At 48.6% G+C, this 96,424-nt stretch carries 89 protein-coding genes, 1 rRNA gene and 1 other annotated feature; of the genes, 56 read left to right on the top strand and 34 right to left on the bottom strand.

The window, feature by feature from the left end; genetic code table 11:
• Positions 1-84, top strand: a 5S ribosomal RNA gene (gene rrf, locus J3369_RS22040); the annotation flags it as partial.
• A gap of 193 nt (positions 85-277) precedes the next feature.
• On the opposite strand, the gene J3369_RS13705 is transcribed toward rrf, so the two are convergent.
• Positions 278-880, bottom strand: a complete 603-nt coding sequence (locus J3369_RS13705) for a hypothetical protein (protein ID WP_349587850.1) — start codon at positions 878-880, stop codon at positions 278-280.
• A 319-nt stretch (positions 881-1,199) separates the two neighbouring features.
• Here J3369_RS13705 and J3369_RS13700 point away from each other — a divergent pair, with 319 nt between their 5' ends.
• The 8 genes from J3369_RS13700 (at position 1,200) to J3369_RS13665 (ending at position 8,772) form a co-directional block, all read left to right on the top strand.
• Positions 1,200-2,744: a methyl-accepting chemotaxis protein gene (locus tag J3369_RS13700; protein WP_349587847.1), complete on the top strand. Its 1,545-nt coding sequence runs from the start codon at positions 1,200-1,202 to the stop codon at positions 2,742-2,744.
• A 109-nt stretch (positions 2,745-2,853) separates the two neighbouring features.
• Positions 2,854-3,300 carry an HvfA family oxazolone/thioamide-modified RiPP metallophore gene (locus J3369_RS13695; RefSeq protein WP_349587845.1) on the top strand — a complete coding sequence of 149 codons (447 nt, stop codon included), beginning with the start codon at positions 2,854-2,856 and terminating at the stop codon, positions 3,298-3,300.
• 69 nt (positions 3,301-3,369) lie between these two features.
• A complete protein-coding gene (locus tag J3369_RS13690) occupies positions 3,370-4,227 on the top strand; it encodes an HvfB family MNIO-type RiPP peptide maturase (protein ID WP_502877450.1) in 858 nt (285 codons plus the stop codon).
• Entirely contained in the window at positions 4,224-4,964 is a 741-nt protein-coding gene (locus J3369_RS13685; protein ID WP_349587842.1) for an HvfC family RiPP maturation protein, read from the top strand. The genes J3369_RS13690 and J3369_RS13685 overlap by 4 nt, the downstream gene beginning before the upstream one ends.
• A 116-nt stretch (positions 4,965-5,080) precedes the next feature.
• Positions 5,081-5,203 (top strand): hypothetical protein, encoded by a 123-nt coding sequence (locus J3369_RS13680; protein WP_269748644.1) that lies wholly within the window; start codon positions 5,081-5,083, stop codon positions 5,201-5,203.
• A 15-nt stretch (positions 5,204-5,218) separates the two neighbouring features.
• The gene (apt, locus tag J3369_RS13675) at positions 5,219-5,755 is read left to right on the top strand and encodes an adenine phosphoribosyltransferase (RefSeq protein ID WP_119501897.1); all 537 of its coding nucleotides are present in this window, start codon (positions 5,219-5,221) and stop codon (positions 5,753-5,755) included.
• 15 nt (positions 5,756-5,770) lie between these two features.
• Complete coding sequence (gene dnaX / locus J3369_RS13670; RefSeq protein ID WP_349587837.1) at positions 5,771-8,410, top strand: DNA polymerase III subunit gamma/tau; 2,640 nt, start codon at positions 5,771-5,773, stop codon at positions 8,408-8,410.
• A gap of 35 nt (positions 8,411-8,445) precedes the next feature.
• A complete protein-coding gene (locus J3369_RS13665) occupies positions 8,446-8,772 on the top strand; it encodes a YbaB/EbfC family nucleoid-associated protein (protein ID WP_119501895.1) in 327 nt (108 codons plus the stop codon).
• Between the two features lie 123 nt (positions 8,773-8,895).
• Here J3369_RS13665 and J3369_RS22035 read toward each other — a convergent pair whose 3' ends face one another.
• Positions 8,896-9,180 (bottom strand): tyrosine-type recombinase/integrase, encoded by a 285-nt coding sequence (locus tag J3369_RS22035; protein WP_502877449.1) that lies wholly within the window; start codon positions 9,178-9,180, stop codon positions 8,896-8,898.
• 676 nt (positions 9,181-9,856) lie between these two features.
• Positions 9,857-10,831, bottom strand: a complete 975-nt coding sequence (locus J3369_RS13660; RefSeq protein WP_349587834.1) for a hypothetical protein — start codon at positions 10,829-10,831, stop codon at positions 9,857-9,859.
• Positions 10,832-10,948: 117 nt separating this feature from the next.
• Between J3369_RS13660 and J3369_RS13655 the strand changes: the two genes are divergently transcribed.
• The 10 genes from J3369_RS13655 to J3369_RS13610 all read left to right on the top strand — a co-directional run bounded on the left by J3369_RS13655 (position 10,949) and on the right by J3369_RS13610 (position 27,024).
• The gene (locus J3369_RS13655) at positions 10,949-11,095 is read left to right on the top strand and encodes a hypothetical protein (protein WP_349587831.1); all 147 of its coding nucleotides are present in this window, start codon (positions 10,949-10,951) and stop codon (positions 11,093-11,095) included.
• A gap of 410 nt (positions 11,096-11,505) precedes the next feature.
• Entirely contained in the window at positions 11,506-17,427 is a 5,922-nt protein-coding gene (gene proA, locus J3369_RS13650; protein ID WP_349587828.1) for an anti-phage protein ProA, read from the top strand.
• Between the two features lie 569 nt (positions 17,428-17,996).
• Positions 17,997-19,841, top strand: coding sequence for a hypothetical protein (locus J3369_RS13645; protein ID WP_349587825.1), 1,845 nt, complete (start codon positions 17,997-17,999; stop codon positions 19,839-19,841).
• A 127-nt stretch (positions 19,842-19,968) separates the two neighbouring features.
• Positions 19,969-20,700, top strand: a complete 732-nt coding sequence (locus tag J3369_RS13640; RefSeq protein WP_349587823.1) for a HipA family kinase — start codon at positions 19,969-19,971, stop codon at positions 20,698-20,700.
• Positions 20,697-21,557, top strand: coding sequence for a DUF3037 domain-containing protein (locus tag J3369_RS13635; protein ID WP_349587821.1), 861 nt, complete (start codon positions 20,697-20,699; stop codon positions 21,555-21,557). Before J3369_RS13640 ends, J3369_RS13635 begins: the two co-directional genes overlap by 4 nt.
• Before the next feature lie 166 nt (positions 21,558-21,723).
• On the top strand, positions 21,724-22,323 hold the full coding sequence (gene recR / locus J3369_RS13630) for a recombination mediator RecR (protein ID WP_119501893.1): 600 nt from the start codon (positions 21,724-21,726) through the stop codon (positions 22,321-22,323).
• Between the two features lie 159 nt (positions 22,324-22,482).
• Positions 22,483-24,405: a molecular chaperone HtpG gene (htpG, locus tag J3369_RS13625; RefSeq protein WP_349587818.1), complete on the top strand. Its 1,923-nt coding sequence runs from the start codon at positions 22,483-22,485 to the stop codon at positions 24,403-24,405.
• Positions 24,406-24,715: 310 nt separating this feature from the next.
• The gene (adk, locus tag J3369_RS13620) at positions 24,716-25,360 is read left to right on the top strand and encodes an adenylate kinase (RefSeq protein ID WP_303575456.1); all 645 of its coding nucleotides are present in this window, start codon (positions 24,716-24,718) and stop codon (positions 25,358-25,360) included.
• A gap of 74 nt (positions 25,361-25,434) precedes the next feature.
• A complete protein-coding gene (locus J3369_RS13615) occupies positions 25,435-25,887 on the top strand; it encodes an MAPEG family protein (protein ID WP_349587816.1) in 453 nt (150 codons plus the stop codon).
• A 3-nt stretch (positions 25,888-25,890) separates the two neighbouring features.
• The gene (locus J3369_RS13610) at positions 25,891-27,024 is read left to right on the top strand and encodes an alanine racemase (protein WP_349587814.1); all 1,134 of its coding nucleotides are present in this window, start codon (positions 25,891-25,893) and stop codon (positions 27,022-27,024) included.
• Between the two features lie 4 nt (positions 27,025-27,028).
• Here J3369_RS13610 and J3369_RS13605 read toward each other — a convergent pair whose 3' ends face one another.
• On the bottom strand, positions 27,029-27,880 hold the full coding sequence (locus J3369_RS13605) for an SDR family oxidoreductase (RefSeq protein ID WP_349587811.1): 852 nt from the start codon (positions 27,878-27,880) through the stop codon (positions 27,029-27,031).
• Positions 27,881-27,993: 113 nt separating this feature from the next.
• Between J3369_RS13605 and J3369_RS13600 the strand changes: the two genes are divergently transcribed.
• Positions 27,994-28,890 (top strand): LysR family transcriptional regulator, encoded by an 897-nt coding sequence (locus J3369_RS13600; RefSeq protein WP_349587809.1) that lies wholly within the window; start codon positions 27,994-27,996, stop codon positions 28,888-28,890.
• 60 nt (positions 28,891-28,950) lie between these two features.
• Here J3369_RS13600 and J3369_RS13595 read toward each other — a convergent pair whose 3' ends face one another.
• The 3 genes from J3369_RS13595 to lepB form a co-directional block, all read right to left on the bottom strand.
• Complete coding sequence (locus J3369_RS13595) at positions 28,951-29,406, bottom strand: Hsp20 family protein (RefSeq protein WP_303575448.1); 456 nt, start codon at positions 29,404-29,406, stop codon at positions 28,951-28,953.
• 139 nt (positions 29,407-29,545) lie between these two features.
• A complete protein-coding gene (locus J3369_RS13590; protein WP_349587806.1) occupies positions 29,546-29,995 on the bottom strand; it encodes an Hsp20 family protein in 450 nt (149 codons plus the stop codon).
• 152 nt (positions 29,996-30,147) lie between these two features.
• A complete protein-coding gene (gene lepB / locus J3369_RS13585; protein ID WP_349587803.1) occupies positions 30,148-30,795 on the bottom strand; it encodes a signal peptidase I in 648 nt (215 codons plus the stop codon).
• A gap of 180 nt (positions 30,796-30,975) precedes the next feature.
• Between lepB and J3369_RS13580 the strand changes: the two genes are divergently transcribed.
• Positions 30,976-31,722: a substrate-binding periplasmic protein gene (locus J3369_RS13580; protein WP_349587801.1), complete on the top strand. Its 747-nt coding sequence runs from the start codon at positions 30,976-30,978 to the stop codon at positions 31,720-31,722.
• Here the strand turns inward: J3369_RS13580 and hisIE are convergent.
• From hisIE to hisG, 8 genes are read right to left on the bottom strand one after another with little or no spacing between them, the layout of a single operon-like run.
• Positions 31,688-32,308, bottom strand: coding sequence for a bifunctional phosphoribosyl-AMP cyclohydrolase/phosphoribosyl-ATP diphosphatase HisIE (gene hisIE, locus J3369_RS13575; RefSeq protein ID WP_303575440.1), 621 nt, complete (start codon positions 32,306-32,308; stop codon positions 31,688-31,690). The genes J3369_RS13580 and hisIE overlap by 35 nt on opposite strands.
• A gap of 11 nt (positions 32,309-32,319) precedes the next feature.
• Positions 32,320-33,105: an imidazole glycerol phosphate synthase subunit HisF gene (gene hisF, locus J3369_RS13570; RefSeq protein ID WP_349587797.1), complete on the bottom strand. Its 786-nt coding sequence runs from the start codon at positions 33,103-33,105 to the stop codon at positions 32,320-32,322.
• Positions 33,087-33,824: a 1-(5-phosphoribosyl)-5-[(5-phosphoribosylamino)methylideneamino]imidazole-4-carboxamide isomerase gene (gene hisA / locus J3369_RS13565; RefSeq protein WP_349587795.1), complete on the bottom strand. Its 738-nt coding sequence runs from the start codon at positions 33,822-33,824 to the stop codon at positions 33,087-33,089. The genes hisF and hisA overlap by 19 nt, the downstream gene beginning before the upstream one ends.
• Positions 33,824-34,426, bottom strand: a complete 603-nt coding sequence (gene hisH, locus J3369_RS13560) for an imidazole glycerol phosphate synthase subunit HisH (RefSeq protein ID WP_349587793.1) — start codon at positions 34,424-34,426, stop codon at positions 33,824-33,826. Before hisH ends, hisA begins: the two co-directional genes overlap by 1 nt.
• A complete protein-coding gene (hisB, locus tag J3369_RS13555) occupies positions 34,426-35,496 on the bottom strand; it encodes a bifunctional histidinol-phosphatase/imidazoleglycerol-phosphate dehydratase HisB (RefSeq protein WP_349587790.1) in 1,071 nt (356 codons plus the stop codon). The genes hisH and hisB overlap by 1 nt, the downstream gene beginning before the upstream one ends.
• Complete coding sequence (gene hisC / locus J3369_RS13550) at positions 35,493-36,575, bottom strand: histidinol-phosphate transaminase (RefSeq protein WP_349587787.1); 1,083 nt, start codon at positions 36,573-36,575, stop codon at positions 35,493-35,495. Before hisC ends, hisB begins: the two co-directional genes overlap by 4 nt.
• On the bottom strand, positions 36,572-37,879 hold the full coding sequence (gene hisD, locus J3369_RS13545; RefSeq protein WP_349587785.1) for a histidinol dehydrogenase: 1,308 nt from the start codon (positions 37,877-37,879) through the stop codon (positions 36,572-36,574). The genes hisC and hisD overlap by 4 nt, the downstream gene beginning before the upstream one ends.
• A 6-nt stretch (positions 37,880-37,885) precedes the next feature.
• Positions 37,886-38,788: an ATP phosphoribosyltransferase gene (hisG, locus tag J3369_RS13540; protein ID WP_119501875.1), complete on the bottom strand. Its 903-nt coding sequence runs from the start codon at positions 38,786-38,788 to the stop codon at positions 37,886-37,888.
• Between the two features lie 46 nt (positions 38,789-38,834).
• Positions 38,835-38,951, bottom strand: a sequence feature (His leader region).
• A 234-nt stretch (positions 38,952-39,185) separates the two neighbouring features.
• On the opposite strand from hisG, the gene J3369_RS13535 reads away from it, so the two are divergent.
• Positions 39,186-39,509 (top strand): hypothetical protein, encoded by a 324-nt coding sequence (locus J3369_RS13535; protein WP_349587781.1) that lies wholly within the window; start codon positions 39,186-39,188, stop codon positions 39,507-39,509.
• A gap of 109 nt (positions 39,510-39,618) precedes the next feature.
• Positions 39,619-42,336: a M16 family metallopeptidase gene (locus J3369_RS13530; protein WP_349587778.1), complete on the top strand. Its 2,718-nt coding sequence runs from the start codon at positions 39,619-39,621 to the stop codon at positions 42,334-42,336.
• Positions 42,337-42,502: 166 nt separating this feature from the next.
• Here the strand turns inward: J3369_RS13530 and arsB are convergent, their stop codons facing one another.
• The 8 genes from arsB to J3369_RS13490 all read right to left on the bottom strand — a co-directional run bounded on the left by arsB (position 42,503) and on the right by J3369_RS13490 (position 49,580).
• Entirely contained in the window at positions 42,503-43,519 is a 1,017-nt protein-coding gene (gene arsB / locus J3369_RS13525) for an ACR3 family arsenite efflux transporter (RefSeq protein ID WP_349587776.1), read from the bottom strand.
• Positions 43,519-44,265 carry an arsenical resistance protein ArsH gene (gene arsH / locus J3369_RS13520; RefSeq protein WP_349587773.1) on the bottom strand — a complete coding sequence of 249 codons (747 nt, stop codon included), beginning with the start codon at positions 44,263-44,265 and terminating at the stop codon, positions 43,519-43,521. The genes arsB and arsH overlap by 1 nt, the downstream gene beginning before the upstream one ends.
• Positions 44,265-44,738, bottom strand: coding sequence for an arsenate reductase ArsC (locus J3369_RS13515; RefSeq protein WP_349587770.1), 474 nt, complete (start codon positions 44,736-44,738; stop codon positions 44,265-44,267). The genes arsH and J3369_RS13515 overlap by 1 nt, the downstream gene beginning before the upstream one ends.
• A gap of 21 nt (positions 44,739-44,759) precedes the next feature.
• Positions 44,760-45,098, bottom strand: a complete 339-nt coding sequence (locus tag J3369_RS13510) for a metalloregulator ArsR/SmtB family transcription factor (RefSeq protein WP_303575419.1) — start codon at positions 45,096-45,098, stop codon at positions 44,760-44,762.
• Between the two features lie 125 nt (positions 45,099-45,223).
• Positions 45,224-45,760 carry a nucleotidyltransferase family protein gene (locus J3369_RS13505; RefSeq protein WP_349587767.1) on the bottom strand — a complete coding sequence of 179 codons (537 nt, stop codon included), beginning with the start codon at positions 45,758-45,760 and terminating at the stop codon, positions 45,224-45,226.
• Positions 45,761-45,786: 26 nt separating this feature from the next.
• Positions 45,787-46,353 (bottom strand): lipid-binding SYLF domain-containing protein, encoded by a 567-nt coding sequence (locus J3369_RS13500; RefSeq protein ID WP_303575479.1) that lies wholly within the window; start codon positions 46,351-46,353, stop codon positions 45,787-45,789.
• A 227-nt stretch (positions 46,354-46,580) separates the two neighbouring features.
• Complete coding sequence (locus J3369_RS13495) at positions 46,581-48,500, bottom strand: methyl-accepting chemotaxis protein (protein ID WP_349587765.1); 1,920 nt, start codon at positions 48,498-48,500, stop codon at positions 46,581-46,583.
• Positions 48,501-48,689: 189 nt separating this feature from the next.
• The gene (locus J3369_RS13490; protein ID WP_349587762.1) at positions 48,690-49,580 is read right to left on the bottom strand and encodes a TraB/GumN family protein; all 891 of its coding nucleotides are present in this window, start codon (positions 49,578-49,580) and stop codon (positions 48,690-48,692) included.
• A 139-nt stretch (positions 49,581-49,719) separates the two neighbouring features.
• Between J3369_RS13490 and J3369_RS13485 the strand changes: the two genes are divergently transcribed.
• From J3369_RS13485 to J3369_RS13425, 13 genes are all read left to right on the top strand, one after another.
• On the top strand, positions 49,720-50,619 hold the full coding sequence (locus J3369_RS13485; protein WP_303575413.1) for a sulfite exporter TauE/SafE family protein: 900 nt from the start codon (positions 49,720-49,722) through the stop codon (positions 50,617-50,619).
• A 69-nt stretch (positions 50,620-50,688) separates the two neighbouring features.
• Positions 50,689-51,996 carry an alpha-amylase family glycosyl hydrolase gene (locus J3369_RS13480; RefSeq protein WP_349587758.1) on the top strand — a complete coding sequence of 436 codons (1,308 nt, stop codon included), beginning with the start codon at positions 50,689-50,691 and terminating at the stop codon, positions 51,994-51,996.
• Between the two features lie 95 nt (positions 51,997-52,091).
• Positions 52,092-54,005, top strand: a complete 1,914-nt coding sequence (gene yoaA, locus J3369_RS13475; RefSeq protein ID WP_349587755.1) for a DNA repair helicase YoaA — start codon at positions 52,092-52,094, stop codon at positions 54,003-54,005.
• 11 nt (positions 54,006-54,016) lie between these two features.
• Positions 54,017-54,691, top strand: coding sequence for a tRNA (adenosine(37)-N6)-threonylcarbamoyltransferase complex dimerization subunit type 1 TsaB (tsaB, locus tag J3369_RS13470; protein WP_349587752.1), 675 nt, complete (start codon positions 54,017-54,019; stop codon positions 54,689-54,691).
• Between the two features lie 138 nt (positions 54,692-54,829).
• Positions 54,830-55,135, top strand: coding sequence for a hypothetical protein (locus J3369_RS13465; RefSeq protein WP_303575407.1), 306 nt, complete (start codon positions 54,830-54,832; stop codon positions 55,133-55,135).
• Between the two features lie 126 nt (positions 55,136-55,261).
• On the top strand, positions 55,262-55,990 hold the full coding sequence (locus J3369_RS13460; RefSeq protein WP_232373368.1) for a Slp family lipoprotein: 729 nt from the start codon (positions 55,262-55,264) through the stop codon (positions 55,988-55,990).
• A gap of 83 nt (positions 55,991-56,073) precedes the next feature.
• Positions 56,074-56,913: an alpha/beta fold hydrolase gene (locus J3369_RS13455; RefSeq protein WP_349587749.1), complete on the top strand. Its 840-nt coding sequence runs from the start codon at positions 56,074-56,076 to the stop codon at positions 56,911-56,913.
• A 123-nt stretch (positions 56,914-57,036) separates the two neighbouring features.
• Entirely contained in the window at positions 57,037-58,689 is a 1,653-nt protein-coding gene (fadD, locus tag J3369_RS13450; RefSeq protein ID WP_349587747.1) for a long-chain-fatty-acid--CoA ligase FadD, read from the top strand.
• 63 nt (positions 58,690-58,752) lie between these two features.
• Entirely contained in the window at positions 58,753-59,913 is a 1,161-nt protein-coding gene (gene rnd / locus J3369_RS13445) for a ribonuclease D (protein ID WP_502877453.1), read from the top strand.
• Between the two features lie 20 nt (positions 59,914-59,933).
• A complete protein-coding gene (locus tag J3369_RS13440; RefSeq protein WP_303575399.1) occupies positions 59,934-60,230 on the top strand; it encodes a YcgL domain-containing protein in 297 nt (98 codons plus the stop codon).
• Positions 60,230-61,228, top strand: a complete 999-nt coding sequence (locus J3369_RS13435; protein ID WP_502877452.1) for a lytic murein transglycosylase — start codon at positions 60,230-60,232, stop codon at positions 61,226-61,228. Before J3369_RS13440 ends, J3369_RS13435 begins: the two co-directional genes overlap by 1 nt.
• 1 nt (position 61,229) lies before the next feature.
• A complete protein-coding gene (locus tag J3369_RS13430; RefSeq protein WP_303575398.1) occupies positions 61,230-61,892 on the top strand; it encodes a fumarylacetoacetate hydrolase family protein in 663 nt (220 codons plus the stop codon).
• Complete coding sequence (locus J3369_RS13425) at positions 61,892-62,383, top strand: YcgN family cysteine cluster protein (protein ID WP_349587741.1); 492 nt, start codon at positions 61,892-61,894, stop codon at positions 62,381-62,383. Before J3369_RS13430 ends, J3369_RS13425 begins: the two co-directional genes overlap by 1 nt.
• A 7-nt stretch (positions 62,384-62,390) precedes the next feature.
• On the opposite strand, the gene J3369_RS13420 is transcribed toward J3369_RS13425, so the two are convergent.
• The 3 genes from J3369_RS13420 to nhaB are packed head-to-tail and all read right to left on the bottom strand — an operon-like array spanning position 62,391 to position 65,060.
• Positions 62,391-62,942, bottom strand: coding sequence for a GNAT family N-acetyltransferase (locus J3369_RS13420; RefSeq protein WP_349587739.1), 552 nt, complete (start codon positions 62,940-62,942; stop codon positions 62,391-62,393).
• Positions 62,939-63,460 (bottom strand): disulfide bond formation protein DsbB, encoded by a 522-nt coding sequence (gene dsbB, locus J3369_RS13415; protein ID WP_119501854.1) that lies wholly within the window; start codon positions 63,458-63,460, stop codon positions 62,939-62,941. The genes J3369_RS13420 and dsbB overlap by 4 nt, the downstream gene beginning before the upstream one ends.
• 16 nt (positions 63,461-63,476) lie before the next feature.
• Complete coding sequence (gene nhaB, locus J3369_RS13410; RefSeq protein WP_349587736.1) at positions 63,477-65,060, bottom strand: sodium/proton antiporter NhaB; 1,584 nt, start codon at positions 65,058-65,060, stop codon at positions 63,477-63,479.
• Between the two features lie 285 nt (positions 65,061-65,345).
• On the opposite strand from nhaB, the gene fadR reads away from it, so the two are divergent.
• The 4 genes from fadR (at position 65,346) to J3369_RS13390 (ending at position 67,761) form a co-directional block, all read left to right on the top strand.
• Positions 65,346-66,056: a fatty acid metabolism transcriptional regulator FadR gene (gene fadR / locus J3369_RS13405; protein WP_303575394.1), complete on the top strand. Its 711-nt coding sequence runs from the start codon at positions 65,346-65,348 to the stop codon at positions 66,054-66,056.
• A gap of 225 nt (positions 66,057-66,281) precedes the next feature.
• Complete coding sequence (locus J3369_RS13400; RefSeq protein WP_119501851.1) at positions 66,282-66,662, top strand: VOC family protein; 381 nt, start codon at positions 66,282-66,284, stop codon at positions 66,660-66,662.
• Between the two features lie 78 nt (positions 66,663-66,740).
• Positions 66,741-67,100 (top strand): phasin-related domain-containing protein, encoded by a 360-nt coding sequence (locus J3369_RS13395; protein WP_119501850.1) that lies wholly within the window; start codon positions 66,741-66,743, stop codon positions 67,098-67,100.
• A gap of 79 nt (positions 67,101-67,179) precedes the next feature.
• Positions 67,180-67,761 (top strand): hypothetical protein, encoded by a 582-nt coding sequence (locus tag J3369_RS13390; protein WP_349587731.1) that lies wholly within the window; start codon positions 67,180-67,182, stop codon positions 67,759-67,761.
• 498 nt (positions 67,762-68,259) lie between these two features.
• On the opposite strand, the gene J3369_RS13385 is transcribed toward J3369_RS13390, so the two are convergent.
• Together J3369_RS13385 and J3369_RS13380 are read right to left on the bottom strand one after the other, a co-directional pair.
• Positions 68,260-69,645 (bottom strand): hypothetical protein, encoded by a 1,386-nt coding sequence (locus tag J3369_RS13385; RefSeq protein ID WP_349587728.1) that lies wholly within the window; start codon positions 69,643-69,645, stop codon positions 68,260-68,262.
• A 49-nt stretch (positions 69,646-69,694) separates the two neighbouring features.
• Positions 69,695-71,146 (bottom strand): DUF3336 domain-containing protein, encoded by a 1,452-nt coding sequence (locus J3369_RS13380; RefSeq protein WP_502877451.1) that lies wholly within the window; start codon positions 71,144-71,146, stop codon positions 69,695-69,697.
• 195 nt (positions 71,147-71,341) lie between these two features.
• Here J3369_RS13380 and J3369_RS13375 point away from each other — a divergent pair, with 195 nt between their 5' ends.
• The 3 genes from J3369_RS13375 to J3369_RS13365 are packed head-to-tail and all read left to right on the top strand — an operon-like array spanning position 71,342 to position 74,654.
• Positions 71,342-72,550, top strand: a complete 1,209-nt coding sequence (locus J3369_RS13375) for a DUF445 domain-containing protein (RefSeq protein WP_349587723.1) — start codon at positions 71,342-71,344, stop codon at positions 72,548-72,550.
• Positions 72,551-72,552: 2 nt separating this feature from the next.
• Positions 72,553-73,218, top strand: a complete 666-nt coding sequence (locus J3369_RS13370; RefSeq protein WP_349587720.1) for a TetR/AcrR family transcriptional regulator — start codon at positions 72,553-72,555, stop codon at positions 73,216-73,218.
• The gene (locus J3369_RS13365) at positions 73,218-74,654 is read left to right on the top strand and encodes a wax ester/triacylglycerol synthase domain-containing protein (RefSeq protein WP_349587717.1); all 1,437 of its coding nucleotides are present in this window, start codon (positions 73,218-73,220) and stop codon (positions 74,652-74,654) included. The genes J3369_RS13370 and J3369_RS13365 overlap by 1 nt, the downstream gene beginning before the upstream one ends.
• A gap of 19 nt (positions 74,655-74,673) precedes the next feature.
• On the opposite strand, the gene J3369_RS13360 is transcribed toward J3369_RS13365, so the two are convergent.
• The gene (locus J3369_RS13360; protein WP_349587715.1) at positions 74,674-75,402 is read right to left on the bottom strand and encodes a DUF4403 family protein; all 729 of its coding nucleotides are present in this window, start codon (positions 75,400-75,402) and stop codon (positions 74,674-74,676) included.
• A 113-nt stretch (positions 75,403-75,515) separates the two neighbouring features.
• On the opposite strand from J3369_RS13360, the gene J3369_RS13355 reads away from it, so the two are divergent.
• Positions 75,516-77,132, top strand: coding sequence for a GMC family oxidoreductase (locus tag J3369_RS13355; protein ID WP_349587713.1), 1,617 nt, complete (start codon positions 75,516-75,518; stop codon positions 77,130-77,132).
• A gap of 40 nt (positions 77,133-77,172) precedes the next feature.
• On the opposite strand, the gene J3369_RS13350 is transcribed toward J3369_RS13355, so the two are convergent.
• Positions 77,173-77,781, bottom strand: a complete 609-nt coding sequence (locus J3369_RS13350; protein ID WP_349587710.1) for a TetR/AcrR family transcriptional regulator — start codon at positions 77,779-77,781, stop codon at positions 77,173-77,175.
• Positions 77,782-77,924: 143 nt separating this feature from the next.
• On the opposite strand from J3369_RS13350, the gene J3369_RS13345 reads away from it, so the two are divergent.
• Entirely contained in the window at positions 77,925-79,949 is a 2,025-nt protein-coding gene (locus tag J3369_RS13345) for an oxidoreductase (RefSeq protein ID WP_349587708.1), read from the top strand.
• Between the two features lie 39 nt (positions 79,950-79,988).
• Here J3369_RS13345 and J3369_RS13340 read toward each other — a convergent pair whose 3' ends face one another.
• Genes J3369_RS13340 through J3369_RS13330 form a run of 3 tightly spaced genes read right to left on the bottom strand, consistent with a single transcriptional unit; the run spans position 79,989 to position 82,244 of the window.
• Positions 79,989-81,095, bottom strand: a complete 1,107-nt coding sequence (locus J3369_RS13340; RefSeq protein WP_349587705.1) for a retropepsin-like aspartic protease family protein — start codon at positions 81,093-81,095, stop codon at positions 79,989-79,991.
• Positions 81,092-81,550, bottom strand: coding sequence for an acyl-CoA thioesterase (locus J3369_RS13335; protein WP_303575371.1), 459 nt, complete (start codon positions 81,548-81,550; stop codon positions 81,092-81,094). Before J3369_RS13335 ends, J3369_RS13340 begins: the two co-directional genes overlap by 4 nt.
• The gene (locus J3369_RS13330; RefSeq protein ID WP_349587703.1) at positions 81,534-82,244 is read right to left on the bottom strand and encodes a DUF8198 family protein; all 711 of its coding nucleotides are present in this window, start codon (positions 82,242-82,244) and stop codon (positions 81,534-81,536) included. The genes J3369_RS13335 and J3369_RS13330 overlap by 17 nt, the downstream gene beginning before the upstream one ends.
• A 153-nt stretch (positions 82,245-82,397) precedes the next feature.
• Between J3369_RS13330 and J3369_RS13325 the strand changes: the two genes are divergently transcribed.
• From J3369_RS13325 to J3369_RS13300, 6 genes are all read left to right on the top strand, one after another.
• Complete coding sequence (locus tag J3369_RS13325) at positions 82,398-82,952, top strand: elongation factor P hydroxylase (protein ID WP_349587701.1); 555 nt, start codon at positions 82,398-82,400, stop codon at positions 82,950-82,952.
• Positions 82,949-84,076 (top strand): ATP-NAD kinase family protein, encoded by a 1,128-nt coding sequence (locus J3369_RS13320; protein WP_349587698.1) that lies wholly within the window; start codon positions 82,949-82,951, stop codon positions 84,074-84,076. The genes J3369_RS13325 and J3369_RS13320 overlap by 4 nt, the downstream gene beginning before the upstream one ends.
• Before the next feature lie 9 nt (positions 84,077-84,085).
• Positions 84,086-84,385 carry a YfcL family protein gene (locus tag J3369_RS13315; RefSeq protein WP_349587696.1) on the top strand — a complete coding sequence of 100 codons (300 nt, stop codon included), beginning with the start codon at positions 84,086-84,088 and terminating at the stop codon, positions 84,383-84,385.
• Positions 84,386-84,575: 190 nt separating this feature from the next.
• A complete protein-coding gene (locus tag J3369_RS13310; RefSeq protein ID WP_349587694.1) occupies positions 84,576-85,199 on the top strand; it encodes a FlgO family outer membrane protein in 624 nt (207 codons plus the stop codon).
• A complete protein-coding gene (locus J3369_RS13305; protein ID WP_349587692.1) occupies positions 85,199-85,951 on the top strand; it encodes a FlgO family outer membrane protein in 753 nt (250 codons plus the stop codon). The genes J3369_RS13310 and J3369_RS13305 overlap by 1 nt, the downstream gene beginning before the upstream one ends.
• A 4-nt stretch (positions 85,952-85,955) precedes the next feature.
• Complete coding sequence (locus J3369_RS13300; protein WP_349587690.1) at positions 85,956-86,948, top strand: FlgO family outer membrane protein; 993 nt, start codon at positions 85,956-85,958, stop codon at positions 86,946-86,948.
• 162 nt (positions 86,949-87,110) lie between these two features.
• On the opposite strand, the gene mnmC is transcribed toward J3369_RS13300, so the two are convergent.
• The gene (mnmC, locus tag J3369_RS13295) at positions 87,111-89,099 is read right to left on the bottom strand and encodes a bifunctional tRNA (5-methylaminomethyl-2-thiouridine)(34)-methyltransferase MnmC2/FAD-dependent 5-carboxymethylaminomethyl-2-thiouridine(34) oxidoreductase MnmC1 (RefSeq protein WP_349587687.1); all 1,989 of its coding nucleotides are present in this window, start codon (positions 89,097-89,099) and stop codon (positions 87,111-87,113) included.
• A 270-nt stretch (positions 89,100-89,369) separates the two neighbouring features.
• On the opposite strand from mnmC, the gene fabB reads away from it, so the two are divergent.
• The 5 genes from fabB to J3369_RS13270 form a co-directional block, all read left to right on the top strand.
• Positions 89,370-90,584, top strand: coding sequence for a beta-ketoacyl-ACP synthase I (fabB, locus tag J3369_RS13290; RefSeq protein WP_349587685.1), 1,215 nt, complete (start codon positions 89,370-89,372; stop codon positions 90,582-90,584).
• Between the two features lie 137 nt (positions 90,585-90,721).
• Positions 90,722-91,873 carry a 4-phosphoerythronate dehydrogenase gene (locus J3369_RS13285; RefSeq protein WP_349587683.1) on the top strand — a complete coding sequence of 384 codons (1,152 nt, stop codon included), beginning with the start codon at positions 90,722-90,724 and terminating at the stop codon, positions 91,871-91,873.
• Between the two features lie 32 nt (positions 91,874-91,905).
• Complete coding sequence (locus J3369_RS13280) at positions 91,906-92,922, top strand: aspartate-semialdehyde dehydrogenase (RefSeq protein WP_303575361.1); 1,017 nt, start codon at positions 91,906-91,908, stop codon at positions 92,920-92,922.
• Between the two features lie 205 nt (positions 92,923-93,127).
• The gene (locus tag J3369_RS13275) at positions 93,128-93,286 is read left to right on the top strand and encodes a hypothetical protein (RefSeq protein ID WP_349587680.1); all 159 of its coding nucleotides are present in this window, start codon (positions 93,128-93,130) and stop codon (positions 93,284-93,286) included.
• A gap of 17 nt (positions 93,287-93,303) precedes the next feature.
• A partial coding sequence (locus J3369_RS13270) for a FimV/HubP family polar landmark protein (RefSeq protein WP_349587677.1) occupies positions 93,304-96,424 on the top strand: 3,121 nt, incomplete at its 3' end.

Here is a 96,424-nt window from a genome sequence, read left to right as displayed (position 1 = left end):
ATCCATTCCGAACTCAGAAGTGAAACGCGTTAGCGGCGATGGTAGTGTGGGGTCTCCCCATGTGAGAGTAGCACACCGTCAGGCTCCCAATTACGAAGAAGCCCGCTCATCTGAGCGGGCTTTTTTCATTTCTGTTCTCTGTTCAAAATCTTACTATGTTTCTTTTCATTATAGTGCTCGATTCAAACATAGAATATGCACTCATAGTTGCCTGTATTCACTGTAAAGCGTGCAGTAAAAAGCCCGCAGATGCGGGCTTGTCTCATTGAATGTTAGACTATTCAAAGATAAGTACACTTTCATCAGGCACGATATCGAAATCATATTTTCCGTAATCAGCAAAGCCCGGGCAATTATTTACGATACCTTCAAGTACAATCGTTCCTGACTGAAGGTTCTCATATACACCGGTTGCACCCACCAGATTCACATATTCTTTTATGATCATCGGCTCACCGCCCGAGCAGAATAAATCCCCCTGAAGCGGGATAAACACATCGTATGCAGAATGAAGTGAGAATGTTCTGTCATCGTCAATCATGACATGAGAAATTACAGGTCCGGCAGTAAAGAAGTTTGTCAGATCGATAGTGCCTTTCAGCACACCTTTAACTTTTTCCCGTTTCTTAATGGATTTGCGTTCTTCTTTTGAAAAGGATTTCCAGTCAGTGCTTTTCAGCACTATCTCAAATTGTCCAAGTTGTTCAAGTTTTACCAGGTCTGTAGAAACATCAAAAGTCTCAACAGTACCTTTGGTAATTGTGTAAGTTCCTTTTACTACACGGCTGTCAGAGCTGTCTTTATCATGTTTAGCCAATACAGGTGTCGAGAGGCATAATGCAGAAAACACAGAAGCAGCAACAAGAGATTTAATTTTCATAAATTTCCTTATAAGTATTCCATAGTTGTGGCGTCTATTTGCGCCGGAGATAAGAGGTTAATGACCTTCAGGTGTGACTACGTAAACACTATCTAATCGGGTCGGCCCGGTTCAGCATAAACTTTTATACACCAGTATAGTTTTCATTTAAATCTCTTATATTCAGCAAATGTAATTAAATCCCGCTGGCGGAATACAGATCTCTGATTAGTCCCATTTCTTGAATCCAAATCGACTATTGTCTTATCCATTTTGATGTTAACAAATTGTTTTAATGGGCTATAGTTTAACCATAACAACAATGAGGAAGTAAGCAGGCGTGAAAAATTCAATTATCTCCGGGTTACTGGCCCTGGTAACCGTTTCGGTGTGTGGTCTATTTGATATAGCCTTCTGGTGGGTCGCTGTTGCCGTGTTCTTTGTAGCACTTATACCTGCTCTGTTATTTCCTCAGCAGAGCACTGTTGTTGCCGGAACCGACGGGCAAGACGATGCTGACTCGAAATTAGGTGAGTCTATCAGCCAGTCTGCCAGCCGGATCGCTATAGGTGGAGCAACGGTTTCCCACTTTCTGGATAAGCTTGCCGCAGTATTTAAAGAGCAGGCCGATAGTGTTCAGGAAATCGCCGGCAGTATTAAGCACCTTGAAGAAGGTAATCTTCAACTTGTGGGATTCTCTACAGATGCTCAGCAAAAAATTCAGGCAGCAGACGATAAAACTCAGGATTGTAAGCAGGCTCTGAGCCAGTTGGTTGAACAACAAAGTCAGCTTCGTAGTGAAATTGAAGCCTCAGCAGATATGCTCGCCACATTAAAGAGCAAGGCCGATTCCATCAGCGGCATCACCACTACCATAAATCAACTGGCTGACCAGACTAATATGCTCGCTTTAAATGCTGCTATCGAAGCTGCAAGGGCCGGAGAGCAGGGGCGGGGATTTGCCGTTGTTGCCGATGAAGTGCGCGATCTCGCTCAAAAGACAACAAATGCTACCCAGGGCATTGACGATGTACTCAATGAAATCAATCGCTACAGTCAAACTTCTGTAGACGCCATTGAAAAAGTTTCAGCAGCCAACGGCGCCATGTCGGACGTTGTAAACCATATGTCGTCCCTGATTGAAGAAACCAGCATTATTTCTACAGAAGCTGCAAACTCAATGGGGCAGGTCGCCAGTACAGTAGAAGTGCACGGCAATACCAACAGAGGAATAAGTGTAAATGCTGAAAGGTTACATCAGAATACCAAGCATCTTGAAGGAGACCTGACAGATGTTTCAGAGAAAGTACTGGCACTTAGTTACCACACTGAGGGTATTTTCCGGCAATTACAGGCATTGCGGGTGAATGACCGTAACGGAAAAGTCCAACGGATCGCCACCAGGACCGCCCAAAAGATTGGTCAAATGTTCGAAGAGGCTATTACCAGTGGAAAAATCTCTGAATCAGATTTGTTCAACTTTCACTATGAACCGGTGAAAGGGACCAATCCGCAAAAATTCACTACACGGTTTGATTCATTTACTGATGTTTTGCTTCCTCCGGTACAGGAACCTGTCCTTGAGGAAAATAACTTTATTATTTATGCCGGGGCGGTGGATATTAACGGATACTTCCCGACCCACAATAAAAAATTCAGCAAACCTATGACCGGAGATTACGACACTGACTTGGCTAACAGCCGGACGAAACGCATTTTCGATGATCCTACCGGTTCCCGTTGCGGAAAGAATACAGAGAGTTTTCTTCTGCAAACCTACAAGCGTGATACCGGAGAAGTGATGCACGATCTGTCTGCACCGATTTACGTTAACGGCAAACACTGGGGCGGTTTTCGTATAGGGTACAAAGCAGAAGATGTATGAAGCATAATGAAAAATGCATTAAGAAGAAATTTTTCATCTCATCGTCAGGTCTTTATGCACTGAGGTCGTTTGAACGTAAATTAAAAAGTTATCGTGCTGGAGTGTATTTATGAAAGAAGCTAAACGTAATCTGGTTGCAGGTACCATCGGTGCTGCAGTGTTAAGTGCCGGCGCATTTACATCGTCTGCAATGGCAAATCCGTTCGGAATGGATGCACTGGAATCCGGATATAAGCAAATCGCGGCAGAAGGAAAATGCGGTGAAGGCAAATGTGGTGCCGATAAAATGAAAGATAAAGCCAAAGCGGCAGCAGAGGGTAAATGCGGTGAGGGCAAGTGTGGCGCCGACAAGATGAAAGACAAAGCGAAAGCAGCAGCAGAAGGCAAATGCGGTGAAGGTAAGTGTGGTGCCGATAAAATGAAGGACAAAGCTAAAGCTGCGACAGAAGGTAAGTGTGGTGAAGGAAAGTGCGGCGCTGACAAAACGAAGGACAAGGTTAAAGATAAAGCGGCTGAAGAAGGTAAATGTGGTGAGGGCAAATGCGGGAGTATGTAAACCGGCATGTGCTTAATTCGTTTTTGAAGTAACACCTTTGTTCGAAGTCACTAGTAATTTGGAGTTCTGATGTCTGTATCCGGTGCCGGGTTGGGTCTGCGGCGTGAAATGTTGCCTGACTTACTGCCACAGCTTCCTGATAGTGTCGATTTCTGGGAAGTTGCGCCTGAGAACTGGATCCCAATGGGCGGAAAGTTCAAAAAGCAATTGCAGGCCTGTATATCGCAGGCCCCCTTTTCGACTCACGGACTGTCATTGTCTGTAGGCAGTACGGATCCTCTTGATATCCCGTTTATCAAACAAATCAAATCGTTCCTGCAGGAACATCACATCAGCTTGTACAGTGAACATCTGAGTTTTTGTTCCGGTAACGGACACCTTTATGATTTACTGCCAATCCCTTTTTGCGAGCAGGCTGCAAAACATGTTGTGGAAAGAATCAAAATCGTACAGGACATTTTAGAGCGTCCGCTGGTGCTGGAAAATGTCTCTTATTACCTCGCACCAGAGCAGGATATGACTGAGCTGGAATTCCTGCTTTATATACTGGAAGAATCTGACTGTCAGATGCTGCTTGATGTAAACAACCTCTACGTAAACAGCATCAATCACCAGTATGATGCCGTTGATTTCCTCAATGCGCTGCCATCGCAACGGATTGTTTATGGTCATATCGCCGGTCATTACGACGAGCGTGACAACCTTAAAGTCGATACCCACGGCAGTAGTGTCATTGAACCTGTGTGGGCATTACTGGAAAAAGCCTACCGCAAGCACGGTGTTTTCCCTACGTTGCTTGAACGGGATTTCAATATTCCTCCGTTAGGTGAATTGCTGGAAGAGGTTGGCCGGATTAAATCCATTCAGCAACGGGTGTGCAATGAACGGGAAATTAAGGATAGCGAACTGACCGGATGTGCCGGATGACAGATTTCCGCGCAAGGCAGGCTGAACTTGCACAAGCCATGCGGGATCCTCAATCCGGCTTTGTTACCCATGAAGAGGATGGCGAAGAAAGGCTGTCTGTCTATCGCTCACTATTTTTTAATAATATAAAGAATTTTATCGCCGGCGGGTTTCCTGTGATCAAAGAAGTGCTGGGCGAAGAACAGTGGCTTACCCTCGTGCGGGAATTTATGCGTGACCATGTTTGTGAGACGCCTTACTTTGTTGAAATCAGCCGCGAGTTTGTCCGTTTTCTGGGTCACTTTGATTGTACAGCCCGTGGTTATCCGGCTTTTTTAAACGAGCTCGCGCATTATGAGTGGCTGGAAATTGATGTCAGCGTACGCGACGAATACCTGCCACTTAAAGCCCGCTCAGGCGATTTACCAGAGCGTTATACATTGTCCGGCCTGGCAACACTTGCCAGTTACCATTATCCGGTACATCAAATCAGCAGTGAATGTCAGCCAGAAAAAGTATCAGAGCAGCGACATAACTACGTGGTGTACCGAGACAAAAGTGATGACGTTCAGTTCATGGTTACTGAGCCTTTAACGGCTTTATTACTGACGATTATCAGCGAAGAGGCTTTGCCCGTTCCCGGTATCATCAGTCAGCTTAAATCTGTCATTCCCCCCACACAAGTTGCAGCGGTTGAACATTATCTGCCGCAAACACTCTCCGCGCTTACAGAAAAGGGGATAGTGGTCAAAGCCTGACCGCTTGCCTCACCTTATTAACAATATTCGCTATAATGGAGAATAGCACTGTCATTCAGACTGTGTTTCGATTAACATTTACGACCATTTTGACTTAGAACTTTCAGGTATTGATTATGGCTGATAACGGCGAGTTTAAAGAAGTGTTTAACTGGTGGTACTTTCTGGCAATCGTTGCCACGTTAGTAGCTTTTCCTCTGTTGCATATCATAGCTGGCTGGTTCACTTTCTGGCTGTAATCAAAAGGCAAAGAAGTGACTGCTGAATATATAAAATCCGTAATAAAAACCGTACCCGACTACCCTAAACCCGGCATCATGTTCCGTGATGTCACCAGCGTGCTGGAAGATCATAAAGCATTTACTGCGTGTATCACGTTGTTGCTTGAGAAATTTCAGGGCATGCAGTTTGATAAAGTAGCCGGCACTGAAGCCCGTGGTTTCTTGTTTGGTGCACCGCTGGCCCTAGAAATGGGCGTGGGTTTCGTACCGGTGAGAAAACCCAATAAATTACCCAGAGAAGTGGTAAGTGAATCCTACGAACTTGAGTATGGTATGGATACACTTGAGATCCACAAAGATGCCATCAAAGAAGGTGAGCGGGTGCTGTTAATTGACGATCTGCTGGCAACCGGCGGTACCATCGGCGCATCAGCAAAATTGATCCGTTCATTAGGTGGTATTGTTGAACATGCCGGTTTTGTTATCGGCCTGCCGGACCTTGGCGGCTATGAGAAATTAGCGGCGCTGAACATTGAATGCTATTCAATTTGTGATTTTGATGGTGAATAAGGAACAAGCGGTTTTATGAGTTATCAGGTTCTGGCAAGGAAGTGGCGACCACGAAAGTTTAGTGAACTCGTTGGTCAGGAACATGTTGTTACCGCCATCGCCAATGCATTAGATAACGACCGCTTACATCACGCTTATTTATTTACCGGTACCCGTGGGGTCGGTAAAACCACAATCGCACGTATCTTTTCAAAGAGTTTGAACTGCGAAGAAGGTCAGGGCGCTAACCCTTGTGGTGTTTGTGATACCTGTCGTGAAATCGAGCAGGGTAATTACATTGACCTGCTCGAAATCGATGCGGCGTCACGTACCAAAGTGGAAGATACCCGCGAACTGCTGGATAACGTACAGTACAAGCCCACCCGAGGCCGCTACAAAGTGTACCTCATCGATGAAGTGCACATGCTGTCTAAGCACAGTTTTAATGCGCTGTTAAAAACCCTTGAAGAGCCACCACCTCATGTGAAGTTTCTGCTGGCAACCACTGATCCGCAAAAGCTGCCCATTACAATTCTGTCGCGCTGCCTGCAATTTAATTTAAAAGCGCTGTCCCGTGAGCAAATTACAGGGCAACTGACCCACATATTGCAACAGGAATCCATTCCTTTTGAGGCACCGGCACTGGCTTTACTGGCCCGTGCAGCCCAGGGCAGTATGCGGGATGCGCTCAGTCTGACTGATCAGGCTATTGCACAGGGCGACAATCAGGTAGCGGCTGCCATCGTCACCGACATGCTCGGTTTGATGGACAGACATCAAATTCTGAAGCTGCTTTTCGCACTGGTGAAAAAGGATGCTCCGGGTCTGCTTGATATTGTGGCATCAATGGCTGAGCAAGCGCCGGATTTCGGTCAGGTACTGGCTGAACTGTCCAGTTTGTTACACCAGATAGCTTTAACCCAGTGGGTGCCTGAAACCTGTAAACTGGAAACGACATCTGCTAAAGCGATATATCATTTAGCAAAAGCGTTACCGGCAGAGCAGGTGCAGCTGTTTTATCAGATTGCCTTGCAGGGCAGAAAAGATTTGCCCCATGCGGCAGATGGTCGCTCAGCGCTGGAAATGACACTGTTACGAATGATGTCTTTTGCACCGGTTCCGTCCGGTGACGACAACCTTGAGTTAATCGTGGATGCGCAGGGCAGTACAGAAACGCCGGTGTCACAAGCGTCTGCACAACCTGTTTCTTCTGCTCCGTCTGGGGCCTCAGCGCCAGAGACGCAAGCTGCACCGGTTCTTCAGCCGGCGCAAGAAACAGAAACGCCGGAACCTGAAGCTGCCCATGCCCCTCAACAGGCGGAGCACGGAATTGTTAATGAAGGTGCCGGAACAACTACCGGGCTGGCAGATACAGATACTTCAGAAGATTTCCATGCGCTCAATGCTGAACAGGATGAAATTGAAAAAGCAGCGGCGGAATATCGCCAGCCTGCTATTTCTGAGCGTGCACCCGCAGAATCGCATGTTATTGAGCCGGAGCCTGTAAAAGATGAACCTGCACAGCCGGAACAATCGCAACAGCTTGAATCCCGGCAACAGGCTGAGCCTTCAGCACAGAATGGTCCGCCTCAGTGGGATGATATTCCTCCTGCGGACTATGATGATATGCCGCCTGCTACTTACGAGGATGAGCATTATGATGTACCGGCAGAACACGCCGCGCCCGGGCATCAGTCAAACAATGTGACTCAGGCCGGTAGTACTGATTCATTGACGTCTATCGAAGAAATGTTAGCCCTGCGCCAGCAATTAAAAACTGGACGTAAGGAGGCTGCAGAAGCACCCGCAAAAAAGTCTGAAAACCAGAGTAACACCAGTGAGCGTGTCCGCAAGCTGAGTCAACGGGGTATAACGTCAGCCCCGCCGGTGGCAGATAGCGATCCTGCTGAACCAGCAGCATCTGCACCGTCACAAGATGAAGCTTCGTCGCCGCCCTGGGAAAGTCACTCAGTAACGACTGCACCTGAAGCTGACGACTTTGCTGATAATGGTCAGCCTGAAGTTGATGAAGCTCCTGCTTCACAACCTTCTTTCGGGCAGGAGGCATTTGCACAGGAAATTGAAGTGCAGGCTGATGCCGGAGTGGCATTTGTTGATGATGAACAGGATCATACCGGCAATGTTACCCCGCAACAGAATGAAAATGTGGCTCAAGGCTATCAACAAACTGACATGCCTTCTGATAAAGCCGTTGCCGCTACACCAACAAACCGTGTTCAAAGTGTCGATAGCAATGCTTTACCCGCTTATTTACCTGATGGCTCAAAATTATTACTCGGCCGTCAGATAGACAGCTGGAGCGAACGGGTTGCAGAACTGGGACTGGCTGGTTTAACCAAACAAATCGTATTAAATGCTGCTTTTTCGATAAAAGATCAGGATGTGACGCTTGAATTAGATGAGAGTCAGAGCCATCTCATAAATGACAATGCTGTTGCACAACTGAATGAGGCGTTATCTAACGCGCTGGCGCATCCGGTCAATGTGAACATTGTTTACGGACAGCCAGCACAAACACCACTGACGTTACAGGCACGTATCGATGAAATGCGTCGTGCTTATGCGCATCAGGTGGTAAGCAACGATGAAAAATTTACGACATTACGGGATCTTTTTGCTGCAACAGTGCTCGAAGACACTGTTCAGCCCCGGTAATGACACACAATCAATAAATAGTGAGAGAGTCGACCATGTTTAAAGGTGGAATGGGAAATATCATGAAGCAGGCGCAACAGATGCAGGAGCGCATGCAAAAAGCACAAGAAGACCTGGCGAAAATTGAAGTGACCGGTGAAGCCGGAGCGGGCATGGTGAAAGTTACCATGACGTGCAATCACAATGTGCGCCGTGTCGACATTGATGAGTCGCTGATGGACGATGACAAAGACATGATAGAAGATCTGGTGGCTGCAGCCTGCAACGACGCTGTGCGTCGTGTACAGGAAACCAGTAAAGAGAAAATGGGCGACGTAACCGGTGGTATGCCATTACCTCCCGGCTTCAAAATGCCGTTTTAATTAATGCCCTCGTATTTACTGGCCTGTAGAGGATAAATTTACTGTTTTGTCGATGGGGTCAAATTGGGGGCAACGAAAATAGCAAAAAAAAGCTCTAGTTTTTGACTAGAGCTTTTTCTCTTTTTAGAAGCTTTGTCCAAGCTTCGCAGCAAGTTGGTTGATGTAATCAGGGTTATCCTCGGGTATCCATTTGCCATAAATTTTCCCTATCATATTTGTGTTTCTGTGACCCATTTGACCAGCTAACCATGTTTTGTCGCATCCCGCCGTAAGTAATCTGCTAGCGTATGTGTGTCTCAGTTGGTAAGGCTGTCTGTAAGGTACTTTTGCCTGTCTCAACCATTTTTCCCACTGTTTTGGAGAAGTGGTGAGTTCTGGTCTCCGGTAGGGTTGATTACCTCTCGACAAAAATACTCTCCTGTAAGTAGGTCTAACATCAGGGAAATATGCCGATCTGGATGATTCAATAACGAGCAGGCGAAAACGTGCCTCGACGGATGTCGATGCACTTTCATTAGTATTAGGCTGGCAATTTTAAGTAAAAAGGACGGTACGCCTTATTGGATGAAGCTAAAACTTCATCTGTGTGCCGAGGTTTATAGACGCTCTGCGAAGTCTAGCCCGCTAATTTAGGGGGAAGGGCCAGTACCCAAATTAATCTTTTCTAAGTCATATCATTGTTCCCGTTCGTGAAAGAAGCTAGGCGTACCGTCAAAGTGCTGATTGTCCATGTGTCGCGATCACGTGAACTCTCAACACGAAAAATTTTACTCCATCTAAAATTTCCAATGTCACTTAAACTTGAATTTGGCTAAAAAATTTCCTTCATCGGTGACTATCTATTGATAGTGGAGTCAGCCAATCTTTTTCTTATCCTGCTTAGGATTCATGAACTAGGCGGGCACGCTATTGAAAGTACGGTAAACCTCAGCGGTGCTTTCCTCGCTGACTCGACACATGTGTAGAGGTACATGTGTTAAAGATACTTTGTCTATCAACACGATATTCAATGTATCTTGAAGCTAAGTTAAGTGGGCATAAAAAGAAGGGAGCCTGTTGGCTCCCTGAGGTCACTTGTTCCGTTTTAATTTAACAATCCCAATACTTTTCCTGCTTCACGAAATCCATCCAACCTTATTTCAACGACCCTGTCCTGAGTGTTTGTAGCAAGCTTTTCCAGTTCTGCTAGTTGCTTGAGGAATTCGTCCTTTTGAATCACTTCTGACTTGTCGTCTCCGAGTTGCCGTTTGCTGTTAAACATTAACTCATAGATGAGGTCACACTCAGTAGCTTTGAACTTAATGCTGGTCGATAGCAGTCTTTGCTGGGTTTCACTGAATGATGATTGATTGCTGGCGAATATTCTGGAATGCGCCTTTTCAATTTGGGTCAGAAATCGTTGGCGATGACTGTACATGAAGACAAATTCATATAGCCCATCATTACTTTCCAGCTCTTGCAAATACTTCTGTAGAATTCTCTTTCGTAAGTCAGCGTTGGATTTATTCTTCGCGTTAGAAGTTTCCATCTCAATAGCAATTTTGCAGCCAGTGACGGCGTCAACGACGACAGCGTCTACTAGTCGAGGGTCATTAGCTCTGTGCTCTAACATTACTGCTAGGTCTGCTTCTGACGCAAATCCTGAGATTTTTTGATGCTTCGCCAGATTAAGAACAACCAATTGTACTGAAAGGTCATGGATCAGGTTTCGTTCGTTGACTCTGCTCGCATCGGAGCGCATATGCAGTTCACGGTTTAGCAAAAATTCTGCTTCTCTGATGCCGTGGGACGTCAGCAGAATATAGCCGTTGTCCGTGTTAGCAAAAGAAGGATGAACTACAATGAGTTGCTTCTTTTTTATGCGATTGATGAGCTTGTTTACCGCCTCGCGGCGTAACCCTAGATTTTGTTGAATAACACTTTTGCTGGATACCCGAAATGTTCCCAGTATTGCCAACACAGCATTCTCTCTCAGCATACCCAGGGTCGCAGGATCAGAAGCTGCTGTGCTTTTTATATGGCGTATCGATGATTCGATCGCCCTTTCCATGTAGTTCATTTTTTTCTCCTTGATTTAGTTACAACACTACATAGAAACCAATCAGGAGAAATCAGCGGGGCAGGGCAGTATGCTCTGCATTCTGCCCGAGCTTCGCTCTGCTAGGCATACTGCGTAATGCCCATATTTTTTGTGGCAAAAAATACAAACAACTTCGTTGTAGCAACACTTCTGCAAGCCAGAGTGGACGCGACTCGTCGCTACTCTGGCACTTGTCGCTTTGCTACGGCGACAGAAGCGTTGCTCGGAGTCAGCTACCGCTGATTTAGCCACATTCCACCAAGCTCTACTCTGGGAAAGCTGCGCTTTGAGCATCCCATCGCAGAGTTCACACCACTGGTGTTTCAGTTGCCTGCAATTACGCCGTAATTACAAGCAATTTTGCTTAAGCAAAATGAAATCTGGCTAAATCTGCGATGCTGACTCCGGCTTCGTTGATTACTGTGTTTCACAAAGTAATCAACTACGCAGCAGTTGTTGAGCTTCGCTCAAGTGTTTTAATAAACTCTTACAGAGTTTGTACTTAATGCTTTTTCAAAGCGCCAATGCGACAGCAATAGTCGTGAAAACGACAAGTGCTTTTCTAATTCTGATTAGACTTAAGTAGAATGAAAGGGTATTAATGAACAATAATCCCTCAGATAGAAGGGATAATGTTCGGAAGGAGCCGAAAGATGAACGATGTAGTTGTTAAAAACATAAGCCAAACGAAAATTGATATCCAAGTGGAAAACACCTCGACATTTTCTCTAGCTGCCCAGCAAAATGCTTATCCTGTTTTGAAATCCATTCGAATAAGCTTCCCTAAGGATGATGAACAGGAGCTTACATCGTTTAATTCACTTACTGTCAAATTGAAAGCAATTGACGGATGGCTCGAAGAAGAAACCTGGTATATAGACAGATTAGAGCCAGGCCAATCTATCAGTTTGAAGATAAAAGAACTGAGATTTCCTTTTGAAAAACTGTTCGGAATTACAGAAGAGGTTTCTCACGATCTTTCTTTTATTGTCCTAGATGACGGTCAGAAAGTCTTAGCTGAAAAACATAAAAAAATTCATGTGTTACCAGCAAACTATTGGGGAGGTGAAGAAAGGCAGCCAGCTTTGTTGGCTGCTTTTGTTAAGCCCAACGGACTTTACGTAGAATCACTTATCAGACAAGTGGCAATCGTACTCGAACAAGGAGGGTTTGGTCGCTCTGTAGATGGGTATCAATCTAATACCCGAGAAAAACCATACGTTATGCTTGCTGCATTGTGGAATGTGGTATTCAAAGAAAAGCTTGCATACGTAAGTCCTCCACAAGGTTTTGCGACTTCAGGCCAACGTATCAGGTTGGCTGCCGATATTAGTCATTCGCGAATGGCTGCTTGCTTAGATTCATCCTTATTATTTGCCAGTTGTATTGAAGCGATGGGACTTAATCCTGTAGTGGCTGTTACGAAAGGTCATGCATTTGCAGGGGCATGGTTAATAGATGAAAAACTACCGATCCTAACCAATGATGATCCTCAGGATATTCGGAAAAGAATTGATAACAGAGATTTAGTCTTGTTTGAGACGACTCTGGTCACCAATGATTCGCCAGTAACATTCGAACAAGCCAAAGATCATGCAAGGGATTTGCTTTCAGAGGATAAAGAAACAGATTTTGTAATGGTAATCGACATTGCGCAGGCCAGGGCGCAGTCAATAAAGCCAATGTCCACTGTAGAGGAAAAAAAGGAAGAATCTACATCGTTAGAGGGGGCTGATGAACTGGATTTACCTGTGATTCCTCCATTGCCTCCTGTGAGAAAAGATGAGCAAATTGTAGTTGAAACACCAGAGACCAGAATAGATACATGGTCTAGAAAGTTATTGGATCTCACGAAGAAAAATAGCCTGCTTAATTTCAGTGATAGGGCAATATCAATAAAATTATATTGTCCAGATATTGCAGCTATGGAAGATATGCTCGCTGATGGTACAAAGTTTAAATTCTTATCAGCTCAGGAAAGCCCGCATTTTGACCCAAGCAGAGATAGTGAGATGTTCAGACTCCAAACTGGGTCAGATGTTCATCGGGACTATGCTCTGAATCAGTTGAAAAACAATGTGCTTATTGCTAATCAGCCAAGTAAGAGACTTGAGAAAAATTCAGTAGAGCTGTTCAGAAAGGCTAAGAATGATTTAGAAGAAGGTGGTTCAAATACTCTGTTCCTGGCTTTAGGGTTTCTGAAGTGGAAGGAAAACCCTGAAGATTCGAGAAGTTATAAAGCCCCATTGATCCTCATCCCCGTTAAATTAACAAGACGAAGTGCCAGAGCGCCCGTATATGTTGAACAATTGCAGGAAGAAGAACCTATTTTCAACTTAACGTTAATAGAATTCTTGCAATCCGAGCAGGATATAAACCTTAGTGAGTTCAAAGATGAATTGCCGGAAGACGATAGCGGGATAGACGTGCCGTATATCTGGCAGCGTGTAAGAGATGCAGTCAGGGAGCAGGCTGGTTTTGAGTTGGTAGAAGAACTCGTATTAGGTTCATTTTCATTTGCTAAATATTTGATGTGGCGTGATCTTCGAAATCGGCTGGACGATTTAAAAGAAAATATGTTCGTCAAGCATCTAGTTGATAACCCCCACGAGCCTTATCCACAAGAAAGCCAGTTTATTGAAAGGGAAGAAATAGACGATAAGCTCGACCCCGCCAAAATATATACACCTCTCAATTGTGACAGTTCGCAGTTGGTTGCTGTCGATGCCTCGGCACGCAGTCAGGACTTCGTTTTAGAAGGCCCTCCTGGCACAGGAAAGTCGGAGACAATCGCAAACATCATTGCTCACAATCTCGGACTAGGCCGAAAAGTTTTATTTGTTGCAGAAAAAATGGCGGCATTAAATGTGGTTTACCGTCGTCTACAAAAAGTAGCCCTAGACCATCTATGCCTTGAACTACATAGTAATAAGGCCAACAAGAGAGCAGTCTTAGAACAACTGAATATCGCATGGCAAAAGCGAGAAGGTCTGAATCCCAGAACCTGGGATATGACGGTTTCAGAACTAAAGGGGAAGAAAGAAAAGTTAAATAACTATGTGAGAGCACTGCATCACAAGTCTCAATTTGGTTTATCTGCACGAGATACAATTTCTGTTATTGCACTAAACAATGAAACTTCAAAGGTAAAACTAGATTGGCCGCAGGATATTCAAGCTGCCCCAATCTCAACTAAAGACGAACTCCTTGCCACAGAAGGCTTAGTTGAACAGGTAGCTATTGCATTTGCAGACGTCCGTGATTTAGATATAAGCGCGTTTCAAGTCGTATCAGCAACAGAATGGTCAAACCTCTGGCAATCAAATCTTCTTTCTGCGATTCAAAACTGGCAGGCAAAGTTCAGCATCCTAAATGAGAAGGTTGATGAAATACTTCCCATATTTTCGCTAGAAAGGATAGAGAGAACTCTTTGTAATCTCGATAAATTAACCAACATAAGTGTTCTGGCAAATCTTGCGTTAAAGAATGACATCGCATTTGCAATTGATACAGGTGCTAAAGACAGACTTGAAATAATTAAAGACTTGTCTACTGCAAAGGCTCAGTTCGATGAGAGCATCAATTCGGTTGCTCATGGTGTTACATGTGACAATCTTGACTCTGTTCCTGTGAAACAGTGGCGGCTATTAGCGGAAGAAGCAGAGACTGGTTGGTTAAAATCATTTTTCAATAAACGTAGAATAAATAGTGAGGCTGCTTCGATAGGCATATCCAAAATTGACGACTATTCAATTTTTGATCAGATCGAAGAATGTCAGAAGCTGAAGAAAGTTATTGAACAAAAGATAGTCCAACTTGAGGATTATCCTATTTGGATGGGTTGGAGCACTGAACCACATGATATTGATGAGAAGGCTGAAATAGGGTTAAAGGTTCGACAGTGCCTGTCTGCATTGATCAGCTTAACGGATGAACCTGCTGAAATCCTAATACCCGCCAAAAAATGGTTTGTTGATGGTAGAGAGTTTTTAGCAGAATCGAAGCTCTATGCTACGTCTGAAGCGTACCTTGTCGCGATGAATGAATTCAGTATTCAAAACGACGATATCTCTTTAATGGGGCTGGATATTGAGGCTAATAAGTCACTTTTAAGCGTTGACGAAAATTTCACCGACATAGCTTCAAACGCAAATAAATTAAAAAATTGGTGTGAATGGCAGTCAGCAAAGCAAAAAGTTGCTGAATTGAACCTTCAAATCCTTGCTAGCAAGTTAGAAAATGGGGAAGTTGACCACAGTGAGTTAAGTGAACAGTTCCGGCGTGGGTTTTGCGCTTGGCTAGCCCCATTACTGATCGATGAGAGCAATGAGTTAAGGCAATTCAAAGCATCAACGCATGAGCAGACAATCGAAGCCTTCAAAAAGCTTGATGAAAGGGTTGCTCAGATTACAAGTGATTACATCATTGCGCTCGCTTCTCAAGAGAAACCCGTTAAAGACGGAGAGGGAAACCCTAAAGAATTCGGTGTACTTTCCAAAGAACTTCAGAAGAAAACTCGACATATACCTATTCGCTCACTGATTACGGAGTTAGGTGAATCCTTACTTGAGCTTACTCCTTGTCTGATGATGTCACCGCTATCAGTCGCACAATTCTTACCTTCTGATTTTAAGGGGTTCGATTTAGTTGTTTTTGATGAAGCCTCTCAGATGACGACCTGGGATTCTGTTGGCGCAATTGCTAGGGGTAAGAACGTCATCATCGTTGGTGATCCTAAGCAAATGCCACCTACCAACTTTTTTTCCGCTGGAGCTGGTTCAGATGACCCTGATGAAGAAGATCTTGAATCAATATTGGATCAGGCTCTTGCGGCTAGGTTACCTCTGAAGAGATTAATGGGGCACTACCGCAGTAAGCATGAAACCCTCATCGCTTTCTCTAACAATAAGTATTATGAAAATTCACTCGTTACTTACCCATCTGCGGAAACGAAAGAATCCGCTGTGTCGCTACACCGTGTCAATGGCATCTATGCCAAAGGTAAAGGGCGCAACAATACAGTTGAAGCAAAAGCCGTTGTCGCAGAAATTGTACGCAGGCTCCTCGACAAGAACGAATGTGAGAAATCAATCGGTGTTGTAACACTGAACACTGACCAGCAAAGAACCATAGAAGACTTACTCGACGATGCAAGAAGACAGCATCCAAACATAGAGCAATATTTTCAGGACGGGCCTGATAAAGAACCTGTATTCGTGAAGAACCTGGAGTCAGTTCAAGGCGATGAGAGGGACATAATTATGCTTAGCTTGGCATATGGCCCAACCGAGCCTGGCGCCAAGAACATGAGCATGAATTTCGGGCCGCTTAATAAGAGTGGTGGCGAGAGAAGACTGAATGTAGCTATCACGAGAGCAACAACAGAAGTTGTTGTATTTAGTAGTTTTGACTCATCGATGATAGACCTGAGCAGAACCAATTCTGTTGCCATAGAGCATCTCAAACATTTCTTAGAATTCGCCGAAAAAGGCCCCATCGCATTGGCAGAAATTGCCTACGCTGAACATGGTGTAGACCAGTTCGATAGTGAATTTGAGCAGGCGGTTGCCCAGGCACTTCGCTTAAAGGGCTGGAAAATTCAAACCCAGGTTGGTGTTAGCAAATTCAGAGTCGACTTAGGAATACTTCACCCAGATAAACCTGGAAGGTATATCGCTGGTGTGGAGTGTGACGGAGCTACTTATCATGGCTCTCCAGCTGCTAGGGACAGGGACAGAGTAAGACAGATAATTTTGGAAAGCCTTGGATGGAGCATTGTTAGGTTGTGGTCGACTGATTACTTCGTCGACCCTGAATCTGCCATCGATAAAGTAGATTCAAAATTACGTGAAATTCTTGATTTGGAGAGGGAGAAGGATAGTCTGCAAGAAGCAGAAGCAGAAGCAGAAGCAGAAGCAGAAGCAGAAGCAGAAGCAGAAGCAGAAGCAGAAGCAGAAGCAGAAGCAGAAGCAGAAGCAGAAGCAGAAGCAGAAGTTAAGTCAGATTCAGCAGTCTTAGCTAAAGGCTCATCACTCAATATAGCTAGTGATAATTCAATAGAAGATGAAGAGCAAACCCATGAGGGGACGACCAAGCTGCTAAATGCTGCGGATTATTTTAAGCCAGAATATCAAGAACGACTTACTCAATTGACAAAAGAATTGTTAGCTGAGAGGCCTGCTATAACACTGCATTCATTAGCCCTCGAAGTTGCCAATTTACATGGATTGACCCGCACCAGTAAAAAACAACTAGATTATCTGAGGCAAATTGTTGAGAACTTTGCAGGAATTAAAGAAAACGCAGGTTACTCTCCGACAATTTGGAGTTCTCCTGAAGAGATTGTAGAAATTATTGAATGGCGAGGTCTTGAACCATTTGGCTATGAAAGAAAATGGAACGAACTAGCATTTGAAGAGGCTTTGGGGCTTGCAAAATATGCGATTGGAAAAGATTCTGCTTTCCCTGTCGATGTTATGTGCCAGGAATTTGCTTTAAAGAGACGACATGACACTACATTGCAAAAGTTCGAAGAGTGGGTTTCAAATACTAATAAGTATGAATTCTCAGAGTAACGCAAAATTATGATTTCAAAGAAAATAGAGCACCGAAACGGTGCTCTAAAAGTCAGAGAGATTTGCCATATACTCGTTCTTTGAGCAAGTGAAAAAACAATCCGATGGTGTATATTGAAAAAATGTACACCCAACCTTTCAGTCCTACGAACGGATAATAAGGGTGAGGAACAAATTGTGTGATAAGTTGAATAAACCAAACTGCGAATAAAATATCACCAATTACTATACACTCCTCAACAATCCATCTAAGGGTTCTTTCTTTTAAAAGATTTCTTACAATCATATTTCTCCTTTCTATCTGAATGACCTCGAAGTTAATTAGGATTAGGACTAGAGGAATTTCAGGGAGGGCAATGACTTTATAAAAAATCTACGGAATGATATTTATTTTGTAATCTAAGAGCATTTACACATATATGTGAAAGCTCAATCATTGTTTGCTTAATATACCAATGGCGATAGTAAAATTAATACTTGTGTCGTTATACACTTTAAGTATCAATGAGATAGGTGTATTGTAAAGAGAGCAAGCAAATAATAACTTACAAATAAAACAAGGATTTGTTATGAAATTGTCTAACGTGTTGTCTATTGTCAATCAGGTTGAAAAGTCTAAGTTTATCAATGCTATAGACAGAATATGTAGTGACGCTGTTAAGCACGACAAGAAAATTGCGGCTCAACTCGACAAGTTAGACGGACAGATTAAAAACGCTTCTAGTACCGATATTACTCAACTTTTTAAAATAGTGCTTCCTTACTTCGAAAAGTCAGTCAGGGAACAGCTTGCAATGCTTGGTGCACAAGCGACGCTTTTAACAAATATTATGAGCAGAGATGGTAACTGCATAGCTCGTGTGACTTGGGTTGAAACGTTGTACACAAAAGAGTGGGATGTTATCAACGGCAGAGCAAACGAACTCAAGTCTGAAATTGAGGCTGTCGATGATGGCGAGACTTTTACCGACGGTAAAAGGCTGGGTATTTATTATGCTTGCTTGAAAGAGGCATATTCGAATGACGAGCGTATTAACCGTGAAGCTAAAATTACGGATGATGAACGTGGCATTCTTAACGTTCTTGCCAAACAATTGGATGTTACAGCTGATGACCAGGCAGGGGTCGAGCACCTGATTGACGGCATCCCGAGAAATGGTGTTCAGGATGCTTTAAACGAGTTGCGAGAAATCGGCTTAGTGTTCATCAGTAGAAAGCTACAGACTGTGTATGTACCTGATGAAATAGTTAATCTGTTGCACCGTTTACAAGGTAAAGAACTCGCAGATAAGCATCTACTTAGAATATTACGAACCCTCGGTGACGCAGAACTTTCGAATATTCTAAAAAATCATCGTAAGAAAATACGTGGCGTAGAGCGGAAAGAAAAAATTGAAAATATAATGAAGCTGGGTGTCCCTGCATCACAATTATTACAAGATGACATGTTTAGTGAAGACTCTAACGTTAATGACAAAAAAGAGCGACTTAAGCTGCTTATACAGGATTTAGATCTTGAATTGGACAAGTTGGGAACCACACTCGATGAAAGAACATCGCTAATTCTAAATGCATTGAATACCAGCACAGAGAAAGAGTTCAATGCTCTCAGCGCTACAGGCTTTAAAGAATTATTTGCCGCCCTTCAGAATCACTTCCCAACTCTGAGTACAGTTCTTAAACAGGAGTTTGAACTGGAAGAGCAAGAAGAGCTAGATGTAGAAAAGCTCAGGGCTTTAAGTATTACTCCTTACGATATCCTCTATATGCTTACTAATGATGAAGTCAAAGCTGTTGTCGAAAGTATGGGTATCAAGAAACGCGGTAACCTTCGTCTTAATATTCTTGCGAGTTTTGCAGACGCGACAGATAAGCTCATAGACAATTATGGGGCCTTGGCACGGAGAGACCTAGCAACATTAAAAGCTGACAATATCGAGATAGCTGAGGCTGACTTGGGCGTTAAGTTCGAAGAGGTTACCAAAGCCATATTTGAACAGCTGGGATTGTTGGTCGATGAAGACCTCCGCAGAGTCATTAACACAACCAAAGACAAAGCTGATGTACTCATTTCGCTCAGTGAAGACGATGTAATTGTTGGGGAAGCTAAAACCTGCAAAAACGGTGATTTTGCGAAATACTCTACTACTTCAAGACAGGTTAAGGCTTATGTAAATCGATGTGAGCAGGCAGGAAAGCGGGTTGCTCAGGTGCTAATTGTCGCTCCGACGTTTTCTGATGACTTCGTAGAAAGTGCAGAAATGGATACAGAAGTTAATATCTCACTTCTTGAGGCGGATGGTCTGAAGAAAATTCTTGATGCTTATAAAGCGCGTCGTAACCCCAAGTTTTCTGCGAAGTTGTTTACCAAAGGTGGTCTTCTTAAAGCCGATCTTATAGCAAAAAATATTTAGCAAAAAGGGGCTAAAATTATGCCGCCACGAATTTTTCCAATTTAGGTAATCAGCCCTCGAAGTTATTGGAGGTCTTTTGTTTATTGAATACAAACGGAAGTTTTTAGAGAGTTAAAAGGCTAACCACTTGATAAACATAATCGAAATTCAACAACGGATGACCCAGGGGTTTACCAAACCCTGGCTGTGCCGTGGAGATGATGGAAAACTTTACGTCGTTAAGAGGTTGAATGCCGCATATCTCGGATGTATCTATGAATGGATTGCAGCCCAGTTGGGTACTCGATTTGGCCTGCCTGTACCTGATTCTCAACTAGTGTATATCGATGATCTTCTAGTTGAAGGCGACGATGAGTTAACTAACGATTTGGGATGTGGAATCGCGTTCGCTTCAGAGTTGAAAGATAGCTTGCAGGAAGTGAATTTAGATAGACTTAGGGAAGTAAAAAAATCTCTGTTATTGGATCTTTTTATGTTTGATTACTGGATAAAAAACAGTGATAGAACGCTGACTGATAAGGGGGGCAACCCTAATCTCTACTATAACATCGTTACTGGCGATTTGGTGGTATTTGACCACAACTTGGCCTTTGAGCATGACTTTTCCAGTCTTGATCACAAAAGTATTCATGCAGCGAGTTCGGTAATTAAGGGGCAAACTGATCTATTTACAGATGTGATTGATAAAGCACACTATCAAGCTAAATTTGAAGAAGCTATGTTAGACTTTGATGCAGTCATTAATATCATACCTCAAGAATGGCTCGATGGACTTAAAGATGCCGATGGAGAAATAGATAGAATACGGGTACTATTGAACGACTTTGTAAACGAAAACTTTTGGGAGGCTTTAGCATGATTAACAGCAATTCTGTATACGCGTATGCAGTAGTACGCTTTATGCCTTTCATTGAGACAAGAGAGTTTGCAAACGTAGGTATTGTCTTGATCGAGCCTAAAGAAGGACGGCTTATCTTTAAGGTATCTCCAAAACGTTTTGGCAGAGTTACGAATTTCTTCGAAGAAATGGATAAACAGCTTTACAAACAAGCGGTTGAATCATTTACCGATGAATTAACGAGGTTACAGAGCTTTTGTCGAGCAAACCATCTAAGAAATAAAGAATTAATCGGCGTTTTTAGAGAACTTACGCGTCAGCGTGAATCTGTAATGCATTTTGGTAATGTCAGCAGGGTTTTAGCTAATGAAAGAGCTGAAAAAATGTTGGATAAGTTGTATCAAAAATTTGTTGCCCGTGATTTTGTAAATCAAAAGTACCGAGAGCAACAAATGGTCAAAGCTCTACGCGAGACTTTTGCTAATGAACTGGCTCACAAGTACAGCGAACGAAAGTTAAAAGCTGGGATTTACGAATTCACACTTCCTTTTGTAAGGAATACTAGTCAAGGCAAACGTATTATTAAACCGTTGGCTTTCGATCAGAAGACCGCAATGAGTGCTGCTGAGCATGGACTTATGTGGGTGAATCGGATGAAGGCTTTAGTTGAGAAGAACATTGTTATGCCGGAACAGGCGCTCATTGCAGTGGAGCCTCCCCTAAAGCCACATAATGACTTCAAAGAGGTTTATGACGAAGTCACAGGCTCGGTGGAAGACCTCGGCATTAATTTAGAGCAATTTGAGAACATAAGTAATATCGTCTCTTTCGCTCGTGATTCTGGGGATTACATTGATTCTTCAACTTCGTGGCAATAGTTTAGGCCCCTAATTCAGGGGGCCAAATAGGGGCCAAATTGAGAGTGATATTGAGTTATATTCAGTGATGGAAAGAATGAAAACACCGCTACAAGCCGCGAAATATCGCATAGCATCACAAATCATCAACGAAGCCTCATTTGGCTTCAAAATGCCGTTTTAATCAATGAAATTCAGTCCGCTTCTGGGTGAGCTAATCGAAGCGCTCACCTGTTTGCCTGGTGTGGGCAATAAAAGTGCCCAGCGTATGGCGTTTCACCTGCTCGAACGAAACAGGGATGGCGCCATGAAGTTGGGCACGGTGCTGCATAATGCTATGGAGCACATTCAGCATTGCCAGCAATGCCGCACGTTTACTGAAGACGATGTATGTGAAATCTGCCGTTCGCCGAAACGTCAGGAAGCGGGTGTGTTGTGCATTGTCGAAAGTCCGCAGGATGTGCTGGCCATTGAGCAAACCATGACATTTACCGGCACATACTTTGTCTTGATGGGACATTTGTCGCCCATCGACGGCATCGGGCCGGCTGATATAGGGCTGACCGAACTGGAAACGCGACTTAAAGCCTCTCCGGTATCTGAAGTCATTCTGGCAACTAACCCTACGGTAGAGGGCGAAGCCACGGCACATTATATTGCGCAAATGTGTAACGGGCTTGATATCACGGCAAGCCGGATAGCGCATGGTGTACCGGTAGGTGGCGAATTAGAATATATCGATGGCAGCACGCTGACCCACGCGTTCTCCGGTCGCCGCACGCTTTAAGCTTCAACATTTTCTGCTCTGTCATTACCGTTGGCAGAGCATCATTTCACTCAATTTTATCAAATCTGATAAAAACCCCACTTTTCAGGTTGAAATTATCCCGGCCCGACCCTACTTCCTAGACTGAAATTGATTCAAATAGCTAGGAGACTCTGGTTTATGGCTGAAGCAGCCCAACAAGAAAAACATGGTTTTCAGACTGAAGTAAAACAGCTTCTGCAACTGATGATTCATTCTTTGTATTCCAACAAAGAAATCTTCCTTCGTGAACTGGTATCGAACGCAGCAGATGCCGCCGATAAGTTACGCTTCCGTGCACTGGAAAATAACAGTCTGTACGAAGGCGACGGCGAACTGAACGTGAAGATCAGTACCGATGCTGATGCAGGTACCATTACCATTGCTGATAACGGCATTGGTATGACGAAAGAAGAAGTTATTGCGAATCTGGGTACCATTGCAAAATCCGGTACCAAGGATTTCTTTAGTAAGCTTTCCGGTGATGCGGCAAAAGACTCACAACTGATAGGTCAGTTTGGTGTGGGCTTTTACTCAGCATTCATCGTGGCTGATAAAGTGACGGTAAGATCCCGTGCTGCCGGCACTGACGCCAGTCAGGGCGTTGAGTGGATTTCTGACGGTGAAGGTGAATTCACTGTAGCAGAAATTAACAAGCCTGCCCGCGGCACTGAAATTGTTCTGCACATCCGTGAAGAAGAAAAAGAGTTTGTTGATAACTGGCGTCTGCGCTCAATTATCAGCAAATATTCCGACCACATCAGCATTCCGGTGCAAATGTGGAAAGATGAGATCCCTGAAAGTGAAGGTCCTGACGGTGAAAAAACACCGGCTGTTCCCGGCGAATGGGAGAGTGTCAACAAAGCCACGGCATTGTGGACACGGGATAAGTCAGATATCTCTGAAGAAGAATATAAAGAATTCTATAAGCACATTTCTCATGACTTTGCTGATCCATTGGCATGGGCGCACAACAAAGTAGAAGGTAAGAGTGAGTACACCAGCTTACTGTACATTCCTTCTAAAGCGCCGTTTGATATGTGGAACCGTGATCAGAATCATGGTCTGAAGCTCTACGTCCAGCGTGTATTCATTATGGATGACGCTGAACAGTTCATGCCAACGTACCTGCGTTTCGTAAAAGGTCTGCTTGATTCTAACGATCTGCCGCTGAACGTTTCCCGTGAAATTCTGCAGGACAACAAAGTCACCCAGACATTGCGTCAGGGTTGTACCAAACGCGTATTGCAGATGCTGGAGAAAATGGCGAAGAACGACAGCGAAAAGTATCAGTCGTTCTGGGGTGAATTTGGTAACGTGCTGAAAGAAGGTCCTGCCGAAGACTTCAGCAACAAAGATAAAATTGCCGGCCTGCTTCGCTTCTCGTCAACTCATGGTGATTCCGATGCGCAAACTGTGTCTCTGGATGATTACATTGGCCGCATGAAGGAAGGTCAGGACAAAATTTACTTTGTCACCGCTGACAGTCTGCAAGCTGCGAAAACCAGCCCGCACCTGGAGTTCTTCCGCAAGAAAGGTATCGAAGTGTTGCTGATGGGCGAGCGCATTGACGAATGGTTAATGTCTCACCTGACTGAGTACAATGAGAAGTCTTTCCAGTCTATTGCTAAAGGTGATTTAGATTTAGGTGACCTTGACGACGAGGAAACCAAAAAGGCGCAGGAAGAAGCAGAAAAAGAAGTGGAAGGTGTGCTTGAGCGCGCGAAAACTGCATTGGGTGACAAAGTTGTCGACGTGAAATTTACTCACCGTCTGACAGAATCTCCTGCGGTGATCACGGCTGATGAAAACGGCATGACCACGCAGATGATGAAGCTGATGCAGGCTGCCGGTCAGACAGTACCGGATGTGAAATACCACTTCGAACTGAACCCTGAGCACCAGTTAGTGAAAAAGCTGGCTGATGTACAGGATGAAGCTCTGTTTAATCAGTGGGTAGGCGTATTGTACGATCAGGCAGCATTGTCTGAGCAGGGCAGTCTGAAAGACCCGTCCAGCTTTGTACGCAATTTAAACAGTCTGTTAATGAGTATGGCAAAATAAAGCCGGTTCACCGACTGTAAACATATGAAAACGGGTCTTTATGGCCCGTTTTTATTTTAACTATCACTTATATTTATTTAGGAAAGATATTTCCCTACAAATCAATACTCTGTTCCTGCTGCTTAACCTTTAATGACTGGCTGTTAAAGAAATGTATGTCTTCACGCCTTCGCATGCCCTTACGACTATTGTTCATAAACCATGCGACATAGGTCGTATAATCTGACTCTGTACTTGCTATGGGCTTGTTTCGCTGATGCTTAGTGTGTAAAGTGCCCAACAGTTGAGAAAATAAAGCGGAGAGCGCAAAATGCGAATCATTCTTCTGGGCGCACCGGGCGCCGGTAAGGGAACTCAGGCACAATTTCTGATGGGGAAATACGGTATTCCTCAAATCTCTACTGGTGACATGTTGCGTTCGGCCATCAAGGCCGGTACTGAACTTGGTCTTGCTGCCAAGCGTGTAATGGACGAAGGTAAACTGGTGTCTGATGACATCATTATTGGTCTGGTTAAAGAGCGTATTGCCCAGGACGACTGCAAGCAAGGTTTCCTGCTTGACGGTTTTCCCCGTACCATCCCTCAGGCTGATGCAATGAAAGAAGCAGGCGTATCTGTAGATCATTGCATTGAGTTTGACGTACCTGATGATGTTATCGTTGAGCGTATGGGCGGCCGTCGTGTACATCCTGCCTCAGGTCGTGTTTATCACGTTGTTTACAATCCACCGAAAGTGGAAGGTAAAGATGATGAAACCGGTGAAGAACTGATCATCCGTGATGACGACAAAGAAGAAACAGTACGTAAGCGTTTAGGCGTGTACCACGAGCAAACTAAGCCTCTGGTAAACTACTACTCTGCAGAAGCTGAAGCCGGAAACTGCCAGTACCACAAGCTGGACGGCACCAAACCGGTAGAGCAGGTCAGCAAAGAGCTGGCTGAGCTTCTCGGTTAAAAATTCTTACTAAAGGCCGCATCAAGCGGCCTTTTTTTATACTTCACTGTCAAAGCGGGTAAAAGGCTTTGCCAGTGTGCCGCTTAATTGCCAGAATAGACGCCAATAACCCATTATTAAACCTGACGATTATGAGTTTCCCGATTACTGCGTTTTACGCAAGTCTGTTAGCCTTGTGTTATATCTACCTGTCATTCGCCGTTATTAATGTCCGCCGCAGCGCCCGGATCGGTGTGGGTGACGGAGGCAATGATGAACTTACCCGTGCCATTCGTGTACACGGCAATTTCAGCGAATATGTGCCAATCACTCTTATTCTGCTGGCGTGCCTGGAAAGCTTGCATCCCCAGCACTGGGTATTGCACGTGGGTGGCTGCGCTATATTATTTGGTCGCATTCTCCATGCTTACGGCTTGCGTCACAGTGAAGGAACAAGCTGGCAACGTTTATCAGGCATGCTCCTGACGTTCTTGTCTATGCTGTTTCTTGCCTGCTCGAACCTGTTTATGATCCACTACCTGATTTAGTTTATGTCTGAGTTATTATCTGATTTTTCTGCTCTGGTGACCCCGGTCTGCCTCATTGACGAGAATAAGTTGCGGGCGAACAGCGAACGCATGCAGGAGAAATGTCGCCGGGACGGCGTGACACTGCGGCCCCATGTTAAAACACTGAAAAGCCGTGAAGCTGCGGAAATTTATGCACCGCTGCCAGGGCCTGTCACGGTTTCCACACTGGAAGAAGCCCGTTACTTTGCGCAGGCCGGTTACAAAGATATTCTGTATGCGGTGGGTATAACGCCGAATAAATTCTCTGCGGTTAATGAGCTTCTGGAACGTGGCGTCGACCTGATTGTTGTCGTTGACAATGAAGCGGCGGTGGAGGCGCTGGTAAAAGCCCGCCGTACTTTTATTGTGCCGCTGCGGGTAATGATAGAACTGGATGTTGATGATCACCGTGCCGGTGCCGGGCCTGAGAGCATGCAATTGATCTCTATGGCTGAGCAGTTGAACAACACTGCGCATATCCGTTTTTCCGGCGTGATGGCCCATGCAGGTGCATCTTACGGGTGTAACACGCCCGAGGCGCAATATGCCATGGCAGAACAGGAATGCAGTCGTACGGTACTGGCGGCGAACAGACTCAAAGCTGCGGGATTACCTGCTGACATCATTTCTGTAGGATCCACGCCAACAGCGTTATCTGATTATAAGCCCGGAGGCATTACCGAGATCCGCGCCGGTGTGTACGCAACGTTTGATCTGGTGATGGCCGGTCTGGGGGTTTGTTCAGTATCTGACATTGCAATGAGTGTGTTGACGACAGTCATTGGTCATCAGATGAAGAAGAATCAGGTACTGGTGGACGCAGGCTGGATGGGACTGTCGAGAGATAAAGGCTCTGACTCCCACGGATATGGTCTGGTCGCTGATGCCGGGTGCAATATACTGGATGGCTGGTATGTCAGTCAGACAAACCAGGAACACGGTATCATTGAGCATAAAGATGGTTTACCGGTACCGGATCAAGGTTTCGGATTCGGCCGTCAACTCCGGATCCTGCCAAATCATGCCTGCGCGACGGCGGGTCAGTACCGGCGTTACCACGTTACCCGTGACAACCGCACCGTCAGCGCTATCTGGCATAGTGCTGACGGCTGGTGACACGTTACAGTGATTGCTTTATTACTTCCATAAGAGAAGGCGTCGCTCTTCCCAACAGACGGTGTAATTCATCGCTTGAGCCGGAAAGGCCGCCATCTTTTGCATGATGCTCTGAATCTGCCAGCACATGAGCAAAACCTTCCGGCAGACCGGCAACATCCTGCAGGAATTGTTTGTAACCCTCATAATTCATGGATTCAAAATGAACGGGCTTACCGGTTACAGCGCTGACAGCGTCTGCATATCCCTGCAGAGTAAACGAAGCATCACCGGCCAGCTCATACACGTTTCCTTTGTGCGCAGATACATCTGTCAGCACATTCGCTGTTGCCTCTGCGTAATCATTGCGGGTCGCTGAATCAATGCGGCCATAACCGGCCGCGCCGGCCAGCACGCCGGCGTCAAGAACAGCCTGTAGACCCTGCGTGTAGTTCTCTGTGTACCAGCCGTTCCGTAAAATCACGTAATCCATGCCGGAAGCCTGAATGCGTTGCTCTGTGGCTTTGTGCTCTTCTGCCAGCATCAGAGATGAAGTGTCTGCCCGTAACAAGCTTGAATACACCAGGGCTTTCACACCGGCGCGTTTAGCCGCATCGATTACATTGGCATGTTGTTCAATACGCTGTCCGATTTCACTGCCTGAAATGAGAAACAGTGTCGTGATACCGGTTAGTGCATCTGTCAGCGTGTCAGGTTTACTGTAGTCGAAGTGCCGTGAGGCAATATCAGCAAACATAGCTTGCGACTTGCCGGGGTCTCTGACCAGCGTGATCAAAGAGTCTGCGGATTCTTTCGTTAGCAGGTGTTTAATTGTCAGTTGACCTAACTGACCTGTTGCACCGGTAATTCCAATCATGATTGTTCTCCTGTTAAAACTATTTTGCCGTGCCGTATTGGACGGATGACTAGATTATGGTGCTATGTGGTTGCTATGATAAGTAGGACAAAAGTGAATGTAGTGTTCGGAAAATGAGTACAATTGATTTTGCCTATCTCAGGCACCTGGCAATATTTTGTGTGGTGGCAGAGCAGGGGAGTTTTGCTGCTGCAGCCAGAGTGTTGCATTCCAGCCGTTCGAGAGTCAGTGAGCAGGTTGCAGATTTGGAGGGCGCTTTAGGCAGCCGGTTGTTGCAACGCTCAACCAGAAAATTAATGCTGACAGAGGAAGGTCAGCGTGTTTTCAGCCGTGCAACTATTCTGCAGGAAGTACTTGAAGATATAGACAGCATTACGAATACCCGTGTTCCTGCAGGACGTGTCGCTATAACCATGAATCATGATATTGCCCACAAGTTTGTGCTGCCTGCACTGGATGGGTTCATCCGGCAGTTTCCTGAGGTTCAGATTGATTTTGTACTGGATGACGAGCGGGTTGATTTAATCTCAGAGAAAATTGATCTGGCTATCAGGATTGGATTACCCCGCGATGCCTCGCTGATTGCCAGGGTACTTCATGAGGAAACATTTGCGATATTTGCACAGCCTGCAATGCTGGATAGATTTGGTGAACCGGAGAGCCTCGACGCGCTGGAAGCAATGCCCTGGGTGTTGCTGGATTTACCTCACTGGCACAATAATGTGCGGTTGCAAAGTAAAGACAGCAGCAGAACAATAACACCTTCCAGATATTACAGAAGTAACTCGCCCCATTTGATCCACAAGATGGCGGCTATGGGAACGGGAGTGGCCTTACTGCTGCCATCTACGGTGAAAGAAGAAACAGAGCGGGGAGAGCTGGTTCAGATACTGCCGGGGTGGCATGGGGAACGCACGGCTTTCTCACTGGTGTATCCGTCGCGGAAAAACTTACCGCAGCGCACACGGGTGCTGATTGACTACCTTGTGTCTGCCAATATATTCAAATAAAAAAACGGCACCGGGAGCAGGTGCCGTTTTTATATTTAATTGCAGTAAAACCCTTCCGGATTATTCACCGGTGCTTTTGTGCTCAAGGGCCGCAGAGCCGATAGCGATCTGTTTAGGCTTTTTAGCTTCAGGGATAACTCTTTCCAGATCGACACTCAGCAAACCATTTTCGAGATTTGCGCTTAATACGTTTACATGATCACCAAGCTGAAATTTGCGTTCAAAATTGCGCTCTGAAATACCTTTGTGAAGGAATTTACGCGATGACTCATTGTCATCAGCAGCCTTGCTGCCTGTCACGGTCAGCGTATTTTCCTGTACTTCAATACTGATTTCGCTTTCTGCAAATCCGGCTACTGCCATTGCGATGCGATATTTATTTTCCTCGAGCAATTCAATGTTATACGGGGGAAAAGCGCTCTGATTTTCAAACCGGGTAGCATTATCAATGAATGAAGCCAGACGGTCTGAGCCGATAAATGAACGGTAAAGTGGTGATAAATCAATTGTTCTCATAGTCATATCCTTCCAATTAAGCAATATGTAAATGCAGAGCCCCGTATCCGGCGACTCAGGTTATTCCGTGCCTGCACCTGCAGGCACGAAAAATAAAATCGTTAGTTAAATGAGGTCTGTGTATGCAGACCAGAATGGCTTACCCGTTACTGACCGGTGTATTGCCGATTTCAATACGACGGGGCTTCTTCGCCTCAGGCACAACACGCTCAAGGTCAATATGTAACAAGCCGTGCTGCATATCTGCGCCGGTCACTTTTACATGATCACCAAGCTGGAATTTACGCTCAAAGCTGCGCTCTGAAATTCCTTTGTGCAGGTATTGTTTTTTGCCGGCTTCGTCATTTTCAGCAGGGACTTTTTTGCCCGTTACCGTTAATGTGTTGTTTTCGGAGACAATGTTAACTTCTTCAGTTGTAAATCCGGCAATCGCCATGGACACGCGATATTTATCGTCGCCAAGCAATTCAATATTATAAGGGGGATAAGCAGTCTGGCTCTCAGAACGTGAAGCTGCATCTACAAGTGATGCCAAACGGTCAGAACCAATGAAAGAACGGTAAAGTGGAGATAGATCGATAGTACGCATAGTCATATCCTTTTTATAAAGCAATATGTTCAAAATGTTTGCCCCGACATTGCGGCGGCGGTTCTGTCGGCCTTGCTATCAAGCGCCGACAATTACTATGTAGGTGCTAAAAAAACCTTTTCAACACCTCAAAGCAAAAAAATTTAAATTTTTTATTCAAGCGCCTGAAATGTGCGTGCAAGCCTGGGCATATAAGCGTTGTCGTTATCTAATGAATAGGCGATGTGCGACGCTTTGCCGATGATTTCATCCATAGGAATAAAGCCATGCACTCTGGAATCGGCCGAGTTATTACGGTTATCGCCCAGTACCAGCACGTGATCTTCCGGAACAGTCACCGTATTAAATGAGGACAGTGGTGAGCCATTCTTATCCAGATGGATCTGATGAAGCACTTTACCCAATAGCTCCTGCTGATCTTCATCATCGCCGGAATACAATAAGGGCTGATTGTTCAGATACAAGATGTTATTGCGCATGGCAATTCTGTCACCGGGCAAGCCCACAACACGTTTAATCAGACGATTATCTGCCGCCTTACTGTCGAACACAATAATATCTCCGCGGGCAGGGGAGCCTGTTTCAGCCAGATTGATGTCAGTGAACGGCACTTTGATTTCATAAGCCAGCTTATTCACAAATATGCGATCGCCAACCTGAATGGTAGGTTCCATTGAACCGGAAGGGATGTAATACCAGTCTGCCACACCGGCACGCACAAACAACATCAGGCCGATAAATATAAAAAAGGATTGATTGTCTTTCCAAATTCGCTTCAGCCCGGTTCGCTTGTCTTTCATAGTCGTCCTCTGATCGTTGAAGAAATTGCAGGTCTGAATGTCAGAACTGTTGTCCGGCGAAATAGTTCATCCACAGATGTAACAAGGTATGAAAACGGGAGGAATCGTTCGGGTGTCATTTTTATTGATGATAAAGCATGATATCGTACGTTTTATAATCACTTTTGGTACGGTTCAGGGATGCGTATCTCTTTTGTATTACTCTTGTTTTTGATTATCAGCCACCCTCTGCCTGCTCAAAGTACAGTTCTGCAGGTGGTGACAGAGTCATCGCCTCCTTATCACTACCTCAATAAATATGGCAGGGTAGACGGCGAGACCACGCACAAAGTACAGGCTATCCTTGAAGCCGCCGGGGTAAAGGGAGAGTTTGCGTTATATCCCTGGGCCAGAAGTATCATCATGGCAGAACGTCAGGCCGGCACACTTATCTATTCCATTGCACGGACACCGGAGCGTGAAAAACAGTTTCACTGGCTGGCTGAAGTGTCGGCTTTTCATCTTGCCGTTGTTGGCCTCAAAAGCCAGCCCGTTGCAAACGGGGAACTTAAACAGGGTTATCTCACCAACTATACATTTGCCGTGCAACGGGACGACATCAGCTATCACTGGCTACAGCAACAGGGGTTCAGGGAAGGTCAGAACATGCTGGTATGTGCAGATATTCAGTGCTCGTGGGATTATTTATTGAGGGGAATGGTCGATTTTATTATCGAAGATCCTGCCCTGATTCCTGCAACGGCGAAGAAATTAAACGTGGACGGGGAGCAGCTCAATCCGGTAATGGATATTCCCGAGCTAGCCGTGACCGGCTATCTGGCCGCCAGTAAAGACACGGATCCCGCTGTTGTGTCGCAACTCAAAGAAGCGGCACAACAGCTGGGCATGGGTATTACTTCTGGTGACGGGCGCGTAGCACCGCAATAACATCTTTCATTGACATGTCGCTGGCCTGCAGCAGCACTGTCAGGTGATAAAGCAAGTCAGCCGCTTCGTTCTTCAGCTCTTCTTTATCCTGCACCGTTGCAGCAAGTGCAGTTTCCACGCCTTCTTCACCCACTTTCTGAGCGATGCGTTTAATGCCTTTGCTGTAAAGTGAAGCGGTGTAACTGGACTCAGGGTCTGCATACTTACGCTCTGCCAAAACCCGTTCCAAATCACCCAGGAACGTATAAGCCGGCGCCTGATTATCGAACCAGCAGCTTTCTGTACCGGTGTGGCAGGTCGGGCCTTTCGGACGGGCCAGAATAAGCAGACTGTCGTTATCGCAATCGCTACCCACTTCAACCAGGTTCAGAACGTTGCCAGACTCTTCACCCTTCATCCACAAACGCTGTTTGGAGCGGCTGAAAAAGGTGACTTTTTTCGAGTCCAGTGTGACTTCCAGCGCTTCCGGGTTCATATAACCCTGCATCAGTACTTTGCCGGTTACGGCATCCTGTACGATAGCCGGAAGCAGGTTATCCATTTTATCCCACGCCAACTGCGTCAGATTGTCTTTAGTAATAATCATTAAATTGTTCCTTAAAGGCCGTGACGGATACACATGGGAATAGCCTGTGAAGCCAACGTGTCTTTCAGTTCGTGCATATCAATGATGCCCTTGTGAAACACCGACGCTGCCAGCGCGCCGTCGACGTCTGCCTGCTTGAATACGTCAGTAAAGTGTTCAATGGCGCCGGCACCACCAGAGGCGATGAGTGGTACTTTGCATACTTCACGCACAGCTTTCAGTTGTTCGATGTCATAACCTTTACGCACGCCGTCCTGATTCATACAGTTCAGTACGATTTCACCGGCACCGCGTGACTGCACTTCTTGAATCCAGTCGAGGGTGTGCCAATGGGTCTGCTGGGTTCGGCTCTCGTCACCGGTAAACTTGTATACGTCGTAACGACCGTTGGCTTCGTTGTAGAAGCTGTCGATACCTATGACTACGCACTGCTGACCATAAATGTCGTGCAGCTCGTTGATGAGGTCCGGATTAGAAAGCGCAGGGGAGTTAATGGAAATCTTGTCCGCGCCCATTTCCAGAATGCGTCCTGCGTCTTCCACCGATTTAATACCACCTGCCACGCAAAACGGAATGTCGATGACCTGGGCAATACGGCTCACCCAGCTTTTATCGACAACCCGTTGATCAGACGACGCGGTAATATCATAAAAAACCAGCTCGTCGGCACCGGCCTTGGCGTATTGTTCTGCCAGTGGCACAATGTCGCCAATGATTTCGTGGTTGCGGAACTGAACGCCTTTCACCACCTTGCCATCGCGCACGTCGAGACAGGGAATTATCCGTTTTGCCAGCATGCGATAGCCTCCTCAACGGTGAATTTACCTTCCAGCAGGGCACGGCCTAAGATCACGCCGCCTACATTGGCAGGACGCAGGGCACGGATGTCATCCAGGCCCCCGATGCCGCCGGAAGCTTGCCAGCTTACTTGCGGGAATCGGGCACATACATCGGTGTATAAATCTACGTTGCTGCCCTGCAACGTGCCGTCGCGGCTGATATCCGTGCACAACACGTGTTTCACGCCGACTTCCTGAAAATCTTTCAGCAGACCTTCCAGCGCTACGCCGGAGTCTTCCTGCCAGCCGTGAGTGGCAATCATGCGCTCACCGGCGTCGTTGATGTTCACATCCAGCGCGAGTACAATTTTCCCGGCACCGTATTTCTGCATCCAGCCTTTCACCAGTTCAGGCTGTTTTACTGCCAGTGAACCAATGACGACGCGGCTTACACCAGAATCTAACAGTTGGGCCACATCTTCTTCGCTGCGAATACCGCCGCCAGCCTGAAACTTCATGGTTTGGGTATCGACCATTTTGCGGATAAGCGTAAGCTGTCGTTTGCTTGTGTCTTTGGCACCGGTAAGGTCGACAATGTGCAGCCACTCAGCACCCTGATCGGCGTAGTCATGAACCACGTCTACCGGATCTTTCTGGTATTGGGTTTTCTGGTTGTAGTCACCCTGGAACAGACGCACCACGGCGCCGTCGATTAAATCAATTGCTGGAATAATCATTACATTTCCACAAAATTAGTCAGAAGTTGTGCGCCGGCTTCGCCGCTTCGCTCGGGGTGGAACTGCACACCGAAGAAGTTATTGCTGTGCAGGGCGGCAGAGAACGTTTGGCCGTATTCACAGGTGGCCAGGGTTTTATCGTATACCGGTACGGCAAAGCTGTGCACAAAATAGAAATAGGTGTCAGCCGGAATGCCTTTGAACAGCGTGTTGCCCTCAAGCGGCGTTACCGTGTTCCAGCCCATGTGGGGCAGGCGCAAATCACCCGCTTGCAAGCGAGCAACGTGGCCTGGCATCAGGCCTAAACAGTCAATCTGGCCACTGCTGGTTTCATCCGAGGTTTCCACCATCAGCTGCATGCCTAAACACACGCCGAGTACCGGTTGCTCCAGTGAACGAATGGTGCCGGTAAGATTTTTACCGTTTATGCTACGCATAGCTGCAAAGGCACTGCCCACGCCGGGCAGAAATACTTTATCGGCCGCTTTGATGGTGTCGAAATCATCAGATACATCCACCGTTACGCCCAGGCGCTCAAGGGCAAATTTCACCGACGAAATATTCGCACAGCCGGTGTTAACAATAACAATCTTCTGCGCCATTACAGGGCTCCTTTACTGCTCGGCAGGGCATCGCCCTGACGGGTAATCGCCTGGCGTAATGCACGACCAAACACCTTAAACAGGCTCTCTACCTGATGGTGGGCATTACCTTCGCTGGTGGACAGGTGCAGGGACAGGCCCATGCTTTGCGCCAGTGAATAGAAGAAGTGGGGTACCATTTCAGTGGCCATTTCGCCAACCTGATCGCGGCTGAACTCTGCATCCATTTTCAGGTACGGACGATTGGAAATGTCCATGATACATTCGGCACGACACTCATCCATAGGCAGTGCGAAACCAAAGCGGCCAATACCGCGTTTGTCGCCTAACGCTTTCTTCAGCGCATCGCCCAGCGCCAACGCGGTATCTTCCACGCTGTGGTGGTCGTCGATGTGCAGATCACCGTCTACCGACACCTGCATTTCAAAGCCGCCGTGGGTGGCAATCTGATCCAGCATATGGTCAAAGAAGCCCATGCCGGTGTGGATTTGTGATTTTGCCGTAGAGTCTAAATCCACCCGCACGCGGATATCGGTTTCAGACGTCTTACGCACAACTTCCGCAATGCGCGATGATGCCAGTAAGGCTTTTTCGATATCTTTCCAGTTGTTGGTTTCGGGGTTGTACCGGAACGACTTTATGCCCATGTTTTCGGCCAGCTGCACATCAGTGATGCGATCGCCAATCACGTAGGAGCGGGTGAAATCGATGCGGCCCTGTTGCAGGTAGTCTTTAACCAGCCCAAGGTTAGGCTTGCGGCAAGCACAGTTTTCGTGGTCGAAGTGTGGACAAATCAGCACATCATCAAACGTGACGCCCTGAGATTCGAAAATCGCCATCATCGCATTGTGTGGCTTGTCGAAATCTTCCTGCGGGAAGCTGTCAGTGCCTAAACCGTCTTGATTCGACACCATGACCAGTGAGAAACCGGCAGCTTTCAATTTCAGTAAAACAGGAATAACGTTTGGCTCAAATACCAGCTTTTCCAGGCTGTCTAATTGCTTATCTACGGGCGGCTCTTCAACCAGGGTACCGTCACGATCGATAAATAAAATAGCTTGCTGACTCACTTGGAAGCTCCTGTCTGGGAAAAATAATCATTAATCAGCTGTATCAGGCGGTCATCCTGCTCCGGACTGCCGATGGTCACGCGCAGGCAGTTTTCCAGGTTCAGCTGTTTGGACTGGTCGCGAATAAGCATGCCGCGCTCAACCAGGTAGGCCATCAGTGCCTTGCATCCCGCATAGCGGAACAGGACGTAGTTGGCTTTGGTGTCGCCCACCATTTCGAATTCTTCAAACGCATTGAGTGCTTCCGTGAGGCGGGCTTTCTCTGCGTTGAGAATATCGACTTGTGCATGCAGACGACCGATGTTTTCTTCGCTTAACGCCTCTGCAGCAATCTGCGCCACCGGATCCGGAATAGGATAAGGCGCAATCACTTTCATCAGCGCGGCAATCACGTCGTCATTGGCGATGGTAAATCCACAGCGTAAACCGGCCAGTGCAAAGGCTTTGGACAGGGTTCGCAGGATCACCAGATTCGGGTAATCTGCCAGCTTGTTCGCCCAGGTGTTCTCTGCGTCAAACTCGATATAGGCTTCATCTACAACCACCAGCGCTTTATCGGTGAAGTGGCGAAGTACGGTGTCTAAATCCTGTTTGACGACTTGTGTACCGGTAGGATTATTCGGCGCACAGATAAACACCACATTGACGTCGTCATTGCTGCAAATGCCTTCCACATCCAGATTGAAGTCGGCTTTCAGTGGCACTTTTTTCACGCCAATATCGCAGGTCTCTGCACTGATGGCGTACATGCCATAGGTTGGCGGACAGATCAGAATACTGTCTTTACCCGCCGTACAGAAGGTGCGGATGAGCAGCTCTATGCCTTCGTCAGCACCACGGGTCACCATCAACTGGCTTTTATCAACATTCGCATAGGCAGCATAACCATTAATCACGCCGTCGGGCTGACAGGACGGATAACGGTTGAAATGGCTGCTGTCTACATCGTAGTGGTTAGCAAACGGTGATTCGTTGGCATTCAGCCAGTCCTGACCACCGGCATAAAGGCGCCGCGCTGACTCATACGGTTTCAGCGGGATCAGGTTGTCATTAATGAGTTGGTCGACCAGGCTGCTCATTGGTCATTCCCCTTTTCAAGCTCCGCCATACGCAGGGCAACGGCCTGCTCGTGGGCATCGAGCCCTTCAGCATTGGCCAGCTTCATAATTGCCGGGCCAAGGTTACGCATGCCGTCGGCAGACAATTCCTGCACAGTAAAACGACGCATAAAATCAAGCAAGCCAAGGCTGGAATAATTTCGTGCATAGCCATAGGTTGGCAGCACGTGGTTGGTGCCTGAGGCGTAATCGCCGGCAGATTCCGGTGACCACTGGCCAACAAAAATAGAACCGGCATATTTGATGTCGGTAAGCAGGTCGCGGGCGTTGTCGGTTTGCACAATTAAGTGTTCCGGCGCGTAAGCGTTACTTACCTGAACGGCCTCGCTAATGTAGCCGGTGAGGATATAGCGGGCATTTTCCATGGCCTGAGAAGCAATGCTGTTGCGGGACAGTTTCGCCAGCTGAGCTTCTACCTGCGCTTTAGTGGCTTCAATCAGCGCTTCACTGTCTGAAACCAGAATGGCCTGGGAATCCGGTCCGTGTTCTGCCTGCGACAATAAATCCGAGGCCACAAACGCAGCGTTAGCATTGCCATCTGCCAGCACCAGCACTTCTGAAGGACCGGCAGGCATATCGATAGCGGCACCGTCGGCGCGCTGACTGACCTGCTGTTTGGCTTCTGTCACAAAGCTGTTGCCGGGGCCAAAAATCTTGTCCACTTTGGCAATACTTTCTGTTCCGAACGCCATGGCGGCAATGGCCTGAGCACCACCACACAGATAAATTTCTTCAATGCCACAGAGTGAAGCCGCAAGAGCGATTTCCGGGGCGATTTCACCGGCCTGGTTAGGCGGTGTGCACAGCACTTTGCGTTCGCATCCGGCAACCAGTGCCGGCACGCCCAGCATCATCACGGTAGACGGTAACGGCGCACTGCCGCCGGGTATATAAAGGCCGACAGCATCCAGCGCGGTAAAACGTTGCTCACATACTACGCCCGGCGTAGTTGTCAGGGTGATATCCTGAGGCTTCTGCGCTTCGTGGAATTGTTTCACGTTGTTGAACGCAACCAGCAGGGCGTCTTTAACGTCAGCAGATACCCGTGCTGCCAATTCGTCCCGCTTTGCAACAGAAAGGGGCAGGCTGTTCAGTGAAGCACAGTCGAACTTCCGGGTGTATTCCAGCACCGCTGCATCGCCCTGTTGGCGTATCGCAGCGAGTATGTCTGCAACGGTCACCCGCAGACTGTCTGAGTTTTTCATAACCGGCCGGGCGAGGGCTTCCGTCTGCCCGGCAGGTGTAAGTGAGGACCAGTTGATCATGGCACATTAACCCATCATTTTTTCAATTGGCATAACCAGAATAGAACGACAACCTAAGGATTTAAGCTTTTCCATGGTTTCCCAGAATAAGTCTTCAGGGCTGACCACGTGTACCGCTACCGCATCGTCAGAACCGGCAAGAGGCAGTACCGTAGGGTTCTCAGCGCCTGGTAGTAAACTCTTTACTTGTTCCAGGTAAGCTTTCGGTGCGTGCAGCATAATGTATTTACTTTCTTTGGCCTGAATTACGCCATCGATACGCGGAACCAGACGATTCACCAGCGCTTGTTTCTGTTCTGAAAGCGCACCGTCAGCACGTTGGATCAGTACCGCTTTTGAACGGAAAATAACGTCTTCTTCCACAAGACCGTTAGCCTCCAGTGTGGCACCGGTTGAAACCAGGTCACAAATCGCATCGGCCACACCGGCGCGGGGAGCAACTTCTACTGAGCCGGTCAGCATCACAGCGCGGGCATTGATATTATTTTCTTTGAAATAACGCTCAAGCAGGTAAGGATAAGTCGTTGCTACCTTTTTACCTTCCAGGGACTGAATGCCTTCGTATTTCATTTCCTGCGGTACCGCGATAGACAAACGGCAACCACCGTAATCCAGACGACGCAGTACTTCAAAATCAGACGCTTTGCCGGCCGCCTGACGTTCCAGCATTTTCTCTTCTAATTCGTTTTCGCCGATAAAACCCAGGTCGACAATGCCGTCCATGACCAGTCCCGGAATATCGTCGTCACGTACGCGCAGTAAATCGATAGGCTCATTAGTGGAATGGGCGATGAGAAGGCGGTCACGGATGTATAATTTAATACCAATCGCTTTTAGCAGCGCGATGCTGTCATCGCTGAGACGGCCTGATTTCTGAACTGCAATACGCAGACGTTTGCTGTCACCCATGTGAACATTCCTCTTTGTGTGAACCTGATTTGAAGCTGCTTAAACGAAAAACCCCCGGAAGTTTCCTTCCGGGGGTCGAGAATTTTTTATCTGCGCCACTGGAAGGAACAATAGACCTTCCAGCACGAACCTGAAAGGTTATGCCTTATGATGGTGGTGATGGTTAGCAGCGCAATTAAACATGTAAAATTCGTTTCCAATCTTTTTGACGCGGCAAACAGTAGCTAATTGAGTTATCTAAATCAACCCCAAAAGGCCATAATAAGGGAATTATTATACTAAATGTTTGGTCATAAGTTATATCTTACTGTTTGAAACGGGATAAAACCTGCGACAGTGAAATAAATGTCATCAAAAATGCGAATAATGGCGTGTTTTTATTTACGTGGAGGCGAGGGTGAGCAACGACCTTATTTTTCCTATTCTGCCGAGAGAGGGCAAGGTGCCGGTTAAACCGGATGACCGCGTAAAGAAAGTCAGTAAGGAAGCGGAAACCAAAGGCCTGGGTGAAGATGAGCGTTATGAGCACGACGAGGAGCGTCGTGTGGCTGAAAAACAACAACGTGACAGCGGGCATCATCAGGATGATAAAGGAGGTCAACAAGCTGAAAATGCTAAAGAAAGTCAGCCGGTCAGTTCCGGACACGAGGCAGACAGCAGTCAGGAGCTCTCTCCAGACAATAAAGACAGTAAAATAAAGCATTTAGATATCTATATCTGATCCAATTTTGTCTGGTGTTCCGGTAAATATCCGCTAGTATGAAAATTAACCTGTAGGGCTTGCGCCGGTGATACAGGAGAACTAACAATAAATACTACGGACAGATATTATGAAGAAATCACTGCTGCTGATTGCGATGGCAATTACGCATACCTGCCTGAATGCTGCGTCTTTAAACGTTGACGATCTGGCTATCCCGCACACCCGGTATCAACTGGACAATGGCCTGACGTTACTGGTCCACGAAGATCACAAAGCGCCCATTGTCGCGGTCTCTGTTTGGTATAACGTGGGGTCTAAAGATGAGAAACCCGGTAAAACCGGCTTCGCTCACCTGTTTGAACACCTTATGTTTAACGGCTCTGAAAACTACGACGGCGAATACTTCAAGCCCTTTGACCAGGTAGGCGCCACCGATATGAACGGTACCACCTGGTTTGACCGCACCAACTACTTCCAGAATGTCCCGTCTACCGCCGTTGACCTTGCGTTGTGGATGGAATCTGATCGCATGGGGCATCTGCTCGGCGCCATCACACAGGAAAAGCTGGATAACCAGCGTGGCGTGGTACAGAACGAAAAACGTCAGGGCGACAACACGCCGTACCGTAAAGCTGAATACAGTTTGCTGGAGGGGATTTTTCCTGAAGGACACCCGTATCGCTGGAGTACCATCGGCTCCATGGAAGATTTGAATGCGGCCAGTTTGGATGACGTAAAAGCCTGGTTTGAGCAATACTATGGTGCTGCCAATACTGTTATTGTCCTCGCCGGCGATATCACGCCCGAAGTGGCAAAGCAGAAAGTGGAGCATTATTTTGGTGATATTCCTCCCGGACCACCTTTAAAACGTCTGAAATCCTATGTGCCGGTTAAAGACTCCAACAGCTATGAGGAATTGTTCGACAAGGTGGCGGCTGAACGCATCTACCGGGTCTGGCCGGTAGCCGGAAGGGTAGATGATGATACTGAAGCAATGAATTTGCTGGCCAAAGTGATGGGAGAAGGCAAAACCTCACGCCTGTATCAGCGCCTGGTGGAAAAAGAAAAGCTGGCAACCGGTATTGATGCGTATTTAGAAGAGCATACGCTGGCAAGTATCTTTACCCTCGAAGTGACGCTCGGTGCAAATGCTGATGAAGATAAAGTGTCTGCGATCATTGATGAAGAAATTGCCGCTCTGCTTGCCAAACCGGTAAGTAAGCAGGAACTGGAAGGGGCGCGGATGCGCACGCTTTCCCGCACTATACGCGGGATGGAGAAGATTGGTGGCTTTGGTGGAAAGGCTAACGTTCTGGCCGAAGGCGAGTTATATGCCGGCGATTCAGACCATTATATGAAAAGCCTGAAACGCTATTCAGAGGCCACACCAAAGCAGCTCAATACTGTCGCTAAAAAATGGCTCGATCTTCCTTATCATCAGTTGATTGTCCGCCCGTTTCCGAACTATGCAGCAAGTACAGAAGGGGCCGACCGCTCTGCATTACCGGAAGTGACAGAAATGCCCGTGCTGTCGTTCCCTGAGGCAGAGGAATTTACCCTGGATAACGGGTTGCCGGTCTATTTTGTTAAGCGTGATGCCGTGCCTGATGTATCTCTGCGTATCGTGTTCGACAGTGGTTATGCCGCCGACGCGTATGGCTATCCATTGGGTTCATCATCAATGACCATGCGCATGCTGGAAGAGGGCTCCGGTAAAATTGATGGTGAAGCTTACAAAACGAAAATGGACATGCTGGGCGCTGCCAGCTATTTTGGCGGCTCGCTGGACAGTTCTTATGCACATTTACAATCCCTTACCGCGAATTTAAAACCTGCATTGTCACTGTTCAGCAGCGTGGTGAAAAATCCGGCCATGCGGGATGGCGATCTGGAAAAACTGAAGCCGATCTGGCTGTCGGATATTGCTCAGGAAAAATCTCAGCCGGTACAGCTGGCGTTCCGGGAATTGCCGCCCTTGCTGTATGGAAAAGATCATCCATACGGTATGCCGCTGACAGGTTCCGGTACCAATGAGTCGGTCAGTGAAATTTCCACCAAAATACTCAAGGACTTTCATAGCACCTGGATACGCCCGGACAATGCGAAAATCATTGTAGTGGGTGACATCGAAAAATCAGCACTCCAGTCCATGTTGAATGACAGTCTGGGTGACTGGACTGTGAGTGGCAAAGCCGGAGAAAAGCGCATTGCTGATGTGCCGCAGGTGAAGGGCCGTACGTTCTACCTCGCCGACCGGCCTGATTCTCCCCAGTCGCTTATACTGGCCGGTAAACTTATCCCGCCTGTATCAGATAAAAACACACTGGCTATCGAAACGGCTAATGCCATAGTAGGCGGTAAATTCACCGCCCGCCTGAATATGAATTTGCGGGAAGATAAAGGCTGGGCTTACGGTGCACGCAGCCTTGCGATGACAACATTGGGGCAGCGTCCGTGGTTTGTGTACGCGCCGGTACAGAGTGACAAAACCGTCGAATCGGTTAACGAAATAGACCGCGAGATGAAAGAATACAATGGTGATAATCCGGCAACAGAAACGGAGCTGACCGAAACCGTTACGACTGAAATTCGTAAGTTACCGGGTTTATTTGAAACAAACGGTAGTGTGCTGTCAGAAATTGAGTCCAGTCTGAAAGAGGGTAAGCCGCTCAACTATCCTATGTTATTACAGCAGGAGTATGACAAGCTCACCCTGGAAGACGTCAAGGCGCAGTCCGGTTTGTTCACTACTGATAATGTCATTTATCTGATTGTGGGTGACGCTGCACTTTACAAGGACGAACTGGAGACAATAGGTAAAGTGGTGATGCTGGAAATAGAGTAAGCTCCCGTCCGGCAACAAACCGGTGGTGCCCCGGAAGCGCTCTGAAATTAAGCGCTATGAAATTAAACGCTCGGAACGTAAACGCTCTGAATTAAAAACGAAAGGCCCGCTCTGTAAAGAGCGGGCCTTTTTGTTATTCACAATAGCGGGTAGCGCCACGTATTAGTTAGTTAAACCAGTGCCGCGTTCTGTTTGCAAAACCTACCAACGACAGCATCACCGGCACTTCAACCAGCACGCCGACTACAGTAGCCAGTGCGGCTCCCGAGTGGAGACCAAACAAAGAAATTGCCACGGCAACAGCCAGTTCAAAGAAGTTTGACGTGCCAATCATGCATGCCGGGGCGGCAACATTGTGGGGCAATCCCATGCGCTTAGCCAGCCAGTAAGCCAGAAAGAAAATACCGTAGGTCTGGATAAGCAACGGGATGGCAATTAATACAATGGCCTGCGGATCTGCAATGATAGTTTCAGACTGAAAGCCGAATAGCAGTACGACGGTAGCCAGCAACCCGATAATTGACCAGGGCTTCATGGTGGCAAGAAATTGTGTCAGGCGCTGATGGTTGTCCTTACTGTCCAGTACTTTTCGTGTAATCACACCGGCCACAAGAGGGATCACAACGTACAGCACGACAGATAACAGCAACGTGTTCCAGGGAACAGTAATATCGGTAACGCCCAGCAGAAATGCCGCTAACGGCGCAAAGGCGAAAATCATGATGATATCGTTCACGGACACCTGCACGAGGGTATAGTTGGCATCACCCTTTGTGAGCTGACTCCATACAAACACCATGGCGGTGCAGGGAGCCACACCCAGTAAGATCATACCGGCTATGTATTCGCCCGCTGTTTGCGGGTCGACCCAGTCTGCAAAGATGCCTTTAAAGAACAGCCAGCCCAGAAAAGCCATAGAAAAAGGCTTAAGCAACCAGTTGATGATAAGGGTAAGAACCAGGCCTTTGGGTTTCTTTCCTACATCTTTAACCGAGGTGAAATCTACCTGCACCATCATCGGGTAAATCATCAGCCAGATGAGTACGGCGATAACCAGATTAACATGTGCATATTCAAGCCCTGCTACAGTAGCAAACAGATCCGGAAACAAACTGCCTGCAAGCAAGCCTGTAACAATGGCAAGTGCAACCCAGACAGAGAGGAAACGTTCAAATAATCCCATTATTCAATATCCTGAATCGATTTTTGATTAACGCGTTTGCTCAGTGCCTCTGCACTTTCCACCCGCTCAGAATAGCGATCGACAAAAAAGTCTTTATTGCCACGAAGCAGCAGGGTGAATTTCATTAACTCTTCCATCACATCCACGATGCGGTTGTAGAACGGGGAAGGTTTCATACGGCCGTCTTCTTCAAATTCGAGGAAGGCTTTGGGTACCGACGACTGATTAGGTATGGTAACCATACGCATCCAGCGACCCAGAATTCGCATCTGATTGACCGTATTAAATGACTGCGAACCACCGCAGACCTGCATCAGCGCCAGCGTTTTACCCTGAGTAGGGCGGACGCCGCCGATACTTAACGGCACCCAGTCTATCTGACTTTTGAAAATGCTGGTCATGGCACCGTGACGCTCCGGCGAGCACCACACCTGACCTTCTGACCACATCATTAATTCACGAAGTTCTTTCACTTTCGGATGATGTTCATCTCCGGTGTCGGCTTGCGGTAAACCTTCCGGATTAAAAATACGTGTTTCCGCCCCCATGGCGGTAAGCAAACGGGCGGCTTCTTCTACAGCAAGGCGACTGAACGAACGATCACGCAGGGAACCGTATAGAAGTAATATTCGCGGCTTATGTTCAGACAAGCCCGGCAAACAGGCATCAAAAACCGGTGTTTGCCAGTGTGAAGTATCGATATTGGGCAAATCAGAAGCAGGGGATGCCCCGGACTCTTTTGACATCAGTGTTGCACTCCTGAATCCGTGAGAGCCTTGCGCAGAGCTTCAGTATCGCCTGCTTTTTCAGCAATGGTTAGCAACTGTTTTGCTCTTTCTTCAATGATGCGGATGCAGCTTAAAAACGCTGTGCGGATCTCTTCAGTGGTACCACTTTCCTTCGATGGATCTGACAGGCCCCAGTGAACTTTTACACTGTTACCGAACCAGACCGGGCAGGTCTCACCCGCTGCTGAGTCACATACCGTAATGACAACATCGGCGCTAAAGTCTTCGAATTCGTCCCATGACTGGCTTTGCAAGCCTGATGTACTGTAGCCGGATTCCTCCAGATATTTCACAGACAGCGGGTGTACTTCACCCACCGGCTGGCTGCCGGCGCTGCGAGCTTCAATGATGCCGCGGCCAATCTGGTTGGTGATGGCTTCGCTAAGGATACTCCGGCACCGGTTGTGGGTGCAGATAAACAGAATTTTCATAAGTGTGTTCCGGTTAAAAATTTAATTACAACAATCGTTGCCGTTAAGCTGGCATTGCTTAAAAGTCGCCAACAACGCTTCGAGGTCTTCGCTGTTACTTTCGCTGGCGCTGGCAATCACAGATTTTGCCCATGCCGGCAGTTCGGGATGAAGGCGGTAGTACACCCATTTGCCTCGGCGTTCATCCAGCAAAATGTTGCATTTGCGTAGTGATGCCAGGTGACGGGATGTCTTGGGCTGATCCAATTTCAGTGTTTCCATCAGCTCGCACACACAGGCTTCACCAAACGTGTTGATAAGCACAACGGATTTGAGCCGGGTGTCGTCGGCCAGACATTTAAACAGTTGCAGTGCATTCATAAACTGATATATGTGAAATAATACATATGTGAAATTTCACATATTTTGAAGTGAGAGTCAATGACAGTGTTGTGAAGATTTAACCGGGGAAAGAAAGAGAGGAAGGGCAAGGGCGCGAAAAGACGTTACCGCTGAATCTGCCCGTGTTGCACTTTCAACGCCGGCCACTCAGCCAGCCACGATTTATTTTCTACCCGTAAATCAAAGGTTGCCTGCGCTGCCAGCGGGTTGCGGGTGATGGTATTGTTGTAGTTGTGACTTAATCCATAAGCACTGAATATTTCGATATTTTCGTTTTGAAGTCTGGCTGCTACAGTGGTTTCAATTTCAACCCAGTGTGAAACCGCATCCGGGGTATTGCTGAATGGCGGGCGTCCATGTTTGTCATGCATGCGTGCCTGATTACGGACTTCCCAGTTCAGTGCCGGCATAATGCTATTCAACCGGCCCGTGTGCACGGTTTCGGCTTCGGCTGAAACGTTGTCACTTTCGAAGTACACCACATCCACGTCATTAAGGGGAGTGGGGATGCTGCGGCGGTGAGTGTGATCCCAGATGAGGTTTCTGATGAATCCGGCGCCAATCCAGCAGTCCGGTAACGATAAGGCCGCTACGGCTTGCAGAGCTGCATACCGTAACGGATCATCCTTTAATAGCTGCACGGTTAAATCGCGCAGCGCTGTTTCATTTAGTTGAGTTGTTTGTCTGGCCAGAATTTGGTGCCTTTTACCGAGGCCTGCAGAGCAAGACCGGATTCCGTCATTGTGTAAACGGTAATATCACCTAAATAACCTTCACCTTCAACCGACATGCCTTTTTGACCAGCCTTTGCAGTGGCATCTGCGTTACCCCCTGCGGTCCAGCCGTTTTCAATAAAGTAGTTAATGGCTTTTTGAGAATGAAACACCAGCACAATGCGGTAATCTTTTGCTCCGATCCCCAGTCCCACACCGCCCTCGGCCATATTCATGTATGTCTGGTGGCCGGTTGTGTTGTTGTTAACCACACCATAACCTGTGCCGGCTGAAACAAAGATAATATTCACATTCGCATTGCTGAAAACGGCATAGCCGGGCGCTGTTTCTATTTGCGCTTTTACATCGGGTTTTTCTTTGTAGAGTTTCGCCAGCGCCACATCCTGCATGGTTAGTATGGCGTCCCGTTTTTCAGCAACTGTGCCACTGCCCATGGAAGCGCAGCCTGATACCAGCATCAGTACACCGGCAGCGAACACAATACGTTTGGTTTTTATCATTCTAATCAGATTTATCATGCTATTACTCCTGTAAGAACCTGTCTGAATGCAGACAAGGCAATAAGCAACTTCAGATCTGACAGAACAAAGCAATTAGCGTGCTTAGTTTTACAAAGTCTTTTTATTCAATGTGTTATGTTTGATTCGGGAAGAGTGTTGCGGGGAAGAAAAGGGAGCGATGGCGCAATTTACAGACACTCGTCCGCAAATTGCGCCAAACTTGATCATCAGAAGCGGTAACGTCTCAGTTGCTCCCGCATTTGTTCAATCTGCTCAACCAGTGCTTCACAGTTATCAGATACCTCGCGGGCATGTTGCTCATTTTCACTACCAACCTGCTGAATGCTATTCAGTCGTTTGGATACATCCTGCGATACTGCGGCCTGCTGTGTGGCCATTGATGCGGTTTCCTGATTCAGGGAAGTAATGGTTGCGACGGCGGACAGGGCTTTTTGTAACGTCTCTCCGGCTTTTTGTGTCACTTCCACGGTAGCAAATGCATTGTCTTTATTCGACTGCATGCGCTCAGACGCATCGCGGCTGCCTTGTTGCAGGCGTTCAATCATGACGCGGATTTCTTCTGTAGAGCTCTGGGTACGGCTTGCCAGTGAGCGAACTTCATCTGCGACCACCGCAAAGCCCCGGCCCTGTTCACCGGCACGAGCGGCCTCAATGGCAGCATTCAGAGCCAGCAAATTGGTTTGTTCGGCAATATTGCGGATAACATCCATGACACCACTGATTTCCTCACTGGAGCGGGCCAGATCGGTAATTACCTGTACAGAGGCATCCACTTCCCGGGCCTGCTTCTCTATGTCTTTGATAGTCGCTTTCAGCACATTAACGCTGTTACGGGTGTCAGCGTCGGCCGCATTTGCAGCATCGCTGGCATGATGAATATTTACTGAGACGGCTTCTGCGCTTTGTTGCAGCTCAGTGATGGCACTGGTAATCGCACTGGTTTCGTCAGATAAGGATTTCACGGTTTTCTGTGCGTTGGAGGCTGTTCTGTTCAGCACCTGTGATTTGGACTGCATAGCCTGAGTGGCACTGTCGACGTTTTGTAACGTGGACTGTAATTGTGCCAGTAATTTATTGAAGGCCTGTGCCATCCGGCCAAATTCATCATTCTTTTTGTTTTCAAAGCGGAAAGTCAGATCGCCTTCACCGCCGGACAAACTGGTGACAACCTGATTAAACTCATCCAGAGGCTGACCCACATAACGTTTCACCAGGATAACCAGACTGATAAGAATAATGCCACTCGCCACCAGTACTTTGATAAGCAAAACGAAAAGCGCTGTGCTGAGCATGGACGTTTTCTCACTGTTCGATTCCGCCAGCAAGATGTCGTAGCCCCAGCGGCTGAATGGCACAACGGTAAGATTCCATTTGTCGTCTCCGGAGAGGGCGGCTTTGACGTCACTTTCGTTCACGTGAGAAGAATGCATACGTACATTGCCTTTTGCATCACGCAGGGCAACGAACCCTTTTTCCAGTATATGACTGCGGGCGATGGCTTCTTCCAGCAGTTTTAAATCAGCGGAGTACCCCACATACCAGATGCCGACAACCTGACTGGCGCTATCGAACATGGGTTCATAACCGGTCAGATAAGGATTGCCAAGAATATCAACTTCACCGTAATAGGCTTCACCATTTTTGATTTTCGCCATGGCTTTGCCCTGAGGGGCGAGTTTTGTGCCTGTTGCGCGCTGGCCGTCTTTAATCACATTTGTGCTGACACGGATGTAGTCATCACCCCGGCGACTGAATAATGTTGCCGTGCCGCCCATAATGCTGGTCAGTCCGTCAACCAGAGTAAAATCATTTGCCTGTGGTTTTCCGCCCAGTAAAAGCTGCGTGGAAAGCGTTTCTTTCACCATCACATCACCAGCCTGTGAGGGTGTTCCTAATGCTGCGCCCCGCTGCTTTAATAACGCCATACTGCTTTTTACCCGTTCACTCATCAGTGAATCGGTGACTGCAAAAATATCCAGCAAACGCTTAGATGTCTGATCTATTTGTGTCTGGATCTGATGGTCAATATCAGACTTGATGGAAACGGAAGTTACTATGCCTACAATGACAGTAAATACCGCTATCACAATGGAAATGGCGATGAGAAATCTTCGCTTTATGGACATGCAAACTCCGTTAAAACAGTCAGACGCTTAAACTTTCCGGACAGCACCGGCAGCAGAGGCGACCTGAATACAGGTCGCTCTGGTTAACTGGTATATTTGGTTGATTTAAGCGTAGTTTAAAATTTCAGAACAGTGATGATTATTTTGTCTGAAATCATCTTCACACTTACATATATCGGCGGGTAATACTTATTTATTAACTTTAATGACGGAATAACCTTCACTTTCAAGCATGGCGATAACGCCTTCGGCACCGGCCATATGCATGGTGCCAACCAGTACAAACTCTGTTTCCGGCGTGGTCAGGTACTCTTCAATGTGCGGGAGCCATGCTTTATTTCTGTTTGTCAGCATTTCATCGTACACCTCAGGATAGTCTGTTTTGAAGCTTTCCATGCTGTCGTTATACAGCGCCTGCATGTCACCGGTCAGCCAGTTTTCCTTCATCGGTTCCAGTGAGTCATTCATGGTTTCTAACTCTTCCAGGGTGTAGCGGATGTAGGCATCTTCGTCGCCTTCACTCAGTCCGGCCAGCATCATTAACTGCTGCTCAGGCGTTTCAAACCAGCCCACAGGCTTCTGGTCTTCCGTCGCGCGGGCGAAAAAGTATTTGTCGACGCCCTGACTGGTTAAACCTGCCCGCTGCATTTCCAGCATAGACAGCGAAATACCAAGGAATGATGCTTTCATCTTGCTTACCTGAGCTACCGGAATACCTCTTTCAGAGAGCCAGTCATACAGCATACTGAATGTTTCTTCAGATAAATCATCTTTGATTGTGCGTCCGTCCTGATAAGTCATCAGTTGCAATGTTTTACGGGTGAAATCCGGCGTATCCAGCGCATCCAGATCGGTTTCGAATATGACTTTACCGGATGCTTTGTAAGCGATGTCATATTCTGCCGGTAGCGGATAGTCCTGCGGGCTGAGGATATGCAGTGTGCCACCGAGATAGACGGTATTCCCGTTCTTGCTCACCTCCCAGACGGATGCTGAGAAAGCAGTGAGCGGCGTGGCCATACCCCATAAAGCCACTGCGGCTATAAAACCCTTTTTTAATCCTGTGAAGGCTGTTCGCATAATACTGAGTCCTTTGCTACGATTCCTCTTATAATGTGCTATGCAATTTACTGTTAAAGCTGTAAAAGTACAATTCTCAAATGTTTGTTTTCACCTGCGAAGGCCATCGCGGTGTATTTTCTGGATAAGTAGTCTGTCTGTGTTAAGTATCGTCCGTCAGTTTTCCGTTCCCTCTGCGCTGATCATCCTCTGGTTTATTGTGTTGTTTATGCAACCGGATCCGGCTGGCATCGTGGCAGAAAATAGTGCTTTTGCGTTACTCGGTGTTATCGGTGCTGTGTTTGCGAATGCAACCGGGGCCGGTGGCGGCGTTGTTTTTGTGCCGGTGTTCCACCATCTGGATTTTTCCCCTCAGAACATTGTGGCAACCAGTTTTGCCATTCAGTGCTGCGGTATGACGGCCGGTGCATTGAGCTGGTGGGCGTTTTTTCGAAACAAAGAAAAGCACAACGAACACTGGCAAATGTTACCGCAGGTGGTGGCACTCACAGTACCGGCTTCGGTGTGCGGTATCCTGATGGCACAGTTTGCTGCCGGCAGCATTCCGTTGTTGTCTTTCATTCAGGGTAACGTGAATGATTTGCACCTGGGCTTCGGGATTTTCTCTATTTTTCTGGCTCTGGTCATTTTTGCCAGTATCCCGTTATTAAAGAAAACCCGGTTCAGAAGTAGCCTCTCCATGGCTGAAACTGCGCTGTTGCCCGTGGTGGCGTTTGTTGGCGGAGCAGTAACCGCATGGTTGTCTGTCGGCGTCGGTGAGCTTGTTGCTGTATTTCTTATTCTGAGAGGCTTTCACGTTACCATGGCAATTGCTGTCGCTGTGATGCTGACTGCGTTTTCAGTATGGGGCGGGGTGATTTACCATGTCACTGAATCCTTAGCCATTGTCTGGCCGGTGGTACTGTTTGCCGGAGCAGGTGCAATCATTGGCGGCAGACTGGCTAAATATGTTGTGCTGGCATTTTCCGTACAGAAATTAAAATTGTTTTTCGGTTTATGGGTATTACTGCTGGGGATCAGCGGATTGCCGGTATTCTGAACGGAAAACTTTTCATCGGGAATGACGTATCAATGCTATGAGATTGATTTTTAACGCCCGGAGAACATTATGGCTGCAGATTTTTTACCGCAAAACCGTTATCAGGTTGCGCAACCTGCGTGGTCTGAAAACGCGGTCATCTATCAGGTCAATACCCGCCAGTTCAGTGCTGAAGGAAATTTTCAGGGCGTAATTAAAGGTCTTGAGCATATCAAAGCTTTGGGAGCAGACATCATTTATCTCATGCCGGTACAACCCATCGGCATTAAAAACCGCAAGGGGACGCTGGGCAGTCCCTATTCTGTAAAAGATTACTTTGCCATTAATCCCGAGTTCGGAGACGAGAACAGTTTCGCCGCACTTGTCAGTGAAATTCACCGGCTTGATATGAAGGTGATTCTCGACTGGATCCCTAATCACAGTGCCTGGGATAATCCCCTCACCGTGTCACATCCTGACTGGTATGCAAAAGATTATCAGGGTAATTTCAGACCGTCACCGTGGTGGGACTGGGACGATATTATTGAGTTTGATTACAGTGTGCCGGCCTTGCGCCGTTACATGACTGAGGCAATGTGTTACTGGGTAGAACGGTTTGATATTGACGGCTTTCGCTGTGATGTTGCCGGCTACGTACCCAATGATTTCTGGGCTCAGGCCAGAGCCGCGCTGGATGCTATTAAACCGGTTTTCATGCTGGCTGAATGGGAGAACCGCGACCTTCACGAACAAGCATTCAATATGACCTATGCCTGGAGCTGGAACGAGGCTATGCACGATATTGCTCAGGGCAGGGCATCGCTGGACAGGTTGAGAAAATACTATTCCTGGAACGAGCGCAGCTGGCCGGAGTCAGCCTACCGGATGACATTCGTCAGCAATCATGACAAAAATGCCTGGGATGGCACGCAGCATGAGCAGTTCGGACAAGCTCTGGAGGCTGCTATTGTGTTGTCTGTCACCGGCGAAGGTATGCCGCTTGTTCACAATGGTCAGGAAGCGGGTGAAAACAAACGTCTGGCCTTTTTTGAACGGGATCCCATCGACTGGCAGGACCATGCCATCGGCCATCTTTACCGTGAACTGATTAGTTTGAAAAAGCGCGTGAAGGCATTGTGGAACGGAAAAGCCGGTGCAACCATGTTGCAGGTAAACAGCAATGATCTGAAACGGGTTTTCAGTTACGTGCGCATGCAGGGAAAGGAGAAAATTCTGGTGTTGCTTAACTTATCCCCTGATACCGTTTCTCCCACCTTTGATGCCGGTCTGTATAACGGTCAGTACCGTGACGTGCTGAACCGTCAGGATATCGTGCTTGATGCTGCACAGCCGCCTATTTTGGCCCCCTGGGCCTATCGTGTTTACGAGGCGATATGAACATGAATTAAACTGGCCGGCCGGTCAGTGAATTCCTCCCCCATTTAGCTGATAATTCTGGCATACTACGCGCTTTGAATTTTTAGTGTTTGTTTATGCCTTCTGTATCTTCCCTGTTTACTGCTGACGGTTTACTGGCTAAGGCCATTCCGGGGTTTTCTCCCCGTGCCGCCCAGACGGACATGGCGCTGGCTGTGAAGTCAGCGCTGGACAATCAGCATTCGCTGATTGTTGAAGCCGGCACAGGAACAGGCAAAACCTTCGCTTATCTCGGTCCGGCATTGCTGGCTGAAGGTAAAGCAATCATTTCTACCGGAACGAAAAATCTGCAGGAGCAGCTTTACCACCGTGATTTGCCGGTGGTTAAAAAAGCGCTTGGCTCCCGCAGAAAAACAGCGTTATTGAAGGGCCGTTCGAATTATTTGTGTTTGCACCGCATGGGTCAGCATGGTGGTAATTCCACGCTGGTGGAAAAAGAAGTACTCGGACAGCTCTCAACGGTGAGAAGCTGGGCCGAGACCACCAAAACCGGTGATACCGGCGAACTGAAAACGTTGCCGGAAGATGCCAAAGTACTGCCCTTGATCACCTCAACAGTAGACAATTGCCTGGGACGTGATTGTCCCGAATATGAAGAGTGTTATCTGGTAAAAGCCCGTCGCAAAGCGTTGGAGGCTGATATCATTGTGGTCAATCATCACCTGTTTTTTGCTGACATGGCGCTTAAGGATACAGGCTTCGGTGAGCTCATCCCTGAAGCGGATGCCATCATTTTCGATGAGGCTCACCAAATCCCCGATATCGCCAGCGATTATTTTGGTGAATCCTTGTCCAGCCGTCAGTTACAGGAACTGGCAAAAGATATTAACGTGCTTTACCGCACAGTGCTGAAAGACGCAGAACAGCTGGATAAAGCCGCAGAAAAATGCCGGATTGCATCAGCCGATTTGCGCCTGCTGTTTCCGGAAAATCCTGAACGAGGCAACTGGGCCGAAGCGCTGGACAGAGATGACATACAAACTCAGGTCGCCAGATTAAAAGACGGCATCGGTGTGCTTCATGAAGTGATCAAACTGCACCTTGGCAGAGACAAAGATCTGGATAATATTTACGAGCGGGTAGTGCAGACACGGGAACAGCTTGACGCGTTATGTGATGCTGAACAGCAGGGCGTGAGCTTGTGGTATGAAACCACGCAAAGACACCTTATCCTGCATCTCACGCCGTTATCCATTGCTGCGAAATTCCGCCGGTTTATCAATGCCGTGCCAAGGGGATGGGTTTTCACATCTGCAACCTTAACTGTCGATGGCGGCTTTACCCACTTCCAGAAACGGATGGGACTGGACGACGCCAAAACTCTGGAACTGGAAAGTCCGTTTAACTACAAAGAGCAGGCAATGCTCTGTGTGCCGAGGTTCCTGCCGGAGCCGAACAGTTTTGCCATGAAAGACACGTTGTTCGAAACGGCGAAACGTCTGATTAAGGCCAGTAAAGGCCGCTGTTTCTTGCTTTTCACCAGCCACGCCATGCTCCGTGAAATCGCTAAAAGGCTGGAGTTTGAGGTACCTAACAAGCTGCTGGTGCAGGGAACCACGACAAAGCAGGCACTGCTGGATGCTTATCTGGCAGATGAAAGTGCGGTGTTGCTCGGGACCGGTGCGTTCTGGGAAGGGGTTGATGTTCGTGGCAATGACCTTATATGCGTGATGATTGATAAACTGCCTTTTGCTTCACCGGATGATCCGCTGTTACAGGCGCGCATGGAAGATGTGAAAAAGCGGGGAGCAAATCCCTTCGCTGCAATTCAGATCCCGCAGGCAGTCATTACGTTAAAGCAGGGGGCGGGACGGCTTATCCGTGATCCCACCGACAAAGGCGTACTGGTTATTTGTGATAACCGTCTGGTGACCAAACCCTATGCACAAACATTTGTATCAAGTTTACCTGATATGCAGAGAACACGTTCGCTGGACAAAGTTGAATCGTTTCTGCAAGCGATTAAATAGCCCGGAGTTTTATGATTTTACTTGCCATTGATACCGCTACTGAAGCCTGCTCTGTTGCGGTGAAAACCGAAAACGGTATTTCTCACCGTTTCGAAATTTGTCCGCAGCAACATAGTCAGCGATTGTTACCTATGGTTGATGAGGTAATGAAAGAAGCCGGTGTGAGCTTAACAGACACCGGCGGGCTGGTTTACGGTCGCGGGCCCGGCAGTTTCACCGGCGTTCGCATTGCCACCGGCATGATTCAGGGACTGGCTCTGGGCACGGGCCTGGAAGTCGCAGGTGTCAGCACCCTTACCGCGATGGCACAGCAGGTAATAGATACGCAGGGTGCCTGCCGTATTGCCTGCGCCATTGATGCGCGCATGGGTGAAGTGTACTTTGCACAATTTTCTAATGTAAACGGTCAGGCTGAGTTAACCGGTGAAGAGCAGGTATGTCCGCCCGAACACGCTGCAACGCTGCTCTCCGGAGATTTTGCCCGTGCCGGAACCGGCTGGATGGCCTATGATGAACTTAAGCAGTTTGGTGATGAGCCACCGCAAGTACTGTATCCCGACGCATTGCACATGCTGAAACCCGGCGAAGGGATGTTTGCCGGAGGCATGGCCACCGGTGTGGATAACATTGAACCTGTTTATCTGCGGGATAAAGTGACGTGGAAAAAGCTTCCCGGCAGGGAATAGTGGTGCGTTTTTTGCGTGACATTGTATTCGGGCTAAAATAAGCTTAAATATTCAGTAAACGCCACTCAGCGTTGCTTACAGCTTACTTAAACCCGTTGTCAGCTAACCGTCAATTACAAAAACAGGAACTCATACAGCGTGGAAATTCAGTCCGGCTTCAGTATTATCAGACCTGATCAGGCGCCCCGCCGGGAGCAGCCTGAGAAAGTGGATGCCAGACAGAAAGAACCTGTTCAAAGTGTTGAAGGTATCGTTGTACCTGAACCGGTGCGCAGCAGCCAGTCTGATGATGTACTGAACTCTGCAAAGAAATTTCAGCAGCAAACCGGTTACGACCAGCCGGAAGGCAAAGGTCAGCAGGCCACTGCAGCCTATCAGAGCCTTGAACGGGAGGCACAGCGCGATTCCATCCGTCAGCTCCTCGGTGTAGACATTTACGCCTGACCTCCTTATTCTTGAATCTGGTCTGCTCACCCCGATTAGTTTCGTTTTTCAGGCCATTGTTCAGGTTGCATTCAGTTTGCAACGTCATAATTAATGAAGTTTATCTTTTAGCATTCCGGGGCGTTTATGTTGCGTAAAATTTTTCTGCTGGTGGCGGTAGTCTTAGCAACCGGTTGTACCATTATTCCTGAAGATATCCGCGTACCGGACGACACCAATCTGGTCTCCTACAACAAAGCGGTTACCGGCGGTGATGGCGTGAAGGGCAAAATGGCCCGTTGGGGCGGTGTGATCGTTGGCGTGGAGAACAAGGAAAACAAGACCTGGGTTGAAGTGGTCAATTTTCCTCTGAATCACTACGGGCGTCCGAATACGTTTGAAGAAACCATTGGCCGCTTCAAAGTGGAACTTGATGGTTTTGTTGATCCGATTAATTTCGAAGAAGGCCGCTCCGTCACCTTCATCGGTGCTGTGGAACGTCCTGTTGCCGGCATGGTCGGTGAACAGCCTTACATGTATCCGCGCATCAAGGGTGAAAACTTTCATATGTGGCGTCAGGATTCACTGAACTACGTACACCCCATGTTCTTTGACTACCGTATGGGCTGGTACTCACCGTTCTACTATTCATTTTACCGTCCGTATTATTCGCCCTATACGTTTGGCGTCGGTTTCTCCCGCGGGTATTACAGAAGTGCTTATCCCAATGTCTCGCCGGTACGGGTTTCAGTTACCCGCAGTGGCAACAAGGGGACGATCAGCCGGCCTTCAACATCGACCCGCAGCAGCGTAAGCAGACCGGTAACCAGAACTTCCACGCCGGCTAATGGCGGTGCAAGACAAAATCTGAAGTAATCCGGCGGCAGGTTTATTCCTTATAAAGCGGCAATTCATTGCCGCTTTTTTCTTATTTTTGCCGCATCCGGAGGGGCGTAAACATGTTAGAAACCGAATTTCAGGCCGGTGAACTCAAGCTGGCTGCACTGGACAATCAGGGAGCCGGAACTGTTGTTATCGGTTTGCACGGCTATCTCGATAATGCAGCATCACTGGCGCCGCTGGCGCCTTATCTGCAATCCTGCCGCTTCATCGCACTGGATTTACCGGGACACGGTCAGTCTGCCCACCGGCCGGCCGGTGCCCATTACCACCAGTTTGATTTCCTGCAGGATTTATACGCGCTCATCAAAGAGAATCAGTTTGAAAATGTGATCCTGCTGGGTCACTCACTGGGCGGTATTCTGGCGACACTTTATGCCGCTGTGTTTCCTGAACAGGTGAAAGCAGTGATTTCCATAGATGCCTGCGGACCGCTTACTCTGGATCCGCAAACAAGCGCTGAACAGGTCAGGGAGTCTGTCATCAGTCGTGATAAGAAGCGGCGAAATAAACTGAATATGGTGGATTTGGATGCTGCGGTGAAAGCCCGTTGCGCTGTTGCTGATATCCGGCCTGAACATGCCCGGGCAATTCTATCCCGTAATCTGACGCAGGATGCATCCGGCCATTGTTTCTGGGCGAGCGACCCCCGCGTACGCACAAAATCTACCCTGCGGCTGACTGAGCCACAGGCAGAATCGTTCATGCGAAGCATAGAATGTCCGGTATTGTTTCTGGCCGCGGACAGCAGCTTTAAAAAGGTTGAGCAGGTTTATGCGAAAAGGCACAACTGGTTTAGTCACAGTCAGTGTAAAACTTTTGCCGGCGGCCATCACATTCATATGGAAAAAACAGACGAAATCGGCTGCGAAATTCGTCAATTTGTTGAGCAATTGTAAATAGTGGCGTTTATCTTTTCTTTATCATCCTATAATATACGGAAGAAATCAGACCAGTTGTGAAATATTGGTTAAAGTTTGTGCTTTTTTGCAAATATAAAAATAAAAGTTACCGGAGGGTGTGTGGAAAAAATTTGGCTTGAGCATTACGACCCAAGTGTTTCGGCAGAAATTAACCCTGATCGATATGCCTCTATCGTAGATATTTTTGAACAGTCTGTAACGACCTGGGGCGATAAAACCGCTTACATGAATATGGGTCACAGCATGACTTTCAATGAGCTGGACGTGTTGTCTGCTCAGTTTGCGGCTTATCTGCAAAATAGTGGCTTAGAGCGTGGCGATGCTGTCGCCATCATGATGCCAAATTTGTTGCAATACCCTGTTGCTATGTTCGGCGTATTACGGGCCGGACTCACTGTCATTAACGTGAACCCGCTTTATACCGCCCGCGAATTAAAGCACCAGTTAAACGATGCCAATGCCAAAGCCATTGTTATTGTCGATAACTTTGCTGCCACGCTGGAAAGTGTGATTGCTGATACACCGGTGAAAAAAGTACTGCGCACGGCGTTAGGGGATATGTTACCGGCTCCTAAGCGCTGGATAGTAAACCTGGCGGTGAAGCACGTGAAAAAGATGGTGCCGGAGTTTTCTCTGCCACAAGCTGAGTCGTTCATGTCAGCAGTGAAAGCCGGCGCCAGTCACACTTATAAGCGTCCTGAGATAACAGGGGACGACCTGGCATTTTTACAATATACCGGCGGTACAACAGGCGTATCGAAAGGGGCGATGCTGACACACCGTAATATGATTGCAAACCTGGAACAGGTATCGGGTATTCTCGAAATCGTCATTGAGCCCGGTGAAGATGTCGTTGTTACTGCATTACCGCTGTATCACATCTTTGCATTACTGGCGAACTGCCTGTTGTTCCTTAAATTTGGTTGTCCGAACCTGCTTATTACCAACCCGAGAGACATGCCGGGTTTTGTGAAAGAGTTGTCGAAGCACAAATTTGCCATTTTACCCGGGGTGAACACCCTGTTTAACGGCCTGCTTAATACACCGGGATTCAGTGAACTTGATTTCTCCGGTTTTAAGTTCGGTCTGGGGGGCGGTATGGCCGTGCAGCGTCCTGTGGCTGAACGCTGGCAAAAAGTCACCGGCACGGTACTGCTTGAGGGTTACGGCCTGACTGAGTGTTCGCCGGTGGTGGCGGTTAATTCACCTACCATTAAGGCTTATAAAGGCGCTATCGGTATGCCGGTACCTTCCACAGAAATCCGTCTGCTGGATGATAACGGCAATGATGTGCCCTTAGGTGAAGCCGGTGAAATGTGGGTCAAAGGGCCGCAGGTCATGAAGGGCTATCTGAACCGTCCCGAAGCTACAGAAGAAATTCTTAAAGATGGCTGGCTGGCAACAGGGGATATTGCGAAGTCAGACAATGAAGGTTACTTCTATATTGTTGACCGTAAAAAAGATATGATCCTGGTCTCCGGCTTCAATGTGTTCCCGAATGAGATTGAAGAAGTGGCTGCCATGCATGATGATGTGGTGGAAGCGGCTGCTATCGGTGTGCCTCACGAAGTCAGTGGTGAAGTCGTGAAGTTATTTGTAGTTGCTAAGGACAAGAGCCTGACCGCTGAAACGGTTATTGCACATTGTCGTAAGCACCTCACCGGCTATAAAGTGCCGAAACACGTTGTCTTTAAAGACGAACTGCCAAAAACCAATGTAGGCAAAATTCTGCGTAGAGAACTGAGGGACTGAGTTCACCGTGACTTTACGCAACTAATTGGGACAGCCGGCATCATTGCCGGCTGTTTTTTTATGATGAAATATACCTTAATAACCGACGAAATTGCGCTGAAAGCTGTGTGTGATAAGGCTTCTGCCGCTGAAGCAGTTGCCATAGATACTGAATTCGTTCGTACCCGTACCCTGACGCCGCAGCTGGGACTATTGCAGTTGTTCGACGGTGAGCAACTGGTACTTATCGATCCGCTGGCGATTAATGATTTAAGCCCGTTTGTGGCATTAATGACAAATCCGGATGTGATCAAAGTGCTGCATTCATGCTCAGAAGATCTGGAAACATTTCTGGCAGCATTCGGTGTAATACCTGCGCCGGTATTCGATACTCAATTTGCAGCAAGTGTGCTTGGCATGGGCGCAACCCTGGGTTATGCACGGCTGGTGGAACTGATGAGTGACGTAGTGCTGGACAAAGGGGAGTCCCGCACTGACTGGCTGGCAAGACCGTTACGGGAAAGTCAGCTGGTGTATGCCGCCAATGATGTGCTGTATCTTTTACCTGTGTACTTACAACTGAAAGAACAAATCGAAGCTGCCGGTAAATTTGATTGGGTAACGCAGGAAATTGCTGCACTGGGAGAAAAGAAGGCTGCACAAATTCCTCTTGAGCAGGCCTACCTTGTGCTGAAAAATACCTGGCGGCTTAATCCTGAACAACTCACGGTGTTTCGCCATCTTGCAGGCTGGCGGCTTAAGGTTGCCCGTGAAAAAAATCTGGCCCTCAACTTTGTGGTCAGAGAAAGTCAGCTTTTCGATATGGCAGTAAAAATGCCGTTAAGCCGCACTGCGCTGAGTCGTATCGAAGGGTTGCAGCCGCAAACCCTCCGTCGTTACGGTGAAACGCTTACCGCCCTGGTGGCTGAAGCGAAATCCCTTTTTGAAGATACCCCCGTAGACAAACAATTACCCCGTATGCGCAGGCTGATTGACTATCCCGAATATAAAAAGCATCTGGCGGCTATTAAGCGCCTGTGTGCAATGGTTGCCGCAGAGCAGGGCGTGTCAGAGGACGTTGTGGCCTCTAAAAAACAAATCAATCAGCTGTTAAAATGGCAATGGTTTGAACTGGATGAAACCCGCGTGCAGGGGCTTCTGCCTGATCTGCTGAGTGGCTGGCGCCGTCCTCTGCTGGAAAAGGGGCTGGCCTCATTATTAGGGCCGCTGGCTTTCACCCGTTAAGAAATAATGCAGGATTGAATATGCTTTGTGCAATTTATAAAACCCGCCGGAAAGAAGGCATGTACTTATACGTGCCCGGCAAAAATGCTTTCGGTGATGTACCGGAAATACTGATGGAGAAATTTGGCACGCCGGAACTGGTGATGTTGATTTCCCTGGATAAACGGCCGCAGCTTGCCGGTGTCAGTAAAGCTGATCTGGAAGTTGCGCTGAAAGAAAAAGGCTTTTATCTGCAAATGCCGCCAAAAGCGGAAGACATGCTGGCCGCTCACCGCACAGAGCTTGGTCTGACGCCCCATGTGGATGAAAAACGGTGATGAAGGCATTGTTCTCAGTCAGCCCTGTTGTATTGTTCACCGTTTTTTTAATGCTGGCTTTTCCGGTTTCAGCAGAAGAAAAAAACGAAGCAGGATTTAAAGTCTGGTTACAGTCTCTGAAGCAGGAAGCATTGGAAAAAGGCTATACGGCAGAACTGGTGGACAAAGCGCTGGATACTGCCACATTTCGTCCCACCGTTGTAAAGGCAGATAAAAATCAGCCGGAGAAAAAAATCACGCTGGATGATTATCTGGCTACCCGCGTGCCGGACTGGAAGGTCAAGCAGGCAATTACCCTGTATCGTGAGCATCAGTCTCTGCTGGATGAAATCGGCAGCAAATATGGTGTTCAGCCCCGCTTTATTGTCGCTTTATGGGGTAATGAGTCTAACTTCGGTAAAATCCAGGGCAACTATCCGGTGTTCCCTGCAGTGCTGTCTTTAGCCTATGAAGGGCGTCGTGAAGCGATGTTCAAAAAGCAGTTCTATGCTGCACTGGATATCATCCGTGATGGTCATATCGGTATTGAAGCGCTGAAAGGCTCCTGGGCCGGTGCGATGGGCCAGAGTCAGTTTATGCCCGTGTCTTTTTTAAATTATGCCGAGGATTATGACGGTGACGGCAGAAAAGACATCTGGACTACGCCGGCAGATGTGTTTGCCTCTATCGCTAATTTTCTTGCCAGCGAAGGGTGGGACGATGACTATACCTGGGGCCGGCAGGTTAAGTTCGTTGACGGTTATGACGGTGCACATTCAGGCTTTGCAAAAGAAGATTTCGTGCCGTTAACAGTATGGCAGGAAAGGGGCGTACGTAAATTTGATTTATCAGACTTACCTGCTGCCGGTATCAAAGCCTCTCTTATCATGCCGGACGGCATCGATGGCCGTTTATACCTTGTCTATAATAATTTTCATACGCTGATGAAGTGGAACCGTTCATCGTATTTCGGCGTGTCGGTCAGTTATCTGGCAGACCGGATCAGCAAAGGGGAATAACATGTATCAACATCTCAATATTCAGGGCCAGCCTGTTCCTTTGCCTGTGACACGTGCCCTGTGTATCGGCCGCAACTATCTTGATCATATTCAGGAGCTGAACAACACTGTGCCGGATGAAGCCTTGTTGTTTATGAAGCCGGCTCCGGCACTTTGCCATTTGTCTGAACCCGTAGTGATCCCTTCAGATAAAGGCGAATGCCATAACGAACTTGAAGTGGCAATCTTGCTGAGTCAGTCACTGTGTAAAGCGACGCCTGATGACGCGCTGGCCGCTATTTGGGGCGCAGGGCTCGCCCTTGACTTGACCTTACGTGATGTACAAAGTGAACTCAAAGCGCAGGGCTATCCCTGGGAGCGTGCCAAAGCCTTTGATCGCAGTTGCCCGGTTTCGGCTTTTGCTCCGTTGACGCAAACCGGAGATCTTACTGACATTCATTTCACCCTGACCGTGAATGATACCGTGCGTCAGCAGGGGCATACAGCAATGATGATACGGCCGGTGGCGGAGCTTATCGCAGAAATGTCTCACATCTTCACCCTGCAACCCGGCGATATAATTCTCACCGGAACGCCAAAAGGCGTAGGCCCGCTGAATGCCGGTGACAGGATCCGCGCAGAGATGGATGAATTAATGTCTGTCGAAACGAATGTGGTGATGTGATGACACCGTTCTGGGAAACGAAGACGCTTGATGAAATGACCGTTGCTGAGTGGGAATCACTGTGTGACGGTTGTGCAAAATGTTGTCTGCATAAGTTCATTGAAGATGACGATGCTGAAGAAGCCGCGCCAACGGATACCCTGAATCAGGGAGAGGAAATTCACTATACCAACATTGCCTGTTCGCTTCTGAATACCAAAACCTGTGGCTGTACCCGCTATGCAGAGCGCACAAAGCTGGTTCCTGATTGTGTAAAGCTGACCAAAGAGAATCTCAAGGATATTTTCTTTATGCCGCCAAGTTGCAGCTACCGGCGATTACATGAAGGTCGCGGGCTGCCGTCCTGGCATCCGCTGCTGAATAAAGGCAAGAAAGCCAAAATGCATCAGGTCGGGATGTCTGTGAGAGGGAAAACGGTATTTGAAACGGATGTGGATTTAGATGCGTTTGAAGATTATATCGCCAGTTGGCCTTTGCACGACGCAGACTGATATCCGGCTATTCGTTCGTTAACGCGTAAAGCAATGCATGTCTGCCGCAAATACGTTTGCGGCAATAACCTTCCTTTTCTGCCCCCAACTTTTCAGCAACACGTAAACTGGCTTTGTTATTGGGTTCAATAAACAACTCCAGACGAAATAAATCCATCTGATCAAAAGCCAGTTTCTTCAAAGCCTGGCAAAGTTGTACAGCCAGACCCTGTCCGCATGCCTCAGGCCGGATCCAGAAACCCAGATTGGCGTTACGGTGCAAGGGATGGATATAGTTTATCAGTCCCATGCCAAGGCAACGGTTGTCCATCACCAGCAGGTAGGTGATACCGTAACCCTGCTCACGCTGATTTTCCAGCGTGGTCAGACACTGACGGGCCTGCGCGGGAGTGACAGGGCACAGATCTGTACCCATCCATGGCCGCACATGACCGACTGATTGCTGAGACGCTTCACACAACATATCGGCATGTTTTTGCCCGGCCCGTTCAATACTGATGGGGCTGGTTGTGGTTGCAATGGCAGGAAGCCGCGATGGCAGGGTACTTAAGTCAATCAAAAGGGTTTCTTGTCCAGTAAACGACAGCCAAACACGATAACGAATACGGCAGCGTAAATCCCGAAGATCACCATCATCCACTCAGGCATACCCAGTCCGGCAACACGCCAGCCGTCATCCAGGCAATCCCCTTTTGCTTCAAATATGGCTGGTAACCAGTCGTAAAGAGGCATAAATGAAGGGAAGTTTGGCACTATTTCGCAACTGGCAAACAGAGAAGTACTGTGAATGATATCGTACTGTTCACGGGCGATCATAAATCCCCATACCGAGGAAACCGCCCAACCGGCGAAAGCCAGCATCCGCGTCAGGCCATGATTCACAATAACGACCAGTAAACCGGACAACAAAATACCGATAACCGCTGTACGCTGATAAATACACATCACACAGGGTTGCAGGCCATTAACATGCTGAAAATACAATGCTGCAGACAACAGTCCTGCGGCAGATAAAAATAAAAGAAGCCAGGCGGGTTTATACTCCGCCTGGCGACTAATCCATTGAATGAGATTCATTGTTGCAATAAAAACCTTAGTGCGGTTCAGCGCCTGATACTGGCATCGTAGCTGAATGGTGCTCAATAAGTTGCATATCGTATAGCGCTTGTGTGGCATCTGCCAAGCCAAAATAGGTGGCTGCCAGTCCTACTAAGGTGAGTACCACGGTGTAAGGCAGCGCCATCACTACCATTTTTCCGTAGGACAAGCGCAACAGCGGGGCAATGGCCGACGTTAACAGGAATAAAAATGCTGCCTGACCGTTAGGTGTCGCTACAGAAGGCAGGTTCGTACCTGTATTGATAGCGACAGCCAGTAAGTCGAACTGGTCACGGGTGATCTGGCCTTCCTGCAGCGCTGCCATCACTTCCGTAATGTACACAGATCCTACAAACACGTTGTCACTGACCATCGACAGCACACCGTTGGCAAGATAGAACATCACAAGCTGGGTTTCGCCTTCGAAAGACAGTACCCAGTGGATAACCGGCTGGAACAGGCCCTGGTCGATAATTACCGCAACCACACCGAAGAAAATACATAGCAATGCTGTGAACGGCAGGGCTTCTTCAAACGCTTTACCTAACGCATGCTCTTCAATAATACCGCTGGCAGATGTTGCCAGAACAATGACTGACAAACCGATAAGACCAACAGAAGCAAAGTGACCCGCAAGTCCCACAACCAGCCAGACACCAATTAACGCCTGAACGGCCAGACGGGCTTTATCGCGGTTAGTACGGCCTTCATCCATATGTTTGTCGTAGGACACAAGAATGTCTCTTACTGCCGCCGGTAGCTGGGCGCCATAGCTGAACAGTTTCGTTTTCTCCAGAATCATCGTGGTGGCCAGACCGCATACGAATACGGGTAAGGTAATCGGTGCCATTCGGGTAAAGAACTCAACGAAGTCCCAACTCGCTTTATCAGCAATAATCAGGTTTTGCGGTTCACCTACCATGGTCATTACGCCACCCAGTGCAGTACCTACCGCTGAGTGCATCATCAGGTTACGCAGGAAAGCACGGAAGTTCTCCAGATCATCACGACCCAGATTCGACACACCGTCATCGTCTGTGTGGTCATGGTCGTGGTGAAATTCTTTGCCGGAGGCGACTTTGTGGTAAATCGTGTAGAAGCCCAGCCCCACCGCAATAATGACCGCGACAACCGTCAATGCGTCAAGGAAAGCAGATAAAAACGCGGACGCTGCAATAAAAGACAGCGACAACACCATCTTGTTTCTTACCCTTATTACCAGCTTGGTAAACAGGAACAGCAGCAGATCTTTCATGAAGTGAATACCGGCGACCATAAAGACCAGCAACAGCAGTACCTCAAGGTTCACTTCAATTTCATGCATCATATGTTCGGGCGAGGTCATGCCAATGAACATCGCTTCAATCAGCAAAAGACCACCCGGTTGTAAAGGATAACATTTCAGTGCCATCGCCAGCGTGAAGATAAACTCGATGACCAGTGTCCAACCCGCGAGGTATGGATCTACCATGAAAAGGAAAGGATTGAGAATAAGGAACGCTACAATTGTTTTTTTGTACCAGTCCGGCGCGTGCCCGAGAAAGTTCTTATAAAGCGCCATAGGTAGCGATGTTTGCATAGTTAATTTTCCTTTAACAACTTGTTGCGATGTGAATGTAATTATTATCGTAAATCTTGTCCAGCGAATGTTGGACATTAGCCAAGTTATGGTTTTTAGTGGCTTTTATCACATCTGGTACACTCATAACCAAACTCTACCTGAAAAAAACAGCTTGAGAAAGCTGCCGCAGGCCTCAGTTAGTATAACTTATATCAGTTTTATGACTGATTAATTGATTGTGTTAAAGAAAATTCCTCTGGTACAATGAGTTTGACAATAAAAAGAGATTCAGGCGAGTCACCTATGATTTATAAAGCCCAGAGCCCGGCAGGTTTTGCTGAAGAGTATATTGTTGAGTCTATCTGGAGTGGTCGTTTCCCTCCCGGGACCATTCTTCCTGCAGAACGGGAGCTGTCCGAGCTTATTGGTGTAACACGCACCACGTTACGCGAAGTATTACAACGACTCGCCAGAGACGGCTGGTTGACGATTCAGCATGGTAAACCCACAAAAGTGAACAACTTTTGGGAAACTTGTGGTCTGAATATTCTGGAAACCTTGGCCCGTCTCGATCAGGACGGTATTCCCGAGCTGGTGGATAACCTGCTGGCCGCCCGTACGAATTTAAGCGCAGTGTTTATTCGTATGGCAATCCGGAATAACCCTGAAGACTCTGCGGAAATTATCGCCCGGTATCTGAATATTGAAGAAGACGGCAAAGAATTTGCGCATTTTGATTATCAGTTAAACCACGATCTTGCGCTGGCATCCGGCAATAAAGTATTTGTTCTGATGATGAACGGCTTCCGCGGATTGTATTCCCGCATCGGTGGTTACTTTTTTGCCCAGCAATCCGCCCGTGATGTGGCGAAAGATTTCTACGGTAAACTGTTAGCGGCAGCGAAGTCCGGAGACCACGAGAGTGTTCCTGCGCTGATCCGCCAGTATGGAATCGCGTCAGGTAAAGTGTGGGCACAAATCCGCGAAGATATGCCAAAAGATCTCGTTGACTAATCATTCTGTTTTATCCTGAAAGCCCGGTATCCGCCGGGCTTTTTGCTATCTGCTTTTCGAATCTCCCGGGCTTGCGGTAAAGCCTTTACTTACATTATGCTGGGATCCGTTTTACCCGTCATGTTGTTTTCTTGATGTCGCCGCACGCCGGTGAAGTCAATGCCGGTGGTGTTCAGAACGGGTCAGCCGGCCCTGAATCAACCTCTCAGACAGTAAGGAAACACAATGAACCTCAATCCCGTTGGCTGGTTTGAAATTTACGTCAGTGATATGTCCCGGGCACAAACCTTCTATGAATCTGTTTTTATGTGTGAGTTAGAGACAATCTCTGTACCTGCGGATGAATCGCTGGTCATGAAAGGATTTGGCTCTGACATGACGGCTTACGGAGCCAGCGGCGCGCTGGTCAGTATGGAAGGAATGACACCGGGCGGTACGGGCACACTGGTCTACTTCTCCTGTGATGACTGTGCCATTGAATGTGCCCGTGTACCCAAAGCAGGCGGCACGGTCATTAAAGAAAAATTTCCGATTGGCGAATATGGCTTTGTCGCACTGCTGCAGGATAGTGAAGGCAATATGATTGGTCTGCATTCGCAAAAATAAACGGGATTAGTATGCGCTTTCTAACTTTTCATTTTATGGTTGTGTCAGATGAAGCGAATTCCACAAGGAGATCCGAAAATGACCAAATCAGATACCATTAAAAGCAAATTGAACGATGCTGAAGATTTCGCCCGCAAAGTCTGGCTTGCCGGACTGGGCGCCTACGGTAAGAGTGTTGAAGAAGCACAGGGCCGTTACGAAAAGCTGAGCACTGAAGCGTCTAAAATGTTCGATGAATTAGTGAAAAAGGGTGAAACTTTAGAAGATGACGCCCGTACTAAATTCAAAGAAACCACTGACGATGTTGAAAGCCGAGTGAGTGATGTACGTCAGAAGCTGGGACTTGATACGGATAATACAGATCATCGTATCGAAGAGCTTTCAGCCAAAATTGACGCATTGACAGAAGCGGTTGCCAAGCTGGCAGCGAATAAATAATGTCAGATTGCCGTGTGTCCGGCACAACGGGCACGCGGTGTTTTCGCCGCTACGATTTCTTCAGTATAAAGGAAAAGTGATGGTACAGAAAAATAAGCCAAACGGTCCGTTGACCGGCTGGATTGAAGCCGGCTCCGAACTTATCGCTGAGCAGTTGTCCGGTGTGACTGAACAGATTAACCGTCAGCTTGATGCGCAAAAAAAATCCTTTGATGAACTGCAGCAACGGGGTGCCAGGATAGATGCACATCTCCGGTCATCTTTATCGCCTTCGGCTGTTTTTGCCAATATGGAACAGTTAGTCAAAACCAGTCCGCTCTGGTCATTTGTGCCGTCTTTCACGGCAAAGCGTGATAAACGTGAGCAACAACTTGATGTGTTGTCGGCGAAAGTGGATGTGCTGGTAGAACAGGTAGCGTTACTGGCGGCAAAGCAGGCACAAGAAAAAGCTGAGGCAAAACAGGAAGCTGAAGCTTCTGCCAGAGTGGAAACGAAAGATGTAGCTGAAAAAGTTGATTCCGCTGCGACAGCAGCAAAGACTGCCAGTGCAGAGCCGCCGGAGAAGCCTTCACGGAGACCTTCAACCCGGAAGAAAACGGTGACTTCCACTCCCGGAGCGAGACCCCGCTCGGTATCTTCAGTTCGCCCTAAAGCAAGGTAACGCTCACAGCCTGTCTGTTATCCGGGTTTGCCGGGTAATCGCAGGCCTGCCGGGCGATGAGTGATCCTGACGGCTTCGCATCTGTTGTCTTTGAGAGGGTAGCGAAAGCGCTACCCTTTTTTCGTGTTCAATAACTTAGCCCTCGTTTTAGGATTGCTGAGCAAAATAGCCAGCGCCAGAAATATCAAACCCACAGTAAGATAGTATGGTTGTTCAAGCCCTTCCACAAAATAGGCTGCGAACAAAAGAAAGGCTGAAAATAGAAGAATGTAAGGCGTTATCCGTTTCATGTATTACTCTCCGGTGAAGGGGGGCAGTTGTCCGCAGTTAAACTGCCCCAAATTCTGACTATGGTGTCGTTAAGTTTGTCGCAATATCCACAGCAGTAATATCGATCATGCCTGCTAAGCCTGATTTTTAAGCTCGCGACCAAATTTATAAAATTAAAATGTCAAATAAAACTGAGCCCGGGGCGGGGATTTCAATGATTGATGACTATCACCGCCAGATAGATTGGTTTTTGCGGTCGGCAAAGAAGTCGTGGGGTTCCCAGAATGCCGGAATGTGTTCGTCCACATCGGCGATGGTGAAGTTCTTTTTCAACTGACTCATGATTTCTGTCATGCGTGCGCGGTCAATTTTCATCAGTTTTTGTTTGGTGGCGTTAAAGAACAGATTTCTGTCTTTCGCTACCCGTTCTTCTTTGCCGGCAGCAAAAAAGGTCAGGTTTCTGGACACAATTTTGCAAACCGGTTCAGCAGGATGCTCCGGGTTTAACCGGGACACGATGGCATATTCATACTGGTCTTTTTCCTGACCTTTTTCATTCACCGGAATGAAGCACACACCGAATCCCTGAGGGAAATAGCCCACAATATTGATGAAGTGCTCAGCGAGCCTGCTGTTAACACTTTTTTGTTTCGCCATTTGTTCAATCAGCATATAACCCTTCGGCAGCATAGAGCGGTTATAGCCGGGTTTGGTGGACAGGACGATGGAGGAATAGACCTGCGGGATTTTTAAAATATCGCCGATTCCGGATTTACCGGTGAATGTGTCCTGCATCAGTTCCATAAGAAAGCCGTGGGGGCCTTTGTTCTGTTCACAACTGATAAAGGAAATACCGTCTCTGATAAAGGTCAGTGTTTGCTGATAGTTAATCTTTAACAGTTGCTTGCGAAAAGATTCATCCAGTTCTCTGAACGGATCATCTTCGCCGTCTTCCCCGTACAGAATGCGCACAGCCTCTTCATGATAAAGTCCGATGTCCTGAAAAATAGCCGCTGCGATGACAGGGGTGGCGATGAAGTTTGCCCATTCCCGCATTTTTACTTCATCGGTAAACCGTTCAAGTACGCCGGCATATTTTGATAGATAGCTATGTTTTACGCTGCTGTCTGCCAGCACTTTGTCACTTAATCTGAGAGCAAGTACGGCTTTATAAAGCGGTTTAAGCCGTTGATGATAGCGGGCGTAATTGCCATCTTTACCCCGCGTGAGCAGAAGTAATGTGCCCAGAAAGCGGGAGCTGGCGGTCTGGGTCTCATAATAAGTTTCCCCTTCACTCAGGGAAATTATCTGCGACGCAATAGTGATTATCAGGCGCTGGCGATCTGCCTGTTCTTTCTCAAGTTGCTGCACCGCGGTTTTGTGTTGCTTCTTCAGATCTTCCAGCACGGCAATGTTTGCCCTGGTTTCGCTGACAACTTTGACTTCCTGTGCCAGGCCCTGAATGCGCTTTTTAAGGTCTGCGGTAACCGCATAAAAGTGTCTGGCGTATGTCACCACTGAGGGCTTTGCCGTATCCACAGGATCGACAAGTTCAATGAGTTTTTTGACTTTGCTGACATACTGGCTGTCAGCCTGAGTGGCATTGCGGTTCACGGCATTCCTGAGCGTTAAAATACTCCGGGTCTTCCTTTCCGGTTTTTTATCAGTGCCCTGATTCCCTGGCTTCCCGTTCTTTTAGCTTAGTTAAATATAAGCGTAACGTCTCGCTAATTTTAGTATTTCTTTCAATAACATCAATGTGCTCCCAGGTAGCCTTCTCGCCGCTGCGTATCAGCGATGTAATACTTTCTGAAGTCGGGTTGGCGAGGATCTGACTGAGACTCCTGAGCTGCTTATGAGGAAGAATATTAATATTGCCTACGTACTGCTGGTCAATAACCGACCGTACTTTATGAATTGCGAGGCGGGCAGCCTTGTTACCGGTGAGGTTCTCAAGCATGTCGAACGCAAAAATGCTGTTAGACTTTGCCAGTTGACTGACGTGGCGGAATGTCAGTCCGGTCAGTGTGGTAGCGCCGGCGCGGTTCGAAGACAAAAAAGGCACAGCGAGTGGATTTGTCTGGCTGACAATGCTGTGGTTAACACCGTATAACCGTGACAACTGTCTGAAAGGCAAATCCGCCATGAGTGAGCCGTCCACGAACCTGCGGTTAGGGATGTACGGTATGATGTCGCCGGCAGCATTTTTAGCGCGTAGTTGCACCGGGCTGAAAAATAACGGGACGGCGGTGGAAGCCCGCACAGCCTGAGTAATAATAGCATTCGGAGACGTTTTGGCGTTAAGTACCCGTGATTGCTGATGTAAATCCATCGGTGATACTGAAATGTTGATATGACGCCCGGTCTTACTGAAAGCCTCTTCAAAGGTCATCAGCTCAAACAATTCAATGAGGGTGTTTTCCAGTGCTGTGGCATCCAGCAGCGACTTCCTGCCAAACCCTGACCATTTTCTCCAGTAACGAAACTTACTCAGAATAAACTCAGGAGACAGGGCTTCCTGCAGTTCCTGCTGGTTTTTTGTGCCAATCATAGCAGCGATAATAGCACCGGCACTGGCGCCTGATATCACGGTGGGCAACAGGTTGTGTTCATTGAGGGATTTCACTACACCGGCGTGAAAAAATCCCAGACCGGCACCACCGGACAGCATCAGACAGGAACGGCCGAATGCATGGGCCGTCTCTTCAAAAAACTGCTTTTTATGGAAAAAGTCCACCACAGACTCATCAGCCCGGTAAATGGCATCGAGTGCCATCACCACTTCGCTGATAAAGGTTTCGATAAGCTGCTTGGTGCCCGTTTTACTGTGTGTAAGCAGGGCAGGGTTGGCGATATTACCCAGATTGCCATGCAATCCTTCATGGAGTACCGACATCAGGCCGGTCACATCCTGTAACTTTCTGGCTGACTGCATGCGTTGAACACGCTTTCGTATCAACCGGTAGTCATAATCTCTGCTGGCTTCTTTTCGCTTCCAGTTTTCTGCGCCGGTCAGGGCGTCGTGGGCCAGGCAGGCTTCACGGTATTCAGCATAATCAGAAGCCTGTTCAATATCCTGCTCTATTGCATTCGATTTTGAGAAAAATATCATAATACCGGCCTCTTACTGATCTTTGGAAACGCATCACTTGCAGTGATATTAACCAGCCTGGCAGGAATAATTTGAATGCTCTACCTAATTTTGAACGCATGGCGCAGATCAAGCTTTCACCGCAAAAGGTTTGCTAAATATGCAATCTCCCTTTAGCCTGAAGCTATGTCGGTAAAATAGCCAAAAACAATAGCTTGCATGGAATGGAACCCGGAACTGCTTAGCCTGCTGTCTATCCCGTTTATCAGCGCGATTGTGGGTTGGGTGACCAATTATCTGGCGGTCAAAATGATGTTTTATCCCATTGAATTTAAAGGGATCAGACCATTTTTTGGGTGGCAGGGGCTGATCCCTGCAAAACGGCGGGAAATGGCTGAAATTGAAGTAGAGCTGGTTCTGGGCAAACTGCTCAGTGTTGAAGAACTCGCCCAACGTCTGGACGGCGAACAGCTGGCCTGTGCCATCGAACGGCGCTTAAAGCAGGTGCTGAAAAGTGTGGTCAACGAGGTGATGGAAGCTTCAGCACCGGATTTATGGGCCGCAGTGCCGGTGCAGGGGAAGAATCTGGTTTACCGCCGGATTGAAAATGACATGCCCAGGGTTGTAAAAAAGCTGGTCACAGATTTTCAGTTAAATATAAATGAAATTCTGAATATTAAAGAACTGGTAGTAGAGCAACTGGTCGGTTCGCCATCACTCATCAATGAAATTTTTCTTACTGCCGGGGCTAAAGAATTTCCTTTCATCGTCCGTTCCGGTTTTTATTTTGGTTTCCTTTTCGGCTTACCCACCATGTTTCTGTGGCACTATTTTCAGGCTTGGTGGTTATTGCCGCTGGGCGGATTGGTGGTGGGCTACGCCACTAACTGGATTGCAATTAAGATCATCTTCGAGCCTAAACGTCCCCGCAAGTTTGGTCCTGTGACTGTTCAGGGCATGTTTCTGAAACGGCAGGCGGAAGTGTCCCGTGTATATGCTGAAATTATCGAAAACAAGCTTATCACTCCGCAAAATATTACCCATGTGATCCTGCACGGCTCCGGGTCAGCTTCGTTACTGGAGCTTATCGAGCTGCACGTCAATGATGCCATTGAGCGCTATGTGGCCATTGCCCAGCCATATTTCGGGCTGGGTGTCGGCTCTGAAAATTATTTCAAGATGAAAGCGCTGGCCGTACAGCGTATTTTTGAAAACTCAGATAAAACCCTGTTTTATGCTTACGATTACGCCCATTCTGCTTTGCGGGTAGGTGAGGACTTACGGGTCCGCATGCAGGCTCTCCCGCCGGAAGAATTTGAAGGCGTATTGCGTCCTGCTTACCGGCAGGATGAATGGAAGCTTATTCTGACAGGTGCATTGCTGGGTCTGGCAGCCGGGTTTGCCCAGCTTTATCTGGTGTTTATCTGATCATGAAAACCGCAGATAAAATACTCTACACGGCACTGTCACTGTTCAATGAGCATGGCGAAAACAGCGTAACCAGTGTAGATATTGCCATGGAACTGGATATCAGTCCGGGTAACCTGTACTACCATTACAGAGGCAAAGAAGTGATTGTTGAACGCCTTATCAGCATTCACAAAAATCAGATGTTGCATGTACTGCGAAATGTTATTGCCGGCCGCATCAGTGCGGAAGATGTGTTCTATTATTTCTACATGATCATTGAGAAACTGCATCTGTTTGAGTTTATTTACCGGAGTCCGGCAGATCTTGCCGAAAAGTATCCTCACGCCCACAAGGTGAGAAATCAGGTGGTGAGTGCGCTGGAAAAACAGATAAGCAATGTATTGCATGCGCTTAAATCCTCCGGTTCTCTGACCCTGGAGAAAGCGGAGTTACCTCTGCTTACAGAGCTGTTAACCCTGGTATTGACCCAGTCGTTCCAATATGACCAGCTTGGCCGCAGCCTTGACGGTGAATCTCAGCGATATCACTGCCTGTCTTTATTAATGATGAGTTTATTGCCGCGGTTAACTTTACCGGAGGGCACCCTGGCTGAACTGAATCAGGGGATTGCCCGTCACAGTCTGGCAAACCTGAAACATACTGACTGGACAGACAGGGAAGACTGATGGGCCGCTCACTGTCTTTTCTGGACAAGTCTTTCTGGCTGGCGGAGTCTGATGCCAGTCCCAAGCATGTGGGTTGTTTGCAGATCCTTGAAATGCCTGAGCAGGCATGTGCTTCAGAGTACGTCAGGGCGCTTTACGAAGAAGTAAAATCGCACACAAAAATTACCCCGCCATTTAATTGCAAGGTTAAAACGCTGCTGGGTTACCCCTTGGGTTTGCAGCCTGTAAAGCACATGGATATGGATTATCACGTGCAATTTCATATTACTGAAAACATTCAGGATCGCAGACGGCTCGATAAACTCACCGAAACGCTGCATGCTTCGCGGCTCGACCCGGAAAAACCACTCTGGCAGTTCATTTTTTTGCATGACAACACCAGCCTTCAGTTTGTGATTTATGCGCGGGTGCATCATCTCTACGGTGACGGCGCAACGCTGGTTCGCTGGTTTCAGGCCGGATATACCGCCGGACCTGCAGAGGAGGGGTTTACTCCGGTCTGGGCGCTGAAACGGCTGCGTCATAAAAGAAAGCATCTGGTGCGCTGGCGTGACAGGTTGTTCGCTGTCTGGCAGGGACTGAAAACCTGCTGGCAGTTTCTCATCATTATGTTGCGGCTGCTGATGAAGCTGGTGCGTATTAACACCCATTATATGCCGTTGCCCTTCAGCGGTACGCAGACGCCCCTTACCGGACAGGTGAGAGCGGGCAGGGCGGTAACTACAACAGACATCGATTTTGCAGAGATTAAAGCGCTGGCACGACGCACGCGGGCATCTGCTAACGAAATATTGCTGTGCGTATTTGATATTGCGGTTCACCATTTTCTGAACGATCACGGACAGCGGTTTACCCGACCACTGTATACCAACATGCCGGTTAATTTGCGCAAACCGGGTGAGAAAACCACCGGTAATAAGATTGCCATTGTGCCTGTTGAACTGGCCCACGGTGAGCGGGACCCCTATGTGCGGTTAAGGCAAATTATTGTGAATCACCGTATCGTCAAACATGCTGCACAAAAAGCGACGCCGGGGGCATTCAAAGCGTACACCATCACTATTCAGGCGGTATCACTGTTGTTTGAATGGTTACACTTGTCAGACTTCGTCAAGCCCATAGCGAATATCTTAATTTCAAACCTGCCCGGACCTAAAGAAGCCCGCTATCTGAAGGACAGCAAATTACTGGCCTGTTATCCGGTGTCCACCATGACGCCGGGCGGCGGCGTGAATATCACACTCATGACCTACAACGGGACGGCAAACGTGGGGATGGTGTGCTGTAACCGGCATGTCAAAGACATCAGCCCTCTGGCCGGTTATGTTCATGAAGCTTTAGCCATTCTGGCCCGTTCGCTGGATGAACCCGGAGTGGGTATTGAAGATATCGGCGAGCAGATTGAAAGTTATCCCCGTTCGGTCATTGCTGAATAGTCTGAGCAAATCAATAACCTCAGCGGAAACTGAATCTCAACCCGCCGTTGACCACGAATACCTGTTTGCCCCAACGCTGAAAAACATCTTCCCGCCAGTGCCCGCCTAATGCATAGCTGAGATCCTGCGTTTCAGCATGGCGCTGCAACACAGCATCAATTTCCGGTTTGTGATAGTCCAGAATGCGCTGTTTGTTGTGATCAAGATACAGACGCAGATACGACAGCAAACGGTCAGTTTTGCCGGTGGTGGCGATACTGGCGATATTCAGAAGGGGAGCATTGATAAACTCAGTCAGTGACTTACCCAGTTGTAACCCGGGTACAATCTGACGGATCAGTGAGCGGGTGTCATTGAGCAGTGCATAGTTGTCATTAACCAGCCGGATTGCGTCGGATTTGAGATCCTCAATACTGATCACATGGTTTTGAATATCGTAAACCGGCGTTCCGCTTATCACGACAATGACATGGGCCCGGTAGAGCGGGGTATCGAGCACCGCAATATTAAGTTCCGCGAAACATTGCAGTGCCAGTCTGTTTGATTCTTCCTGACAATGAACCTGCGCTTCCGTGATTGTCAGGCGGGCCTTTCCTCCCGGTACATCAAACGGAAAAGAGCGGGGGAACAGGGGAGTCAGTAACGCCTGTAGTTCTTGTGTGGTGTAGTCGTCATACGTCAGTCTGCCTGTTTTTATCATCAGGCCGCAAACGGCGACTTTCCATTTTTCCCGCCAGATGAGTGTCAATCCTCTGTCCCTGTGGTTGAGTCTGTCACTACAGTAACATAAAAAACACAGACAATAGCCGACAATTTGTTAAACTGGTAAGAGCAGTTGAATAAGCACATTGCGGGTGGCGTATGGTTGAAGAACAGTATGATTATGTGATCACCGGGGCGGGATCTGCCGGCGCAGTGCTGGCGGCCCGTTTGTCAGAAAATCCGTCTGTTACAGTGTGTCTGCTGGAAGCCGGCGGTAAAGATAACAATCCGTTCATCCATGTGCCGTTCGGATTGTCTTTGCTCAGTCGTTTTGACAGCATTGGCTGGGGATATTTCACTGCGCCGCAACGTGAGCTGAATGACCGCGAACTTTTCTGGCCCAGAGGGAAAACCCTGGGGGGCAGCAGTTCTGTCAATGCCATGTGCTACATTCGCGGACAGCGGGAAGACTATGACCGCTGGGCTGAATCCGGCGCTGCCGGGTGGAGCTACAACGAAGTGCTGCCATGGTTTAAAAAGGCAGAAGATTATCACGGCGGCGCGGATGCTTATCATGGTACCGGCGGCCCCCTCAGAGTTGAAAAGCTATGTCATACCGATCCGCTTTCCCGGTGTTTTGTGAATTCTGCAGATGCTGCCGGTTTGCCTGTCAGAACCGACTTCAACCGTGAACAGCGGGAAGGGCTTGGCTTTTATGATGTCACCCAAAAGCACGGCCGGCGCTGGTCCACGGCGCAGGCGTATCTTAAACCGGCGTTGAACCGGCCCAATCTGACGGTACATACCCGGACGCTCACTGAAAAAGTACTTTTCACCGGTAAAACCGCCAGCGGCGTGCAGGTGCGGTATAAAGGCAAAGGTCGCCGGATCGGCGCACGTAAAGAAGTCATTCTGTGCGGGGGGGCAATTAATTCACCGCATTTGCTGATGCTTTCCGGGGTGGGGCCCCGTGACATGCTGATGGAAAAAGGCATCCATGTGGTCGCGGACTCCCCCGGGACAGGCCGTAATTTGCAGGATCATCTGGACGCTATTGTGCAATACCGGTGCACGTCCCGTCAGGGCTATGCTGTCGCACTTTCTGCCATACCCTCTTACATAGCAGCCGGTTTCCGGTATTTATTCTCATCAGGTGGCCTGCTTTCTTCTAACATTGCTGAAGCCGGCGGTTTTGCTTCTTCTTCACTGGCGCAGTCCGGTCAGCCGGATCTGCAATTTCATTTCCTGCCGGCCATTCTGGCTGAACATGGCCGCCGCTCGGTTTACGGATACGGTTTCGGGGTTCACGTTTGTGCCCTGTATCCGAAAAGCCGTGGCAGTATCTCTTTGCAAAGCAGTCATCCTGCTGACCATCCGCTTATCGAGCCTGCTTATCTCACCCATCCCGACGATAAAAAAGTGCTGCTCGAGGGGGTTGCTCTGGCAGACAAGCTGGTAAACAGCGCGGCTTTCGATGACGTGCGGGGAAAACGATTGTCACCGCCACTAGGCAACAACGATGAAGCATTGCTGGACGAATTTATCCGTGAGCATGCGGAAAGTATCTATCATCCTGTGGGCACCTGCAAAATGGGAGCGGCAGACGATGAAATGGCGGTGACTGACAATCAGTGTCGCGTAAAAGGGGTTAATGGCCTGCGGGTAGCAGATGCGTCGGTCATGCCTGTGTTGCCCGGGGGCAATACCAATGCGCCGGTGGTGATGATTGCCGAGCGGGTGGCGGACCTGATCATCCGCAGTGCCGGCCACCCCTGAACCGGCCGGTTTTCTGCAAAAGGTACTTCTCCTTCAGAACTTACTTTAATCCGGCAGAGCGGATAAACACTTCTGCGGCACAGTCGCACATTTCGCTGATATGCGACTCGTCGGCGTAAATACCATCAATTAATAGTCTTGCGATACCGTGCAGGGTACTCCACGTCACCTGCGCCAGCCTCAGTGCATCCTGATCTTCAGGGAGCAGGCCACTGGACTGCCAGGTGCGGGTCATGGTGAGCTGGTATTGGAAACAGGGATAAGCAATGTCTTTCAACTGTGCTGTTGCCTGATCGTTGTGCCATAACGTCCGCCCGAACATCAGTTCATACACCTGCGGGTGGTTCGCGGCATAATTGACATACTGGTGAATGAAGCGGCGGAAACGGGTAGCCGGAGTCACATCTTCCTGTTCAAAAATAGCTCTGGCAGACGCGTGCCAGTCGTCAAACCCTTTAGCAGCAATAGCACTGAGCAATGCATTTTTATCTTTAAAATGGTGATACGGGGCGGTTCTCGATACGCCCGTTACCTCTGCCAGCTTTCTCAGCGACAAAGCGTCTATGCCACTGTCTTCAATGATAATGGTGGCCGCTTCTATGAGCGCACTGCGTAAATCACCGTGATGGTAAGAAGAGCCGGAAGTCATAGCGTTTCCTGAAAAGTCGGTACGCTGAGTGTCCCGTTTAATCTTGACACTGTCAACATTGATGTTATCTTGACGGTGTCAAGTTTGCGTTGTTCATCAAACCTGGCTAAAAATTTATTTACAGGCAACCATCAGGACTAAACATGAGCACCACCACGTATCCGCATCTGTTTCGCCCCCTTGATTTGGGATTCACTCAGTTAAAGAACCGCGTCATCATGGGCTCTATGCACACTGGGCTTGAGGAAATGCCGGGCGGGCACAAACACATGGCCGCATTCTATGCCGAACGAGCCCGGGGCGGTGTGGCGTTAATTGTGACCGGTGGGATCGGGCCGAACGAAGAAGGCTCTACCCATCCTGCCACACGGCGCCTGGATTCAGATAAGGCCGTTGCGCATCATCGTGAAGTGACGGATGCGGTGCATGCAGAAGGCGGGAAAATTTGTATGCAAATCCTGCATACCGGTCGTTATGCCTACTCAGAGAAACTGGTGGCGCCATCGGCTATTCAGGCGCCGATTAATCCGTATAAACCCAAAGCGCTGACAGAAGAAGAAATCGAACAACAGATCAGCGACTTTATTTTTGCTGCCACTCAGGCGCAGAAAGCCGGTTATGACGGTGTGGAAATTATGGGTTCTGAAGGGTATTTCCTGAATCAGTTTGTTGCCGCCCGCACGAATCAGCGTGATGATGACTGGGGAGGCAGTTATGAGAACAGAATGCGTCTGCCGGTTGAAGTGGTGCGCCGGGTCCGTGAAGCCACCGGCGATAACTTCATCATTATTTACCGGCTTTCCATGCTGGACTTAGTCGAAGGCGGCTCCACATACGATGAAGTGGTCAAGCTGGGGCTGGCTATTGAGGAAGCCGGCGCGAATCTTATCAATACCGGGATCGGCTGGCATGAAGCGCGAATTCCTACCATTTCAACACGGGTGCCGCGGGCTGCTTTCACCTGGGTGACCGCGAAGTTTAAGGCGGCGCTCAATGTGCCGCTGATCACCTGTAACCGCATCAATACACCGGAGGTCGCAGAAGCCGTGCTGGCGCGGGGAGATGCGGACATGGTTTCCATGGCGCGGCCATTTCTGGCAGATGCTGAGTTCGTTATTAAAGCTGAACAAAACCGCAGTGATGAAATAAATACCTGTATTGGCTGCAATCAGGCGTGTCTGGACCATATTTTTAACGGCAAACTCACCAGTTGTCTGGTTAACCCGCGGGCCTGTCATGAACTGCAACTGCAAATTGCGCCGGCGCAGTCAGTGAAGCACATTGCTGTGGTCGGGGCCGGTCCTGCAGGACTGGCGGCGGCGACTACCGCTGCACGTCGGGGCCATAAAGTCACACTCTTTGACAGTGCTTCTGAGATTGGCGGTCAGTTCAATATCGCCAGACAGATCCCGGGCAAAGAAGAGTTTAATGAGACCCTGCGCTATTTTGCCCGCCAGCTTGAGCTTACCGGCGTAGATGTTCAGCTGAACACCAGAGTGACCGCAGACACACTGAATAACGGCAACTTTGATGACGTTATTCTGGCTACCGGTATTACCCCGAGAGTGCCGGATATTGAGGGCATTGAACACAGTAAAGTTCTCACTTATCTGGACGTGATAAGAGATAAAAAACCGGTGGGTAAGCGGGTAGCGGTAGTCGGTGCCGGTGGGATCGGTTTTGATGTGTCTGAGTATCTGTCACACGGGAAGGATGCGCCAAGCCTGGATATTCCCGTTTTCATGAAAGAGTGGGGCGTGGATATGACACTGACAGCAAGGGCTGGTGTGGAAGGGGTTAAACCTGCACCAGAGCCGTCATCCAGAGAAATCTTCCTGCTCCAGCGGAAAACCTCCAAAGTGGGCGCCGGTCTGGGTAAAACGACCGGATGGTCTCACCGCGCCAATCTTATGATGAAAGGAGTGAAAATGATCGCAGGCGTGACCTATGATCGCATTGATGATGAAGGTTTTCACTGCACAGTAGAGGGCAAGTTAATGGTATTACCGGTGGACAATGTGATCATTTGCGCCGGACAGGAGCCGCTGCGGGCATTGCAGGACGGCCTGACGAAACCGTGTCATCGTATCGGCGGCGCGGATGAGGCCCGTGAACTGGATGCCAAACGGGCGATTGAACAGGGTACAAGAGTCGCTGCGGCTTTGTAACGGTTCGAAGCAGACTGAGCCCGGTATACAAAACCGGGCTTAATGAATGGGATCCAGTAGCAGCGCATTCCCGGCCTGGTCAATGCGGAAATGAAACCGCTTGAGAATATTCATGCCTAACAGCCCCTCAGTGCCATCAAGCGTACCCGGTGGCAGCACCAGCACCGATACATCCGCCAGTCGCCACGGACCAAACTCTACTTCTTTTAATGTTACCATGCGGGCGTCTACCCGGCCGCCTGCGGTATTGACTGCAAAATTTCCCAGGTCCCGGTAATTTCCCCGTCTGGCTACTTGTCTGAATACCTCCGTCGTCACCGTTGTAACCGACGCACCGGTATCTACCAGCAATCTTGAGTGGCGGCCGTTAAGTGTCAGTGGCGCGAGATAATGATCGCCGGTTTGTTCCAGCGGCATCCTGTATGCGTTACCGGATACCTCACGTTTTTCCTCCGTGGGCGGGGTATCTTCACTCTGTGCGTCTGCTGTCTGAGGATACAGCACACGCCGTAACGCTTCAGCCTGCCGGTCTTCAGATGGCAGCGAAGCCAGTACATTTTCCATCAGCGTAAATTTTTGCTGTCTGCCATACGCCTCTGCCAGTTGCAGGGTATAAAAACGGTCTTCCGGCCGGTACTGGTAAAGTGGCTCCACAAAAGCCGCAAGGGTGTCCCAGTCGCCGGCGAGCCGGAGCTTTTCTGCTGCGGTATCTGCCATTTGGGTAATCAATGCGGAGATATCCTGTTCTACCTGCGGCGGAGGGTTTCGCTCAAGAATTTTGTAGTACTGGATGATAGCTTCGCTTAACGGTTCCTCACGTTTTACCCACATTGCTTCCAGCAGTAACAATTCCCAGTTATAGGGCTGGTCTCTTAGGGCGGCAGTGAGGGCAGGAAAAAAGCGTGGATCGTCATTATTAAACCAGGCTTGCAGTGTAGCCGCTGAAGACCTTTCCTCCTGCATGAGATCTGAGACTGAAAGGGGGGAGCTTGTCACTGCGGGGGCTTGCGCAGCAGGACGAATATTATCTTCAGTACTGTCTGCCAGCGGCACAACCTGCTGTGTAACGGGCTCCCGGCGGATTGCCAGCAATATGCCGTTAAGGGTGAGAGACAGCACCAGAGCAGCCAGCAACCATTTGTTCACGGCGTAGTCACCGCTTCGGTATAAGTATTTTTAAACAGCGCAGGCATACGCGCAGGGGCACCGGTTTTTAAATTGACGCAAACAAAACGGGTTCTGGCGGCAAACACCGATTTCCGCCGCACGGGACAAATAAACTGGAAACGCCGCTCAAGGTTCAGCTTACCGTCGCATTCCACAATCCAGGTGGCACACAACAATGTATCGCCTTCGTGACAGGGTAACAGATAGTCCAGTTCGTGACGGTGGATCACCATACCTTTACCGCATGCCCGGTAATCATCGAATGTCAGCCCCAGATGATTTGAATGTGACCAGGCCAGCGACTCAAGCTGTGACAGATAGGCAACATTGTTAACGTGCTGATAGTGATCTATGTGGGAGTCGTTTATTTGCCATGGTTTAACGAAAGGGGCAGGCAGAGCCCATTCCGGCTGGTAGTCATCGTTCGGGTACATGGGGGACAGGATTGTTTTCAAGGCTAAAATCGTCGGAAAACAGTTGTAACATTAATTGTTGCTCACGGGCAATAACCGGTCCGGTAAAGCGCTCAACATCGCCAAGTTGTCTGAAGGTATCGTATCCCCGCTGCAGAAATTCGTGCAGAGAAAGAAGGCCCGCCAGTTTTGCCGGACGGCGGGATACCGAAATCAGCATACCAATACCCCGTATTTTAATGATTGCGGCCAGTTGTTGTCCCAGGTGCCGGATGATGTCAATTTGTTGTGTTCTTGCTGCTTTATCACCCGCTTCACGGTAGGCCAGTGCATAGGTATTGTTGTTGAGCGGCTGGCCCTGCAGTGCATCAACAACCTTTTGATCCAGTTCAAAAGAGAGGGCATTCAGTGCAAGGGCGTCATCCAGCGCCTGCATGGCTTTGTCCGGCAATACTTTTGCCAGTTTCGGGATCACCCGCGCGATATCGGCATCCCGCTGTGAAAAATCTTTCGGTCCGTAGAGCTCTTCAGTGAAAAAGGCCATAGCCTGGCGGTACTGTGGCTGAGCCGCCAGATCTGCGTGAGTCACCAGCAAACGTTCACACTGCCATTGTTGCAGGGCATGGATAGCCGGCAACTGGCCCATCTTCTCTGCCATGTTTTTCAACGCATTCACGCGGTGGATGTGTCTGACAATACCGGACGTGGTGTTCAAATCTGCTCTCCTTATGTTCACATCAACATATCACATTCATCCTCAGATTTGGCGGAATGACCGGCATTTGGTACTATGCGCAACCTCTTTTCAGGCTTGTCAGTGAGTTGAATGCAGCAACAAAATTCAGCCTTAAATACGATGCAACCAAAAATGCAGTTTACCCCGCAGGACGATACCGATCCGCAAGTGGACGAACTCATCCGCCTGTTTGACGCCACTTTCGCTGAAAACTGGAATACCCGTCTTGTGCGCGGTGATGATGAGCCGGTGTATTTGCCCGCGGGGGATGAAGTGCCTTTTCACCGCATCGTTTTTGCCCACGGTTTTTTCTCCAGTGCGTTGCATGAAATTGCGCACTGGTGTATCGCCGGTGATAAACGGCGACAGCTGGAAGATTATGGTTACTGGTATTGTCCTGACGGCCGTGACGCCAGTCAGCAGAAAGCTTTTGAACAGGTGGAAATTAAACCGCAGGCAGTGGAATGGGCTCTGACGCTCAGTGCCGGGCGTCAATTCCGGGTCAGTACGGATAATCTGAACGGGGCAGAGCCTGACCGTGAAACGTTCACCGCAGCTGTGCATGAGCAACTGGTGCAATATACCCGTACTGGATTTCCACCCCGTGCCGGTATGTTGATGACAGTACTGCAGGCGCATTTTAAAACGGCGCCGGTTACTACAGAACGGGCAGAGGCATTAGCATGAGCGATAAATTTCGTCTGGGCGTGGTGGTTAATCCGTATGCCGGCATTGGTGGTGCGGTGGCTCTCAAAGGCAGCGACGGTGCTGCGGTACGTGAACAGGCGCTGGCAGCCGGAGCGGAACAACTGGCGGGTTTTAAGATGACCCGCGCGCTGAATGTGCTCAGTTCGCTTGCCGGTCAGATCACTGTGATAACCGCCTCCGCTGAAATGGGTGAAAACAGTGCCCGTGAGGCCGGTCTGACAACAAAGGTGGTGTACACACCCGCACAGGCACAGACTGAAGCTGAAGACACAGAAGCTGCGGTGGAAGCCATACTTGCTGAGGGAATCGACTTACTGTTATTTGCCGGCGGTGACGGCACTGCACGAAATGTGTGTCAGATTGCAGAACTGCAAACGCCTGTGCTGGGCGTACCGGCCGGGTGTAAAATCCACTCCGGTGTATATGCAGTAACCCCCGTAGCTGCCGGTGAAGTGGTGGCTATGATGGTACGCGGGGAGCTGGTGAGTGAAGCTCCGGCAGAAGTCCGTGACATTGACGAAGAGGCATTTCGTCAGGGCAAGGTACTGGCAAAGCATTTCGGTGAAATGCGGGTGCCGGACTCACTAACCTACGTTCAGGCCGTCAAAGCCGGCGGCAAGGAAAGTGATGAACTGGTGCTGGAAGATATCGCGGCCTTTATCCGTGAAACCATTGAAGATGAGCCGGACACGTTTTTCGTGATGGGATCGGGTTCCACCGTGGCCGCAATTATGGATTCAATGGGTCTGGACAATACGCTGCTGGGCGTCGATGTCGTGAAAGACGGAGAACTGGTGGCGTCGGATGTGACAGCGGTACAGCTGCTTGAACTTACTGACGGCCAGCCGGTTAAAATGGTCATTACAGTGATTGGTGGTCAGGGGCATATTTTTGGCCGTGGGAACCAGCAACTCTCACCGTCATTTATCCGCCGGACTGGGAAGGAAAATGTGCTGATCACCGCTACAAAAACCAAATTACAGTCTCTGGATGGCCGCCCTCTGCGGCTCGATACCGGTGACGCTGAATTAGATACCACACTTGCCGGCTATTTTCCGGTGATCACCGGATACCGGGACAAAGTGCTGTATCCTGCAAAATAAGGAGACTTTATGGAATTTCCCGCCGCCGCCCCCACTGAATTTATCGGGCAATCCGGACACATCGAAGACGCGTTGGATGGTGTTGTTGATCATGGTAGTGACGATGAACTGTTTATTGCCAGCTACCTGCAAGGTCATTTTGCGGTGATTGCCAGACAACAGGAAATGCAGCCTGATGCGAGCCTGGCCACCCTGGACGAAGCCATGCAGGGCAGTTTACAAGCTGCTTTTGATAATAAAGAACTGGAAGATGAGGATCAGCGGCTGGTCATGGCGCTCTGGCAACGTCTTCTTGCCAGTGCAAAATAGTTACTCTCTGCTGACAGCTTTTCCCTGAAGCGGCAGACTCTTGCCGCTTTACCTCTTTCCCGCCGCCTTAAAACCCGCTTACCGGTTACTGAATTCCCCTCTGCGCCGCCACATCTTTGACGTTTCCACATGGTACGAAAATTGCGAATACCTCAGCAGACAATAAATGGCGGGTTAACGGGCCGGAGTAATGAGTACTAAATATCTGAAAAAGACAGTCCCTGCAGCATGGCTGGCAGCAGGCAGTTTGATGCTCGGAGGCTGTGCCGGAGAGAGTCCTTCGGTGGTGATGCAGGAAGAAAATATGGCGTTACCTGCATTAGGCAATATGGAGTACCACACTTACGTACTGGCGAATGAGCTGTTTGCGCAGCTGCGTCCTTCACGTCAGGCGAAATATGCCGTTACCGGTTTTGTGCCGGCAGATACCATGAGCTGGAACAGCAAACAGCAGGACCCGCTGATGATGCTTGGCCATCAACTTGAAGAGGGGTTGATCACTGAAGCCGCAAAACGGGGCTTTACCACTCAAGAGTTTAAGCTCACGGACGATATAATAATGGGAGAGTATGCAGACCGCGTACTCACCCGGGATATCGAACAACTTCCCGGCATCGAACGGGTGGATTTTTATATCACCGGCACTATTGTACGCCAGCAGGCCGGTGCTATGGTTAACGCCAGAGTGATAAACGCCAGAACAAAAGATGTCGTGGCTGCTGCGACACGTTTCTTTCCTGAAGGCTTGTTCTGGGAAGAAGAAAAGGTCACGACCCGGAACGGGCGGCTGTACAGAACTGAGGATAAGGGGTAATGCCAATGACTTTTCAACGCAATATGATTGCCATGGCAGCAATGCTGGTCAGTATTTCAGGTTGCTCTCTGCTCAGCGATGAAGAGACTGCAGAAGCGCAGCCGGGTGCAGTTGAGCCGGTGATGAATGTCATTGACGTGCGTGCAGAAGACCGCGCTGAGGTTGTCGCCGCAGAGCCTGAAGACGATGCCGACAGTTTCGGTGCTATTGGCCAGCCGCCTCTGTACAGCAGTGTGCAGGGTGCCTATCAGGGCCGCCCTCTGAACCGTCATGTTGGCGATTATGTCAAGAACATGACTCAGGACCTGGTTTCCAACATGGAGTACGTTACCAATAAAACGCCGGTGGCGGTAACCAATTTCGCTATGCTGGACTCTGATCTCCAGCACACCAATTTACTGGGTCATCAGATGGCTGAATCGTTTATGCACGAACTGCATAAATACCGAATTCCGGTAGTGGACTTTAAAGCAACTGATTACATCAGAGTAACAGACAGCGGTGATTTTCTGCTGAGCCGTGACTATCTCGACTTAAACAGCAGCCTGCCCATTGATTACGTTCTCACCGGCACGATGGCGAAGCATCAGGGCGGGGTACTGGTAAACGCGCGTATTCTCGGCATAGAAAGCCGCGCTGTGGTGGCGTCAGCCCAGTTACTTATACCGTTTTATGTCGTGGATGCGCTTATTCCCAGCGACAGCAATGGTAAAAGTGGCATCCGGGATGGTGTGAAGCTGACACGGGGTTAAGACGATGACGTTTGCCAAACCTTCAGTTCCGGCTATCACAGTAATATCAGGCTGTTTACTGGCTGTTATGCTGGTAGCCGGGCTCTCCGCCTGTACCACCATTGATGAACACTACCATGCTTACATGGATGGTGAGGGTGATGCTCACACGCAGCCTGCGCAACCGCCGGGTGACAGTGCAGCTGACATGCCGGGGGATCATGATGGCATGCTGAGCGGCAATGAAAAGCCTCAGGTTCAGGACGGAATGCAATTTGTTGATGATTTTGAGCCCGCAGAGCAAACTGCGGCTTCAACTTCAACTTCAACTTCAACTTCAGCGGCGACTTCCTATCCGCAGGCTGATGTGGTGACACATGCTGCACCAGAGGTCATTGCACCTGAGAGCAACGCACCGGTGAACATGGCAGCGGTGCCTGAGACAGCACAATGGCAATACCGGCCTGATTCCCGTGACCGTAACCCGGAGGCCAGTGAACAGACAGGGCCGGTAGCGGTTGAGTGGCACGATCCTCTTGGAACCGGCTATCAGCCGGACAGAACGCACAAAGCGCTGGCAGACTATGCATCCCAGCTGGCAATGCAACTGATGGACTCTGCTACAGAGCTTAGCAGCAACGATTTAATCGGTGTGGCAAGCTTCGTAAGGCTGAACCGGACGCTGCAGGAAACCACAGTGATGGGAAATCAGCTGGCTGAACTGCTCATCGCAGAATTGCAGAGTTTTGGTGTGGGTATTGTCGATTTTAAAATGGCTGATGCGTTGACAGTCACGCCGTTTGGCGATCTGGCCATGACACGGACCGGCGAAATACAGAGCCGCTCAATGCAGATGGATCATATTCTCACCGGTACCCTTATCGAAGAGCCCAGAGGCGTGCGGGTAAATGCACGTATTGTGTCCGTTGATAAGCATCAGGTTGTCGCCAGTACCAGCCTGCTTATTCCGTCTTTTATGGTTACTGCGCTGAACAGCGGCAGCCAAACCGGAAAATAGTCATCTTTTAGTATGAGATTTCCCGCCGGCCACCGATAAATACTTTCCTATCGGGGCAGGCTGGATTATTATTCATACTGGCGTTTGAATGCCACATTCAAATTGCCGCTCTGCGCCGGCATGGTGTTATGACTCAACCATCTCCATAGCACTCTGCCCGGCTCAGGGCGCCACTCCTCTGATTGAATTTCTGATAGCAAACCTTTGCGGTGCGGTTGCCTGAAGTAAAGACTCCGGTGCCGGCAGCGGTGTATGGGTTAACTGGCCTGTCAAAATTTGCGCCATTAACGGCGCCGTAGTTAACCCTCTTGAGCCGAGTCCGGTTAAAGTGAACAGTCTGCCGGCAGGCAGCTGTGTCTGGCTGCTGAGTGGCTTTCCGGTGCTCAGGGCGCGGTATTGTTCGTACAACACGTCATTACTCAACAGTTGTCCGGTTGCGGGCTGGTGATCCGGCAGTGTCAGACGGATTGCCGCTCTGGCTTTTCCGTCGTGTTGAAGCTGCGCTACCCAGCTGTCTGCCCCCATTGCTTTTTTATGTGTCGCCATATTTGTCTGTGTGTCGCTTTCACGCACATCACACCGGGTATCATCTTTTCCATAGGTAGACCCCAGAGCATGGCGGTTATCCATATGTGGTGTCATGTAGCCTTTATGACAAAGTACGGTACGCAATGCACTGACTGAAGGCTGGCCGGGAATAGCCTCTACCTGACCCCGCACGGGTCGAAGTGGCAATGCCGTCATCTGCGGAATATGGATACTGTCAGCACCGGTGGCAATGACCGCGTAATCAAAGTGCTGTTCTTTTCCGTTAACACAAAGGGTAACGCCATCTTCCTGTTCAGTAACGGCAGTGACTTTTGCGCCGGTTTGAACCCGGATATTTTCGTCGCAGCCGGCAATTAACGCACTGACCAGTTCCGGCGGGCAAACCCAGCCACCCAACGGTATGTGCAGTCCGCCGGCAGGCAACGGAACACCGGCAAAATCACTGGCATCCTGCTGAGATATGGCGCATACAAGTGCTTCAGGCCAGACTTCGCTGTCCAGCAATTTAGCCTGCCGCTCACCTACCGTTTCGCTGAAATTAAGTTGCAGTACGCCACACCAGTCATGCGTAAAAGGCTCCGGTAACTGCCGGTAAACCCGGCTGGCGTATAAAAAACCGTGAGCCTGAATTTGGCTGGCAATACTCGCCTCACTGTGAAGCTGCGGATAAAAACCACCCTGAGGATTACCCGATGCGCCCTGAGCAAGGGTTTCATCTGCACACAAGACTGTGGCAGATATCCCTGTACGGCTCAGGCTCCGGGCCAGAGTTGCTGCTGCCAGTCCGCCGCCGATAATTGCCAGGCGGTGGTTTGCCGTGACTGCATCGTTATTAAAACGGGAGTAAGGCGGTGCAGCCGGAGCAGAGTGCTGGCCATCAAAATATCCGCACAGCATGTCGCGCTTGCGGCCAAAACCTTTACGTTTTTCAACAACAAAACCGGCGTCTCTCAGGCCCCGTTTCACAATCCCTGCTGCGGTAAACGTGCCGAAGGTTGCGCCTTGTCTGGATACTCTGGCCATTTGTGAAAACAAAGCTTCCGTCCACATGTCCGGGTTTTTACCGGGCGCAAAACCGTCCAGAAACCAGGCATCAATCATCCCGCGGGGCGGTACGTGCCATTGGGGCAGCAATTCATGTACATCGCCAATCCATAAATCCAGCGTGGTGTGAAATTCATCAAAGTGAAGTCTGTGGCAACCCTGAATGGATAGGGGATAGTTATTCAACAGCGCCTTTGCTGCCTCCTCCAATACCGGAAATGCGGTCAGTGCGCGGGCCAGATCGTCTCTGGCCATGGGGAATTTTTCTGTTGAGAGGATAAACAGTTGTTTCAGCGGGTGCTCAGGATGCTCCGCTCTGAACGCAGCGAAGGCCTGCATCGCCACCAGGCAATTCAGGCCGGTGCCAAAGCCGGTTTCAGCAATAACAAAGTCGCGGCGGGTATGTGCCAGCCAGCGCGCCGGAATATCGTTACCGGCAATAAACACATGATGGGTTTCATCAATGCCACTGTCGTTGGAAAAATAGACGTCATCGAAGTCGTCAGCAACCGGAGTGCCGCTGTCATTAAAATAAACTTGCGCAGTGCGGGATTTCACGTTTTGATATTCTGCAAGACAAACATTGGGTGATCATACCTTGCATGATACATTGAGCAAAGCAAACACGCGGGGTTGAAGCCTGTTTTCTCTGTGTTGATGAAAAGCTGAACGTTTTCGGCTTTTGGTAATCATAGCAGGGGCAGATAAGACACAAATGACGGGGCAGGGTACGTGTAAACGGTATAGGAAAAACGTTAAGTAAAAAGAGCAGACCAGTTTACGGATGAAAATCGTTACCATATGCCCCATCAAAATAAAGGGTTAGTTATGAGAAGAGCAGTTATTACCGGTCTGGGCATCGTGTCCAGCATTGGTGTAAATCAGGACGAAGTGCTGGCTTCATTGAAAGCAGGCAAATCAGGTATCACTTTTTCAGAGCAATTCGCTGAAATGGGTCTGCGCAGCCAGGTCTGGGGTAACGTGGACATTGATTTATCAGAGCACATCGACCGTAAAGTTATGCGCTTTATGGGTGATGCCGCTGCTTATGCTTATGTGGCAATGCAACAGGCAATCGCTGATTCCGGTTTGGATGAGAAAGATATTTCAAATGAACGCACTGGTATTATCGCCGGCTCCGGCGGTGCGTCATCATTAAATCAGGTTGCTTCAGCAGACATTCTTCGTGAGAAGGGCGTAAAACGTATGGGTCCTTACATGGTTCCCCGTTGTATGGCCTCTACCGTTTCAGCTTGTCTGGCAACACCGTTTAAAATTAAAGGTGTGAACTATTCTATTGCTTCAGCGTGTGCGACCAGTGCTCACTGTATTGGTAATGCCCTGGAACTGATCCAGCTGGGTAAACAGGATGTGGTATTCGCCGGTGGCGGTGAAGAGCTGCACTGGTCACTGTCCAGCCAGTTTGATGCCATGGGAGCGTTGTCGTCGAAATACAATGACAACCCGTCTGTTGCTTCCCGTACTTATGATGCTAACCGCGATGGTTTCGTCAGCTCCGGTGGTGGCGGTATGGTTGTTGTAGAAGAGCTGGAACATGCTCTGGCCCGTGGTGCAACCATCTACGGTGAAGTGGTAGGTTACGGCGCCACGTCAGACGGCTACGACATGGTCGCGCCTTCCGGTGAAGGTGCGATACGTTGCATGAAGATGGCGATGCAGAATGTTAATGCACCTATCGATTATCTGAACACTCACGGCACATCTACGCCGGTAGGTGATGTGAAAGAACTGGCTGCTATTCAGGAAGTCTTCGGTCAGTCCGGCGTGCCAATCAGTGCAACCAAGTCTCTGACTGGTCATGCTCTGGGTGCTGCCGGCGTGAATGAAGCGATTTACAGCTTGCTGATGATGAAGAACAACTTCATCGCGCCGTCTATCAACATTGATACGCTGGACGATGCAGCGGCGGGCCTGGACATTGTGACTGCCACCCGCGAAGCTACCCTGAATACCATTATGTCTAACAGCTTTGGTTTCGGCGGTACAAACGCAACGCTGGTTATGCAGCGTTACAACGGGTAAGTAAGCAGTCAGAAGACTGTTTATACCGTTATAAATGAAAAACGCCCGCACCGGTTATCCGCTGCGGGCGTTTCGTTTTGTGAATTACGTTACGTTCCAGTATTATACCGGCCTTAGCAAGTCTGACAGTGTTTGATATGACCCGCATTTTGTTCGAAGAAAGTATCCCTCAGGGAATGGCCTACTTTTCAGTGCTTGGCGAGGCTTCACCGTTTCATGGTCCTTCGCTGGATGCAAAAGCGCTTCCCGGTACTGACTATCTGGCGGTCAGATCCACCACCAAAGTGAACGAAGCGCTGCTGTCCGGTGCCGGGCAGTTAAAGCTGGTAACGACAGCGACGGCGGGCACAAATCATCTGGATAAAACCGCACTGGAACAGGCGGGTGTGCCATGGCGCTCTGCCGGTGGATGCAATGCAGTAGCCGTAGCTGAGTACGTGGTGAGTGTACTGATGAACGCTCACCGTCAGGGCAAGCTGGATTTAAACCGTATTACTGTTGGCGTAGTTGGCGCCGGACATGTAGGCAGTGCACTGGCAGAAAGACTGCATGCACTTAACATTGCCCATGTACTGTGCGATCCGCCTCTTGAGGCCGCCGGTGACAGCCGGCATTTTACCGGCATGGACACCATCATGGATTGTGATGTCATTACCCTGCATGTGCCATTTGTCAAAGACGGACCTCATCACACTGTTGATTTGCTTAATGCAGAACGTATAAGCGGTCTGCGGGCAGGGCAGTTGCTGATCAATGCCTGTCGCGGTGAAGTCATTGACGAACCTGCGTTGCTGACACGTTTACAACAACCTGAGGCACCGCTGGTGGTCCTTGATGTGTTCCGTAATGAACCTGAGATCAATCAGGCATTGTTGCCGTATTTGTGGTTTGCCACGCCTCACATTGCCGGTCACTCTGTTGAAGGTAAGCTGCGGGGAACGCAAATGGTATATGAACATGTGTGTGAAGCCATGGGTGTAACGCCTGAACTCACTATGGAAGATTTTCTAACCGCGCCGGAAGCCCGTCATTTTGACGTGCCGGATGCCACAGCCGAAGCGCTGGACTGGGATACGTTGTCTGACCTGATCTTGTCTGTATACGACGTCAGCAAAGACAACGAGCTGTTTCGCCGTGATACCGGTAAAGAAGGGTTTCTTAATTTACGTAAGCATTATCCTGCCAGAAGGGAATGCTGTGCCGGTTTTCTGCGACTTGCAGCACCGGTTTCAGAAGGCATAACAGAGCAACTGAGTGGCCTGGGTTTTCAATTTAATTTTGTGCGCTGAAACTTACAGCGTACCGACAGGAGAAAAGAATAATGTCACAAGTTTTTGATGTGGCGGTACTGGGCGCAACAGGCCTGGTCGGACAAACCATGATTGAGTTGCTCGAAGAGCGTAAATTTCCGGTAGGAACCCTGTATCCGCTGGCCAGTGAACGTTCTGCCGGTACAACCATTAACTTCAAAGGCGAAGAAATTGAAGTACTGAATGCCGATGATTTCGACTGGACGCTGGTACAGTTTGGTTTCTTCTCTGCAGGCGGCGATATTTCCGCCCGTATTGCCCCCGTTGCAGCAGACGCCGGTTGTATCGTTATCGACAATACCTCACATTTCCGGTACGAGCCGGATGTACCGCTGGTTGTGCCTGAAGTGAACCCCCATGCGCTGGCAGACTTCCGCAACCGGAATATTATTGCCAATCCGAATTGCTCAACCATTCAGATGATGGTGGCTCTGAAGCCTATCCATGAAATCGCCGGCATTGAACGTATTAATGTGTGCACTTACCAGTCTGTTTCCGGTGGCGGCAAAAGTGCAATGGAAGAGCTGGCACTGCAAACCGCCAATCTGCTGAACACACGGCCGGTTACACCGGAAGCATTCAGCCGTCAGATTGCCTTTAATGCCATCCCGCAAATCGACGCCTTCATGGACAACGATTACACCAAAGAAGAAATGAAAATGGTGTGGGAAACGCAAAAAATCCTCGGTGACGATAGTGTGCTGGTGAATGCTACTGCTGTGCGCGTGCCGGTTTTTTACGGACACGGTGAAGCCATCCATCTGGAAACCCGTATGCCAGTGGATGCTCTGCAAGTGAAAGGGTTGCTGGCGCAGGCGCCCGGCGTGAAGGTGTACGAAGAAAGAGAAGCGTTCCCTACTCAGGTGAGCAGTGCAAGTGGTAATGACTGGGTACACGTGGGCCGCATCCGTGATGATATTTCTCATCCTAACGGCCTGAATATGTGGGTGGTGTCTGATAACGTACGTAAAGGTGCGGCAACGAACAGCATTCAGATTGCTGAAACCCTGATTAAAGACTATCTGTAAACACCCAGCGCAGAGGTAAACTTCTGCGCCTTTGTGCCGATAAAACAATGAAAAGGCTGTTTTACAGACTGTCATCTGCAGAAGAAAACGGCCTTTTTCTAGATAGTTACCGTTAACTGGTTTATAGTTTTGGTAAGTAACCTGTGCGGGCTTGTCATCATGGATTAAAGCTTGCATAACCCCGTGAAACCACAGGTTTTATTCTGTGAGTGACGGTTTTCTGACTCGCCGGAAGCAATCCGGCACGCCCGGAGCATCAGGCTCCGGCATTATAAGAATAACAGGCAGCGGTGTGCCGGCTTGTCCGTGTACTGGCTACACCACATGGCCTGGCCACCATGACAACGTCATGGTAGACGCTTGAGGGCATATAGGAACGCTATGAAATCGCATGTTACGGGCTTGCTTATTTTTTTATTGCTGCTGACGGCAACCCCTGATTCCGGTCAGGCTCAGGAACGGGAAACTGCCATCCGCGGACCGAAAGATGCCACCAGTCAGTTCTCCGGCAATGTTTATGGTCCTATAGACGACAACGATACCCTCTGGCGTATAGCCGACCGCTACCGTCAAAATAAGAACCTTTCTGTCTACCAGGTGATGGTAGCTATTTATGAACTGAACCCTGATTCTTTTGAGCAGCAAAACCTTAATTTACTGGTCGACGGCGCTGTTCTGAAACTGCCGTCTGAGCGTTATGTTGCCCGCATTGATCCTGTAAGAGCGAAACAACGTGCCGAACAGGATGATGACAGCTTTGCCCGCATGGAAAGCAAGCCAGGCAGCAGCCTGAATAATCTTAAGCCGCCGGTACCGCTGGTAAACCAGCAGGATCTAAGTTCTACCCGTACCGCAATTGAAGACAAAATTACCCGTCTGGACAGTCAGCAAACTCAGCAATTTGATGAATTACGACAGCAATTTGCTGCCTCGCTGGAAAACGTGCAGGCCATTCTGGATGAAAACCGCAAGCTATATACCCGTGTTGAACAGGTTAATGATGATTTAGCGTCTCTGCGTACCCAGGTGGAAGGGGACGTGCAGAATCAGATGGATGAGCAAACTGCGTTACAAAAGCAGTTATTGCAAATGATGCAGCAGGAACAGGCGGAGCGTCAGGCTGAAAAAGACGCGTCGTTTATGAATACGCTGATGCAACCCATGAGCCTCATCATCGGCTCGGGTATCCTCACGTTATTACTGGTGGGCGGACTGGTTGCCTGGTTCCTCAAACGGGGTAAGAAAGAAGAAGATGATCCCATGCAGCCTGTGGCGCAGGTCTCTACCGCCGACACCGCACCGGTTGTTGCTGCGGCCCCGGCAGCGATTGTGCCTGAGCTGGATGACACGCCGGAATTGTCAGATGACGAACTCTTTAACGACGATGAATTGTTAGATGATGTGTTATCCAACGAACTGGAAGAATCACTGGACGACGATCTCGAGAGCTTCGCTGACCTTGATGATGACATGCTGGTGCCGGATGACGATTTTGCCTTCGAAGACGGTGATTCCGAGTTAGGTCAGGATGAACTGGATAGTCTGTTCGATGATGAGCCGTTATCTGATGATTCACTGGTGCCTGATGTGGATGATCTGGACGGGATTGATCTGGCCGGCGATGACGATGACAGCGCAGACGCTGCTACAGAGGAAACGCCTGCGGAACCGGCTGCTGAAATGGTGGCTGACGATGACATTGATGCGCTGCTGGCACAAAACTCTGTTGACAATAACGTGGCAGAAGAAAGTAGTGCAGAAACAGATGCTGCTGACAGTGCAGCAGACGTTGATGATTTTGATATCGATGCATTGCTGGATGCAAATTCAGGCACAGCTGAAGAGCCTGCAACAGAAGAGGAAAATGACGGGGATATCGACCCGGACGACATTCTTGCTGAATTTGAAGCGCCGTCAGCGGACGAAGAAGACAAGCCTGAAATTGATATCGACGATTTGCTCGACGAGCATCAGCCTGATTCTGTCACGGGCAGTGATAACGGCGATGTTGATGACGACATGCTGGGCAAAATTGACCGTGAGATCAATGACCAGAATCAGGAGCTGGACCGTCTCACAGACAATATCATCACGGAAATGGACCAACTCGACCAGATGGCGGATATGCTGGGCGACGATGAGGATGAAGAAGACGAGATCACTACAGAATCAGCGCCTTCACCACAGGCCATTCAGGATCTTGACGCATTCAGCGAAGACCTGGACGAAATTGACGTTGAGGATATGGAAAATGCCGGCGAGTTTACTGACCCGCTTTCTGATGACCTCATCGCAGAGCTCCAGGGCGAACAGGACAGTGACGAGGATGACGCCGGCGTTGACGATGCAAACGACGCACTTGCCGACGAACTGCTGGCTGAGCTTGAAGCTGAAGATGATGAAGTAGATACCTTATCAGATGAATTACTGGCAGAGCTGGAAGCCGAAGAATTATCCGGTGAGCAGGATGCGCTTGCTGATGAGGCACTATTGCAGGAAGACTCCGAAGACAGTGAATTTGAGGCAGATATTGATGACGATCTGACCAATGACCTGCTGGCAGAACTGGAATCTGAGGGCGAAACAGAGGACCCGGCGGAAGACGAGCTCCCTGGCGACGTTGACCTGCCTGCGTCAGATGAATCAGTCGAACCAGAGTCTGCAGCGACAGACAAACTTCCGGAAGAGCAAAACCTTGCAGAAGAAGCCGTTGAGACCGAAGACACAACAGTTGAAGACGACGTCGCTGATGAGCCTGAGCCGGAAAGCGAACTGACTTCTGACGATGATACAACCGGTCCGGATGATTCTGATGCGTTGTCTGAGTTGGATGAACCTGTTGAAGAAGAGACTGCAGAGTCGGAAGAGCTGCCCGTTGATGAAGAATTCGCAGAAGCAGCTGTTACCGGAGAAGACGGCTCAGCACCGGAAGAAGAACTACCAGATGACGAAGAAATATCTGCATCCGGTGAAATTACAGATGATGAATTAGTCGCTGAAGAAACACCTTCACAGGACGATGAGTTGCCAGACAACGAAGATTCTGTTGAAGACGTAACTTTATCTGATGATGAGATCTCAGAAGAGCCTGAACCTGCTGAAGAAGAGAATTCTTTATCGTCAGATGCTGACGCACTTATTGCTGAAATTGAAAATGCGCAATATGAGCAGGAAGCAGAAGCTGAAACCGATAATGACGATGAGGCAGAACTTCAACCTTCAGAAGATGACGTTGAAGAAGAGCCTGCTTTTGAGTCCACTGAAGCAGGTCAGGAAGATGCACCGGCAGAGAAATATCAGCCTGAAGAAGTTGATGCATTAGCCGACGAATTACTTGCCGAACTGGAAGGTACTGACGACGATGTGCCTGCAGAAGCAGAAGCAGAAGCAGAAGCAGAAGCAGAAGCAGAAGCAGAAGCAGAAGCAGAAGCAGAAGCAGAAGCAGAAGCAGAAGCAGAAGCAGAAGCAGAAGCAGAAGCAGAAGCAGAAGCAGAAGCAGAAG

This window comes from Alteromonas sp. NFXS44 (assembly GCF_040148705.1).
Lineage (GTDB): Bacteria > Pseudomonadota > Gammaproteobacteria > Enterobacterales > Alteromonadaceae > Alteromonas.
The sequence above is the reverse complement of the archived record's forward strand: the minus strand, read 5'-3'. Positions and strand labels throughout refer to the sequence as shown.

Bases quoted from the DNA above. Each gene is read 5' to 3' on its own strand.
- J3369_RS13705 (WP_349587850.1), bottom strand. From the start codon at position 880: ATGAAAATTAAATCTCTTGTTGCTGCTTCTGTGTTTTCTGCATTATGC.
- J3369_RS13695 (WP_349587845.1), top strand. From the start codon at position 2,854: ATGAAAGAAGCTAAACGTAATCTGGTTGCAGGTACCATCGGTGCTGCA.
- J3369_RS13690 (WP_502877450.1), top strand. From the start codon at position 3,370: ATGTCTGTATCCGGTGCCGGGTTGGGTCTGCGGCGTGAAATGTTGCCT.
- J3369_RS13685 (WP_349587842.1), top strand. From the start codon at position 4,224: ATGACAGATTTCCGCGCAAGGCAGGCTGAACTTGCACAAGCCATGCGG.
- J3369_RS13680 (WP_269748644.1), top strand. From the start codon at position 5,081: ATGGCTGATAACGGCGAGTTTAAAGAAGTGTTTAACTGGTGGTACTTT.
- dnaX (WP_349587837.1), top strand. From the start codon at position 5,771: ATGAGTTATCAGGTTCTGGCAAGGAAGTGGCGACCACGAAAGTTTAGT.
- J3369_RS13665 (WP_119501895.1), top strand. From the start codon at position 8,446: ATGTTTAAAGGTGGAATGGGAAATATCATGAAGCAGGCGCAACAGATG.
- J3369_RS13660 (WP_349587834.1), bottom strand. From the start codon at position 10,831: ATGAACTACATGGAAAGGGCGATCGAATCATCGATACGCCATATAAAA.
- J3369_RS13655 (WP_349587831.1), top strand. From the start codon at position 10,949: ATGCCCATATTTTTTGTGGCAAAAAATACAAACAACTTCGTTGTAGCA.
- proA (WP_349587828.1), top strand. From the start codon at position 11,506: ATGAACGATGTAGTTGTTAAAAACATAAGCCAAACGAAAATTGATATC.
- J3369_RS13645 (WP_349587825.1), top strand. From the start codon at position 17,997: ATGAAATTGTCTAACGTGTTGTCTATTGTCAATCAGGTTGAAAAGTCT.
- J3369_RS13635 (WP_349587821.1), top strand. From the start codon at position 20,697: ATGATTAACAGCAATTCTGTATACGCGTATGCAGTAGTACGCTTTATG.
- recR (WP_119501893.1), top strand. From the start codon at position 21,724: ATGAAATTCAGTCCGCTTCTGGGTGAGCTAATCGAAGCGCTCACCTGT.
- htpG (WP_349587818.1), top strand. From the start codon at position 22,483: ATGGCTGAAGCAGCCCAACAAGAAAAACATGGTTTTCAGACTGAAGTA.
- adk (WP_303575456.1), top strand. From the start codon at position 24,716: ATGCGAATCATTCTTCTGGGCGCACCGGGCGCCGGTAAGGGAACTCAG.
- J3369_RS13610 (WP_349587814.1), top strand. From the start codon at position 25,891: ATGTCTGAGTTATTATCTGATTTTTCTGCTCTGGTGACCCCGGTCTGC.
- J3369_RS13605 (WP_349587811.1), bottom strand. From the start codon at position 27,880: ATGATTGGAATTACCGGTGCAACAGGTCAGTTAGGTCAACTGACAATT.
- J3369_RS13600 (WP_349587809.1), top strand. From the start codon at position 27,994: ATGAGTACAATTGATTTTGCCTATCTCAGGCACCTGGCAATATTTTGT.
- J3369_RS13595 (WP_303575448.1), bottom strand. From the start codon at position 29,406: ATGAGAACAATTGATTTATCACCACTTTACCGTTCATTTATCGGCTCA.
- J3369_RS13590 (WP_349587806.1), bottom strand. From the start codon at position 29,995: ATGCGTACTATCGATCTATCTCCACTTTACCGTTCTTTCATTGGTTCT.
- lepB (WP_349587803.1), bottom strand. From the start codon at position 30,795: ATGAAAGACAAGCGAACCGGGCTGAAGCGAATTTGGAAAGACAATCAA.
- J3369_RS13580 (WP_349587801.1), top strand. From the start codon at position 30,976: ATGCGTATCTCTTTTGTATTACTCTTGTTTTTGATTATCAGCCACCCT.
- hisIE (WP_303575440.1), bottom strand. From the start codon at position 32,308: ATGATTATTACTAAAGACAATCTGACGCAGTTGGCGTGGGATAAAATG.
- hisF (WP_349587797.1), bottom strand. From the start codon at position 33,105: ATGCTGGCAAAACGGATAATTCCCTGTCTCGACGTGCGCGATGGCAAG.
- hisA (WP_349587795.1), bottom strand. From the start codon at position 33,824: ATGATTATTCCAGCAATTGATTTAATCGACGGCGCCGTGGTGCGTCTG.
- hisH (WP_349587793.1), bottom strand. From the start codon at position 34,426: ATGGCGCAGAAGATTGTTATTGTTAACACCGGCTGTGCGAATATTTCG.
- hisC (WP_349587787.1), bottom strand. From the start codon at position 36,575: ATGAGCAGCCTGGTCGACCAACTCATTAATGACAACCTGATCCCGCTG.
- hisD (WP_349587785.1), bottom strand. From the start codon at position 37,879: ATGATCAACTGGTCCTCACTTACACCTGCCGGGCAGACGGAAGCCCTC.
- hisG (WP_119501875.1), bottom strand. From the start codon at position 38,788: ATGGGTGACAGCAAACGTCTGCGTATTGCAGTTCAGAAATCAGGCCGT.
- J3369_RS13530 (WP_349587778.1), top strand. From the start codon at position 39,619: ATGAAGAAATCACTGCTGCTGATTGCGATGGCAATTACGCATACCTGC.
- arsB (WP_349587776.1), bottom strand. From the start codon at position 43,519: ATGGGATTATTTGAACGTTTCCTCTCTGTCTGGGTTGCACTTGCCATT.
- arsH (WP_349587773.1), bottom strand. From the start codon at position 44,265: ATGTCAAAAGAGTCCGGGGCATCCCCTGCTTCTGATTTGCCCAATATC.
- J3369_RS13515 (WP_349587770.1), bottom strand. From the start codon at position 44,738: ATGAAAATTCTGTTTATCTGCACCCACAACCGGTGCCGGAGTATCCTT.
- J3369_RS13510 (WP_303575419.1), bottom strand. From the start codon at position 45,098: ATGAATGCACTGCAACTGTTTAAATGTCTGGCCGACGACACCCGGCTC.
- J3369_RS13500 (WP_303575479.1), bottom strand. From the start codon at position 46,353: ATGATAAAAACCAAACGTATTGTGTTCGCTGCCGGTGTACTGATGCTG.
- J3369_RS13495 (WP_349587765.1), bottom strand. From the start codon at position 48,500: ATGTCCATAAAGCGAAGATTTCTCATCGCCATTTCCATTGTGATAGCG.
- J3369_RS13490 (WP_349587762.1), bottom strand. From the start codon at position 49,580: ATGCGAACAGCCTTCACAGGATTAAAAAAGGGTTTTATAGCCGCAGTG.
- J3369_RS13480 (WP_349587758.1), top strand. From the start codon at position 50,689: ATGGCTGCAGATTTTTTACCGCAAAACCGTTATCAGGTTGCGCAACCT.
- yoaA (WP_349587755.1), top strand. From the start codon at position 52,092: ATGCCTTCTGTATCTTCCCTGTTTACTGCTGACGGTTTACTGGCTAAG.
- tsaB (WP_349587752.1), top strand. From the start codon at position 54,017: ATGATTTTACTTGCCATTGATACCGCTACTGAAGCCTGCTCTGTTGCG.
- J3369_RS13460 (WP_232373368.1), top strand. From the start codon at position 55,262: ATGTTGCGTAAAATTTTTCTGCTGGTGGCGGTAGTCTTAGCAACCGGT.
- J3369_RS13455 (WP_349587749.1), top strand. From the start codon at position 56,074: ATGTTAGAAACCGAATTTCAGGCCGGTGAACTCAAGCTGGCTGCACTG.
- rnd (WP_502877453.1), top strand. From the start codon at position 58,753: ATGAAATATACCTTAATAACCGACGAAATTGCGCTGAAAGCTGTGTGT.
- J3369_RS13440 (WP_303575399.1), top strand. From the start codon at position 59,934: ATGCTTTGTGCAATTTATAAAACCCGCCGGAAAGAAGGCATGTACTTA.
- J3369_RS13435 (WP_502877452.1), top strand. From the start codon at position 60,230: ATGAAGGCATTGTTCTCAGTCAGCCCTGTTGTATTGTTCACCGTTTTT.
- J3369_RS13430 (WP_303575398.1), top strand. From the start codon at position 61,230: ATGTATCAACATCTCAATATTCAGGGCCAGCCTGTTCCTTTGCCTGTG.
- J3369_RS13425 (WP_349587741.1), top strand. From the start codon at position 61,892: ATGACACCGTTCTGGGAAACGAAGACGCTTGATGAAATGACCGTTGCT.
- dsbB (WP_119501854.1), bottom strand. From the start codon at position 63,460: ATGAATCTCATTCAATGGATTAGTCGCCAGGCGGAGTATAAACCCGCC.
- nhaB (WP_349587736.1), bottom strand. From the start codon at position 65,060: ATGCAAACATCGCTACCTATGGCGCTTTATAAGAACTTTCTCGGGCAC.
- fadR (WP_303575394.1), top strand. From the start codon at position 65,346: ATGATTTATAAAGCCCAGAGCCCGGCAGGTTTTGCTGAAGAGTATATT.
- J3369_RS13400 (WP_119501851.1), top strand. From the start codon at position 66,282: ATGAACCTCAATCCCGTTGGCTGGTTTGAAATTTACGTCAGTGATATG.
- J3369_RS13395 (WP_119501850.1), top strand. From the start codon at position 66,741: ATGACCAAATCAGATACCATTAAAAGCAAATTGAACGATGCTGAAGAT.
- J3369_RS13390 (WP_349587731.1), top strand. From the start codon at position 67,180: ATGGTACAGAAAAATAAGCCAAACGGTCCGTTGACCGGCTGGATTGAA.
- J3369_RS13375 (WP_349587723.1), top strand. From the start codon at position 71,342: ATGGAATGGAACCCGGAACTGCTTAGCCTGCTGTCTATCCCGTTTATC.
- J3369_RS13370 (WP_349587720.1), top strand. From the start codon at position 72,553: ATGAAAACCGCAGATAAAATACTCTACACGGCACTGTCACTGTTCAAT.
- J3369_RS13365 (WP_349587717.1), top strand. From the start codon at position 73,218: ATGGGCCGCTCACTGTCTTTTCTGGACAAGTCTTTCTGGCTGGCGGAG.
- J3369_RS13355 (WP_349587713.1), top strand. From the start codon at position 75,516: ATGGTTGAAGAACAGTATGATTATGTGATCACCGGGGCGGGATCTGCC.
- J3369_RS13350 (WP_349587710.1), bottom strand. From the start codon at position 77,781: ATGACTTCCGGCTCTTCTTACCATCACGGTGATTTACGCAGTGCGCTC.
- J3369_RS13345 (WP_349587708.1), top strand. From the start codon at position 77,925: ATGAGCACCACCACGTATCCGCATCTGTTTCGCCCCCTTGATTTGGGA.
- J3369_RS13335 (WP_303575371.1), bottom strand. From the start codon at position 81,550: ATGTACCCGAACGATGACTACCAGCCGGAATGGGCTCTGCCTGCCCCT.
- J3369_RS13325 (WP_349587701.1), top strand. From the start codon at position 82,398: ATGCAGTTTACCCCGCAGGACGATACCGATCCGCAAGTGGACGAACTC.
- J3369_RS13320 (WP_349587698.1), top strand. From the start codon at position 82,949: ATGAGCGATAAATTTCGTCTGGGCGTGGTGGTTAATCCGTATGCCGGC.
- J3369_RS13315 (WP_349587696.1), top strand. From the start codon at position 84,086: ATGGAATTTCCCGCCGCCGCCCCCACTGAATTTATCGGGCAATCCGGA.
- J3369_RS13310 (WP_349587694.1), top strand. From the start codon at position 84,576: ATGAGTACTAAATATCTGAAAAAGACAGTCCCTGCAGCATGGCTGGCA.
- J3369_RS13305 (WP_349587692.1), top strand. From the start codon at position 85,199: ATGCCAATGACTTTTCAACGCAATATGATTGCCATGGCAGCAATGCTG.
- J3369_RS13300 (WP_349587690.1), top strand. From the start codon at position 85,956: ATGACGTTTGCCAAACCTTCAGTTCCGGCTATCACAGTAATATCAGGC.
- fabB (WP_349587685.1), top strand. From the start codon at position 89,370: ATGAGAAGAGCAGTTATTACCGGTCTGGGCATCGTGTCCAGCATTGGT.
- J3369_RS13285 (WP_349587683.1), top strand. From the start codon at position 90,722: ATGACCCGCATTTTGTTCGAAGAAAGTATCCCTCAGGGAATGGCCTAC.
- J3369_RS13280 (WP_303575361.1), top strand. From the start codon at position 91,906: ATGTCACAAGTTTTTGATGTGGCGGTACTGGGCGCAACAGGCCTGGTC.